Here is an 89400-nt window from a genome sequence, read left to right on the forward strand (position 1 = left end):
CGCGGGCGAGAAGCTCGACATCCTGGTGTCGACGATCGAGCGCCTGACCGCCGCCGGCTATATCTATATAGGCATGGACCATTTCGCGCTGCCCGGCGACGATCTGGCGATCGCGCAGCGCGAGGGCCGGCTCCAGCGCAACTTCCAGGGCTACGCCACCCACGCCGGCTACGACCAGATCGGGCTTGGCGTTTCGGCCATCGGCGCCGTGGCCGGGCACTATGTGCAGAACGCCCGGACCACCGACGAGTACTACGCCGCGCTCGATGCCGGGCGCCTGCCGACCGTGCGCGGCTTCGAGACATCCGCCGACGACCACCTGCGCCGCGCGATCATCGGCGCGCTGATGTGCAACGGCACGCTCGACATTGCCGCCGTCGAGGCCGAGCACGGCATCGACTTCGCCACGGTCTTCGCGCCGGAACTGGCCGACCTCGACCGGCTGGCCGAGGACAACCTGGTACGCCGCACCCCGGCCCGCATCGAAATCACCACGCTGGGCCGCCTGCTGGTGCGGCGCGTGGCGATGGTATTCGACCGCTACCTGCGCGCCGACGCGGCACGCCCGCGCCCCGCGCCGGCCGCCAACGACGCCAAGGCGGTCCCGATCGCCCGGTACTCCCGCGTCGTCTGACGCCCGGGCACCCGAGGAGCCCAAAGCAAAAAGCCCGCGATTCGCTTCGCGGGCTTTTTGTCGTGCCGATCTGGCTGGCTTACTTGGCGGCGTTGGCCATGTAGTCCGAGGCGGCGATCACGTCGGCGTCCGGGCCGGCATAGCCACCCTTCGGCGGCATGATGCCCTTGCCCTTGAGTGCATAGTTGTGCACAACGTCCATGCCTTCCTTGAGGCGCGGCGCCCAGGCGGCCTTGTCGCCGAACTTCGGCGCACCGGCAACACCGGCGGCGTGGCACGCGGCGCAGACCTGATCGTAGACCTTCTTGCCAATCTCGGCGGACGCAGCGGCCGGCGCAGCCGCCGTCGCAGCAGCAGGTGCGGCGGGAGCCGCGGCAGCCGGGGCAGGGGCAGCAGCCGGAGCCGGGGCCGCAGCAGCCGGGGCAGACGCCGCCTCGGGTGCCGACGCAGCGGCCTGGGCAGGCGCGCCCTGGGCCGGGGCGGCCGGTTCCGGGAACTTGGCGCCACCGGCGTCGGCCATGTAGACCACGGCACGGGCCAGTTCGTAATCGCTGAAATCGTCCGGCGACGTGCCCGCACGCGGGGGCATCGCACCCTTGCCGTTGACCACGGCCTTCATCAGGCCGTCGAAGCCCTGGCCGATCCGTGCCGTCCAGTCACCGGCCACGCCGAACTTCGGCGCGCCAGCGGCGCCCGTGGCGTGGCAGGCGGCGCAGACTTCCTTGTAGACCTGCTCGCCGGTCTTGAAGACGCGCGGCGCGTTGGGGTCCTTGATTTCGAGAGAGGCAACCGGGGCAATCCGGGTGTTGACCGCTTCCGCAGTCTGCGTCGAGCCAGCGCCCTCGAGGGTGCCGTGTCCGACAAAATTCACCAGCAGGACGATCACGATGATCGGCACCAGGAAGGCGGCGATCACGACGGCGACTAGTTGCTTGGGTGTCTTGATTGGCGACTCGTGGTGGTCGTTTTCTTGATGGACGTCACTCATACAGAACTCTCGATTTTGCGGGAAACCGTTTGCACAGCTCGTTGGGGGCGGCTTGCTTGTCTGGACCCTGTTTCGGGGGTGAATCTGTCGGTCTTAGCGTCCGGGGCCGTCTCCTGCCCCGCTACGTCTCTGTTACGACGCAAATAGCTGCCGATTATAGACCCAAGACCCCGCCCCGGGGGCCAAAAGCGACGGTTCAGAGACCCGTGATAACCCCCCACCGGCGCATCCCTCATGGACGGCCCGCGCCAACTCGGGTATCCTATGCGACTTTCCGGCGTCGGCCTCAGCCCGACGCCAGCAAGCCACATCGCGCCCGTAGCTCAATGGATAGAGTACTGCCCTCCGAAGGCAGGGGTTGCTGGTTCGATCCCAGCCGGGCGCGCCACGTTTTTTCCCGCAGATTGATTGTTGGAGCCACGCTCATCAGGCAGCGTGTGGCGCGCGCTTGCGCGACAGATTTGCGCGGGCGATGACATTGGCGCCCAGAAATGGCAAAAGCCCAGCGGCTGCTGGGCTTTTGCTGGTCCCTCAAAGGGGAGAGTCGCACTACTACTGCTGTTTGCCTCTTGGGCATACGGGTCGAATGCTGCACCTTCTTTAATCCAATGTCAATCCGGGCAGGGCAAAGCCTGTATGACGCTTTCGAGGTCATCGCCGCTTCCGGCTTGCTCACTTCGGCAACAAACCGCCTTCTTGCCCCGGTTTTCCGATATCAATGCGATGCCATTGACTGACTTCAACACCGCCGTCTGTATGTCAGTGACAAGCGCTCGTGGAAGGAAGTCCTGAACGAATCTCCCGTGAAAACCCTTGATGGTCGAGACTCTGTCCTTGCTGACCTGTTGCACAAGGTCAGCCTTCGCCCATCGCTGGCGGGAGTCGTAGAAGGCAGTCCTGGTAACCAGCGAACAGTCGATCTCCACGTGAAGTCCTCGGTCAATCTTACCGGCATCGCGCGTGGACGATACGGGCACGACCAGACAGCCGTTGCCCAGCTTCGCATTCATGACCACGACCATCCGTTTCTTTACCATCTCGGGCGGAATGTGCCCGTCTACGTGGAAGCGGCCCTCGTCATCCGGTCGATAGTTTCCAAAGTCGCACTCCATCAACTGTCCCACTTTCATCAGCGTGTCGCCCGTGAACGTTCAACAGCGAGCGATAGTACGGAGCAAGTTCCGAGCTGTAATCCGTCACCTCAAAGCCTCTCCCCGCACCGTTGACCCCTCAAGTCCCCGCCTCTTTCACCCGTTAACCGTCCCGAGCGCATGCGCAGTTGGTCGCAGCAGGCGCCATAGAAATTCCGAAGGAACGGGGAAAACATGTCGTTTGCCATCGCACAACCTGCCGGGTCTGCCGACCACGGTGGATCTTCCGCATCGCTGACGTCCAGGCAGGCTGCCCTGGGCGCCATTGCCCGCTGGGCGGATCTGGTCATGCTGCTGACGCTGCTGTGCTCGGGCGCGGCGGCGGTGGCGATCGGGGTGCACTACTACGCGCTGCCGCTGGCGTTGGGGGCTGGCGGGGCGCTGGTGGTGCTCGGTGCCGTCGCCTTCGCGATGGTGCGCGGCACGCGGTTCGGCGGTTTCACGCTGGTGGCGGCGAACGTGGCGATGGTGGTGCTGCACATCCAGCTCTCGCATGGGCTGACGGAGTTCCACTTTGGCGTCTTCGTGCTGCTGGGGCTGCTGCTGGTCTACCGGGACTGGCGGCCGCTGGTGTTCGCGGCGGCGCTGTTCGCGGTGCACCACGTGGCGTTCGACCGATTGCAGGCGCTCAGCTATCCGTTCTACTGCACGGCCGAGGCCGATTTCGCGCGGGTGGTGTTGCACGCGGTGTATGTGGTGGTGCAGACCGGCATCGAGATCGTGCTGGCGCTGCAGTTGCGGCGGGCGGCGGTGGAGGGTGCCGAACTGTCGGCGCTGGTCGCGCAGGTTGATGGCGGGGAGCGCATCTGCCTCGACGTGGAACACGTGGCCGTCAGCGTGCCGACGGCGCTGGCGCTGAAGGCGGCGATCACGCGCATGGCCGCGGCCATGATCGAGGTCCGCACGGCGGCGATGTCGGTGGAAGATGCCGCGTCGGAGATCGCCAGCGGCAGCATGGACCTCAGTGCGCGCACCGAGCGCCAGGCCTGGGACGTGCAGCAGACTTCGGCGTCGATGCAGGAAATCCACACCGCCGTGCAGAGCGCCGCGCACACGGCCGGCGAGGCCAGTTCGCTGGCGGGCGAGACCTCGGACGCGGTGGTGCATGGCGGCGACGCCGTGGGCCGCGTGGTGGAGACCATGGGCGGCATTTCGGCCTCGGCGGACCGCATCGCCGAGATCACGGGGCTGATCGACAGCATCGCGCTGCAGACGCATATCCTGTCGCTGAACGCTTCCGTGGAGGCCGCGCGGTCCGGCGAGAGCGGTCGCGGGTTTGCCGTGGTGGCGGGCGAGGTGCAGCAACTGGCCCATCGCACGGCCACGGCCGCGCGCCAGATCCGCGAGCTGATTGGCGAGAGCAGCAACCGCGTGGCGCAGGGCCGGCAGCAGGTGGCGGCCGCGCACGGCGGCATGGCCGAGATCGTGGTCAAGGCGCGGCGCGTCAATGACCTGATCCGGGGCATTTCGAGTGCCACCGACCAGCAGGCGGCCGGCATGGGGCAGGTAGGCGAGGCCGTGGCGCAGATCGACAGCATGACGCGCCAGAACGCCGCGCTCGTGGAGGAAAGCGCCGCTGCGGCGGAAAGCCTGAAGGACCAGGCCACGCGGCTCAACGCGGTGGTGGACCAGTTCCACCTGCTTGGCGCGGGGCGGCCCGGGATCCGGCGCGCCTGAGGGCCCGAGCGGCGGGAGCGGCGGAGCGGCCGGGCGGTCCGGAGGCCTGGCGGCTCGACCGCCGGTGGCCCCCGTTGCTATGATGCGGCGCATGGCCGACGACCTGTTCATATCCCATCACGAGTACGAGATCACCGCGATCCGCGCGCAGGGCGCGGGCGGGCAGAACATCAACAAGGTCTCCAACGCGGTGCACCTGCGCTATGACGTGCGGGCATCGTCGCTGGCGGAAGACCACAAGGAGCGGCTGCTCGCCCTGCACGACCACCGCATCACGCGCGACGGCGTGATCGTGATCAAGGCGCAGCAACATCGCAGCCTGGAAATGAACCGCGAGGAAGCGGTGCGCCGGCTGCACGAGCTGGTGCAGAGCGTGGCCACGCCGCCGCGCGTGCGGCGCGCCACGCGGCCGACCCGGGCTTCCCGGGTACGCCGGGTCGATGCCAAGGTCCAGCGCGGCCAGATCAAGGCGCTGCGCGGCAGGGTGACCGACTGACCGTGTGCCGCATCGGTGGCGCGGGGCGGCAGGGCGCCGTATGAATCGAACAAATATTTCAAACGGGCGGAACAGGGGTAGGACAAGGCGGCGATAGGCAGGCATGCTCGGGCTTTCCGGGTTCCGCCCCGACATTCATCCGCCCCCAATGTCATCCGTCACCGCCGCCGCACCGGACGCCTCGCTCGAACCGATTCCCCGCGATCCGGGCTGGCCCATCGTCGGCAACCTGTTCCAGATCACGCCGGGCGAGGTCGGCCAGCACTTGCTGGCGCGCAGCCGGCATCACGACGGCATCTTCGAACTCGATTTCGCGGGGCGGCGCGTGCCATTCGTCTCGTCGGTGGCGCTGGCGGCTGACCTGTGCGACCCGGCGCGCTTTCGCAAGATCATCGGCCCGCCGCTCTCGTACCTGCGCGACATGGCCGGCGACGGGCTGTTCACGGCGCACAGCGACGAGCCGAACTGGGGCTGCGCGCACCGCATCCTGATGCCGGCGTTCAGCCAGCGCGCGATGAAGGGCTATTTCGACGTGATGCTGCGCGTGGCGAACCGGCTGGTCGACAAGTGGGACGGCCAGGGCGCCGACGCCGACATTGCCGTGGCCGACGACATGACGCGGCTCACGCTCGACACCATCGCGCTGGCGGGCTTCGGCTACGACTTCGCGTCTTTCGCCAGCGACCAGCTCGACCCGTTCATCGTGGCGATGGTCGGCGCGCTCGAAGAGGCGATGCGCAAGCTCACGCGGCTGCCGATCCAGGACCGCTTTGCCGGCCGTGCGCACCGGCAGTTCGCCGCCGATACCGCCTACATGCGCGACCTCGTCGACGACGTCATCCGCCAGCGCCGCGCCGCGCCCACGCCGGGCATGGACCTGCTTAACCTGATGCTGGAGGCGCGCGACCCCGAGACCGACCAGCGGCTCGATGACGCCAATATCCGCAACCAGGTCATCACGTTCCTGATCGCCGGCCACGAGACCACGAGCGGCCTGCTGACCTTTGCGCTCTACGAACTGATGCGCAATCCGGGCGTGCTGGCGCAGGCCTATGCCGAAGTGGACGCGGTGCTGCCCGGCGACGCACCGCCGGCCTACGCCGACCTGGCCCGCATGCCGGTGCTCGACAGAATCCTGAAGGAAACACTACGGCTGTGGCCCACGGCGCCGGCGTTCGCGGTGGCGCCGTTTGCCGACGAGGTGATCGGCGGCCGCTACCGGCTGCGCAAGGACCGGCGCATCTCGGTGGTACTGACGGCCCTGCACCGCGATCCGAAGGTGTGGGCCAATCCGGAGCGCTTCGACATCGACCGCTTCCTGCCCGAGAACGAGGCACGGCTGCCCGCGCACGCCTACATGCCGTTCGGCACCGGCGAGCGCGCCTGCATCGGCCGCCAGTTCGCGCTGACCGAGGCCAAGCTGGCGCTGGCGCTGATGCTGCGCAATTTCGTTTTCCACGATCCGTACGACTATCAGTTCCGGCTCAAGGAGACGTTGACGATCAAGCCGGACAACCTCGTGCTGCGTGCGCGGCGGCGCCGGCCGCACGAGCGGATCGTCGTGAGCCGGGAGGTGTCTGCCGTGGCTGATACCGCGCAGGCCGAGGTTCGCGGAAATGGACAAACGATGATGGTGCTGTGCGCGTCGAGCCTTGGCACGGCGCGCGAACTGGCCGAGCAGATCCACGGCGGCGCGGTGGCGGCCGGCTTCGACAGTTCGCTCGCCGATCTCGATGATGTGGTGGACGCGCTGCCGGCATCGGGCCTCGTCGTGGTGGTGGCCGCCACCTATAACGGGCGGGCGCCGGACTCGGGCCGCCGCTTCGAGGCGATGCTCGACGCGCACGCGGCGGCGGGCTATCGCGCACCGGACCTGCGGCTGGCCGTGCTTGGCTGCGGCAACTCGCAGTGGGCCACCTACCAGGCATTTCCGCGCCGGGTCTTCGACTTCTTTGCCGAGGCGGGCGCGGTGCCGCTGCTGCCGCGCGGCGAGGCCGATGGCAATGCCGATTTCGACCAGGCGGCCGAGCGCTGGCTGGCGCAACTGTGGCAGGCGCTGCAGGCCGATGGCGCACAGGCGGGCGGCATCGCCGTCGATGTGCAGATGCGCAGCGTGGCGGACATCCGGGCGGCGCTGCTGCCAGCCGGCACGCAGGCTTTCACGGTGACCGGCAACCAGGAGCTGGTGCGCGACCCGGCCGGGCTCTGGGATTTTTCTGTCGAAGCGCCGCGCACTTCCACGCGCAGCATCACGCTGCAGCTGCCGCCCGGCGTGACATACAAGGCTGGCGACCACGTGGCGGTATGGCCTCGGAACGCCGCCGAACTCGTCGAATTACTATGCGAGCGGCTCGGTCTCGACCCGGAGGCCATCGTCACGCTGGCGGCCCCGGCCGGCGGCGCGCGTGGCCTGCCGGTGGGCGAGCCGCTGCCGCTGCGCCAGTTGCTGACGCACTTCATCGAACTGCAGGACGTGGTGTCGCGCCAGACACTGCGCGCGCTGGCGCAGGCCACGCGTTGCCCGTTCACGCGACAGGCGCTGGAGCGCCTCGCCTCGGACACGCCCGGGGAGGGCTATGCCGACCAGGTGGCGGCGCGGCGGCTCGGCATCCTCGATGTGCTGACCGCGCACCCGGCGATTGCGCTGACCGTGCCGCAACTGCTGGCCTGCACGGTGCCGATGCGTCCGCGCTTCTATTCAATCGCCTCGTCGCCGCTGGCCGCACCCGATGTCGTGACGCTGCTGGTGGGAACGGTCTGGGCGCCGGCGCTGTCGGGCCGCGGGCAGTTCCGTGGTGTGGCGTCCACCTGGCTGCAGGGGCTGGCGCCCGGGACCATGGTGTCGGCCGCGATCCGCACCCCGAATCCGCCGTTCGCGCCTGCCTCGGACCCCGCCGCGCCCATGCTGCTGATCGGACCCGGCACCGGCATCGCGCCGTTCCGGGGCTTTCTGGAGGAGCGCGCGGCGCAGCGGGCCGCAGGCATGGCAGTGACGCCGGCGCAGTTGTACTTCGGCTGCCGGCATCCCGACCACGATTGGCTTTTTTACGATGACGTGGCGCGGTGGACAGAGGCAGGTGTGGTGGCGGTGCACACCGCGTACTCGGTGGTGCCCGGCGCGGCGCGCTATGTGCAGGATCTGGTGTGGCAGCGGCGCGCGGAGGTCTGGACGCAGTTACAGGCGGGCGCGACGGTCTACGTCTGCGGCGACGGACGACGCATGGCGCCTGCGGTGCGGCAGGTGCTGATCGATATCGGGGTGGAGCAGGGCGGGATGACGCCGGAGGCAGCGTCGGCGTGGTTCGCCGGGATGGTGGAGGCCGGGCGGTACCGGCAGGATGTGTTCAATTAGTTCAGGCGCCCCCGGTTTGCTCCCGTCTCCCGCAACGCGGGAAACGGGAGGGGAGAGCACCCAATGCGGGCTTTACCGCGCGCCCGACAGCGCCGCGATCCGCGATTCGATCGGCGGGTGGCTGGAGAACAGCGCCATCCACGACTTGCCGCCCGAGATACCCATGGCCTGCATGTTCTGCGGCAGGCCGTCGGCGTCCAGGCCGCCCAGGCGGCGCAGTGCGGCGACCATCGGGGACGGGGTGCCCATCAGTTGGGCGGCGCCAGCGTCGGCGCGGTACTCGCGGTGGCGCGAGAACGCGGCAACGATGATGCTGGCCAGGATGCCGAAGACGATTTCGCAGATGACCACGGTGATCATGTAGCCGATGCCGGGGCCGCTCGATTCCTCGTCGTTGCGGCGCAGCCAGGAGTCGACGAAGTAGCCGACCACGCGCGCCATGAAGATGACAAAAGTGTTGACCACGCCCTGGATCAGCGTCAGCGTGACCATGTCGCCGTTGGCGATGTGGGCGACCTCGTGGGCCAGCACGGCTTCCACCTCGTCATGCGACATCGACTGCAGCAGGCCCGTGGATACCGCCACGAGCGAACTCTTCTTCGATGCGCCGGTGGCGAAGGCATTCGGCTCGCCGTCGTAGATGGCCACCTCGGGCATCGGCAGGCCGGCGCGCGTGGCGAGCTTCTCCACGGTCTGCACCAGCCACAGCTCGGTGCTGGTGCTCGGATGCGTGATGACCTGCGCGCCGGTGGACCACTTGGCGATGGTCTTCGACATCAGCAGCGAGATGAACGAACCGCCGAAACCCATCAGCGCCGCGAATACCAGCAGCATGCCAAGGTTCAGCCCGTTGGCGGTCAGGAAGCGGTTCACGCCCAGCAGGCTGGCCGTGAGGCTGAGGACGAGCATGACGGCGAGGTTGGTCGCCAGGAACAGGAATATACGTTTCATGGATGTGGGGGATGACCAGGTAAGGTGCGGCCGGGGCCGCAGGCGTGCGGACACGCTTGTGGCGTGCCTGCGACGTGGGGACGCGGAGCGTGCTCCGCGCGAATCGGGATCAGCCGCGCGGCGGGCGCGGCAGCAAGGGCAGGTCGGGGTCCGGCAGCCGCGCCATGGCATAGCGGGGCACGGGGCTGCGCGCCCCGGAGGCCAGCATGCGCGGCGCGGGCGGCGGCAGCAGTTGCTCGGCGAAGTCGGCGCCCGGCGGCGTCGGTTCGGCGGTGTCGGAGGGGAACGAAGCGTCGGGCGAAGCCGGCACGGCAAGGTCTGCCGCTTCGACGGCCACTGCCACGTTGTCCGGGGCGACCGCGGCCGCATGCACCGTTTCGACATGCCCGGCGCCGGACGCGCCAATGCCCGCCCAGGCCTGGAAAGGCAGGAAGGCAAGCAGCACGATCATCAACAGAAGGCGAAGCGGTTGCACGGGGGCGGGTGACGCGGGAGACGTAAATCGTTGGCGACGATTCTACAGGATGGCGCCCCCCACCGCAGGGGCAGCCAAGGGGTTTTGCACGCGACGCCGCGCAGGCTTACACTGATGACAACCCTGTAATCACTACGGGGATGGAGAAACGACGATGCGCATCGGCGAACTGTCGCGCCACAGCGGTTGCGACGTGGAAACCATCCGGTATTACGAACGGGAAGGGCTGCTCGACGCCCCGGCGCGCGAGGACAACGGCTACCGCCGCTACGGCGACGGACATCTCGTGCAACTCAACTTCGTGCGCCACTGCCGCTCGCTGGGCATGAGCCTGGCCGACGTGCGCCGGCTGCGCGATTTCCAGCGCAATCCGTCGCTGGCCTGCGACGATATCGACACGCTGCTGGACCGCCAGATCGAACAGATCCACGCCCAGCGGCTGGCGCTGGAGGCACTGGAAACCCAGTTGCGCGCTCTGCGCCATACCTGCGAGAACCCGAATCCGCATCCGGCCAGCGAATGCGGCATCCTCCAGAATCTGCAGCAGGCGGCCGAAGGCGCGGCCTGCGAATGCCATCCCCGGCACTGAACGGCGCCGCCGCATAGGAATTCCCTGAGAAAGCCGCGCCGGTTGCTGTGCTAGGATGGCCCTTCCCGTTGCCATGGCGCAACGGGTCCTATCGATTCACGGTTCCATCCGACAATCCATTCACGATGACTCGCCACCTGTCTCATGCTGCCCATGCCCTGGTTCGCCCCGCGCGACCGGCACGCGCGCGCATGGTGGCGCAGCCCATTACCGCCAGCCGCCGGATCAACGCCCCGCTTGATCCCGCCCGGTTCCCGGCCTGACTGACCCGCTCCGGGTCCGGTGCCGAACCGGGCCACCGCAGCAGTCCCAGTCTGTTTCCCTTTGATTTCCTGACGGTGCTGCCGGCGTCGCTCGCCGCGCCAGTGCCGCACTTTGCGAGAGGCAATGTCATGGCCAAGACCAAGAACCCGACCCTGTACCTGACCGAACTCGACGTGACACGCCTGGAGGGCATTGCCAGCCGCGCCGGCACGGCTGAACTCGACGAGATGCTCGACGCGCTGCTGGAGCGCGCCGCCATCGTCACGCCGGATCAGATTCCCAAGGACGTGATCACGATGAATTCGCGCGTGATCTGCGCGCTCGAAGGCGACGCCGAGCCACGTGAGTGGACACTGGCTTACCCCGACGACGCCGATCTGGCGGCGGGCAAGCTGTCGGTGCTGTCGCCCATCGGTCAGGCGCTGCTCGGCGCGCGGGCGGGCAAGACGGTCGATTACCGGCTGCCGAATGGCACAGCCCAGCGCGTGACGATTGTCGAGATCGTATTTCAGCCAGAAGCGAGCGGTCAGTTCACGCTCTGATCGTCCTGTTTCTCCGCCGGTCTGCTTCCCGCTCCCGCCTTGCGGGACCGGGAAGCCAAACCACCTACCGCCCGGTAGCCCTTCACCCCCCGCCACTCGTCTCGCAGCGTCGTCGTTTCACGGCTTGCAACGCACCATTCGTCGCAGCGGTATTTCTCGCTGAACTGCTACCCACTAACCTTCAGTCCGTGCTCGCATCGCTACATAGATAGCGGGGTGGGCAAGTAGTCGGCTGTGCCCATAAAAAAGCAGTGAATCAGTTGAAGGAGTCCCAGATGAACGCCAGACGTACCCTTGGCGGTGCCCTGCTGCTCGCCGCGTTTGCCGCGTCGACCGCCTTTGCCGCACCTGCCGCCACCAAGAAGGTGGGCAAGTTCGATGTGTATGCCGATGCCGCGCGCAACGGCAAGTTCGACGTGTTCAGTGAAGGCGCGAAGAGCGGCAAGTACGATACCTTCACGGACGGCGCCCGCCAGGGCGGATTCGACACGTTCAGTGAAGGCGCCCGCACCGGCAAGTTCGACAGCTTCAGCGAAGGCTCGCGCACGTTCAGCGGCGAGATCTCCGGCTCGGCGCTCGACAACTCGCGCAACGGCGACCTGTACGGCTACAAGGTCTGACCTGTCCCGGCAGCAAAATCGGCGGCCCCCGTCCAGGCGGGCCGCCGATCACCAGTTTCTCTCCCACCTGCGCGTCCGACCTCCTCCTTCTCTCTCCGTCGCGCAGGTGATTTTTCCCCTTCCCCAGCCTTTTCCCCGCACGTACCGCTAGAGCTGCTTGGCCGCGAAGGTGTCGCACTTGCGGATATCGCCCGTGCTGAGCCCCTGCCGCAGCCAGCGCACGCGCTGATCGCTGGTGCCGTGCGTGAACGCCTCCGGCACCACATAGCCCTGCGACTGCTTCTGCAGCCGGTCGTCGCCGATGGCGGCCGCCGCCTTGAGCCCTTCCTCGATATCGCCCGGCTCCAGCAGTTGCTGGTTGAGTTTCTGCGCCGTGGCGGCCCAGACACCCGCCAGGCAGTCGGCCTGCAACTCCATGCGCACGGAAAGCTGGTTGGCCTGCGCCTCGCCCATGCGGCGCCGGGCGCTGTCGACCTTGCCCGAGACGCCGAGCAGGTTCTGGATGTGGTGCCCGACCTCATGGGCGATCACATACGCCTGCGCGAAGTCGCCCCCGGCGCCAAAGCGCTGCCGCAGTTCGTTGTAGAACGCCAGGTCGATATAGACCTTCTGGTCGGCCGGGCAGTAGAACGGGCCCATGGCCGATTGTCCGGTGCCGCACGCGGTGGGCGTGGCGCCCGAGAACAGCACCAGCGTGGGCGCGGCGTAGCGGCGGTTCAGGTCGGTCTGGAAGATGTGGTCCCACGTGCGCTCGGTGTTGCCGAGCACCTTGCGCGTGAACACGGTCAGCTGGTCGGTGGCCGGCGCGCGCTGCGCCTGTGGCTGGGGCGTCTGCTGCGGCTGCAGGTTCGACGCGCCCTGCAGGATCAGCATCGGATCGATGCCGAAGAAATAGGACGCCGCCAGCGCGATGACCACCGTGCCGATGCCGATCGACTTGCCGCCCAGCGGAAATCCTCCTCCGCCAAAACCGCCACCGCGGCGGTCTTCTACATTCTGGCTTTCGGCTTCGTCATCGAGACGCATGTTGGGGGCTCCATCGGCGGGATTGCCATGCCGATGGAGTATAGCAATGGTGTCTGACGGGAAATTACACCGTCTCAGCAGCCGGCACCCGCCCGAGTTCCACCCCCGCCACCTCGGCCCCCACTTCCGCCACGCGCAGCAGGTTGGTCGTGCCGCCCTGGCCGAACGGCATGCCGGCTGCGATGGTGATCTGGTCGCCCGGCGAGGCATACCCTTCCACCAGCGCGGCGCGGGCGGCGGCCTGCACCATTTCGTCCACGCTCTGCACGTCGGGACTGACCGTCGAGTGGACGCCCCAGGCAATGGCCAGCCGCCGCGCGATATCGAGGTTTGGCGTGATGCTGACGATGGGCGCGTCGGGACGCTCCCGCGCCGCGCGCAGCGCCGTGGCGCCCGACGACGTGTACGTGACCGTGGCCCTGGCGCCGATGATGTGGGTCACCTCGCGCAGCGCGGCGCAGATGGCGTCCTGGCGCGTGTTCAGCGGCGCCTCGTGCTGGGCGTCGATCAGTTTGAGATAGAGCGGGTCGCGTTCCACCTCGGCGATGATGCGGTCCATCATCGCCACGGCCGGCACCGGATGGCGGCCGTTGGCGGATTCGGCCGACAGCATCACCGCATCGGCGCCGTCGTAGATGGCGCTGGCCACGTCCGACGCTTCGGCGCGCGTCGGCACCGGCGAGTCGATCATCGATTCCAGCATCTGCGTGGCGATGACGACGGGCTTGCCCAGTTGGCGGCTGACACGCAGGATGCGCTTCTGCACGCCGGGCACGCGCTCGGGCGGCAGTTCCACGCCGAGATCGCCCCGCGCCACCATCACGGCGTCAGAGACGCGCACGATTTCTTCCAGTTGCTGCAGCGCGGCCGGCTTCTCGATCTTGGACAGCACGCCCGCGCGGGTGCCGATGATCTCGCGCGCTTCCACGATGTCGGACGGCCGCTGCACGAACGACAGGGCGATCCAGTCGGCGCCGAGTTCGAGTGCGAAGTCCAGGTCGCGCCGGTCCTTTTCGGTCAGCGCCGGGATCGGGATCACGGCATCGGGCACGTTTACGCCCTTGCGGTCGGACAGCGTGCCGTTGTTGGCCACGCGCGTGGTGATGCTGCCGCTGGCCACGTTCTCGATGTTCAGCCGCACCTTGCCGTCGTCGATCAGCAGCGACTGCCCGGCGCTGGCCGCCTTGAACAGTTCGGGGTGGGGCAGGTACACGCGCGTGGCGTCACCGGGGGTGGGGTCGCTGTCGAGCACGAACGGGTCGCCCGCGCGCACAGCCACCTTGCCGGCCGCAAACGTGCCGATGCGCAGCTTCGGGCCCTGCAGGTCGGCCAGGATGGCGATGGGGCGGCCGGTCTCGGCCTCCACCTGGCGCACCGCGTCGTAGCGGGCGCGGTGGTCGTCGTGGGTGCCGTGGCTGAAGTTCAGCCGGAACACGTCGGCCCCGGCGTCGAACAACTGGCGGATCACGGCGATGTCGGAACTGGCCGGGCCCAGGGTGGCCAGGATCTTGGCTTTACGCTGGCGTCTCATTGTGTCTCCTTCTCCATCCTCTTGCGTTGCGTTCGGTGGCGCCCGGATCAGACGATCAGGATCGCGCGGAAATCGTTGACGTTGGTGCGGGTCGGGCCGGTGACGATCAGGTCGTCCAGCGCGGCGAAGAACCCGTAGCCATCGTTGTTGTCGAGGTGTGCCCGCGCCGCCACGCCATGCGCCGCGGCGCGCGTCAGCGTGTCGGGCGCCAGCAGCGCGCCGGCGTTGTCCTCGGAGCCGTCGATGCCGTCGGTATCGCCCGCGATGGCGTGCACCCCGGGCAGTCCGTCGAGCGCCACGGCCAGCGCCAGCAGGAATTCGGCGTTGCGCCCGCCCCGGCCATCGCCGCGCACGGTGACGGTGGTCTCGCCGCCGGACAGGATCACGCACGGCTTCTGGAACGGCTGGCCGTGCGTGGCAACCTGGCGGGCGATGGCGGCATGCACCTCGGCCACATCGCGCGCCTCGCCCTCGATGCTGTCAGAGAGAATGTGCGGCGTCAGGCCCAGTTCGCGTGCCCGCGCGGCGGCGGCTTCGAGCGATTGCTGGGCGCTGGCCAGCGTGACACTGCGGTGGCCGGCAAAACGCGCATCGCCCGGTTTTGGCGTTTCTCCGATGCCGTTTTCGAGGTGGGCCCGGACATTGGCCGGCACGTCGATGCCGTACTTGGCGATCACGGCCAGCGCGTCGGCGCATGTGGTGGCGTCGGGCAGCGTGGGGCCGCTGGCGATCAGCGTCGGGTCATCGCCGGGAATATCGGAAATCAGCAGCGTCTCGACGCGCGCCGGGGCGCACGCCAGCGCCAGCCGGCCGCCCTTGAGCGCCGAGAGGTGCTTGCGCACGCAGTTCATCTCGCCGATGCTCGCGCCGCTGCGCAACAGCGCCTTGTTCACGGCCTGCTTGTCGGCCAGCGTCAGGCCCGGTGCCGGCGCGGCAAGCAGCGCGGAACCGCCGCCAGAAATTAAGCAAAGTACGAGGTCATCGGTGGTCAGGCCCTGTACCAGTTCCACCATCCGCTGCGCGGCCTGCTGGCCCGCTGCATCGGGTACGGGGTGGGCGGCCTCGACCACTTCGATCCGGCGGCACGGCGCGCCGTGGCCGTAGCGCGTGACCACCAGCCCCGACAGTTCGCCCTGCCAGTGCGACTCCACGGCCCGCGCCATCGCGGCGGCGGCCTTGCCCGCGCCAATCACTACGGTGCGGCCCTTCGGCGGCTGCGGCAGATGCGGCGGCAGGCAGTGGCTGGCACTGACGGCGGCCACGGCCGTATCGAACAGGTCGCGCAGCAACGCGCGGGCCTGGTCGGGGTTGCGGTAGTCGGGGGAGCGCTGCGGCGTGAGCAGCGCGGCTTTGGCGTCGGGCGCGTCGGTGGCGAACATGCAAGTCCTGAGGAATCTTCGGTAGTTCGATGCAGCCGTCTCAAGATTGAGACGACTGCAATGGCGCAGGGGTAGTTACTTCGCGCCCTTGGCGATCTCGTGGTTCGACATGATCTCGATCGCCCGGCACAGCGCCGAGTGATCTTGCTTGCCAAAGCCGTTCGCCGCGCAGGTGTTGAACAGTTCCTGCGCCGTGGCCGTGTTCGGCAGCGCCACGCCCAGCGCCTTGGCGCCTTGCAGGGCCAGGTTCAGATCCTTCTGGTGCAGTTCGATGCGGAAGCCCGGATCGAAGGTGCGCTTGACCATGCGCTCGCCGTGCACTTCAAGAATCCGCGATGCCGCGAAGCCGCCCATCAGCGCCTGGCGCACCTTGGCCGGATCGGCGCCGGCCTTCGACGCGAACAGCAGCGCCTCGGACACGGCCTGGATGTTCAGCGCCACGATGATCTGGTTGGCCACCTTGGTGGTCTGGCCGTCGCCGTTGCCGCCCACGAGCGTGATGTTCTTGCCCATCAGTTCGAACAGCGGCTTGACCTGATCGAACGCTTCGGACGGGCCGCCGACCATGATCGTCAGCGAGGCGGCCTTGGCGCCCACTTCGCCGCCCGAGACCGGTGCGTCCAGGTACGAGGCGCCCAGCTTGTTGATGCGGGCGGCAAAGTCCTTGGTGGCGATCGGCGAAATCGAGCTCATGTCCACCACGATCTTGCCGTAGGTGGCTTCCTTGCCGGCGGCCTTGAACGCGGCGGCCACGCCCTTCTCGGCGAACAGCACGGCTTCCACGTGCGGGGTGTCCGGCACCATGATGACCACGATGTCGGCACGCTTGGCCACTTCCTCGGCGCTGGTGCAGACCGTGACGCCGGCATCCACCAGGAACTGAGGCGCCGGGTTCACGTCATGCACGAACAGCGTGTGGCCAGCCGCGCGAAGATGGCCCGCCATCGGCGCGCCCATGATGCCGAGTCCGATAAAGCCGATGTTTTTCTGGTTTGCCATTGTTGTCTCCAGGGTGGTGTAGATGAATTCGGTACGGTGTTCTTCCCTCTCCCGCTTTGCGGGCGAGGGGAGCAAAAACAGGCGGTGAGGTGCTTAAACCCCCATCGCCTTGCGCCACCCCAGCCCTTCCTCGGTGGTCGTCTTCGGCTTGTACTCGCAGCCGATCCAGCCGGCGTAGCCGATCTCGTCGAGGAAGCGGAACAGGTACGGATAGTTCAGCTCGCCGGTGCCGGGTTCGTTGCGGCCCGGGTTGTCGGCCAGTTGCACGTGGCGGATCTTCGGCAGGTTGGCGCGGATCGTGTTGGCGATCTCGCCCTCCATGCGTTGCATGTGATAGATGTCGTACTGCACGTAGAGGTTGGGCGCGTTGACCTGGCTGATCAGGTCCACCGCCTGCTGGGTGCGCGACAGGAAGAAGCCGGGGATGTCGAACGTGTTGATCGGCTCGACCAGCAGGTCGATCTGCTCCTTCTGCAGCGCGCTGGCGGCGAAACGCAGGTTCTCCACCAGCGTCTCGCCGGCCTGCTCGCGCTTCACGTTCGGCGGCACGATGCCCACCAGGCAGTTCAGTTGCCGCACGCCCAGCACCTTGGCGTACTTGATGGCCTCGCCCACGCCGTCCTGGAACTCGCCCACGCGGTCCGGATGGCAGGCAATGCCGCGCTCGCCCGCTTCCCACTTGCCGGCGGGCAGGTTGTGCAGCACGAGGTCGAGCTGGAAGCGGTTCAGCCGGTCGGCGATCTGGTCGGCATGGAACGCGTAGGGAAACAGGAACTCCACGCCGCGGAAGCCCGCGCGCGCGGCGGCCTCGAAGCGGTCGAGGAAGCCCACTTCATTGAACAGCATCGTCAGGTTGGCTGCGAGCTTTGGCATTGTGATGTCTCTCTCGGTGTCGGGGAAAAAGCGCCGCACCTGCCCCAGGGCCAGGGCAGGGCGGCTTGCTGCTGCGGGAAACGTGAAACTAGTAGAACTACGATGCCGGAGACGCTGGCGAGACTCAGGCCGTGGCGGTCTCTTCCACGAGGATGGCCTCGTCGGCGTCCTCGATGTCCTCGATCGGCTCGAACTCGTTGATGTTGTCGATCTCGGTGCCCATCGCGATGTTGGTCACGCGCTCCAGGATCACCTCGACCACCACCGGCACCGAGTGCTCGGCCATCAGGTCGCGCGCCTCGGCAAAGGCCGGCGCGATGTCCTCGGGCTTGAACACGCGGATCGCCTTGCAGCCCAGCCCTTCCACCACCTTCACGTGGTCCACGCCGTAGCCTTCCAGCTCGGGGGCGTTGATGTTGTCGAAGGCCAGCTGCACGCAGTAGTCCATCTCGAAGTTGCGCTGCGCCTGGCGGATCAGGCCCAGGTACGAGTTGTTCACCACCACGTGGATGTAGGGCACCTTGAACTGCGCGGCCACGGCCAGTTCCTCGATCATGAACTGGAAGTCGTAGTCGCCCGAGATGGCCACCACGTCGGAGTTCGGCGAGGCGGTCTTCACGCCGATGGCGGCGGGGATCGTCCAGCCCAGCGGGCCGGCCTGCCCGCAGTTGATCCAGTGGCGCGGCTGGTTCACGGACAGGAACTGCGCGGCGGCGATCTGCGACAGGCCGATGGTGGTCACGTAGCGCACGTCGCGCGGGAAGTACTGGTTCATCTCGCGGTACACGCGCTGCGGCTTGACCGGCACGTTGTCGAAATCGCTCTTGCGCTGCATGGTGCGGCGGCGCTTCTGCACGTCCGCCACCCAGCTCTTGCGGCACGGCAGGCGGCCAGCCATCTTCATCTCGCGCGCCACTTCCACGAACAGTTCCAGGGCGGCCTTCGCATCGGACACGATGCCAAGATCCGGACCGAACACGCGGCCGATCTGCGTGGGCTCGATATCCACGTGCACGAACTTGCGGCCCTTGGTGTAGACGTCGATGCTGCCCGTGTGGCGATTGGCCCAGCGGTTGCCGATACCCATCACGAAGTCCGACGCCAGCAGCGTGGCATTGCCATAGCGGTGCGAGGTCTGCAGCCCCACCATGCCGGCTTGCAGCGGGTGGTCGTCGGCCAGCACGCCCCAGCCCATCAGCGTGGGCACCACGGGCACGTTGACCAGTTCGGCAAACTCCACCAGCAGCTCGTTGGCATTGGCGTTGATCACGCCGCCGCCGCAGACGATCAGCGGACGCTCGGCCTGGTTCAGCATCGAGATCGCCTTTTCGATCTGGGTGCGCGTGGCGGCCGGCTTGTACGGCTGCATCGGCTCGTAGGCGTCGATGTCGAACTCGATCTCGGCCACCTGCACGTCGAACGGCAGGTCGATCAGCACCGGACCGGGGCGGCCCGAGCGCATCAGGTGGAACGCCTGCTGGAACACCTGCGGCACCAGCGCCGGCTCGCGCACGGTGACGGCCCACTTGGTCACGGGCTTGGCGATCGATTCGATATCGACGGCCTGGAAATCTTCCTTGTAGAGCCGGGCGCGCGGCGCCTGGCCGGTGATGCAGAGGATGGGAATCGAGTCCGCCCAGGCCGAGTACAGGCCGGTGATCATGTCGGTGCCGGCCGGGCCTGAAGTGCCCACGCACAGGCCGATGTTGCCCGGCTCGGCGCGGGTGTAGCCCTCGGCCATGTGCGAGGCGCCTTCCACGTGGCGGGCCAGCAGATGCTTGATCGTGCCGGCGCGGCGCATGGCCGAGTAGAACGGGTTGATCGCGGCGCCGGGCACGCCGAACGCGGTGGTGATGCCTTCCTTTTCCAGCACGGCAACGGCCGCGTCGACTGCTCTCATCTTCGGCATGTCTGTCTCCAATACGCTCAAAAACATGGGTGAATGTCGTTCTGGCGTTGATGCTATGCCCGGGTGGGGGGCGGGATAAACGGAAGGACGATCACTTGATTCGATACCCCGGGTATCGAATTGCGCAGCATGGCCGGCGGGGATGCGGCGTATTGGAAACTCCGGCTACGCCGCGTGGCTCGGAAGGCAAGACCCCGGTACGCGCGGAAAACCTGCGATCCGGTACGTTTTCGGGGTATCGCCCGCAACGGGGGCGGGCCAGAATAGCGGTTTCGGAATCACCCCTGCCTTGCCATGTACACGCGGCTGCCGAGCACCTATGAACTGATCGAAGCCCTGCAGACGGCGCCCGCCCCGAAGCGGCCAGACGGCTGGCTCGGCACGGTCCTGTGGGCGGGGTTCGTCCTGGCGCTGGTGCCGTCGCTGGTTGCAGGCGGGGCGCTGGTCTGGTTCCATCAGGTGCTTCTGAAGCCACCCGCGCCATGGTTGCCGCAGGCTTTCCACGGGTTGCTGGCGCTGAGCGGCGCCTTCTACGTGGCGGCTTGGGGCGTCAGGCTGCTGGGCGGCCGTGATGCACTGCGGCATCCGCTGCGCTGGCTGTCGCGTCGAATCGATACCCAGAGCGACGTCGAAAACGCGCTCTTGCTGCGGTTGGGCCGGATTCCGGCCCTGCAACTGCGCGCGAGGCAGCGCCGCGTGGCACTGCACGCGCGCCTCTGGGAAGGCGGCGCCCGCACCGTAGCGCTGATCCTGGCGCTGGCACCGGCGGCCGTGGTGCTGGCCGATGGCGTCGCCGTGATGGCGCCCGGCCATGGCCCGGCGCTGGCGGCGGTCTACGGCGTGGTGCTCGTGGTGGGGGCGGCGTTCGCGCTGTTCGCCCAGTTGCAGTGCAGCACGCCGTTGCGCCGGCTGGCCCATGTGCTGGGCGAGGCCGCGGAAATCAGCGAGGCGCTGCCCCGTCCGCGCCAGCCGTGACCGTGGGCCATAGCGTGCCGCGGATATCGTCCATCGGCACGCGGGGATGGGCGGCAAGCCTGTCATGCCCCACAATCCGGGCAGGAGACAACTGGCTTGGCCGGGCAGAATGGACAAACTCAAACAGATCGAAGCATTCATCGCCGTGGTCGAACACGGCAGCATGGCGGCGGCGGCGCTGACGCAGAACGTCACGCCGGTGATGATCGGCCGCCGCATCAACGCGCTGGAATCGCGCATCGGGGTCAAGCTGCTGCACCGCTCCACGCGGCGCATCGTCGTGACCGAGCAGGGCGCGGCGTTCATGGAGCAGTGCAAGAAGGCGCTCTCTGACCTCGATCGCGCCGAGATGCTGATCGCCGAGGGCAAGCACAAGGCCACCGGACACCTGATCGTGTCGGCGCCCGCCGCGTTCGGCCGCAAGCACGTGGCGCCCCACGCGCCGGCGTTTCTGGCCGCCAACCCCGACGTGCAGGTCTCGTTCAACCTGACCGACCGCGTGGTGGACCTCGTGCGCGAGGGCTATGACGTCGGCATCCGCATCGGCGGCGCCATCGATCCCAATTTCGTGGCGATCAAGCTGGCCGTGAACAAGCGGGTGGTGTGCGGCACGCCGGCCTATTTTGCGAAGTACGGCGTGCCGCACACGCTCGAAGATCTCGAAAAGCACAACTGCCTGGCGTTCAATCTGCAGGGCGGCCAGCAGCGCGGCTGGTACTTCCAGCAGAACGGCAAGACCGTGACGGTGCGCGTGAACGGCAATCTCGACTGCAACGATGGCGAACTGCTGCACCGCTGGACCGGCGAGAGCCTGGGCCTGGGCTGGCGCTCCACGTGGGAAATCCTGCCCCAGCTCGACAGCGGCGAACTGATCACGGTGCTCGACGAATACGCCTTGCCCGACTACGACATCCTGGCCGTGTACCCGCAGCAGCGCCCGGTGCCGGCAAAGATCCGCTTCTTCATCGAACACCTCAAGCAGGCCTTTGCAAAGCCGGGGTACTGGACGGGAAGAAGCTGAACGAATCGGGCGCGGAAGGAAGGCGCGGAAGGAAGGGGGGAGGGCGCCGGCACGAAACCGGCGCCCGGAATGAAAAAGCCCGCAGCCATTGCGGTCTGCGGGCAGCCCTTCTTGCGAAGGACGGGGAGAGCTCATGAAGTGCGCCCCCGCAACTCCATGGCGAGAGGAATGATGCGCCTTCCCGCCGGTTCCGTCCTTGATGTCGATCAAGCGCCGATCAAGCGGCCGATCAACCTCGCCGCAGCTTCAGGCCAGCAGCGCCGCCACCAGGTCCTTGGCACGCGCCGCCGCCGGGACTTCCTCGAAGTGCAGCGCGCTTTCTACGTGGTTCAGGTGTTCCACCATCAGTTGCACGGCGCGGTCGGCATCGCCGGCCCGGGCGGCGTCGATGAACGCGCGATGCTCGTCCGACGAGCACGTGGCATCGCGCCGGCTCTGGTACAGCATGGTGATCACCGCGCTGCGCATCGACAGCTCGCGCATGATTTCCGTCAGCACGTTGTTGCCGGCCACCTCGGCCAGCACGATGTGGAAATCGCCGAGCAGCCGCGTGCGGGTCTGGGCGTCGGTGCCGGCCAGTGACTTGCGCTCGGACGCGAGGTGCTTTTCGATCCGCTTGTAGTCGGCTGCCGTGGCGCGCGCCACGAACTCGCGGGCCAGCGCGGCCTCCAGGATGCGGCGCACGGCAAACACCTCGCGCGCCTCTTCGGCGCTGGGCTTGGCCACGAACGCGCCCTTGTCCGGCACGATCTGGATGACCTTGTCCTTCGACAGCATCAGCAGCGCCGCGCGCACCTTGGTGCGGCTGACGCGGTAGACGCTGGCCAGCGCCTCCTCGCGCAGCTTGGTGCCGGGCGGCAGCCGGTGCGAGACGATGGCGGCGACGATGTCGTCGGCGATCGCCTCGGCGGTCATGTCAGGATCGATGTGCTCGGGCATGTTGTGCGCGCGTGGCTTGCCAGACCTGCGCGGGTGACTGGAATGGCGTGATTCTAGCGCCCCGGCACCGCGCCGGGCAGCGGCGCCGGCACAGCCGACGCCTCGGCGCCTTCCAGCGAGGCCGACAGCCCCTCGTCCAGCTCGCCCGGGGGAATCGTGCCGTTGAGCACGCCATGGGCGCGCTCGCGGTCGATATCGCGCTCCCACGACGCCACCACCACCGTAGCCACGCAGTTGCCGATCAGGTTGCCTACCGCGCGGGCAATGCCGATGAACCAGTCCACCGACAGCACCAGCACCAGGCCGATGGCCGGAATTGCCGGGTGCGCCGACAGCGTGGCCGCCAGGATCACGATGGCCGAGCCCGGAATGCCGTGCGCGCCCTTCGAGGTGATCAGCGCCACGGCCAGGATGCCGAGCAGGTCGCCCATCGCCAGTGGCGTGTTGGTGGCCTGGGCGATGAACACGGCGGCCAGCGTCAGGTAGATCGAGAACGCGTCGAGGTTGAACGAGTAGCCGGTGGGAATCACCAGCCCGACCACCGACTTGCGGATGCCCATGAACTCCAGTTTCTTCATCACCTGCGGCAGCACGCTGTCAGACGAGGCCGTGCCGAGCACCACGAGCAATTCGGCGCGCAGGTAGCGGATCAGCTTCAGCACCGAGAAGCCGCACAGCCGCATGACCGTGCCCAGCACCACCATCACGAAGACGATCACCGCGCCATAGAACAGGATCACCAGGAAGCCGAGCTGCTTGAGCGAGCCGATGCCGTACTTGCCCACCGTGAACGCCACCGCGCCCAGCACGCCCAGCGGCGCCAGCTTGATGATGAAGCCCATCATCTTGAACAGCGTGGCCGAAAAGTTGTCGATCAGGCGCACCAGCGGACGGGCAGGCTCGCCCACCACCGACAGCGCGCAGCCGAACAGCACCGACACCAGCAGCACCTGCAGCACGTCGCCGCTGGTGAAGGCGCCCAGGATGGTGTTCGGGATCAGCTTCATCAGGAAATCCACCGTCCCGGCGCTCTTCACCTTGTCGGCGGACTCCACGTAGGCGGCCATCGCGGACGGGTCGAGCGAGCGCGGGTCGACATTCATCCCCACGCCGGGCTGGAAGACATAGGCCAGCACGATGCCCAGCGCCAGCGCGATGGTGGTCACCAGTTCGAAGTAGAGCACCGCCTTGATGCCCACGCGGCCCACCTTCTTGAGTTCGCCGGCCCCGCAGATGCCGGCCACGACCACGCAGAACACCACGGGGCCGATCAGCATCTTGATCAGCTTGATGAAGCCGTCGCCCAGCGGCTTGAGCTTGGCGGCGAATTCGGGAAAGGCAAGGCCGAGCAGGGTGCCGAGCGCCAGGGCGATCAGTACCTGGCCGAACAGCGAGCGGGTGAAACGGGTGAGGCGGGTTTGCGGGCGGGCGCCGTCGGCGCGCTGCGGGGGTACGGCATGCTGCATCGTTTGTCTCCGTGCCGGGCTGGTCCGTGGCGCCTGAGGCGTCATCGGCCGGCCCTGATCTGGTTCAGGATTGCCCAGCCGTCACATGTCTGGCGATGCGTGCGTGGCGGCCGGTCTGGCGGCATCGGGCGCCAGGCTGACTGCGGGCCTGGCACCGCGCGGAAAGCCCCCCTGTTGAGGCGGAATCCACGCCATCCACTTGTCGGGACCGGATTGTCCGGGGTGGATTGTCGGTGCGTGCAGGCCAATATAGTGCATATCATTTTTGTATGCAATTTTTGAATTCACTGTGCTAGTATCGATTGCACAGAATAGAGCGACGAGACTGAGCTTCGGCATGGGCGCCCGCCCGGCTGGCCCGCGACTTGCACGCTGACCGGCTTTCCTGACTACCAGGCTCAGGCAACTTTCAGCAGGAGACACACGCACATGGCAGCAACCCTTTCCGCTACCCCGGCCGCCCCCGCCTCGCTGGCCGCCGATACCGGCGCCCGCATCATGGCCTGGGCCGACACGCTGGCCGCGCACACCGAGCAGCCCGGCATGCTGACCCGCACCTATCTGACCGATGCCCACCACGGCGCCGCCGCGCAATTGACCGAATGGATGCAGGCGGCCGGCATGACCGTGCGCCGCGACGTGGCCGGCAACGTGATCGGCCGCTACGAGGGCACCGAGCCCGGCGCTCCGGCGCTGCTGACCGGCTCGCACTTCGACACCGTGCGCGATGCGGGCCGCTATGACGGCAATCTTGGCGTGATCCTGCCGATTGCCTGCGTGGCCGAGTGGAACCGCCAGGGGCGCCGCTTTCCGTTCGCGCTCGAAGTGGTCGGGTTTGCCGAGGAAGAGGGCGTGCGCTTCAAGGCCACGCTGCTGGGCAGCCGGGCCATCGCGGGCACGTTCGACACCAACGTGCTCGACAACGTCGACGACTCGGGCCAGACCATGCGCGAGGTGATGCGCGCCGCCGGCTTCGATGCCGCGCAACTGCCCGGCGCGCAGCATGACCGCGGCAAGGTGCTCGGCTTCATCGAAGTGCATATCGAACAGGGCCCGGTGCTGCTCAACGAGGGCCTGCCGGTTGGCGTGGTCACCGCCATCTCGGGCGCCACGCGCTACATCGTCGAACTCGAAGGGCTGGCCGGCCATGCCGGCACCGTGCCCATGGACATGCGCCGCGATGCCGCGATGGCCGGCGCCGAGATCGGCCTCTATATCGAGAAGCGCTGCGGCGGCAAGCCGGGCCTGGTGGGCACCGTGGGCCAGTTCAACGTGCCGAACGGCGCCACCAACGTGGTGCCGGGCCGCGCGGTGTTTTCCATCGATATCCGCGCCGGTGTCGATGCCGAGCGCGAGGCGGCCGTCAACGACGTGCTGGCCGGGATCGAGCGCATCTGCGCGCGCCGCAACGTGCGCGTGCAACTGCGCAAGACCCACGAGGCCGCCAGCGTGCCGTGCGCGCCGTGGCTGCAAGCACAATGGGCCGCCGCCGTGGCGCGCCAGGGCGTGCCGGTGCGGCACCTGCCGTCTGGCGCGGGCCATGACGCCATGGCCATCGCCGCCATTGCCGACGTGGCCATGCTGTTCGTGCGCTGCGGCAACGGCGGCATCAGCCACCACCCTACCGAGACGATGACCGCCGAGGACGCGCAGACCGCCGCCGCCGTCTTCGCCGATTTCGTCGAGCATTTCCAGCGTACCCAGTAACGACACAGCCGAGCATCGCGCAGATTTAAAGAAACGACGATGCCAAACTAAGACAACTCCGAAAGATACGAAGATGACCGCACGAGACAACATGAACCCGATCGAAACCACGCTGACCCAGTACATCGACACCCAGCGCCCGCAGCAGGAGTCGTTCCTGGCCGAGCTGGTCAAGGTGCCGTCCGACAACCCCGCCGGCGACTGCGAGGCCCACGGCCTGCGCGCCAAGGCACTGCTCGAAGGGCTGGGCTTCAAGGTCGAGGCCCACAAGGTGCCCGAAGACAAGGTCAAGGCGGCCGGCATGATCAGCGCCACCAACCTGCTGGTGCGCAAGACGTTCGGCAGCGGCGGCCCGACCATTGCGATGAACGCCCACGGCGACGTGGTGCCGCCGGGCCTGGGCTGGACCAAGGATCCTTACGGCGGCGAGATCGCCGACAGCGAGCACGGCCCGGTCATGTACGGCCGCGGGGTGGCGGTGTCGAAGTCTGACTTCGCCACCTACGCCTACGCCGTGCTGGCGCTGATCGAAGCCGAGAAGCAGGGCGCCAAGCTCAACGGCACCGTGGAACTGCAATTCACGTACGACGAGGAAACCGGCGGCGACATCGGCCCGAAGTTCCTGCTCGACGAGGGCCTGACCAAGCCCGACTACGCGATCTCGGCCGGCTTCTCGTACGGCATCACGTCGGCGCACAACGGCTGCCTGCACGTGGAAGTGACGGTCAAGGGCAAGCAGGGCCACGCCGCCATGCCGCACACCGGCGTGGACGCCATCGAGGCCGCCACGCACATCCTGCAGGCCATCTACGGCCTGCGCGCCGAACTGGCCACGCGCAAGAGCAAGGTGCCCGGCATCGACACCGCCACGCTGAACGTGGGCCTGATCAAGGGCGGCATCAACACCAACGTGGTGCCTGACCTCGTCACGTTCCGCGTGGACCGCCGCATGATTCCCGAAGAGATCGGCTTCGACGCCGAAGGCGAACTGCGCGCCGTGGTGGAGAAGGCCGCGCAGGAGCGTCCGGGCATCGAGGTCAAGGTCGAGCGCATCATCCTGGCCGAGCCGCTGTCGGAACTGCCGGGCGTGGACAAGCTGATTGGCGCGCTGAAGACCCGTGCCGAATCGGTGTTCGGCGTGGAAATCCCGGTGCAGGGCGTGCCGCTCTACACCGACGCCCGCCACTACACGAGCCGCGGCATCCCCACCGTCCTGTACGGCGCCGGCCCGCGCACGCTGATGGAAGCGCGCGGCCACAATTCGGACGAAAACCTGCGCCTGAACGACCTGAACCGCGCCACGAAGGTGGTGGCCCTGGCGCTGTCGGATCTGCTGGGCTGATGGTGGTTTGCGCCCCTCTCCCACTTTGCGGGAGAGGGGCGCCAATCACGACTCCGCCACACCCCCCGGCACCGCCTGGCTCACCAGCCAGCGCCGCACGATCTGCTCTTCCTCAGCGGTCAGTCCCGCCCGCAGCGCCTTGTCCACCTCGGTCGCTCGCGTCTTGCAGTGTCCCAGCAGTTCCAATCCCGCCTCGGTCAGCGCAATGGTCTGGATGCGTCCATGCACCGGGTGCGGCTGCCGTTCGATGGCGCCGAGTTTTTCCAGGTTGTTCATGATCACGCTGACCGTCTGCGGCGTCAGCAGCGCCAGCCGCGCCACGTCGGCACCGGACGCGCCCGGGTACGCGCCCAGCATCGTCAGCACGAAGAACTGCGGCACGGTCACGCCCAGATCGTCCAGCGCGCGCTCCAGTTGCAGCCGGTTGGCGGCGCTCGCCTGACGTAGCAGATACGCCAGATAGCCGCTTTCGCCACGTTTGCCCTGGCCGGGTGCCGGAATCGGGGTGGTGGAAGCCGCCGCCGCCGCGCTTGCCCCTCTGGTCGGCAAGGTTTTCGCCATGATGTTAGAGTTCTGACATTGTTGTTCGAACTCTGACATCTTAACCGAAGGAGGCCCCATGGATTTCCAGACGTTCACGAAAACCGCGCCCGAGGTCTACGCGTCGCTGGGCGGCGTCAGCAAGGCCGTGGCCGCTTCCGGCCTCGACAAGACGCTGACCGAACTGGTCAAGCTGCGCGTCTCGCAGATCAACGGCTGCGCGTTCTGCCTGCAGTTCCACCTGAATATCGCGCGCAAGCTCGATATCGACCCGCGCAAGTTCGACCTGCTGGCCGGCTGGCGCGACGCCGGCATCTACACCGACCGCGAGACTGCCGCGCTGGGCTGGGCCGAGGCGCTCACGCACCTGACCGACCCGTTCGCCCGCGACGCCGCGCTGGCGGAGGCGCGCAGCGTCTTCGACGAGCAGGAAATGGTCTATCTGGCCGCCACGGTGGCGTCGATCAACGCGTGGAACCGCATCGCCGTGGGCCTGCACTTCCCGCCGCCCCCGGCGGAGCAGGGAGCGTCCGCATGAACCCGATTGCCGTACTGGAAACCGCCGACCAGGTGGCGGCCGCCTTCCCGCTGATGCACCAGTTGCGCCCGCACCTGGCCGATGCCGCCGAATTCGTGGCGCGCTGGCGCCGCCAGTCCGCCGATGGCTATCGCCTGGCCGGCGTCTGGGACGAAGACCGGCTCGTGGCGCTGGCCGGGTACCGGATCGCCGACAACCTGATCGTCGGCCGCCATCTCTACGTGGATGATCTCGTGACCGATGCCGCCGCGCGCAGCGGCGGGTACGGCCAGCGGCTGATGGACTGGCTCAAGGCCCAGACCGAAGCCGCCGGCTGCACGCAGCTCGTGCTCGATACCCCGCTGACCAACGTGCTGGGGCACCGCTTCTATTACCGCAACGGCCTGCTGGCGCGCGCGCTGCGTTTCTATTTTCCGATCGACGGGGCGAACTGAGCCATGACCACACTGCTTCATATCAACGTCAGCCCGCGCGGCGCCGAATCCACCAGCCGCCGCGCCGGGCTGCGCGTGCGCACGCACCTGGCCGCCCACGCCAGCCTCGATGGCGGGGAACTGACCGTGATCGAGCGCGACCTCGCGGCCGACCCCTTGCCGCCGATCGGCGCGGCGTTCACGCACGCCAACATGGTCGTGGCCGCCAGGCGCACCGACGCCGATCCGGCCGCGCTGGCGCTGTCGGAGACGCTGATCGCCGAACTGCAGGCCGCCGACCTGGTACTGATCACCACGCCGATCCATAACTTCACGGTGCCGGCCGCGCTGAAAACGTGGATCGATCTCGTCGTGCGTCCGGAACGGACCTTCGCCGGCACGCCCCAGGGCAAGCAGCCGCTGCTGCGGGACCGCCCGGTTCTTGCGCTGGTGTCATGCGGCGGCCGGTTCGACGACCGCCCCGGCAGCCAGCAGGATTTCTTCACGCCCTATCTGAAATACGTGCTCGGCACCATTGGCCTGGCCCGCGTGGAGGTGATCCGGCTCGAAGGCATGGTGCGGCCCGAAGCCGTTACCCATGCCTTCGAACACGTGGAAGCGTGGTGCGGCAGCGCATTGCCGGCACTGCTGGCCGCCGCATAGCCGTTATCCGCGGATCTCGTCGGGCGCTGGCACGGTCTCGTCGCCGCGCCCCAGCGGACGCTGCATCAGCACGGTGTCGATCCACTGGCCGTGCTTGAGGCCCACCGATTCGAGCCGGCCCACGGTACGGAACCCCAGCCGCTCGTGCACGGCCAGCGAGCCCGCGCCTTCGCCGCTGCGCGTGACCGCGACCACGGCCACCATCTGGCGCCACGGCCCGGTCTCGCAGCGCGCGATCAACTCGGCCAGCAGCGCCCGGCCCAACCCCTCGCCAGTATGGCGATGGTCGATATAGATCGAATCCTCGATGGCGAAGCGGTAGGCGCTGCGGGCGCGATAGGCCGAGGCATAGGCGTAGCCGAGGATGTCTCCGTGGCGCTCGGCCACGATGTAGGGCAGGCCCTTGCGGTGGACTTCGGCCATGCGCAGCCGCATGTCGTCGATGCCGGGCACCACCTCCTCGAACGAGGCGCGGCCGTGCTGTACGTGGTGCGCGTAGATGGCGTGGATGGCGGGAACGTCGGCGGCTGAGGCATCGCGCAGCCCGAAGGGCAGGCGGAGGGGGGCGGCAGAGGTGGACACGATGGCGAAAATTTGGACGAAATACGATCACGGCGTGAGGCCATGACAACGGATCAGCGGCGCACCGCGGCATTGCGAGGCCGGCGCGCCACAGCCAGACCTTACCGCGCCTTTGCCGTGCCGGGTTGTATATAGTGCGGAGTATTCAGAAAGCGCAGAAACGGTGCGTGCAGGAGGAAGCCATGATCACGATCTATCACAACCCGCGTTGCTCCAAATCGAGGGAAACGCTCACTCTCGTGGAAAGCGCCGCGCAACGGCTGGGCGAGCCGGTCGAGATCGTGGAGTACCTGAAGTCGCCGCCGTCACTGGCCACACTGCGCCAGCTCCATACGATGCTCGGCGTGTCGGTGCGCGAGATGATCCGCGACGGCGAGGCCGTCTACCAGGAGCTGGACCTGGCCGACGAGGGGCTGACCGACGCCGAACTGCTGGCGGCGGTGGCCGACAATCCCATCCTGCTGCAACGGCCCGTGGTGGTGCGCAACCGCCGTGCCGCCATCGGCCGGCCGCCCGGGAATGTCGAACCGCTGCTCACGTAAGAGCCGTCCGGGGCCGGGCGCCGCCGCTGCGGCGCACAAAATAGAACCGGCCTCCGCAACGGAGGCCGGCCGGTCAGTCGGCGAATCGCTTCAGGCGAGTCGTCGGTTATGCAACACCCAGCCAGTGCATGGCCTCCTGACCGAAACTGATGCCGGCCAGCACGACCAGCAGCACGAGTGCCGTGATCACGCTGACATAGACCAGCGCGCGGGCAACCTCGGCATCTTCCGTGACCGAATGGTGGTGGATGACGACATTGGCGCGCGCATGCGACCGGTGCGGCCAGTGCAGCCGGCCGGAAGCGTCCTTGAAGTGAAGATCGGGATGGAATCGCATGGTCACACCTCCTCGGCGCGCCGACGCTTGCGCGGTGGGACGGTTCCCGGCGCCGCCATTTACACACTTCCAATATAGGAGACGTGGCGAAAATATGGTGCCGGCGCGCCCGGACGCGCCTGCGCGCCACCGCACGGTCAGTTGGCGGCCGGTGTGGAAGGTGAGGGGTCGCTTTCGCTGCCGGCGGCGTCCAACTGGGCTAACCGGCCCTCGCGTGCGCGCATGTCGGCCAGCATGTTGCAGAACAGCGCCCCCTGCTCCAGGGCGTCGTCCAGCGCAATATGGGTGTGCGGCAGCGGGTCGTGCCAGTGGGCGGGAAAGGCGGCCTTGACCGCCTTGCGGTACGGCCGGCCCGTCAGCGCAAAGCCCAGCGTCTTGATGTCGAGCGCCGCCCAGCCGAACGGCGACCGCCCGGCGAAGCGCATCATGTACCAGAACATCCAGGTGAAATCGAAGCCGGCCGGAAACGCGATGAAGACCGGCTTGCCGGGCAGGCTCTCGACCCATTCCACATAGCGCGGCATGACCTGTTCGGGCGCTTCGAGGTCGCGCCGGCACGCGGCCCAGGCGTCGGGCTGGGTCTTCCACCAGGCCATCTGCACCGGATGGCCGGCGGCGCCGGGCAGCGTGTCGAGGTTGGCCGAGAACGTGCCGAGCACGGTCTTGTCGGCCAGCATCGCCACCGAAGCGAACGACAGCATCGAGTGCGGGCCCGGAATCGGGCCATCGGCCTCCACGTCGGTGCTGACGTAGATTTCCGGCCGGGTGTCGGGTGCCTGTTTCCTGGCCATGCGTCAGGCCGCGTCGATCAGGTGGTCCGCCACGAACGGGTTGCTGCGGCGCTCGTCACCGAACGTCGAGACCGGCCCGTGGCCCGGCACGAACGTCACATCGTCGCCCAGCGGCCACAGGCGGGTGCGGATCGAGCGGATCAGGTCGGCGTGGTTGCCGCGCGGAAAGTCGGTGCGACCGATCGAGCCGGCGAACAGCACGTCGCCGACGATCGCCACCTTGTGCGGCCGCGAGAAGAACACCACGTGGCCCGGCGTATGGCCGGGGCAGTGATAGACCTCCAGCGTCTCGCTGCCGAACGTGACCGTGTCGCCGTTCTGCAACCAGCGGTCCGGCTCGAAAACCTCGGCGTGTCCGAAACCGAAGCGCCGGGTCTGCTCGGGCAACTGCTCGATCCAGAAGCGTTCATCCTCCTGCGGCCCCTCGATCGGCACGCCAAACTGCCGCGCCAACGCCGCCGCACCGGCGCAGTGGTCCACGTGGCCGTGCGTCAGGAAGATCTTTTCCAGCGTCACGCCGTGCCCGGCAATCGCGTCGGTGATCCGGTTCAGGTCGCCGCCCGGATCGCAGACCGCCGCGCGCTGCGTGGTGTCGTCGATCAGCAGCGAACAGTTCTGCTGGAACGGCGTGACGGGAATCAACAGGACTTTCATTCTTGTGTTCTTTCAGGCACTTCTCAAGGGCCCTGAGCGAGGCGCGGCGGGCAGCAATGGGGTGGCTCATTGTAGCCCCCGAACACTGCGGCGATGGAGGTCGGTGCAGCTTCTGCGCGTTTGAAATCGGCATAAGACGATTCTCAAAGTTACATGACGAGCACTTCGATTGCGCGCTGCGGCAATGGGCGCAATCCCTTGCCAGGCGGTGGATTGCGGGGAATTGACCGGCGTTTGAAGCGGTTCGCAACAGATTTCGTAACAAAATCAAGGTGATAGCTTCAAACGGTCAATGTTAGACTCCCGGCATGATCAGCTTGCCCATCTTCCGTCCGGGCTCCGTGCGCGCCAGCGTGCCCGGGTCCAACCGCTTCCTTCGTCAATGCGCGCTCATCGGCGCGGCACTGGTGATGGCCGCGTGCGCGACGCCGCCGGGCAGCGATTCCGACACCGTATCCGAAACATCCAACGCGATTTCCACGCGCGCCGCCAAGGCGAAGACGAAGGCCGACAAGCCGGCCTCGGCAAAGTCCGACGATCGCGGCAACTGGAACCTGTTCGGCCTGCCGGACGAGAACGCCCCGTCGCAGTCGTCGATCGACGGGCTGCGCGCTGACATGGGTACGTTCGAGCAGCGTGGCGTGGCGTCGTGGTACGGCAAGGGCTTCCACGGCCGCAAGACCGCCAACGGCGAACGCTTCGACATGCGCGCGATGACTGCCGCGCACCCGTCGCTGCCGCTCGATAGCTGGGTGCTGGTGCGCAACCTGCGCAACAACAAGGTGGCGGTGGTCCGCATCAACGACCGCGGCCCGTACCACGGCAACCGGATTCTCGATCTGTCGTACGCGGCGGCCAAGCGCCTGAGCTTTGTCGACCACGGTGCCACGCAGGTGGAAATCCGCCGGCTGTCGCGCACCGAGGTGGCGGCGCTGGGTCCGAACATCGACGCGGGCGGCTCGGAAGCCGGTGACGGCAGCGGCGCCGATGACGTGCCGGACACCGCCAACTCGTTGGTGCCGGCCAAGTCGAAGGCCAAGGCCCGCGCGGCGAAGTCCTCCGCCAGGAAGCGCAGGTAAGGCGCGGCGCCCGGCGATGCGGACGGCCCGACCCTCCACCATCGACCTCCCGCCGGCCCGCTTCACGCTTCTCTACAGTTTCAGAATCTTCTCAAACGGCACGACGCCCCGGCGCGTGCCGTTTGTCGTTTCAGTCCTCGCCCGAACCGTCGCCATCCGCGCGCTGGGCCAGCGCAAGCTGGTAGAGCGCGTCAGTCCTGGCGCCCGTGATCGACGCGGCCAGCTTGGCGGCGCGCTTGGCCGGCAACTCGGCCAGCAGCAGCCGCAGCACGCGCTGCGCCTCGGCGTCGGGCGCGCCGTCGCCGGCCAGTTCGGCCCGGCCGGCGCCTTCCACCACCAGCACGAATTCCCCCTTGCCGCGCGTGGCCTCGGCGGCCAGCCATGCCGGGGCGTCGGCCACGGTCAGCACCGGGGTTTCCTCGAACAGCTTGGTCAGCTCGCGGCCGATCAGCAGGCGGCGTGTGGCCGGCAGCCCTTCGGCCAGTGCGGCGAGCGTATCGGCAATCCGGTGCGGCGCCTCGTAGAGGACCCAGGCATGGTCGAGCGCGGCCAGCCCGGCAATGGCGTCGCCGCGCGCCTTGGGCTTGCCGGGCAGGAAGCCGACGAACGTGAAGCGGCCTTCGCCGGCTTCAAGCATGTCGCCGGCCACCGACAGCGCGGTCACCGCCGCGCTGGGCCCCGGCAGCGGCACCACGCGCAGGCCGGCCGCGCGCACCGCTTCCACGAGACGCGCGCCGGGGTCGGAAATGCCCGGGGTGCCGGCGTCGGAGACATAGGCGACGCGCTCGCCCTCCGCCAGCCGGTCGACGATCTTCACGGCCGCCTCGCGCTCGTTGTGCTCGTGCACCGCCACCAGCGGGCGCTGCAGGCCCACGCGGGTCAGGAGCTGCCCGGTATTGCGGGTGTCCTCGCAGGCGATGGCGTCGGCCAGGCCGAGCACATGCAGCGCCCGCAGCGACAGGTCCGCGACGTTGCCGATCGGCGTGGCCACCACGTAGAGCGTGCCGGGCGGGTAGGTCTGGCCGGCCGCCAGCTGGTTCCATTCACTCATGCTTGAGAACTTCCTTTGAATCGCTCATTCCAATCGACCACGCCAGCGGTGCCGCCACGGCCGGCGCAGACGGCCACGGCGCGCGGCGCGCAGGCCGAGGACCGGGCACTGGCCTACCTGCAGCGGCAGGGGCTGGCGCCCGTCGAGCGCAATTATCGCTGCAAAGGCGGCGAGATCGATCTGATCATGCGCGCGGGCGACGGCACGCTGGTGTTCGTCGAGGTGCGCCAGCGGCGCGGACGCGGCTTTGGCGGCGCCGCGCAGAGCATCACGCCGGCCAAGCAGCGGCGCGTGCTGCTGGCCGCCTCGCACTACCTGGCCGCGCTCGGACAGGTGCCGCCGTGCCGCGTGGATGTGGTGGCGATCGAGCCGGGCCGGCTCGACTGGCTGGCCAACGCCTTCGACCTGAGTTCGCTCGATGGGAACGCCGGGCCGGACGCTGCGTCATAATGCGCGGGATTGTGAAGAAGTCACCTGACCATGAGCATTGAGAGCATCGAGCAGCATTTCCTGGACAGCGCCGACACCAAGCGGCATGCGGCCGCGCTGATGGCGCCGCATATCGACGCCGCCGTGGAGCGGATGGTGATGGCGCTGACCAGCGGCAACAAGATCCTGGCGTGCGGCAACGGCGGGTCAGCCGCCGACGCGCAGCATTTCGCCGCCGAGCTGATCGGGCGCTTCGAGCGCGAGCGGCCGGGATTGGCGGCGCTGGCGCTGACCACCGACAGTTCGATCCTGACCGCCATTGGCAACGACTACGATTTTTCCGTGGTGTTCTCGAAGCAGGTGGAGGCGCTGGGCCAGCCGGGCGATATCCTGCTGGCGCTGTCGACCTCGGGCGATTCGGCCAATGTGGTGGCGGCCATCCAGGCGGCCCACCAGCGCGACATGAGCGTGGTGGCGCTGACCGGCCATGGCGGCGGGCGCATCGCCACGGTGCTCGGCGAGTTCGATATTCATTTGTGCGCGCCCAGCGATCGCACCGCACGCATCCAGGAAGTGCACTGCCTGACACTGCATTGCCTGTGCGACGGGATCGACGAGGCGCTGCTGGGCGAGCCGTGAGCGGTTATCCACATGGCCGTCCACAGCTTGTACACAGTTTTGGGCCGGTATTCCACAGCCATATCCACAGGCTGCGAACCATTTCTTGATCCACCCACCGGGCACTCCACCCGTTATCCAGACACCCGCATGACGAACGTGATTCCTCAGACAACGACCTCCCTGGCCCGCGCCGCGCGCACGGCCGTGACCGTGGCTGCCCTGGTGGTGTCGGCCACGCAGCTTGCCGGCTGCTTCCCGGTGCTGGCCGGCGCCGTGGGCACTGGCGTGGTGATGGCCACCGACCGCCGGCCCACGGGCACGCAGACCATCGACCGCGGCCTGCAGCTCGAAATCGAAAGCACGCTGAGCACGCGCTACAGCAGCAGCCAGGCGCGCGTGAACACGTCGGTGTTCAACCGCAAGGTGCTGCTGACGGGCGAGGCGGCCAACGCCCAGATCAAGCAGCAGATCGAACAGTACGTGCGCGGCCTGCCCAACGCGCGCGAGGTGGTCAACGAGCTGGAGATCACGACCTCGCCCGGCTTCATGACGCGCAGCAACGACACCTACCTGACCAGCAAGGTCAAGACGCTGCTGGTCACTGCGGACGGCGTGCCGGCCAACTCGATCAAGGTCACGACCGAGAAGGGCGTGGTCTACCTGATGGGCGTGCTGACCACGGGCGAGGGCGACAAGGCCACCGATGTGGCGCGCAACGCCAGCGGCGTGCAGAAGGTGGTCAAGGTGTTCGACTACGTGAGCGAAGCCGAGCGCGCGCGCCTGGATCAGGCGTCGAGTTCGCAGAACGGCAACACCGGCAGCGAGGCCGTGGGGACGCCGGCACCGGTGCAGACCGTGCCGGGCAGCCAGCCGAATGCGCCGGTGACTTCGGACGCGCCGGCATCGATGGGCAGTTCGGGGGCCACCACCAGCCCGGTGGCCGCGCCCGTGACGTCGCCGGTGGCGCTGCCGCCGGGCCGCAACCTGCCGTAAGCTGAAACGGATGGGCCGGGACCACCCGGCCCCGCAGGACCCACAAGAGAGACAAGCCATGCAGCCCCCGCCGCGTTACCTGTTGTCCCCCCGCTGGCTGGCCGGCCTTGCCGCGCTGGCCTGCCTGGCGCCGCCAGCGGCATCGGCCCAGCCTAACCAGCCGGCCTCCGCGCCGATGACGGCGGGCCCGGCCGACGCCGGCAAGCTGACCATCGAGGCCCAGCGCGCCCGCGTGGACCAGGCGCGCAACCAGGCTGCCTCGTGCGCGGTGTGCCATGGCCCGGACGGCCGCGCGCCGGCGGATAGTCCGATCCCGTCGCTGGCCGGCAGGCCGCGCGCGGAGCTGACCGAGATCATGCTCGAATACAAGAACGGCAAGCGCCCCGGCACCGTGATGCCGCAGATCGCCAAGGGCTACAGCGATGCCGAGATACTGGCCATCGCCGCGTGGTTCGCGGATCAGAAATAACCCATGGATCGACGATTGGCTTTGAAGGCGGCGCTGGCCGCCTCGGTGCCTGGCGTACTGACGCCGGCGCTGGCGCGGGCGGCCGCGCCCGGCAAGGTAGTGGTGATCGGCGGCGGCTACGGCGGTGCCACGGCGGCGCGCTACTTGCGCGTCTGGAGCCGGGGTGCCGTGGAAGTCACGCTCGTGGAGCCCGACGCCGCGTTCGTGTCCTGCCCGCTGTCCAACCTCGTCGTGGCGGGCTTCCGCCAGCTGGGCGACCTGACGGTATCGTACGACCGGCTGGCGAGCCGCCATGGCGTGCGCGTGGTGCGCGATCGTGCCACGGCCATCGACCCCGCCCGCCGTCAGGTACGGCTGGCGGGCGGCACGACGCTGCCGTACGACCGGCTCGTGCTGTCGCCCGGCGTGGAAATGCAGACCGGCGCGATTCCCGGCCTGGCCGCGCCCGGCGGCGCACAGTTCGTGCATGCCTGGAAAGCCGGCCCGGAAACCGAGACGCTGCGCCGGCAGCTGGCGGCGATGCCCGATGGCGGCACGTTCGCCATGACCATCCCGCTGGCGCCGTACCGCTGCCCGCCGGGGCCCTACGAACGGGCCTGCCTGGTGGCGGACTACCTGAAGCAGCACAAGCCGCGCGCCAAGGTGCTGGTGCTCGATGCCAATCCTGACATCACGTCGAAGGCCGCGCTGTTCCGCGAGGTCTGGAAAACGCGCTACGCCGGCCTGATCGAATACCGGCCGCAGCACGAGGCCGTCGACCTGGACCCGGCCACGCGCACGATCAGGTTCGACGTGCAGGACGACGTGAAGGCCGACGTCATCAACCTGCTGCCGCCCCAGCGCGCCGGCGCGATTGCGGTGGGCGCGGGGCTGGCCACTGCCAATGGCCGCTGGTGCGAAGTGGATTTCCAGACGATGGCCTCGCGCGTGGCACCCGATATCCATGTACTTGGCGACGCCATCCAGATTGCCCCGCTGATGCCGAAATCGGGCACGATGGCCAGCCAGCACGGCAAGGTGGCCGCCGCCGCCATCCTCCAGATGCTGGCCGGCCGCCAGCCGGACCCGGCGCCGCTCTATACCAATACCTGCTACAGCTTCACGTCGGCCACCGAGGCAATCCATATCGCCAGCGTGCACCGCTATGACGCAGGGCAGAAGACGATGCTGACGGTGCCGGGATCGGGCGGGCTGTCGGCGGCGCCTTCGGTGCTGGAAGGGCGATATGGTGAGGCATGGGCCAGGAGTATCTGGGCCGATATGTTGGGCTAGGCTTGCTCCCCTCTCCCGCAGGGCGGGAGAGGGGAGCAAGCCACTCACAAGAACACGAAAACCACTCGCCGCTCCTGCTACCCTCCGCCCCATGCAACCCAAAGACCGCCTCCTCGCCCTCGCCATCATCGTGGTCTGGGGTGTCAATTTCGTCGTGATCAAGGTGGGCCTGGCCGGCGTGCCGCCGATGCTGCTCGGCACGCTGCGCTTTCTGCTGGTGGTGTTTCCCGCGATCGTCTTCATCCCGCGTCCGCGCATCCCGTTGCGGATGCTGGTGGCCTATGGCGCGTCGATCAGCCTGGGGCAGTTCGCGTTCCTGTTCTACGCGATGGCCGTGGGCATGCCGGCCGGGCTGGCCTCGCTGGTGCTCCAGTCACAGGTGTTCTTCACGGTGGCCATCGCCGCGTTCTGGCTGGGCGAGCCGCTGCGCTGGCACAACCTGGCCGGCATGGCGATCGCGGCGGGCGGGCTCGCGCTGATCGGCGCCGGCGCGGCGCAGGGTCCGGGCGGCATGACCGCCGCTGGCTTTGGGCTGACGCTCTGCGCGGCGCTGTGCTGGGCCACCGGCAACATCGTCAGCAAGAAGATTGGGCCGGTGGACCTGCTCGGGCTGGTGGTCTGGGGGGCGCTGATCCCGATCCTGCCGTTCGCGGCGCTGTCGTATTGGTTCGAGGGGCCGGGACGGATCGTCGAAGCGCTCGGCCATGTGCCGGGCAAGGCCATCTTCGCGGTCTGCTATCTGGCCTTCGCCGCCACGCTGTTCGGCTACACGATGTGGGGCCGGCTGCTGACCCGCTATCCGGCCAGCAAGGTGGCGCCGCTGACGCTGCTGGTGCCGGTGGTGGGGCTGGTGTCCGCCCACGTGCTGCTCGGCGAGGATCTCGGCGTGGCGCAGTGGCTCGGCGCGGCGGTGGTCATGGCCGGGCTGCTGCTGAACGTGTTCGGCAACCGCGTGTGGGTGGGCAAGACGCCGACCCGGCGCCAGACATAGCCGATTTCCGAAGAAATCGAGGGTTAACCCGGGGAAATCCGGTGGATCGGCGACGATATGCGCGGTATTCGGGCATATCGATATCACGGTGTTGTCCATAGCCTTGCTCATTCTTGAGGCAAAATAGCGGGCTGGCCGCAATGCCCTGGAGCCCTCACCGATCACCGCCGAGGCACTCCTGAGAAGCCCGCCCCAACGGTGGCCAGCGCGCGCCGCGCCGCGGAGATTCCCGTGCGCGGCCATTTGCCGTCCCCACGGCTCAATCAGTTTGGAGCACAACACATGAAGCAGTTTGTCATCGCCGCGGCGATGCTGGTTGCCGCGGCGTCCTCGCATGCCGCCGTCGATGCCGCCAAGGCACAGGAAATCGCCAACAAGAACGCCTGCATGGGCTGCCATCAGGTCGACAAGAAGCTGGTCGGCCCGGCCTACAAGGAAGTGGCCGCCAAGTACAAGGGCGACAAGGGCGCGCTGGCCAAGCTGTCGGCCAAGGTGAAGGGCGGCGGCTCGGGCGTCTGGGGTCCGGTGCCGATGCCGGCCAACCCGACCATCAGCGACGCCGATGTGAAGACGGTGGTGGAGTGGGTGCTGGCCGGCGCACCGGCCAAGTAAGCCAGCCACCAGGCGGGCAGGCCGGTGGCACCGGCCTGCCGCCGGCATGACGGAAATATCTGAAAACGCAGGGTCCGGCGACGCACCGGGCACCGCTGGGGTCGACAGGAAACCGGGTAAGTACGGAAAGCAAAAATGGACAAAAAACGACGTGAAGTGCTGCGGATGACCGCCGTACTGTCGCTGATGGCAGCCACCGGGCTGATCAGCGAGGCGCAAGCCGCCGAATGGAACAAGGCCGCCTTCGAAGGCAAGAGCGTGGCCGACGTGATCAAGTCGCTCGGCGGCAACGCGGCCGAGAAGAGCGGTGCGATCAGCTTCAACGCCCCCGACATCGCCGAGAACGGCGCCGTGGTGCCGGTGGCCGTGACCAGCAACATCCCGGACACCGAGCAGATCGCCATCCTCGTGGAAAAGAACCCGAACACGCTGGCCGCCGATTTCATCATCCCGGCCGGCACCGAGCCGTTCGTGTCCACGCGCGTGAAGATGGGCCAGACCTCGGTGGTGCACGCGGCCGTCAAGGCCGGCGGCAAGTGGTACGTGGCATCGAAGGAAATCAAGGTCACGCTGGGCGGCTGCGGCGGCTGAGGCCGCGCCCGACCCTGCCCCGACCTGGTTGTTCCGATACCCGAACCCGATACCTGCTGACAGGAGAAGCACATGGCAGACCCGATGCGCGTTCGCGCCACCGAAAACGGCGGCGTCGTAGACGTCAAGATTCTGATGAAGCACGACATGGAGACCGGCCAGCGCAAGGACGCCTCCGGCAAGACCGTGCCGGCCTGGCATATCCAGACCGTGACGGCGACGTACAAGGGCCGCGACGTCTTCCAGGCCCAGTTCGGCCCGGCCGTGTCGAAGGACCCGTTCCTGAACTTCAAGTTCAAGGGCGGCGCCAAGGGCGACAAGGTCACCGTGACCTGGGTCGACAACCGCGGCGACAAGCGTACCGACGAGGCCACCATCGCCTGATCCGGCGAAGCAAGGAAGCACTATGCGGCGAGCATTCATTCGCGCCACGGCGGCACTGGCCGCCATCGGCCTCTCGGCCAGGGCATCGGCCCAGCAGGCGCCGGCACCCGCGTCCGGCGGCAAGGGCCGCGTCAAGGTGGTCTACCAGTTGTCCGAGGGCAACGACCAGGCCGTGCGGGCGATGTCCAACCTGCGCAACCACCTGAACGGCGCGCCCGACACGAAGATCGTGGTCGTGGCGTTCGGTTTCGGCGTGGATTTCCTGGTCGAAGGCGCCAAGGATGCGCGCGGCAACACGTTCGAGGCGCCCGTGGCGGCGCTGAGTTCGTCGGGCGTGGAGTTCCGCGTCTGCCGCAACACGCTGACCGCGCGCCGCATTTCCGAGCAGAACCTGCTGATGGACGCCAAGGTCGTGCAGGCCGGCGTGGTGGAAGTGGCCCGGCTGCAGTTCGAGGAAGGCTACGCCTACATCAAGCCCTGACGCGCCACGCATGACAACCGGCAACGAGCCGCCGGTTCCGAACAAGACAGTGGTCCGCCCTGGCGCCAGACGGTGCCGGGGCGAGACGACGAGGAGAAATGCCCCAATGGTGACCGTTACCGAGCGCAGTGCTCGCAACTCCCGCCGCACCGCCACGGTGGCACTGGCCGCGCTGGCCACTGCCGCCGCCGCCGTGGCGGCCGCGCTGTCCGGCCCCGCGCTGGCCCAGGACAAGACCGCCGAGGAAATTGCCAAGTACCGCCAGATGCTGGCCGAAGGCAATCCGGCCGAGCTCTGGGAAGCTGCCGGCGAAGAGATGTGGAAGAAGCCGGCCGGCCCGAAGAACGCGTCGCTCGAACAGTGCGACCTCGGCAAGGGCCCGGGCGTGACCAAGGGCGCCTACGCGGAACTGCCGCGCTACTTCGCCGATGCCGGCAAGGTAATGGACCTCGAACAGCGCCTGGCCTACTGCCGCGTGACGCTGCAGGGCCTGACGAAGGAAGAGGCCACGAAGAACCCGTTCTCGTCGGCCGGCAAGCCGTCGGAGATCGAGCGGCTGGCCGCCTTCGTGACCGGCGAGTCGCGCGGCGTGAAGATGAACGTCCAGTTGAAGCACGCCGAAGAGAAGCGCGTCTACGCGCTCGGCCAGAAGATGTTCTATTACCGTGGCGGCGCCTACGACTTTGCCTGCGCCACCTGCCACGCCGTGGACGGCCAGCGCATCCGGCTGCAGGACCTGCCGAACCTGATGACCGAGAAGGGCGCCCAGGCCGCTTACACCACGTGGCCGGCGTACCGGGTGTCGCAGGGCGAGGTGCGCACGATGCAGCACCGCCTCTACGACTGCCTGCGCCAGCAACGCTTCCCCGAACCGGCCTATGGCTCGGACGTGATCACCGCCCTGACGATGTTCCTGGCGAAGAACGCCAACGGCGGCACGTACGACGGCCCGAACATGAAGCGCTGAGCCCGGAGACAACAACATGAAAACACTCCACAAGATGGCACTGGTGTCCGTCGCCGCGCTGGCACTGCTGGCAGGCGGCGCGCAGGCGCAAACGGCCGCGAAGGGCAAGGCCGAGAAGGTGGCCAGGGTCAGCGATGCCGACGTCCGCCAGCTGATCGAATCGTCGTTCACGTCGAAGGGACCGGCCACGGTCGAGGGCGTGATCAACCAGGACCCCACGCAGAAGGCTTGCAGCCAGTATCCCGATCGCACCCGCGTGCCGGCGGCGCTGGCCAAGAAGGTGGAAGCGGCCGAACTGAAGCAGGTCAAGTACCCGGCCGACAGCAACTTCATCGGCGACTGGAAGGAAGGCGAGAAGATCGCGCAGAACGGCCGGGGCATGCAGTTCACCGATCCGGTGGGCGGTACCAACGGCGCCAACTGCTACGCCTGCCACCAGCTGACCAAGGCGGAAATCTCGTTCGGCAATATCGGCCCGTCGCTGTACAACTACGGAAAACTGCGTGGCAACTCGCAGGAGGTGGTCAAGTACACGTGGGGCAAGATCTGGGATTCCAACGCCTACAGCGCGTGCTCGAACATGCCGCGCTTCGGCCACAAGGGCATCCTGACCGAACAGCAGATCCGCGACGTGATGGCGCTGCTGCTGGATCCGGCCTCGCCGGTCAACCAGTAATGGCAACGGCGGCGCGGCGGGCACGGGCCTGGCTGGCCGTCGCTGCGCTGGCCCTCGGCGCTGCCGCCGCGCAGGCGGCCGAGGTGGGCGATGCCATCCGCCTGCCCGACATCACACTGCTCGACGGCAGCACCGTACCCGCCTCGCACTGGGCCGGCAAACCGGTGGTCGTCGAGTTCTGGGCCACGTGGTGTCCGTTCTGCGCGCTGCAGAATCCGCGGCTGCAGGCGCTCTACGACAAGACGCGCGGCACGAAGCTCCAGGTCCTGACGATCAGTATCGACCGCGATCCGCGCGAGGCGCAGACGTACGTGAAACAGCGCGGCTACACCTTCCCGGCGACCATGGATTCCGACGCGCTGCGCCGCGCGTTCGGCACCCGCCGGGGCCTGCCCGAACTCTATGTGCTGGACGGCAAGGGCCGCGTGGTGCAGAAGGAGGTTGGCGAGATGATCGACGACGACGTGGCGGCGCTGGCGCGCTACGCCAAGCCGTAGGCAGCGCCCCCTTACTCAACGGATAACAGCATGAACCGACGCGAGTTCCTGCAGGTGCTGGCCGTGGCCGGCGCCGGAGGCATGGCATTTCCGGGCAGCGACGCCCAGGCAGCGCAGGCGGCCGACCGGCTCTACGACGTGCCGCGCTTCGGCAACGTCCACCTGCTGCACTTCACCGACTGCCACGCGCAGCTGAACCCGGTGCACTTCCGCGAGCCGAGCGTCAACCTGGGCGTGGGCGAATGGGCCGGCAAGCCGCCGCACCTCGTCGGGCAGGCGTTCCTGCGCCAGTACGGCATCGCGCCGGGCAGCGCCGCCGCGCACGCATTCACCTATCTCGACTTCACCGAGGCGGCGCGGCGCTACGGCAAGGTGGGCGGCTTCGCGCACCTTGCCACGCTGGTGCGGCGCATGAAGGCCAGCCGCCCTGGCGCGCTGCTGCTGGACGGCGGCGACACCTGGCAGGGCTCCGCCACGGCGCTGTGGACCAAGGGGCAGGACATGGTCGATGCCGCGCTGCTGCTCGGCGTGGACGTGATGACGCCGCACTGGGAAATGACGCTCGGCGCCGAGCGCGTGAAGCAGATCGTCGATAACGACTTCAAGGGGCGGGTGTCGTTCCTGGCGCAGAACGTCAAGACCAACGACTTCGGCGACCCGGTTTTCGACCCCTACGTGATTCGCGAGATGAACGGCGTGCCGGTGGCCATCATCGGCCAGGCGTTCCCGTACACCCCGATCGCCAACCCGCGCTACTTTGTGCCGGACTGGACGTTCGGCATCCAGGAGGAAAACCTCCAGCAGGTGATCGACGAGGCGCGCGGCAAGGGCGCGCAGGCGGTGGTGCTGTTGTCGCACAACGGCATGGACGTGGACCTGAAGCTCGCCTCGCGCGTGCGCGGCCTCGACGCCATCCTCGGCGGCCATACCCATGACGGCGTACCGGCCCCGGTGCCCGTGAAGAACGCCGGCGGCGTGACGCTGGTGACCAACGCGGGCTCCAACGGCAAGTTCCTCGGCGTGCTCGACTTCGACGTCCGCAACGGCAAGGTGGCCGATTTCCGGTACAAGCTGCTGCCGGTCTTCGCCAACTACCTGAGCGCCGATCCGCAGATGGACGCGCTGATCCGCAAGGTGCGTGCACCCTACGAATCGAAACTCGGCGAAGTACTAGCCGTGAACCGTGGCCTGCTGTACCGGCGTGGCAATTTCAACGGCACCTTCGACCAGTTGATCCTGGACGGCCTCATGGCCGTCCAGGACGCCGAGATCGCATTTTCGCCAGGTTTCCGCTGGGGCACGACGCTGCTGCCCGGCCAGCCCATCACGATGGAAGCGCTGATGGACCAGACCGCCATCACCTATCCGTACACCACGGTCACGCAGATGTCCGGCACCACGATCAAGACCGTGCTCGAAGACGTGGCCGACAACCTGTTCAACCCGGACCCGTACTACCAGCAGGGCGGCGACATGGTGCGCGTAGGCGGCCTGCAGTACACCATCGACCCCACCCGCCCGATGGGCCAGCGGATCACCGGGATGCGCCTCGCCGGCCGCCCCATCGACGCCGGCAAGACCTACAAGGTAGCCGGCTGGGCCCCCGTCGCCGAGGAAGCCCGCCAGACCGGCGGCCCCCCGATCTGGGACGTAATGGCCCAATGGCTGCGCGCCAGCAAGGAAGTCAGCGCCCGCCCCCTGAACCTGCCAACCGTCCGCGGTATGCCCGGCAACCCCGGCATGGCACCCGCCTGACCGGGGTTTGACCCAACCCCCGATGTTGGTTCCAAGCGATTGAAAGGCCGCACGGACTTCGGCTAGAATCAACCGCAAGGGCCGATAGCTCAGCTGGGAGAGCGCTGCGTTCGCAATGCAGAGGTCGGGAGTTCGATCCTCCTTCGGTCCACCAGGATTTTCCTTGTAGAACAACGCACTACGTCTCGCGATGTAGTGCGTTGTTTTGCTTTGGGCACGGGTACTTGGCCCGTCCGTAGCAATCAAACGGGAATTTGCCTCGTGCGCGGATCAGCGCCATCGAATCGGCCGCTCAAGTACGAAGTTGTCAGCACGGGTTACGGACATCGGCAACTGCGACTTGCGCAGGTTCGACTCGCCGATGGTGAAATTGCCATGCGCCGCGCTCTTGAGTTCGCAGGAATGCCGTCCTGGCGGAAAAGCGATGATCAGGCGCTTGTCGGGATACTGGCTGCGCAGGCTTTTCAACGGCGTAGTCAGATCGCTGTCCCCGGATACCAGGATTGCCGTGTCAAACCTGTCATGGACGGCGTCCAACATCATCTGGACGGCGATGTTCACATCGGTCATCTTTTCCTCGTACTCCACCCAGCGGGCGCCGCACTCATGACAGCGCTTCTTTTTCTCGAGATAGTGGCCTAGATGGGTATGCAGATTCGGGCGAGTACCAAGTGCTTCGAGGTATAGCGCTTGCCGCTGCACCGTTCCGGCGTTGGTAGCCGTGACGCGAAGGCGTGACGTAAAGTAGTGAACGCCATCCAACTGCTGATCCGGCTTCATGAGGAGCGATGCCAGGGCGCACAGGTCCAGCCAATAGTATTTTCGCCATCCTTTGCTTCGCAAACCGAAGTAAAGATTGAATCCGTCGACATACATCAAGACACGGCGCTGATTCGCGTGGCCGCAGCATTGACACTGTTCGTGCCCCGGCATACCCTTTTGCACATCAACCCCGCCGGAGATCGCATCTCCGGCCCGACGCCTCCCTCGTGGAGGCGTTTCTTTTTGTGGCCTCGATCTTGCAATGGCATCGTCATCGCATGTCGAAAGTTGACTGGCATCTCGCACGCTCGCTCCTGTTCGCTTCGAACGGGCAGCTTAGAAGCCCCATTCCCTACAGGAAATAAGACGAATCGTATTTCGTCGGGAAAGTGATAACGTGTGGAGCTTCGCCAGTCACATCGCACAGCCCCGATGTCCGCTTCCCCATCCCCCACCCCCGAAGCCCGCCACCTCGCCGGCCGTCGTTCGACGCTTGTCAGTGTCTTCGTCAACATCGCCCTGACCATCGCGCAGGGGACCATCGGCGTCATCGCCGGGTCGCAGGCGCTGGTGGCTGACGCGTTGCACTCGTTGTCCGATCTGGTGTCCGATTTCGTGGTGCTGTTTGCTGGTCATCACAGTCGGAAGGACGCCGATCACGATCATCCGTATGGGCATCAGCGGTTCGAGACGGCGGCGTCGCTGGCGTTGGGGGTGCTGCTGCTGTCGGTGGGTGCCGGGATGTTGTGGGCGGCGGTAGGCAAGATCCAGCATCCCGGCGGTGGGGAACCGGTGCAGGCGGTGGCGTTGTGGGTGGCGCTGGGCGCGCTGGCGTCGAAGGAGTTGCTGTTCCGGTACATGCTGCGCGTGGCGGAGCGGGTGCGGTCGAGCATGCTGGTGGCCAATGCGTGGCATGCGCGCTCCGATGCGGCGTCGTCGCTGGTGGTGGCGTTGGGGATTGGCGGCAACCTGCTCGGGTACCACGTGCTTGATCCGGTGGCGGCGATCGTGGTGGGGTTGATGGTGTCGCGGATGGGGCTGCAGTTTGGCTGGGATGCGATGAACGACCTGATGGATCGCGCCGCCGACGCGGACGTTGTGGAGGAATTACGATCCGCGATGCTCGGGACGCCGGGGCTGCTGGGCCTGCATGATCTGAAGACGCGCAAGATGGGCGATCTGATCCTGGTGGACGTGCATCTGGAGATTCAGGCCGATCTGACCGTCGAGCAGGGGCATGCCATTGCCACCGAGGCGCGGCGCCGGGCGATGGTGCGCGATGACGTGCTCAACGTGATGACGCACGTCGATCCGGTACGGCGGCCGGCGGCGGGCTAGGAGCGGGTCAGCGCAGGTCGCTGCGCCGGTACAGGCTCAGGCCCACCGCCAGGAACGCCAGCATGCCGGCACAGCCCCGGTTGATCCATTGCACGGCGCGGCCGGACAAACTGCGCACCGCGTGGCGGCCGCCGAAGGCGTAGATCGCCATCATCAGGATGTCCATCAGCGCGGCCACCACGGCGAGGATCGCGTACTGGAGCGCCACCGGTTTGTCGGCGTGGACGAACTGGGGCACGAACGCCGAGGTGAACAGGATGGCCTTGGGGTTCGATACGGCCACGAACAGCGCGCGCAGGAAGGCGGCGCGGCCGCTTGCTGACGAGGCATCGGTGGTGGCCACCAGCGCATGGGTGGGCGCGCGCCATATCGCCACGGCGAGGTAGAGCAGGTAGGCCGCGCCGATCCACTTGATGGCCGAGAACAGCAGTTCCGAAGCCTGGAGCACCGCGCCGAGGCCGCAGCCGACCGCGCCGATCAGGATCAGGTCCGCCAGCGCCGCGCCGGCGATGCCGCAGGCGGTGACGCGCACCGGCCGCGTGGCGCCGTTGCTCAGGGCCAGCAGCATGGTCGGGCCGGGCGTCACCATCACGGTGGCGACGGCGACGAGGTAGAGGAACAGGGTTGTGGTGTCCATGGACGGCTCCGCAGCGGCAAGCCGCCAGTGTGAACCCATGCGGCGCCTGTGGACAACCCCGTGCACAAGCCTGTGATGGGGATGGGGGCGGCCTGTGGGGCCGCTGTGGGACGTATACGTACAACTTCGCCGGTATACCGGCGCGCCGCCAGCAGCGGGCCGGGTTGCCCACCGCTGTCCACGTATGCCCCGTGCGCTTGGCCCTACGGTTATCTTTTTCGCAAGTATCTGATCAGAAAGGGAAAAAGATGGTTATCCACCGCCAGGCATTGGTGTTAACCATTACTACTACTATTTATGTATACGTAAACAGTGACGTAAACCGTATACGGACTGTTGCGCGGGCAGGAAAACTAGCGCGGCACCTTGAATGCCTTGCGCGCCTTCAGCACCTGGGCGCGTGTGGTGCAGCCGTCCATATGGTCGTTGACCAGCCCCATGGCCTGCATCAGCGCATACATCGTGGTGGGGCCGACGAACTTCCAGCCGCGCTTCTTGAGGTCCTTCGACAACGCCACCGATTCGGGGCTGGTCGTGAACGTGCGCAATACCTCGGGCGTCAGCGTCTTCGGGCGGGATTTCGGATCGGGCTCGAACTTCCAGAAGTAGGCGGCCAGCGACGGCTCGGTCTTCAGCAGTTCCTGGGCGCACTTTGCATTGTGGATGGCCGCCTCGATCTTGCCGCGATGGCGCACGATGCCGGCGTCGCCAAGCAGGCGCTCCACGTCTTTCTCCGTGAAGCGCGCCATCTTGTCGATCTCGAAATTGGCGAAAGCACGACGGAATGCCTCGCGCTTGCGCAGGATCGTGAGCCAGCTCAGGCCAGACTGGAAGCCTTCGAGACAGAGTTTCTCGAACAGGCGGCGGTCGTCGTCCACCGGAAAGCCCCATTCGTTGTCGTGATAGTGGCAGTAGTCTTCCAGTTCGCCACACCAGCCGCAGCGTACCGGGGCCTTGGGTGCGGATGTCGCGGACGTTGTCGTCATAGGTTCGATTCGGGCAGGCAAAAGCGCTAGCGTACCGGATACGGCGCGCCGGAATCGGACATTCGATTGGCCGAAAAAAAGCCAACCCGAAGGTTGGCTTTGTCCATGCAAGGGCTGGCGGAAATCAGGCCAGCGGCTTGCCGGTGCGGTCGTGCATGAAGATCAGCGCGACGAAGCTGATGGCGGCCGCCGCGATCACGTAGTAGGCCGGCGCCAGCTTGTTGTGGGTCGACTCGATCAGCCACGTCACGATCAGCGGGGCGAAGCCGCCGAAAATCGTCACGGCGAAGTTGTACGCCAGCGACAGGCCCGTGGAGCGCACCTCGGTCGGGAACTGCTCGGCCAGCACGGCCGGCGCGGGACCCGTGAAGGCCGCCAGCAGGATGCCCAGGACGATCTGTACCTGCAGCAGCGTGGCCGTGGTGGGCGACACGTTGAGCCAGTGGAACAGCGGGTAGGCCAGTGCGAGGATGGCCAGCGCCACCACGCTCAGCATGCGCTTGCGGCCCACGCGGTCGGACAGCATGCCCATCAGCGGGCACAGCACCAGGATGATGGCGCCGCAGATCGCCGTCGACTGGAACGTGGCGCCCAGCGGCAGGCCCAGCTGCTGCTTGGCGTACGACGGCATGTAGAACACCAGCACGTAGGTGCAGACCGTCCACAGGATGGTCACGCCCAGGCCGGCCAGCACTTCGCGCGGATGGTCGCGCAGCACCTGCGTGAGCGGCGAGAACTTCACCTTGTTGGCCTTGCGCTCGGCGCGGCGCGCTTCGAACTCGGGCGGCTCTTCCAGGTGCGAGCGGATGTACATGCCCACCGGGCCGATCAGCAGGCCGAACAGGAACGGCACGCGCCAGCCCCAGCTGTCGATCTGCGCCTGGTCCAGCCCGTTGATGACCAGCGCGCCCATGGCGGCGCCGAGCATGAACGAGATGCCCTGGCTGGCCTGCTGCCAGCTGGCGTAGGCGCCGCGCTCCTCGTCGGGCGCGTGCTCGATCAGGAAGGCGGTGGCACCGCCCACTTCGCCGCCGGCCGAGAAGCCCTGGATCAGGCGGGCCACGACGATCAGCGCGGGCGCCCACAGGCCGATGGAGTCATAGGTCGGGGCCAGGCCGATGATGGCCGTGCCAAGCGCCATCAGCAGGATGGTCAGCGTCAGCGCGGCCTTGCGGCCCACGCGGTCGGCATAGACGCCGAGCACGATGGCGCCCACCGGGCGCATGAAGAAGCCCACGCCGAACGTGGCAACGGTGAGCAGGAACGAGGTCAGGTCGTCGCCGGTGGGGAAGAACAGCTTGGCGATGATGACGGCGAAGAAGCTGTAGACGGTGAAATCGAACCATTCCAGGCCGTTGCCGATGGTGGCGGCGAGAATCGCGCGTCGTCGGGTGGAGCGGGAAAGGTCGTTGGCAGTGGCTGCTGTAACGGACATGGGGCTTGATGCAGAGGAAAGAACCGGTGGATGCCCCCGCCGGTGTGTCCCGGCGGTGACGCAAGGCGCCATCTTAAGCGATTCCTTACATCGAGCCGAGCCGGCCCTCTGAAAGTGCAGTGCAGATTACGTGTTACCCATGTCTCCGGACGGGTCGCTTGCGCGTGAACCACAGCCACGCGGCGCTGGCGACCCAGCCAATCAGGAAGACGGTATCGCCCGCGTGGTTGAGCAGCGCCGCGGCAAAGGGGATGCCGGTGACTTCGGCGAGCAAATCGGCGGGCAGGCGGGCGATGATCCAGAGCAGTACGGCCGGGCCGCTGCCATAGACGCCGGGCTGCCACCACAGGGCAGGGGGCAGGGCGTGCAGGGGATCGAAACGCTTGGCCAAGGGCTTTCTCCGGCGGATGCCTCATGGCATCTCTGGACCCCATCATAGGCCGATTCGGCTTGCGGCTGGCCGGGCGGCGTTGCAGATACACGTCGCTTGTGTGCGGTATCCAACGCCTTGCGGCACTGCCTCACGTTGCAGCGGCCGCACGTTCAAGTTTTTTGCACGAGGTGTCCGCAATTGCGGGGCGTTGGGGCGCGCGATCTTTGCCAGACTGCAGGCATCGCAGAAAAACCGCTGAACGGCCTGTCGCCATGACTACCTTGCTTCCCGCTCTTTATGTCTCCCATGGATCGCCGATGCTGGCGATCGATCCCGGTCCCACGGGCGCTGCCTTCGACGCGCTCGGCACCCGCCTGCAGGCACTGAAGCCCAAGGCCGTGCTGGTGATCTCGGCCCACTGGATCTACAGCACGCTGGCCGTGAGCACGCGTGCGCGCCAGGAAGCCTGGCACGACTTCGGCGGCTTTCCGCGCGAGCTGTACAAACTGCGTTACGACGCGCCGGGTTCGCCAGAACTGGCCGTGCGCGTCAAGGCGCTGATCGAGGCGGCGGCCATCCCCGGCGCCAGCTACGTGGGCGCGGACGAGGACCGCCCGCTCGACCATGGCGCCTGGATGCCGATGCGTCACTTTTTTCCGGATGCCGATGTTCCCGTGGTGCAACTCGCCTTCAATCCGTACCTGAGCCCGGCCACCCAGATCGAGATTGGCCGCGCGCTGGCGCCGCTGCGCGCCGAGGGCGTGCTGGTGATTGGCTCGGGCAGCTTCACGCACAACCTGCAGGAAGTCTTCGGCGGCGGCGAGCGCAAGGCGCAGCATGGGCCGCAGACCGAGCCGTATGTCGACGCGTTCCGGGGCTGGATGACCGATGCGCTCGACGAGGCGCTCGCCACGGGCGATGTGTCGAGGATCGCGGACTATCGCGCCCAGGCGCCGTACGCCCGCCGCGCGCATCCCACGGACGAGCACCTGCTGCCGTTCTTCGTGGTGCTGGGCGCGGCGCTGGGTTCGGACGCAGCCGGCGGCGCGGGTGGTGCCGCAGAGGTGGCCCGCGTGGCCGACGAAGTCACGTACGGCGTGCTGGCGATGGATACCTTCGTGTTCCAGGGCCAGGGCGCCGGCCACGCGCCGCTACCCAAGGCGGCCTGAGGCTGCCGGGGTAGTCGGTCAGCAGTCAGGTGGTCAGGTAGCGGCGGGCGGCGCGGGCGCCGAACAGCGCGATGTAGCCCATCGTGAGCGCCACCACGGCCAGCCCCACGCGCAGGTCGGCCAGATGGGCCACGCCGCCGATCAGCACCGGGCCGATCAGCAGCCCCACGTACGCGAAGCGCGCCACGCGCGCGATGGATTCGGCCGGGGCGATGCCGGGCAGCCGCGACGCCGCCACGAAGAAAATCGGCACCATGTTGGCGGCGCCCAGTCCCATCAGCCCGAAGCCGATCAGTGCGGCCAAGGGCTCCGGCAGGACGATGGACAGCGCGATGCCCGCGAACCCCATCCAGGCGCTGCCGGTCAGCGTGCGCGCGTCGCCGAAGCGGGCACGCAGGCGGTCGCCGCCAAAGCGGCCGCAGGCCATTCCGCCCGAGAACGCGGCGTAGCCGAAGCTGATCCAGTCGAGCGGCGCCTGCGTGATATCGCGCATGTAGACCGTGGTCCAGTCATACATCGCGCCCTCGCCCACCAGTCCCAGGAACGCCATCAACCCCAGCAGCCAGAGCGCGCGCGAGGCGTGCTCGCGGTGGTGGTCGGCCGAGGGCAGCACCGGATGATCGGCCAGCAGCCCCGGCGCGACACCGATGGCCAGCGCGGCGGTCATGGCCGCGATCATCAGGCCATGGGCCAGCGGCGGGACGCCCAGCGACAGCATCAGCCCGCCAAACGCCGCGCCCACCATGCCGCCCAGGCTGAACATGCCGTGCAGCGCCGACATGACGGGGCGGGTGCGGCTGGCCTCCACGGTGGCCGCCTGCGCGTTCATGCCGACATCGAACACCGCGTTGGTCATGCCGAACACCAGCAGCGTTGGCAGCAGCAGCCAGAAGCTCGGCATGGCCAGCACCGACGCGGTGACAAGCGAGAACGCCACCCCGCCGAACATCGACGCCCGGCCGCTGCCCCACTTGCCGACCCAGCGCCCGACCGGGCCCATCGCAATGATGGCGCCAGCCGCCACGGCCAGCATGGCGAACGAGAGCAGGGCGTCGGAGAGGTCGAAACGCGCCTTGATCGTGGGGATATGCACGCCCCAGGTGGCAAAGGTGGCGCCATTGGCGAAGAACAGCGCCATCGTGCCGCGCGTGGCGCGCGACACCGCGCGGGGTGACGGGGCAGGGGAGGAAAGCGGAGGCGGTGTGGTTTCTATCGAGTAATCGGACATCGGGTACGGCCAGGAACAGCTTGGGTTTGACGGAAGCGGCGGACGCGGCGGGCGCGACTCAGGCAACGGCGGCGCCCTGCCGCAGCAGGCCGCGCTGGTGCAGCGCGTAGGCGAAAGCGCCCAGCGCGCCCAGCGCCAGCGCCACCATGACCCACAGCATGAGCCAGTAGCCGCCGGCCACGCGCCAGAGCAGGGCGCCGAGCCACGGCGCGGCAGCCTGCATCAGCAGCACCGGGGTCATCATTAGCCCGTTCAGCGTTGCATAGTGATGACGCGAGATCAGTTCGGGCATCGCCATCGCGCGCAGCATCGTATTGACGCCATTGGCGCAACCGTAACAGATTGCAGCAGCCATCAGCCAGTAGCCGGTTCCCAGCGTCAGGCACAGCAGGCCCACGCTCATCACCGCGTAAACCGGCATCGCCAGCCGCACGGGATGGCTGATCGGCAGCCGCGCCATGGCCAGCCGGCCCGCCACCTGCGCGGGGCCGATCAGTGCGGCGACGATCAGTTGCTGGCCGACGGGCATGCCTTTCTCGGTCAGCATCGGAATCAGATGCGCGCCGAGCAGCGAGGCGACCACGGCCGTGGCTGTGAAGGCCAGCACCACGGCCCAGAACACGGGCTGGCGCAACGTGTCGCGTGCGATGCGCGGGGATTCCGAGGCGGCGCCCGGAATCGGCGTGCCGCCATAGCTGGCATGCACGGTGTAGCGCAGCCGGGCGTGGAGCGGCGCGCAGACCAGCAGGTTCAGGGCCGCAAAGACCACGAGCGTCTCGCGCCAGCCCAGGTGCAGCACCAGCCACTGGCCGATGGGGATGAAGATCGTGCTGGCGAAGCCGGCGAACAGCGTGACCTGGACGATCGGCTTCTGGTAGCTGTCGCCAAACGCCTGCCGCAGCACCACGAAGGCCGGTTCGTAGAGCGTCGAGGCCATGGCCAGCCCGAGCGGAATCCACATCAGCAGGAACAGCGCCGGCGACGGGCACCACGCCCACAGCAGCAGGCCGATCCCGGCCAGCACCGAGCCGACGCTCATCACCTTGCGCGCCGGCACGCGATCCAGCAGCCGCCCCACCGCAAACGAACACAGCGCCCAGACCAGCAACCCCAGCGAGAACCCGCCGGCCAGGAACGGCTTGCCGTAACCCAGCGCCTGATGCATCGGCTCAAGAAAGACCGTGAACGTGAAGTAGAGCGTGCCCCAGCTGATGATCTCTGTAATGCCGAGCGTCCAGACAAGCTGGCGGGGGGAAAGGGAAGGGGCCGTGGCGGTCATGGCGCGCCCGGCGCATTCGGGGGCGCCGGTGTGCGGGGTGGTGAAGCGGAAATTGTATCGGGGCGGGGAGTGAAGCGGGGGAGGTTTTCAGTGGGGGCTTAATCGTCGTGGAGATTCATTGCATTGATTGCGAGCGGTACGTTATCGGATAAAGTATTCGTATCGCGCATTAAAGACGCTTGCCCTCGCCCCGGCCCTCTCCCGCAAAGCGGGAGAGGGCCGGGGGGTGAGGGCTGGCGCATCAATGGCTGAAGCCGCCATTCTCAAGCCGCCCGTTCCCCCACCTTCGGATCGCGGAACACCGCCAGCAGCCGCGCCCACTTTGCGCGCGCCGCCACGAGGTTGTTTTCCTTCACATGCCCGAACCCGCGGATATCGTCCGGCACGCCGGCCAGTTCCACGGCCGTGGCGTGGTTCGCAGCCGTCAGCCCGTTGGCCAGTTCATCGAGCAGCGTCCGATACTCGCCAATCAGCGCACGCTCGGTACGGCGCTCCCCGGTGCGGCCGAACACGTCGAGCGGACCGCCGCGCAGGCCCTTGAGCTTCGCCAGGATGCGGAACAGCGTCATCGTGGATGGCCCGAAGCGGCGCTTGACCAGGTGGCCCTTGTCGTCGCGCTTGGCCGTGACCGGGGGCGCCAGCCAGAAGTTGAGCTGGTAGTCGCGCCCCGGCTCGCCCTGGAACTGGGCGCGCAGCTTGTCGAGGAAGATCGGGTCGGTGTAGAGCCGTGCCACCTCGTACTCGTCCTTGTACGCCATCAACTTGGACAAATTACGAGCCGCCGCTTCGGTCAGCGGCAGCGGCTTGCCGGTGCCGACGAGGGCGCTCTCGGCCGTCCGCACGCGCTGGATGGCATCGCGGAACTGCCCCGCGTACGCGGCGTCCTGGTACTTGGTCAGCAGGTCGACGCGGCTGGCGATCAGCTTTTCGAGCAGCGCGCCCGACGATGTCGGCAGCTTCACCACATCGGCGCCCTCGGTCTGCGTCTTGAGCTTGCCAGTCAGGCCCAGCACGTGGTCCGGGTCGTGCGCCATATGGCGGCCCCAGTCGAAGGCGGCCTTGTTCTTGTCGACCGCCACCCCGTTGAGTTCGATGGCGCGCTCAAGTGCTTCGAGCGACAGCGGAATCCAGCCCTTCTGCCACGCATAGCCGAGCACCAGCGGGTTGGTGTAGAGCGTGTCGCCCAGCAGCGCCACGGCCAGCGCGCTGGCGTTGATGAAGTCGCACTGCTCGCCCACCGCGTTGCGGATGTCCTGCTCGGCGGACAGGCCCGGGAACTGCCACTTCGGGTCCTTGATGAAGGCCGCGGTCGGCGTCTGCGCGGTGTTGACGATGGCGCGCGTGCGGCCGTTCTGCGTCTTGGAGATCACATCGTCGGTTGCCGAGACGATCGCATCGCACCCGATCACGAGATCCGCCTCGCCCATGGCGATGCGCGTGGCGTGCAGGTCTTCGGGCTTGTCGGCGATCTGCACGTGCGAGAGCACCGCGCCACCCTTCTGCGCCAGGCCGGCCATGTCGAGCACGGTCACGCCCTTGCTTTCGAGGTGCGCAGCCATGCCGAGCAGGCCGCCAATCGTCACCACGCCCGTGCCGCCCACGCCCGTGACCAGGATGCCGTACGAGCGGCGCACGGCCGGCAGCTGCGGCAGCGGCAGGTCGGGCAGGCCGCTCATCGAGATGCCGCTGGCTTCAGGCTTGCGCACCTGCGCGCCCTCGGCCGTGACAAAGCTCGGGCAGAAGCCGTTCAGGCACGAGAAATCCTTGTTGCAAGACGACTGGTTGATCTGCCGCTTGGTGCCCAGCTCGGTCTCCAGCGGTTCCACCGACAGGCAGTTCGACTTGACCGAGCAGTCGCCGCAGCCTTCGCAGACCGCGTCGTTGATGAACGCGCGGCGCGCCGGATCGGGGAACGTGCCGCGCTTGCGGCGGCGGCGCTTCTCGGTGGCGCAGGTCTGGTCGTAGATCAGGATCGTGCAGCCGGGCACCTCGCGCAGTTCGCGCTGGATGGTGTCGAGCTGGTCGCGGTGGTGCACGGTCAGCCCCTCGGGCAGCTTGATCGCGCTGTTGTACTTCTCGGGCTGGTCCGTGACGATGACGATCTTTTTCGCGCCTTCGGCCGCCACCTGGTACGCGATGTCCTGCACCGATAGCTGGCCGTCCACGGGCTGGCCGCCGGTCATGGCCACGGCGTCGTTGTAGAGGATCTTGTAGGTGATGTTCACGCCGGCGGAGATCGACGCGCGGATCGCCAGCAACCCCGAGTGGAAGTAGGTGCCATCGCCCAGGTTGGCGAACACGTGCTTGTCGCCGGCAAACGGTGCCTGGCCAATCCACGCCACGCCCTCGCCGCCCATCTGGCTGAAGGTGCTGGTGCTGCGGTCCATCCAGACCGTCATGTAGTGGCAGCCGATACCGGCCAGCGCGCGCGAGCCTTCGGGCACGTTGGTCGACGTGTTGTGCGGGCAGCCCGAGCAGAACCACGGCTTGCGCTCGGCGGTCACGCGCGGGGTGGCCAGCGCGCGTTCCTTGGCCTCGATCACGGCCAGGCGGGCCGCGATGCGGGCGCGCACGTCGCCCGGCAGGTCGAACTTGTCGAGGCGCGTGGCGATGGCCTTGGCGATGATCGCCGGCGACAACTCGTAGTGCGCCGGCAGCAGCCAGTTGTTCTGCGGGATCGACCATTCGCCGCCCGCGTTGTCGCGCTCGTCGAACTTGCCGTAGACCTTGGGCCGCACGTCGTCGCGCCAGTTGTACAGTTCTTCCTTGAGCGCGTACTCCATGATCTGGCGCTTTTCCTCGACCACGAGGATTTCCTGCAGCCCTTCGGCGAAGGCGCGGGCGCCGTGCGCTTCCAGCGGCCAGACGCAGCCCACCTTGTACAGCCGGATGCCCAGGCGCGAGCAGGTCTCGTCGTCGAGGCCCAGGTCGGACAGTGCCTGGCGGGTATCGAGATAGGCCTTGCCGGCGGTCATGATGCCGAAGCGCGCGTGCGGCGAATCGATCTCGACGCGGTCGATCTTGTTGGCGCGCACATAGGCCAGGCCGGCATACCACTTGAAGTCCAGCAGCCGGGCTTCCTGGTCGAGCGGCGGATCGGGCCAGCGGATGTTCAGGCCGCCCTGCGGCAGGATGAAGTCGTCGGGCAGGGCAATCTGCACGCGGTGCGGGTCCAGTTCGACGGATGCCGACGATTCCACCACGTCTGTCACGCACTTCATCGCCACCCAGAGGCCCGAGTAGCGGCTCATTGCCCACGCGTGCAGGCCGTAGTCGAGGTATTCCTGGACGTTGGACGGATAGAGCACCGGCAGGCCGCAGGCCTTGAAGATGTGCTCGGACTGGTGCGCCAGCGTGGAAGACTTGGCCGAGTGGTCGTCGCCGGCCAGCACCAGCACGCCGCCGTGCCGGCTCGATCCGGCCGAATTGGCATGCTTGAAGACGTCGCCGGTGCGGTCCACGCCCGGTCCCTTGCCGTACCACATGCCGAATACGCCATCGAACCTGGCGTCCGGATACATGTTCACCTGCTGCGAGCCCCACACCGACGTGGCGGCGAGGTCCTCATTGAGCCCGGCCTGGAACACGACGTTATGGGCCGCCAGGTGCTTCTTGGCCTTCCAGAGCGACTGGTCGAGCGCGCCGAGCGGCGAGCCGCGATAGCCGGAGATAAAGCCGGCGGTGTTGAGCCCGGCGGCGCGGTCGCGTTCCTGCTGCAGCATCGGCAGGCGCACGAGGGCCTGCGTGCCGCTGATGTAGATGCGGCCACGCTCCAGCGTGTATTTGTCTTCGAGGGAAACGTTTTCGAGCGCGCGACGGATGGCGTCGCTGACCGGGGCGGTCAGGGGGGCATTCATTGGGGGCTCCTCTGGGGGGGCATGCTGTCGGGATCACCGACACATCAGTTATAGGCAACCGTTCCAGGCTTCTTGTGGAAGCGTCGAACAGCCGTGTCTCTGCGGGCGATGGTAGCACCGGCGTGCAGGGCGCGGTACCGTGCAATGCAGCATAAAACGGGCCAACTCCCCCCGTGATTTCCCGAATACCCCGGCGCTGCGCGTGTACACTGCGGTGCATCCAAATGGCGCACACGGACCGCTCCGTGGCAACTGCGCGTCACATCGCCGGGCCCCCTCCATGGTGCAACCCGGCTCTCAAGAAGAACCGACCATGAACAATTCTCCCCGCCAGGGTGCCACCCTGGCCGTGCTGATCGACGCCGACAATGCGGCGCCCGCCATCGTCGAAGGCCTGCTGGCCGAAGTGGCCAAATACGGCGTGGCCGCCGTCAAGCGGATCTACGGCGACTGGACGCGCCCGAACCTGTCGGGCTGGAAGGACCGCCTGCTGGCCCACTCGATCCAGCCGATCCAGCAGTTCCGCTACACCGTGGGCAAGAACGCCACCGACAGCGCCATGATCATCGACGCGATGGACCTGCTCTACACGGGCCGCTTCGACGGCTTCTGCATCGTGTCGAGCGACAGCGATTTCACCCGCCTGGCCTCGCGCATCCGCGAGCAGGGCCTGATGGTGTACGGCTTTGGCGAGCGCAAGACGCCCAAGCCGTTCGTGACCGCCTGCGACAAGTTCATCTACTCCGACGTGCTGCGCGGTACCGGTATCGATACGGACAGCGACACCGACAGCGATGCCGAAGCCGGCACCGCCCCGGCCGCGCGCCGCCGCAGCAGCCAGGAACTGCGCCAGGACTCGCGCCTGGTGCGCCTGCTGCAAAGCGCCTCGCAGGCCGTGTCCGACGAGGACGGCTGGTCCACGCTGGGCGGCATTGGCAACTACATTGCCAAGCAGGCCCCGGAATTCGACTCGCGCAACTACGGCTACGGCAAGCTTTCGGAGCTGGTCACCGCGACCAACCTGTTCGAGGTGGAAACCCGCAACGGCGGCAATAACAAGACGATCTGGGTGCGGCTGAAGAAGCGCAACAAGGGCGAGGGCCAGCCGGCGCAGGGTCAGCAACCCCAGCCGCAGCATCAGCAGTCGCAGCCGCCGCGCCAGCCGCAGCCGCAGTCCCAGCCGAAGCCGGCCCCGCAGCCGCCGGCCCAGCCCGTCGCCCAGCCCGTGCCGCCGATCGAAACCCCGGCGCCGGTGGTGCAAATCGACGCCATCCCCGAACCCGCGCCTGCGCTGTCGGCCGATGACGAGGAAGAGAGCGCCGGCTCGGCATCGACGCTGATCCCGGAAACCGTGGAGCCGGTGGAAGAAGCACCCAAGGCGCGCGGCAAGCGCTCGCGCCGCCCCGAGGTGACGCTCAGCGAGACCCCGTGGCCGATCGACCAGTCGGTGTTTTCGGCGCCGGGCACCACGGTGCTGTCGGCAAAGGCCGAGGCGGAGGCGGAGCCGGAGCCCGAGGTCGTCGCAGAGGAACCTGCGGTCGAGGCGGCCCCGGCAGAGGAGAAGAAGCCGGCAGCAAAGAAGAAGGCCGCGCCGCGCAAGCGCGCGCCTGCGAAGAAGAAGGTCGCGGCGAAGGAGTAAGTATTGTCGCTGGGGGAGAGGGCCAGCGCGTCGCGCTGCCACCGCCCCCGCGCCTTCACCTCACCAGCTGATTGATCTCGATGATCGGCATCAGCACCGCCAGCACGATCAGCAGCACCACCACACCCATCGTCAGGATCAGCAGCGGCTCCAGCAGGCTGGTCAGGAACAGCGTCCGGCGCTCCAGTTCCTGGCCCTCGCCCGTGGCCGCGCGTTCCAGCATCACCGGCAGGTTGCCGGTGGCTTCCCCGGACCGGATCAGGTGCACCAGCACCGGCGGAAACTGGTTCTGCGCGGCCAGCGCGCGGGCCAGCGACGCGCCTTCGCGCACCCGCGTGGTGGCGTCGTCGACGTTGGCCTTGAGCGCCACGTTCGTCAGCGTCTCGCCGGCCGCCTGCAGGCTGCGCAGGATCGGCACCCCGGCCGACACCAGGATTGCCAGCGTACTGGCAAAGCGCGCCGTGTTGTAGCCCCGGATCAGCTTGCCGAGCAGCGGCGCGGTCAGCAGCCAGCGGTGCCAGGACAGTTTCACGTCCGGCTGCTTGAGCACGCTGCGAATGATGGCCGTGATCACGGCCAGCCCGGCGAGCCCGGCCCACCACCAGTTCCGCACGAAATCCGACAGCCACAGCATGACGATGGTCAGCGTGGGCAGCTTCTGCTTGGTGTTGGCGAACACGCTGACCACCTGCGGCACCACGTACGACAGCAGGAAGATCACGATGGCGAACGCCACCACGGTCACGATGGCCGGGTAGGTGAAGGCCAGCCGGATCTTCGAGGTCAGCGTGTTGCGCGTCTCGATATAGGTCGCCAGCCGCTCCAGCACTACGCCAAGATGGCCCGAGTGCTCGCCGGCCGACACCAGCGCACGGTAGATATCCGGAAAATCCTTGGGATGCTGCGCCAGCGCCACGGACAGCGAGCTGCCGCCCATGACCTCGGCGCGGATGCCGGCCAGCAGCTCGTGCACGTACTGGCGCTCGGCCTGGTCGGCCAGTGCGCCCAGCGCCTCGTCCAGAGGCAGGCCCGACACGATCAGGCTGGCCAGCTGGCGCGTGAACAGCGCCTGCTCCTGCGTGGACAGCCGCCGGACGAACATGCCCTGGCTGCCGCGTTTGGCCAGCCCGGCACCGGCCAGCGGATCGACGGAAATCGGCGTCAGGCCGCGCGCGCGCAGTTGCGTGCGGGCCTGCTTGGGGCTGTCGGCCTCGATGACGCCCCGATCGGCGCGCCCCGTGGCGTCGGCGGCTTCGTAGCGATAGGCGGGCATGCGGCGTCCTCGCTCAGTCGCGCGTCACGCGCAGCACTTCCTCTAGCGAGGTGGCGCCGCTGTCGATCCAGCGCTGCGCGTCGCGGCGCATCGTGTGCATGCCCTTGCCCAGCGCCACCTGCTTGATCTCGGATTCGGGCTGCTGGCGGTGGATCATGGTCTGGATCTCGCTGTCCACGGTCAGCAGTTCGTAGACGCCCATCCGGCCCTGGTAGCCCGAGTGGCCGCACTTGTCGCAGCCCACCGCGTGCCAGACGCGCTGCAGCGGCTTGCCTTCGGCCTGCAGCACTTCGGCCTCGGCGGCGGTCACTTCGATCACTTCCTCGCGCTTGCAATGCGGGCACAGGCGGCGTACCAGCCGCTGCGCCAGCACGCCGAGCAGCGACGACGACAGCAGGAACGGCTCGATCCCCATGTCCACCAGGCGCGTCACGGCGGACGCCGAATCATTGGTGTGCAGCGTGGCCAGCACCAGGTGGCCGGTCAGCGACGCCTGCACCGCAATCTGTGCCGTTTCGAGGTCGCGGATTTCGCCGATCATGACCACGTCCGGGTCCTGGCGCAGGATTGCGCGCAGGGCCTTGCCGAACGTCATGTCGATACGCGGGTTGACCTGCGTCTGGCCGATGCCGTCGAGGTCGTACTCGATCGGATCTTCCACGGTCATGATGTTCGTGGTGTGCGAATCGAGCCGCGACAGCGCCGCGTAGAGCGTGGTGGTCTTGCCCGAGCCGGTCGGGCCGGTCACCAGCACGATGCCGTGCGGCTGGCGCACGAGGTGGTCGAAGCCGCCCAGCGTGTCGGGCGCCATGCCGAGCTTGGCGAGGTCCAGCCGGCCCGCTTCCTTGTCGAGCAGACGCAGCACGGCGCGTTCGCCGTGGCCGGTCGGGAGTGTCGAGACGCGCACATCTACCGGGCGTCCACCCACGCGCAGCGTGATGCGGCCGTCCTGCGGCAGGCGTTTCTCGGCGATGTCGAGCTGCGCCATGATCTTGATCCGCGAGATCAGCGCGCCGTGCAGCGCCTTCTTGGGCCGCACCACGTCGCGCAGCGTGCCGTCCACGCGGAAGCGCACCACCGAGGCCGACTCGAACGGCTCGATGTGGATATCGGACGCCTGCTCGCGCGCCGCCTGCGTCAGCAGCGCATTGATCATGCGGATGATTGGCGCGTCGTCCTCGGATTCGAGCAGGTCTTCCACGGCCGGGATGTCCTGCATCAGCCGCGAGAGGTCCACCTCGCCTTCGACTTCGCCGACGATCTGCGCCGCCGAGCCGTCCTGGCGGTTGTAGGCGTCGGACATCGCGGCCTCCAGCGCCGGCTGCTCCAGCACGCGCAGGTGCAGCGCGCCATGCACGCGCGCCACCTCGGCCAGCGCGGCCGGCGAGGTCTTGCGGCTGACCCAGACTTCGAGTCCGTCCGGGTGCCGGTGCGCGATCAGCAGCCCGGCGTCGCGCGAGAACGCGTACGAGACGAGCCGCGCCGCCATCGGCGAGGGCGGTTCCAGCGGTGCTTCGGGCTGGGCGAGGGTGTCGGTAGCCATGGCCGTGTGACTCAGCTTTGCGGACGCTTCGCTTGCGCGAACGAATCGTCGTTCAGCGAGAGCGGCCGGGGCGGCTGAAGCTGCTGCGGTTGTTGCGAAGGCGGCACGGACTGCGGCTCCGGCGCGGCCGGCGGCGTGGGGCTCAGCGGAAGCGGGCTCTGGATCGGCCCGTTGTAGCGTGGATCGACGAACGGCGCGCCCGGAGAATCGGCCGGCGGCAGCACCGGGGTGTCCTTGTCGCGTACCAGCATGTTAGGCGAGACGTAGCCCTGCTGCTGGCCACGCATGTATTCGTAGCGGTCCTGCGTCAGGCGGTCGGTCGCGGCTGCCGTACGCATCACATACGGGCGCAGGAACACCAGCAGGTTGGTCTTCTTGCGGTTCTTGTTCTCGTAGCGGAACAGCGAGCCGATTACCGGAATGTCGCCCAGCAGCGGCACCTTCTGCACGCCGTCGCCGTAGCTGTCCTCGATCAGGCCGCCCAGCACGATGATCTGGCCGTCGTCCACCAGCACGTTGGTTTCGATCGAGCGCACGTTGGTGGTGGGGCCCGACGTCAGGTTGATCGTGTTGGCCACCACCGACGACGACTCCTGGTAGATCTGCATCTTGACCAGCCCGCCCTCGGAGATCTGCGGCCGCACGCGCAGCGTGATGCCGACATCCTTGCGGTCGAAGGTCTGGAAAGGCGACACCGACGCCGCGCCACCGGTCTGCGCGTACGAACCGGTCGTGATCGGAATGTTCTGGCCGATCAGGATCTTGGCTTCCTCGTTTTCCAGCGTGATCAGGTTCGGCGTGGACAGCAGGTTCACGCTGTCGTTGCTGCCCAGGGCACGCACCAGCGCGCCGAGGCCCGTCGAGCGGTTCAGCACGCCCACGTTCAGGCCGCCGATGTCCGGCACGATCTGCGACGCCGCCGTGATGCCAGCCGACGCATTGTTGTTGTACAGCAGGCCGGCCAGGCTCAGGTTCAGGATGTTGGCCCCGCCCGAGGCGAAGTTGGTGCCCGCGAAGCCGATGGTGTTGCCGGTGGCGTTGACCAGCCCCTGCCACTGGATGCCGAGTTCGCTGGCCTGCGAGGCCGTCACCTCGACGATCATCGACTCGATGTAGATCTGGGCCCGGCGCGCGTCGAGGTCGTCAATGACGCCGCGCAGGTTGCGGTAGACCGGCTCGCTGGCGGTGATGATCAGCGAGTTGGTCGACGGATCGGCCTGGACGATGCCGCCCGTGGTGGGCTGCTGGTTGACCGCGAACGACGACGAGAACGCGTTCGAGCCGCCGCCGCCGAAGCTCGACGAACCGCCGCTGCCGCTGCGGCCGTAGCCGCTGGTGCTGCCGCCCGTGTACTGGCCGGCCTGCTGCATCGACGTGTTCTGCGACGTGGCGCCCACGCCACCGGCGATGCCGCCCGCCTGGCCGCCCTGCGTCGAGGTGGTGAAGCTGCTGTCGGCGGCCACGATGGCGCGCAGCGTGGCAGCCAGCTTGGTGGCGTCGGCGTTCTTGAGCGGCACCACCCAGATGTTGCCGGCGCGGGCGTAGGGCTGGTCGATCTTCTCGATCAGCTGGCGCGCCTGCTGCACGCGGGCGCGGCTCGACGCGCGGATCATCAGCGAGTTGCTGCGCGGCTCGGCCACCACGGTGGTGCGCAGCGACGCATCGCCGCCCGGCGCCGCGCCCGCGCCACCGGCGGCCGACGGGTCCAGCAGCTTCTGCAGCACGATGGCGGCGTCGCTGGCCACGGCATTCTTGAGCGGGATCAATTCGACTTCGCCCGACGCCGGCGCGTCCACGGCCGCGATGATGCGGGCCAGGCGGCGCAGGTTGTCGGCGTAGTCGGTGATCACCAGCGTGTTGTTGGCCGGGTAGGCCGTGATGGTGTTGTTCGGCGCGATCATCGGCCGCAGCACCGGTACCAGGTTGTTGGCCGACTCGTAGTTCAGCCGGAACACCTGCGTCACCACCTGGTCGCCGCGCGTGCTGCCGGCGCCGATCACGGTCGGCGAGCCCTGCAGCTTGGCGTCGGCCTCGGGCACCACCTTGGTGAAGCCATTCGAGTCGACCATCGCGTAGCCCTGCATCCGCAGCACCGAGCCCAGCGTCTCCAGCGCCTGGGCGCGCGAGACGGGCTGTTCCGTGACCAGGTTGACCGTGCCCTTGACGCGCGGATCGATCACGAAGTTCTTGCCCGTGGCCTGGCCCACCGCCTTGACCACCGATTCGAGGTCGGCGTTGACGAAGTTCAGCACCACCTGGTCGCGGTTGCGCGGCGAGATGTCGTTGGGCTGCGGGATCTGCTGCTGGGGCTGCTGGGCCCACAGCGGCGCCGGCGCCAGCAGGGACAGGCCGCAGAGCAGCGCGGTGGCGCGTGCGCAGGCGGTACGGAAGAGAGGGTGGTGTGCTTGCGTTGTCATCGTCGGTTCTAGGCTGGCTGGTTGCCGTGGGGCTCAGAAGCGCAGCCTGGTCACGTTGTTCTCATGTCGGCCCAGCAGGCCGAGCAGGCCTGCCAGCTGGGTTTGCGCATCGGGATCGGCGCGCGCCGTGCCCTCGAAGCGTGCCCCGCGGCCGAGCGTGCCGCTGCCCTCCAGGTACAGCGGCCCACTCAGGGTCTTAAGTTGCAGCTTGCCATCGGCGCCGGTCAGGTCCACATCCGCGCGGTAACTGCCCAGCGGGCGCAGACGGCTGACGGCGGCGGACATCTGATCGAGCTGCACGGTCAGGTGCCCGGACTTCTGGTTGCCGGCAAAGCGGCCCTGCAGCGCCGACCAGTCGATGCGCATCGCACCGTCGGGCCGCAGCGTGTTGAACGGGGCGCCGATGCCTTCGAGCATCGCGGCCGGCAGCCGGATACTGCCCGACTGCACGGTCCAGCCGACTGGTGTGACCGCCAACGCCACGGGCGCGGCCATCGCGGCGTCCTGGTTCACCACCACGCGCAGCGTGCCGGCCAGCAGCGGCCAGAATGCCACGTCCCAGGTGAGCCGCCCCGGCAACACCGTGGCGGTCTGGCTGCCCGTGCCGGCCGAGAGCGCCAGCGTCGCGCTGCCGCGCCAGAGCGTGCCCGAGGCATCGGCCAGCAGCACGCGGCGCTGCGATTCCGTGGCGATGCGCTCGGCCATCCAGGTGGCGGGCAGCGACGCCACGGTGGTCACGATCACCGCCGCCAGGCCCACGAGGGCCCAGCGCAGCCGCTGCCAGCCGCGTGCGGTACGCGCCTGGCGGCGGGGCAGGCGCAGTGCTTCCAACCGTGCCATCAGTTGCGGCCGCCGGCGCCGGGACCCTGCAGGGTGGCGGTGACATTGACCAGCGCCGTGGCGCCGACATAGCTGATCTTCGCGTCCGTGACCTTGAGCCGCTGCTGGGCGCGTACGTCCTGCAGCCAACTCGCCACCGCGCCGAACGCGGCCTTGTCGAGCTGCACCTGCACCGCATTCTCGCCGGTCGTCGCCAGCCGGGTGGCCTTCAGGCCGTGCTGGCCGAGGCTGTCCTGCAGCGCCTGCGTCAGGGCATCGCCGCGCAGCGACGGCGCCGGACTGGCCTGCAGCCCGCGCGCTTCCTGCGCCAGTGTTTCCATTTCGGCCAGGCTGGCGCGCTGCTGGGGCAGGTTGCGCAGCAGGCGGTCGCGCCCGGTGGCGGCCGGCTCCCAGAGGATCAGGTAGCCGAACACCAGCACCAGCAGCACGGCGCCGCCGCCCAGGATGGCCTGTTCGCGCGGGTTGCGTGCATTCCAGAACGTGTCGAAGCGCTCGCGCCATGCCTCGGGCACGCGCGGACGCAGCCGGTTCAGGCGCGCCGACAGCGCCGACGGGGCGCCGGATCGCGCGGAGCGGTTTGTGAATGTCATGCGCCGGCCCTGCCTTCGGGCTTGCCGCCGGCAGCAGCTTCCTGTTTCACGGTCCAGCGCGAACCGGCCGGTGTCGGGGCGCCGCCGGCGCGCACGGTCGCGTCGGGCGGGCTCTTGTCTTCTTCCATCAGCAGACCCACTTGCCGCGCGGCGGTACGCAGCGCGGCGGTATTGACGCCCGACTTCAGCGACACGTAGAGCGTGCCGGCGCGATAGTCGAGCTGCAGCAGCGCGTCGGGCGCCAGATCGCGCGCGGCGCGGGCGAAGCCATCGGCCAGCGGCAGGAAATCGCTCGGCGTGCTGCGGCCGCTGGCGGTACGCAACTGCTCGATCTGACGGCGCATCAGAAGCGCCGGCTCGGCCACGGGCGGCACATTCGGGAAGGCGGTGTGCAGCACGTCGATCTGCGCGGCATCGAGCCGCTTCGACTCCTGGCGCAGCATCAGCCACTGCACGTTCATGCCGATGATCTGCACCAGCAGCAGCGCCACGGCCAGCAGCACCGGCGCGCGCCAGGCGCGCAGGTTCCAGCGGTCCATGCGGCCCTGCGCGAACTCGAACTGCGCGAGATCCAGCTGGGGCTCGCGCAGGCACGCTTCCGCACCGGCCAGCCAGATGCGCCAGTCATCGGAAATTCTTGAAGCGCGCGGCGTGGCGCGCCGGGCGTGCAGTGCCGGTACCGGGGCGTGGGCCAGCGCGGCCTTGTCGCCGTGCCAGTGGCCGGTGGGCGCCAGCATCTGCCAGGCGGCCAGTGCCTGGTCGTTGAGCAGCAGGCCGTAGCCGTCATAGGGACCGGTGCGCACGGTCAGTTGCCAGAGCCGGGCCGATTCGGCGGCGGCGGGCGGTGGCGCGGCGGCGTCCAGCAGCATGGCCGACTGGGCCAGCGCCGAGGCAGCGGCTTCCACGACCAGCGTGGCGGGTTGCGAGGATTCGTCGGCGGTGGCCGGTACGACCGGCGCAGCCGGGACGGCCGGCGGCGGCGCGGGGGCCGCTTCGGCACCCGCCAGTACGGGCTCGAGCGCGGGCGCCTCGACGGCGGCCGTCTCCGGCATCAGCGGATCGGTTTCGACCGCCTCTTCCAGCGGCAGGCAAAGCTGGGCGGGCAGCACGCTGCGGCGGCGGTGCTTGTGGTCGGCAAACTGGTCGAGCGCGGCGCGCAGCCAGGCGCGGTCGGTCACCATCAGCAGCCGGCGGCGCGCGCCCCGGGCCGAGGCGCCGGCGTCGAGCGCCGGTCCGAGTGCGATATGGCACGGCGCCGCGTCGGTGGCGAGCATGTCCTCGACCAGATTGGGCAGCGCCAGGCGCAGCCGGGCCGGAGGCAGCGGCGGCACCATGGCCGCCGTCAACAGCACATCGCCGGCGGCGACGATCAGTACCAGGCGGTCCGCAGCCGGCATTTCCGCGGGCAGGGCGTGGCCTTCGCGCAACAGCTCGGGAGCCTGAGGCAGGCCGGTCCGCCGGCTTTTGTCGCCGGCCGTGGCACGTACCAGCGCAAAAGGCATCGCGCCAAACTGCCACGGTTGCGGCTGGTCATGCGGCCGGTGCGGCAGGCGGACGTAGAGCGTGGTACTCAAGATTTCCCTGTATTCAATGGACGATTTTCGCGCTGGCGGCCGTGGAAAGGCCCGTCGGCCGTCAGTTCATCGGGAACAGCCGGCTGGCGAAGTGGGTAGCGCAACCGCGGCTTGCCGCAGCGGGCCGGGCTGGCGCAGCAGCATACCTTGCCCGTATGACCAACGTGCGTCAATAGTGTCTCCACTGATTTTTGGGAAGGTGGGTTCCTACATGCCCTGGGGCAGAAACGGCTGGCTGCCGGGGGTATCGCGGGGTCAGCGCTGTTCGGGCATGGCATCGGCGTCGCGCACCCAGATGATACGGGTGGTGTTGCCGCTGCCGAGCACATCGGCGCGGAACACCAGCGATACCTTGAGCCGCCGCGCCCGGTCGTGGCGCACCAGCCCGTAGATCAGGAAGTAGTGGGTGCGCACATCGAGCGCGTCGGTGGCGTTCGATGCCTGCGGCGCCACCGACTGCAACTGCTTGGTCACGTCCCCGGTATTGTTGAAATAGGCGCGGTCGCGCTGGCGTACCAGTTCGCGGGCGCGGTCCAGCGGCAGCTTGTCGATCACGGCCGAGAGCACTTCGGCGTCGGCGGTGTTGGCGTTGACCTTGGTACGCTCGGGCAGCACGGTCACGAACGGCTCCAGCATCGCCACCATTTGCGGGTTGTAGCCGGGGATGGCCAGCAGGTCTTCCACGCTGTCGGGCGGGCGCGGCACGGGCTGGCCGTCCGGGGACACGCCCCTGGCGGCGCGCAGGAAATACTGTGCCGTGGGCCCCGCCAGCGCCGCATTCATGCCGAGCGTTTGAAGCAGGCGCTGGAAGGCCAGCAGCGAAACCGGGTCCACATTGGCCACGCGCGCGCCGTTCTCGGCCTGCCAGAGATAGAGGTTGGTCAGGTTGAAGCGCGCCTGGGCGTCGAGGATGCGGCCCGAGACGAACGAGGTCTCGCCGGCCTGGTCGGTACTGACGCCGGCGCCGAGGAAGTCTGACAGGCGCGTCTCGGCCACCGGCACCGACCACGGCTCGCCAAGGTAGTCGACCTGCGAGCGGCGCTGGTCGTCGCGCAGGATCAGCCGCGACCAGTCCACCGCGGCGCGCTCGATCCATTCGGCCTGCGCCATCAGCCGCTGATTTTCGATCGAGCGGATCTGCACCTGCTGGCGCCAGAGCAGGCCGGACACCACCACCACGGCCAGCGTGACCATCAGCAGGGCAGTCACCACGGCGGCGCCGGACTGCCGGCGCGAAGGGCTGCGCTGTGTCATGACATGCCGGTCATGCAGACCTTCTGGAACTGGCGCGAGGCGTCGCCGTCGCCCATGCGGGCAAAGACGTTCAGTTCGATGGCGCGGATGCCGACCGTGTTCGAGAAGGTGCCGGCTTCGCCGGAGCCCGCGTCTGCATCGCTGGCACCGGCCGCGACCGCCGCCACGGCGCTGGCTGCCCCGCTGGCCTGGCGCAACGCGGTGCGTACCCGGCCTGTCTCCACCAGCCAGCCCACGGGCTCCACCCACGCGCGCGCCGAAAGCTGGTCGGTATCGGCCAGCAGCGGGCGAAGCTGGGCGCCCGGGCTGTTGGCCTGCCGCAGGTTGAGGATCGCGTTCTGCACCTCGTTGCGCGTGCTGGCCGGGCGGCTGGCGGCGCGGACGACGGTGTTGCCGTCGAGCCGGTAGGCCACCACTTGCCACGTGGGCGCCTGTCCGGCGTCGCGGCGGTCGCGCACCAGCAGCAACTGGTTCGGGCTGATCTCCACGGGGCTCGTGTCGAGCTGGGCCGGCTTGGCCAGATGCTCGCAATCGGACTGGAACTGGCCGTAGAGCACTTTCAGGGCGTCGAGGCGCGCGTCGTGGTCGGTCAGGCGCTCGCGGCTGCGCGTCAGCGAATCCAGCGCGCGCCAGCCAATCACCGCCATCACGGCCAGCAGCGTGATGGCGACCAGCATTTCCAGCAGGGTGAAGCCACGGGTGCCACGGCGGCCGCGCCGGCTGCGGAGTCGGTCAGAGCACATTGCGCGTCTCGTTGGGAATCAGCGTGACCAGCCATGCCAGCCGCACCGACCTGTCGGTCCCCGAGGGGTAGACCGCGATTTCCACGCGCCGGAACGACGGGTTGGGGGTGCCCGAGATCGTCTCTTCGCAGTACAGCGGCACGCCGCCCTGCGGGCACTCGTAACCGCGCGAGCCCGGCTCGGGCCAGGTTTTCGACAGCCGCAGCGTGGCCAGGTGGTTCTCGGCGCTGAACTCGGCCAGCATGCGCTGCTGCAGCGCGCGGCTCGACTCGGTCATCGACCCCATCGCGCGCATGGCGGCGGTCAGCGCGACGGCCAGGATGGTCAGCGCCACCAGCACCTCGATCAGCGTGAAGCCACGGGCGGCAGATTTGCGGAAGGCCAGGGTCATGGGGTGGACGTGGCCACGTAGCGGCCGCTGCCGTCGCCGGTGACATCGATGCGGATGTCGCCGCGCGTGAGCACCAGCCTTTGCGGTTCGTCAATCAGCTCGCGGCCAAACACGAGCCGGACCGGGCCATTGCCGAACTGGCGCCCGCCCTGCGTCACCACGGCGCCGTCCAGCGCCAGGCGCCACTGGCCCGGCGCAAACACGTCGGCGCGCATCGGCACCCAGCCCTGCGGCGTGGATTCAAGAAAACGCCATCCCGAGGCATTGCCTTCCCAGGCAATCGGCCGGGCGCCAAGCTGGGCATCTTCCTGGGCGAGTTCGAACAGGCGGGCGATCCGCTGTCCATCGTCGAGTACGCGGCCGCGGTCGTTGGGCGTGGCGTTGACGGCCACTAAAGAAATGACGATGCCGGCGATCACCATGACCACCAGCAGTTCAAGCAGCGTGAAGCCGGCGTGCCGGCGACGCGGGGAAAGGGCGGCCATGCCGCGCGGCGTCGCCGGATACATGAGAGGGGAGGGGCTTATTCCCAGTTGCCGATATCGGCGTCGTTCGCGCTGCCGCCGGCCTGGCCGTCGGCGCCGAAGCTGAATACGTCGATCTCGCCGCGCACGCCCGGGTTCAGGTACTGGTACGGGTTGCCCCACGGGTCCTTGGGCAGCTTTTCCAGATAGCCGCCGCCCTTCCAGTTGTTGGGCACGGGCTCGGTGGTGGGCTTGCTGACCAGCGCCGACACGCCCTGTTCGGTGGTCGGGTAGCGGCCATTGTCGAGGCGGTACAGCTTGAGGGCCTGCATGATCGACGAGATGTCCTGGCGGGCCGCGACGATACGGGCCTCGTCGGGACGGCTCATGATCTTGGGCACGACCAGTGCGGCCAGCACCCCAAGGATCACGATCACCACCATGATTTCGATCAGCGTGAAGCCGCGGGCGCGGCGACGGGTTTCGGTCCGGTGGGTGTTTCTGCGCATCGTGTCTGTGGTCTTGAGTCCGAGTATGGCCGAAGAGTATAACGCCCGCGGCATGACGGTTTGGTGTGGCGGGCCGGCGGTGGTCCCGATTTTGTGTACCAATCTGCAACTGCAACTTAAAACTTGCATTTGAGATGCATCAATTCTATGATTCGCATCACGATGCAACTGACCCGATTCTCCGACTACGCCCTGCGCATGCTGATGTACGTATCGCGCGCGGATGGTAGCCGTCCCATCACGATCGCCGAAGTCGGCCAGCAGTTCGACATTTCGCACAACCACCTGGTCAAGGTGGCGGCGCGGCTGTCGAAGCTGGGCTGGATCACGGCGACGCGCGGCCGCAATGGCGGGCTGCAGCTGGGTCCGGATGCCGAGAAGCTGTCGATCGGCACCATCCTGCGTGAACTGGAAGGCCGCAAGGCCATCGTCGACTGCGGCAGCCCGCCGTGCGTGCTGCGCGGCAACTGCCGCCTGAAGCACGCGCTGGACGCCGCCGAGGAAGCATTCTACAGCGCGCTCGACGGTGTGACACTGGGCGAGGTGAACGGCAGTACCGCTGAATCGATCATCACGCTGCATCGGGATTTTCTGAGCCGGCGCGCAGCCTGACGCCCGGGAGTCACCCCGGACGCGGTCCGCCGCCGGCTTTGTTGTGCCCAAAAACATGCATGTCAAATGCATATAAAAGGAGTTTTGCTGATGTTGTCCGCTGCTTCCCGCCCCTACATCGATGCCAGCGTCCCCGTGCTGCGCGAACACGGTCTTGCCATCACGACGCACTTCTACCGCGAGATGTTCGCGGCGCGCCCCGAACTCAAGAGTCTTTTCAACATGGGCAACCAGGCCAACGGCTCGCAGCAGCAGTCGCTGGCCTCGGCCGTGTTTGCCTATGCCGCCAATATGGACCGGGCCGATGTGCTGGCGCCCGTGGTCGAGCGCATCGTCCACAAGCACGTGGCCGTGGGCCTGACGCCGGCGCACTACCCGATCGTGGGCAAGTACCTGATCGAAGCCATTGCCGCCGTGCTGGGCGACGCCGCCACGCCGCCGCTGCTGGCCGCCTGGGACGAGGCGTACTGGCTGCTGGCCGGGGAGCTGATTGCCGCCGAGGCCCGGCTGTACGACCGCGCCGGCGTGGCCGCCGGCCAGCTGCTGCGCGTGCGCGTGGTCAGCCGCGAACAGGAAAGCGAGCACGTGGTGGCGCTGACGCTGGCCGCCGCCGATGGCGCCGCGCTGCGCGACTTCAAGCCGGGCCAGTACATCAGCGTGGAAGCGCGGCTCGGCGACGGCACCCGCCAACTGCGCCAGTACTCGCTGTCGGGCGAGCGCGGCCTGCCCACGTGGCGCATCTCGGTCAAGCGCGAGGAAGGCAACGCCGAGACGCCGGCGGGCGCGGTATCGAACTGGCTCCACGACAACGCCCATGTCGACACGACCCTGCACGTCAGCACCCCCTGGGGCGATTTCGCGCCGACGCTCGACGACCGCCGCCCGATCGTGCTGATGTCGGCCGGGATCGGCGTGACGCCGATGGTGTCGGTGCTGCGCACGCTGGCCCGCGAGAATCCGCATCGCCACGTGCTGTTTGCCCACGCGGCGCGCCATGGCGGCCATCACGCACACCGTGACGACGTGGTCTGGGCGCGCGAACGGATGCCGAACCTGCGTACCCATGTCAGCTACGAGCAGCCGGCTGCCACCGACCGCACCGGCCACGACTACGACCACGCCGGCACCATGCCGATTGGCGCGCTGCTGCAGGCCGAGCAGACGTCGGGCTTCCAGGACGCGCGTTTCTACCTGTGCGGCCCGCTCGGCTTCATGCAGGCGCAGCGACACGCGCTGATCGCCGCCGGCGTGCCGGTGGGCCACATCCACCGCGAGGTGTTCGGTCCCGACCTGCTCGACGACCTGCTCTGAGCCACGGCGCCGACGGTTGACGACTCTGACAGACAACCGTCGTATCTGTCTGGTACGCTAGGCGGTCCTTTTTTCCGCCGCCTGGCGACCCTGCCCGTGCCAACCCTGACCCGGCCCGCTTTCCGTTTCGATCTCTCCGCCGCCTGGCTGCCGCGCCTCGCGGGCCTGGCGCTGTTTGCCGCACTGTGCGCGCTGGTCACGCACTGGGTGCTGGCGTTCAGCGCCATGCGCACGATTCCCGTGCCGAAGACCGCGCGGATCGCCCAGACCGAGGCCGTGGAAACCGGTGCCGTGGCCACGTTGTTCGGCGGCAGCGCGCAGGCGGGTGTGCGCGACATCCAGGTGATCGGCGTCGTGGCCGACCTCGATGGCGTGGGGCCGGCGGCGGCAATCCTGTCGATCGACGGCGGACCGCCCAAGGCCGTGCGCGCAGGCGCCTTGCTGTCTTCCCAGATCAAATTGACCGAGATCCATGGCCGCAAGGTGGTGATCGAGCGCAACGGCGTGCGCCAGGAAATCGCGCTGCCGCTGCAAAATTCGGTCAGCGTTGGCCGTCCGGGCAACCTTGCCGCGACCCCGCCGGCCGGCGCGGCCGCGCCGCTCTCCACGCCGATGCCCGCCCCGGCACAGGCCGCACCGCCGCCGGCCGCCAGCGTCCCGCCCACGCCGCAGGGCTTCCCGCAGAACGTGCCGCCGGGCGTGCAGCAGCCCATGCAGCAGGTGGCCCCGCAAATGCAGGGTGGCGAGGGCGCTCCCAACTAGGCCGGAGCAGCGCAGCGACGGTTTCAACGTGTTGCGCAATATTTGACTGTCTTGCGGCTGTTTACGGCGCGAGTCGATTCTGTGAGGCCCGTAACATCGTATTAAAAGTGCCAACTTGCGGTGGATGTCTGCGTTCTAATCCATACACGCACAACGTGTGATGAAAAGGAGCACAGACATGCAACGGAATCACAAGACGCAGATCTTCAAGAGCTTTATCGCGGCCTCGGCCGTGTTCCTGACCGCAGGCGCCGCCATGGCGCAGACCACCGCGGCCCCCACGACGACCCCCGCCGCGCCGGCCCCGCAGGCAGCGCCGCAGGGTGGTCCGGACCATCACCACCGCATGGGTGGCCCCGGCGGTCGGCATGGCGGCATGATGATGATGAAGTCGATCGATACCGACGGTGACGGCGCGATCTCGAAGGCCGAGGCCGACGCGCTGTTCAACAAGATCGACACCAACCGCGACGGCAAGCTCGACAAGCAGGAGATGGCCGCGCACCGCAAGGCCATGTTCGAGCAACACCGTGCCGAGATGAAGGCCCACTTCGAACAGAAGTTCAAGGCCGCCGACAAGAACAACGACGGCGCCCTGACGCGCGACGAGTTCAAGGCCGCGTTCCCGCGCATGGCCAGTCGCTTCGACCGGCTCGACGCCAATCGTGACGGCAAGGTGACCATGGCCGAGGTCCAGTCGGACATGGAGAAGATGCGCAAGGAGCGGAAGGATCGTCCGCACCATCGCGCACCGGGCGGTGCTTCGGCCCCGGCCGCGCCCTCTTCGAGCGGCGGTTAAGCCACTCGGCTGATGTAGTCCCCGCGCGGCCTCCGGGCCGCGTTTTTCATTGGCTGGCACCAGGCTTGCCTGCTGCAACGTGATGCATACGCGGGCCGCAAAGGCGTTCAACATAGATGCCGGCGTGAAATAAATTGCGGACTTGTGCCCGACTTGCTAAATTTGCGCAAAAAAATTGCCGACAAACATATTGCGGAGCAACAAAACGTGAGCAAGGTGGAGCTGGACAAGATCGACCGGAAGATTCTGGAGGTCCTGCAGACCAACGGGAGACTGACGAACCTCGAAGTGGCCGAGCGCGTGAATCTGTCGCCAAGCCCGTGCCTGCGCCGTATCCGCCGGCTTGAGGAAATTGGCGTCATACGGCAGTACGCCGCACTGCTGGAGCCGAACAAGATCGGCCTGGGCCTGCTGGCGTATATCAATGTGCGCCTGGAGAAGCAGGGCGGCACGCCCAAGGGCAAGGCGCCGCTGGACCTGTTCCGCGCCGCCATCCAGACCTGGCCCGAGGTGGCCGCCTGCCACGCCATGACCGGCGAGATGGACTTGCTGCTCAAGGTCTATGTCGAGGACATGGAACACTTTGCGCGCTTCATGCAGGAGCAGTTGCTGGCCCACCCGTCGGTTATCGACGTGCGGTCGAGCTTTGCGCTGGAATCGATCAAGGACACCACGGCGCTGCCGGTGGCCGGCGGCAACTGATTGCTGACCGTGGAAACAACAACGGCGCACCAATGCGGTGCGCCGTTTGTGTTGGCAGTTGGCCGTTGGCGGTCGGCAGTAGCCGGAAGGTCGGTCAGGCCGTGCCCTTGTGCGGCACCAGCGAGCGCCAGAAGCGCAGGCCGAAGCGGCGGACGTCGCGGAGGTTGCGGCGCACGACGTAGTCGAGGTCGGCCACCTGCTCGTCGATGACCTCGGTCAGGCGGCTCACCGTATCGGCGGGCGTCAGTTCCAGGTAGGCATCTGCCTCGCCATAGGCGAACTGCACCTTCATGCCGGCCTTCTTGGCGATGTGCATCATCGCGGCGTTGCGCGACAGACAGTGCATGTACAGCGTGCGCACGTTCGTATTGCGGCCGTGCATGGCGGCCCGCTGGAACAGCGCGCTGCCGATGCCGCGCCCGCGGGCGCTCTTCGACACCGACACGCCGAACTCGGCCACGCGGCCCTGGGCGTTGTCGCGCAGGTTGGCGAAGTGTCCGACGCCCACCAGTTCCAGATGCTCGTCATACACGCCGAATACGCTGTCATGGTCGAAGTCGATGCTGTCGACGTACGCCTCGATCACGTGGTCACCCACCGACTGGCCGAAACGGAGCAGGCGATCCTCCTCGCCCAGGGCGAGAAAATGCTTGAGCAGGCGCGAGCGATGATGGGCCGCCAGTTCGCGCACCAGCGTGGTGTGGCGATGGGATGGCTTGCTCGCTTCGGCTGCGCGGCGCAGATCTTCGTCGGTGACGGCTCCGACGGCCTTGCTCAGTTCGAGCGGGTTCACTTGGATTTCCTTCTTCGGATCGATATAAACAAGGCAATGCAGGCGTTTCTGCCCAGTCTGTTTCCCGAAAGGCAACCAAGCGCCTCGCATTTGTGATGCAAAATGCAGGGTTCGGGCAAACACTAGGTTGCTGCAATGCGAAAAGTATTGTAGTGGATTTGTCAGGCCCGCGTAAGGTTTCGTGCGCAACCCCTTGGGAGGCCGCTTCGGCGACTTTTCCGAAATCGTTGCAAAATCAAGGGTTTGCCGTGTCGGCCGCCGACATGCGCCAGACCATTCTGTTGATCTGCTGCAACGCCGCACAGTTGTAGAACAACCAGCCCCTTATGGACGAGCCGCCAATTGTTGTGATCTATGCGCATCCCGCGCCGCGACGTTCCCGCGTCAACCACCCGCTGGCCGAGGCGCTGGCCGAGCTGCCGCACGTCGAGGTGCGCGAGCTGTACAAGCGTTATGTGGACTACGACATCGACGTCGTGGCCGAGCAGCGGTTGCTTGCGACCGCCGAAACCGTGGTGCTGCAGTTTCCGGTGCGCTGGTACAGCGTGCCGGCGCTGATGAAACTGTGGCTCGACGAGGTGCTGGAACACGGCTGGGCGTACGGCCCGGGCGGCACGGCGCTGCGCGGCAAGTCGATGCTGGCCGTGGTCAGCACGGGCGGGCATGCCGATGCCTACGGCCCGGACGGCGTGCACGGCCATCCGATCGGCGATTTCCTGCTGCCGCTCGAACAGACCGCGCTGCTGTGCGGCATGTCGTGGCTGCCGCCGGTGGTCCTTCATGACGCCGACCGCGCCGACCCCGACGCCGTGGCGCTCCATATCGAGCACGTGGCCCGCCATCTGGCGCCGCCGCCGCTGCCGCCTGAAACCCAGGACTGGCCCGAGACCGAGCAGACGGGGGAGGGCGCATGAACCAGCACGATTTCCTGATAGCGCTGCTGGTCTTCCTGGTGGCCGCCGTGGTGGCCGTGCCGATCGCGCGACGCTTCCAGCTGGGCTCGGTGCTCGGCTACCTGATCGCCGGGGCAGCCATCGGCCCGTTCGCGTTGCGGCTGGTGACCAACGTCGAATCGATCCTGCATTTCTCCGAATTCGGCGTCGTGCTGATGATGTTCGTGATCGGACTGGAGCTGGAGCCGCGCAAGCTCAAGGCGCTGCGCCAGTCGATCTTCGGCTACGGCTCCGCCCAGATGGTGCTGTGCGCGCTGGCCATCGGGCTGGTGGCGGTGGCCTTCGGCGCCACCTGGCAGATTGCGCTGGTGGCCGGGCTGGGCCTGGCGCTGTCGTCCACGGCCATCGCGTTCGCCACGCTGGCCGAGCGCAACCTGATGCAGACCGGTGCCGGGGCCGCCAGCTTCGGAATTCTGCTATTCCAGGATATCGCCGCGATTCCGATGATCGCGTTGCTGCCGCTGCTGGCGGCCGACGGTGCCGGGGCCACGGCCCATGGTCCCGAGAACTGGCAGACGGCCGCCAAGGCCGTGGCGGTGATCGGCGCCGTGGTGGTGGGCGGGCGCTACCTGGTGCGGCCGGCGCTGCGCGTCATCGCCCGGACCGGCATGCGCGAGATGTTCACCGCGTTCTCGCTGCTGCTGGTGGTGGGCATCGCGCTGATGATGGACGCCGTGGGGCTGTCGATGGCGCTCGGCACCTTCGTGGCCGGCGTGCTGCTGGCCGATTCGGAATACCGCCATGCGCTGGAAGCCGACATCGAGCCCTTCAAGGGGCTGCTGCTGGGGCTGTTCTTCATGGCCGTGGGCATGTCGATCGACTTCGGCATCCTGGCGCAGTCGCCGGCCAAGGTGCTGGGGTTCGTGGCCGCATTCGTGGTCATCAAGACGCTGGTGCTGACGCTGCTGGCGCGCCGCTTCGGGGTAGGGCGCGGGCAGTGGCTGCTGTTCGGCCTGCTGATCTCGCAGGGCGGCGAGTTCGGCTTCGTGGTGTTCGCCGAGGCCCGCACCGTGGGCCTGCTGCCGCGCGAGACCGAGGCCCTGCTGGTGCTGATCGTGGCGCTGTCGATGGTGGTCACGCCGCTGCTGTTGCTGGCGTTCGACCGCCTGCTGGCGCCACGCCTGAACGCCATGGCGCAGCGGCCCGACGACGAGATCACTAATCATCACAATCCTGTGATCATTGCCGGCTTCGGACGCTTCGGGCAGATCATCGGGCGGCTGCTGTACGCCCAGGGCGTGGGCGTGACCGTGCTCGACCACGATCCGGACCAGATCGAGTTCCTGCGCCAGTACGGCTTCAAGATCTTCTATGGCGATGCCACGCGGCTGGACCTGCTCGAAGCGGCCGGCGCCGCCGAGGCGCGCATCCTGATCGTCTGCATCGAGGATATCGACGACAACCTGGCGCTGATCGACAAGGTGCGCCATCGCTGGCCCGAACTGGCGATCTACACGCGCGCCAAGCATGTCTCGCACGTCTACCAGCTCAAGGACCGGGGCGTGGAGACGTACGAGCGCGAGATGTTCGAGGGCTCGCTGATGCTGGGCCGCCGGGTGCTGGAGGGGCTGGGCTTCGACCCGGTGGAGGCGCGCGGCGTGGCGCTGCGCTTCCGGCGGCACAACATCGAAGCCATCGACCGCTTCTATCCGTACTACAAGGACCAGAAGAAGCTGGTGTCGCTGGCCCGGCAGGCGCGCGACGAGCTGGAGGAAATGTTCCGCCAGGACCGCGAGCAGCGCAAGAAGCGCGAGGAAGCGGAGTGGTCCTAGCGGGGGAGGGGCGCCGCCGCCCCTGTCAGGCCGTTTTCGAGCAGGTCCACCACCATCTCGGCGAACTGGGCGTATGACAGCTTGCCGCCCGGCTTGAGCCAGGTGAAGGTCCAGTTGATCATGCCGAAGACGGTCATGGTCAGCGCGGTCTGGTTCTCGGCGGTCACGCGCTCGGGGAAGGCCAGCCGCAGCAGGCGGGCGAAGGCCGCCACCACGTCGCGCTCGCGCTTCAGGATCTGGTCGCGCTGCTCGTCGGCCAGGAACTTCACGTCGTTGATCAGCGCGATATGGCGGGTTTGCGAGGTCTCGTACTCGGCCAGGAAGGCGCGCAGCAGGTGGCCGAAGGTCCCGCGCGGGGTACGGCCCTGGCGGGCGCCGTCAGCCTCGACCTCGGCCACGATCCGCATCAGCTGGTCGGTGTAGCGGTCGAGCAGGTCGAACAGGATGGCTTCCTTGCTCTCGTAATAGTGGTAGAGACGCGCCTTGGAGGTGCCGCAGGCGGCGGCCAGGTCGGCCATCGAGGTGCTCGGATAGCTCGTGGCGGCGAAGGCGGCTGCCGCCAGGTCGAGGATCTGTTCGCGTTGCGCCTCGAAGTCGGGCGCTTTGGTTCGGGCCATAGAGGTTCAGGGGGCGGAGGGTCGGACCGGTCCGCCGGTCTTGATCGGGTTACTCGGCGCTGGCCATGAGGGGGTTGCGGCGGAGTTCGCAGGAATCCAGGCTTTCCGGGTTGCCGCGCAGCTGCAGCTGGCCGTTGCTGACCAGTTCGCGGCAGCGCCAGAAGACGAACCAGTCGCTGGCCAGCAAGCCTTCGATCGCGCCCATGACGGCGGTGACGGTCTGCGCGGCGGGGGTCCAGTCGGCGGGGGCGCGCTCCAGGATCACGTCATCCACGTTGTGGTAGGCCGCCGGTACCAGCGTGTTGCCCTTCCACAGCCGCACGTCGGCGTTTTCCTTGACGTTCTGCTGCCATTCGTACCCCAGGCGGCCCAGGCGCAGCACCGAGACCGGCGCGATGGTCGAGAAGCGGCGTGCCAGGCGGGCGGCGGGGTACATGCCGATGGCGGTCAGGCTGCCGTGCGCGGGGGTCTCCAGCTCGCGCAGGTCCATCGCCACCTCGTTGATCCGCTGGGGCGCCTGGTACAGGTGGAAGACCACCCGGCGCAGCATCAGCTGGTCAGATGCGCTCTGGCCGTGCCAGATCGCCACTTCCATGTCGTCGCGGCGCAGTTGCTGGAGCTGGTCGAGCGCCTGGCGCATCTCGGCGCCGAAATCGATGTCGGAATGGGGCGCCACGCGCTGCCAGAAGCCGGAGCGGACCAGGCCCGTGCTGTCGATATCGGCGATCGGCCCCACGGCGAGATCGTCGCGCAGGACGACCACCGGATCGGGGCGGGCCGCCTGGGCCAGGGCCTGGCGCAGCGTCGTGCCCGCGACATCGCCGTTGACGACATGGATATATTGCATGACCGTGATTGTATAGGGATGCGACGGGTGCGCGGCCTGAGGCTGCGTGTTCCGCCATTGTAATCACGGCGCGCGCTGCGCCGGGCATCGGTGCCTGTCCGATATGCGCGCTTACCCCCGATGCGGCCCGGCCCGCTGCCAGCGCTCAGCGCTCGTCGTAGCTGACCACCACGCGCGGCGTCAGCGCCCGCGCCTGGCAGGTCAGCACGAAGCCCTTTTCCATCTCCCATGGCTCCAGCGTGTAGTTCTTCTCCATTTCCACCTTGCCTTCGAGCACCTTGGCGCGGCAGGTGCAGCAGACCCCGCCCTTGCAGGCATACGGCAGGTCGAGACCGGCCGAGAGCGCGGTGTCGAGCACGTTGGCGTCGGCCAGCGGCAGGCGCATCTTGTGCTGCTTGCCGTCGAGCACGATGACGAGTTCGGCCGAGTTGGCATCGGTGACGGCGTCCTGGGCGGCGGGCGCGCGCCGGGGCTGGGCCAGCGGCACGCCGAAGCGCTCGGCGTGGATCTTGTGCGGATCGAGCCCGGCGGCCCTGAGGGCGTCTTCCACCTCGTCGATCATCGAAGCCGGGCCGCAGACGAACGCGGCGTCGATATCGTCCACGGGCAGCAGCGTCTCCAGGAAGGCGCTGACGCGGGCGCGATCCAGCCGGCCATGGAGCAGATCCACCTCCTGGGGCTGGCGCGACAGCACGTGGTAGAGCGTGAAGCGCGACAGGTACTGATTCTTCAGATCTTCGAGCGCCTCGGAGAAGATGATCGCATCGACGCTCCGGTTGCCGTAGATCAGCGTGAAACGGCTGTTTGGCTCGGTGGCAAGCGTGGTGCGGATCAGCGACAGCACCGGCGTGATGCCGCTGCCCGCGGCGAAGGCCACGTAGTGGCGCGCCGCGCCGGCGTCGAGCGGCACGTGGAAGCGGCCGTCCGGCGTCATGACGTCGAGCGTCTGGCCGGGTGCGGCGTTGTCGTGCAGCCAGGTCGAGAAGACCCCGTCATCGACCAGCTTCACCGCCACGCGCAGCTCGCCGCGCGCATCGTAATCCTGCACCCCGCAGCAGATCGAGTACGAGCGCCGCACGTCCTGGCCATCGACCGGCGCCTTCAGCGTCAGGAACTGACCTTGCGTGAAACGGTAGGCGTCGCGCAGTTCGGCGGGCACTTCGAAGGCGATGGAAACCGTGTCGGCGGTTTCCGGGCGAACCTGCGCCACGCGCAGCGGATGGAAGTGTGGAGTCATGGCCGGCGGGAGTCCGAAGGTCAGTAGGGTTTGAAGTAGTCGAACGGTTCGCGGCAGTCCAGGCAGCGGTAGAGCGCCTTGCAGGCCGTGGAGGCGAAGCGCGCCAGCTCCTGCGTGTGGACGCTGCCGCAGCGCGGGCACGCCACTTCCGCCGAGGCGGGGGCGCGCGGCACGAAGCGCAGCGGCCGGACGTTGTCGGCGCGTGGCGCCGCGCTGCCGCACCGGCCCGGCGGCGCGATGCCGAAGGCGCGCAGGCTGGCGCGGCCGGCCTCGGTGATCCAGTCGGTGGTCCAGGCCGGGGCCAGCACGGTACGCACGCGCCACGGCGCCAGCCCGGCGGCGTCCAGCGCGCGGCCCACGTCTTCCTCGATCTGGCCCATCGCCGGACACCCCGAGTAGGTGGGGGTGATGGTCGCCTCGATCGTCATGCCATCGCCGGCCAGCGCCACGTCGCGCAGGATGCCGAGGTCGCGGATCGACACTACCGGAATCTCGGGGTCCGGCACGGCTTCGAGCGCCGCCCAGGCATGGGCCAGGCGCGCGGCGGAAGATTCCGGGGCGGTCGTCGGCGCGAAACCGGGCGCGAACGGCGAGGTGGGCATCAGCGCGGGCATGGGCGGTCTCCTGCTACCACTGCGCGCCGGGGTGCGCGCGCGCCAGGCTCTGCAACTCGGCCAGCAGGTAGCTCATGTGCTCGGAATGCACGCCGTGCTTGCCCGTGGACACGAAGCCCGAGGGCGCCGGACGCCGCAGCGTGGCTTCGTCGAGCGTGGCGGCAACCGTGGCTTCCCAGGCGTCGCGCAGGGCGGAGGTCAGCACGCCCACGCCCAGCGCGGCGGCCTCCTGCTCCACGGCATCGTCGGCGAAGCACTCGTTCATGTAAGGCAGCAGATGGTCCAGCGCCTGCTGCATGCGCTGGTGCGAGGCCGCGGTGCCATCGCCGAGCCGCACCACCCAGTCGGCGGCGTGGTGCAGGTGGTAGCGCACTTCCTTGGCGGACTTGGCGGCAATGGCGGCCAGTTCGGAGTCGCTGCTGGCTGCCAGCGCCGGCCACAGTTCGGCCATCAGCGCGCTGTACAGGAAGTTGCGCATGATCGTCACCGCGTAGTCGCGGTCGGCGCGCGCCGTGCCGGCCAGCGGGCCGTGGTGCGGCAGTTCCTGGAGCGTCCAGTTGCGGAATTCGGGCTCGCTGCGCCAGTAGGCGTAGTCGTCCTCGTGGCGCACCCGGCCGGTCAGCCGGCCTTCGAGCGCGCCGGCATGGGCGTAGAGCAGCCGGGCCTGGCCGATCAGGTCCAGGCTGATATTGGCCAGCGCGATGTCTTCTTCGAGCGCCGGGCCGTGGCCGCACCATTCGGCGTTGCGCTGGCCGAGGATCAGGGCGTTGTCGGCCAGCCGCAGCACGTATTGCAGCGGCGCGGGGAGCGGTTGCCGGGTGGGGTTCGTGGTCATGGCGCAGCCCTTACATGTGGTTCACTTCGTCGGGCAGCTGGTAGAACGTGGGGTGGCGGTAGATCTTGTCCGCCGCCGGGTCGAACAGTTCGGCCTTCTCGGCCGGCGCGCTCGCGGTAATGGCCGACGACGGCACCACCCAGATCGAAACCCCTTCCTGCCGGCGCGTGTAGACATCGCGCGCCATGTGCAGCGCCTGCTCGGCGTCGGTGGCGTGCAGGCTGCCGCAGTGCTTGTGTTCCAGGCCCTGCTTGCTGCGGACGAAGACTTCCCACAGCGGCCATTCCTTTTGTTGGGTCATGTCGGTTCCTGTTCTGTCGGGGGTCAGGCGGCGGCCCGGGCCTGCCGGGCGCGGCTGGCGTGCTTTTCGGCATGGGCCAGTGCCGCCTCGCGCACCCATGCGCCGTCGTCGTGCGCCTTGACACGCGTGGCCAGGCGCTCGCGGTTGCAGGGGCCGTCGCCGTTGATCACGCGCCAGAACTCGTCCCAGTCCAGCGGGCTGTAGTCGAAATGGCCGCGCTCGGCATTCCATTGCAGGCCGGGATCGGGCAGCGTCACGCCCAGCACCTTGGCCTGCTCCACGGTGGCATCGACAAACTTCTGGCGCAGGTCATCGTTCGAGATGCGCTTGATGCCCCAGGCCATGGTCTGCGTGCTGTTGGTGGAGGCGGCGTCGGGCGGCCCGAACATCATCAGCACCGGAAACCACCAGCGGTCCACGGCCTCCTGCACCATGGCGCGCTGCGCCTCGGTGCCGCGCATCATGGCCAGCAGCGCGTCAAAGCCCTGGCGCTGGTGGAACGACTCCTCCTTGCAGATCCGGATCATGGCCCGCGCATAGGGGCCGTACGAGCAGCGGCAGAGCGGAATCTGGTTCATGATCGCCGCGCCGTCCACCAGCCAGCCGATCACGCCCACGTCCGCCCAGGTCAGGGTGGGGTAGTTGAAGATCGACGAATACTTGGCGCGGCCGGCGTGCAGCGCGTCCACCAGCTCGTCGCGCGAGACATTCAGCGTCTCGGCCGCGCTATATAGATAGAGGCCGTGCCCGCCCTCGTCCTGCACCTTGGCCAGCAGGATGGCCTTGCGCTTGAGCGACGGCGCCCGGCTGATCCAGTTGCCCTCGGGCTGCATGCCGATGATCTCGGAATGCGCGTGCTGCGAGATCTGCCGTACCAGCGTCTTGCGGTACGCGTCGGGCATCCAGTCCATCGGCTCGATCTTGCCGTCCTCGGCCATGCGCGCATCGAACGCAGCCTGGCGGTCGGCCACGCTGGCGTCGGCAAGGGCGGGGGCTGCCGGCGGTTGTCCCGGGAGGTCGAGACTCTGTGTGTACATCACGTCTCCTTGGCCTGCGAGGGCGTATGGGTGGGGTCACGGAGGTCTGGTCACTATATATATAAACCGACCGGTCGGTCAATTTAATGATGCGGGCGATCTTCGGGCATTTTCAGAATCGGCTCACAACGTGAGTCCGGCGCCACGTGTAGTATCGAAGTTCAACTTCGTCCGACGTGGAGGGCAGCGCAATGGCAGGCAAGGCTTACAACAAGATAGCGGTGGCAGTGGACGGCAGCGGCACGTCTGACCTGGCGCTGTACGAGGCCATCCGCGTGGCATCGGGCAGTGGCGCCACGGTGCTGGCGCTTTATGTGGTGGACAACGGCGTGATGCTGTTCGACGCCGGGTTCTACGACCCCACGCAGATCGAACGCGCTTATCTCGATAGCGGCAAGAAGGCCCTGGAGAGCGCCGCGCGGCTGCTCGAAAACGAGGGCGTGACGTTCGAGACGCGGCTTGTGAGCGACCCGGCCGTGATCGGCGACGTGGCAGGCTCGATCAACGCCGCGGCCAGCGAATGGGGCGCCGATCTGCTGGTGATCGGCACGCACGGCCGCCGTGGCGTGCGCCGCCTCGTGCTGGGGAGCGTGGCCGAGGCCGTGATCCGCCAGTCGACCATGCCCGTGCTGCTGGTGCGCGGCAAGGACGCCGACTGACCGTGGGCGGTGGGTATCTAACCCGCGAAGCGGAAGTGCCCGCCGCGCAACACGATCTCGCGCGCCTCGGTCAGCTCGAACATCGCCTCGGCGAGCTGCTCGATGCGCGTGCGGTTGGTGGTGAACGCGTTGACGAGATCCTCCTCGCGCGCCGAGCGGGCGCCGCAATAGGCTTCCAGCGCCTCGGCCGTGACCGAATACTGGGACCAACTGCCATTCACCGTCACCGGACACGACAGTGTCAGGCTGGCGCCGCAGTAGGTGGGAGTGCTGGTGGGAAAGCTGATATCGGCCATGGCGCACCTCGTCTTGCCGGGAACGGGGAAACGGCGAATATCCCTTCACTATAGGCAATTCACCCGTTCGGGCAAGCTGGCCCTGACGCGGGCTTGCTCGACCTCAAGCCGCAGTGCCAACCGGCTTCACCCGGCCCGCATGCGTGGCAGCCGGCGCCGGGCGCGCGCCTGTTCGGCGGCCAGGTCCCGGATACCCGCCACGGTGCGATGGGCGCTGTCGACGTGGCCGTCTGCATAGGCGGCCTGTTCAACGAGGAAATGGTCGAACGGGGCATCGGCGGGCGTGAGCGGCACCGGGTTTGCGGGAGTGACGGCATCGGTCACGGCACTCCGCCCAGGTCGCACGGCCACCTCGGCCAGACGCGCCTCAAGATCGGCGAGCATGGATTGTGCGGCTGCACCCGCCGGCACGAGCACCTCGCCGGATTCGGCACCTGCCCGCACCAGCCCGGCCAACGATGCCATGCGTCGCGCGGTGGCATGGAGCGCGGCATGCGCCGCCGCGAGCCGGGGGTCGAGTTCCTCGGCGCATTGTTGCAGCGTGCCCTCGGCACGGGTGGACGCCCGCCCGGCCGCCACCCGCAGCGCCTCCAGCCGGCGCTGGGCAGGCGTCAGCGACCGGGCCGTGCTGATTGCCGCGCGCAGATACACCGCGTTGACGGCCAGCGCATCGAGGCTGTGCCGGAAGATCCGCGACAACTCGGCGCGCGGCGCCAGAATGTAATAGCTCGCCAGCGCGATCAGGCAACCAATGGCGGTATCGAGCCCGCGCAGCGCGGCCACATGGCTGCTGCTGGACGCAGGTTCACCAATCCACGAGAACAGGATGACGGCCGGCGTCAGGAAGAAGGCGAAGCCGGCCGGGTTGCCGGCCAGCCGCAAGGCGTAGGCGCTGGCCAGGAACAGCGCGCTCGCGCCAAGCGCCAACATCGGGGACGGATGCGTCAGGCTGATCGCACAGGCCAGCAGCGCGCCGGCCAGCGAACCGGCAAAGCGATGAAACGAGATCTGCCGCGTGGTCTGCAGGCGCGGGCTGAGCACCATGATCACCGTGACGGCCACCCAGTAGCCGTGATCGACCTGCAGCAATTGGGACGGCAGCAGGCTCAGGCCGCCCGCGAACGCCATCCGCACCGCGTGGCGGGTGATCCGTGCGTCGCGCGAGGCAACATCGGCAAGCGCGTGTCCGAATCGGTCGAGCAGCCCGGCAAGCCCGGCAGTGGGCCAATTGAACGATTCGCGCCAGCTCCCGAATGCCGGAAGTTGCGCCAATGCCGCCAGCGCCGACTGAAAGGCGGGCGGTGCTGCCGCATTGACCCGCTGCCCGACCAGCCGGCGCAGATCCTGGTGCAGCATTGCCGATAGCGCCGGCAGGTCGGGCGCATGCCGCCCGAGGGTCAGGCGAACCTGTTCCAGCGTATCGGCCAGGCAACGCTCCGCGTGCGCCAGCGGCAGGCCGTGCCGGGCTCCGGCGCGCTCGCGCAGTTCGCCGGCAACGATCAGTAGCGCGAAAATGGCATCCGCCACGGTCACCGCGTAGGCATAGTGCAGCAGTCCGACCGGATCGAGCACCCCGCGCCGCGCCGTCACCGCCGCGCGCGCGGATTCGATCCGCTGGCGGACATCCTGTTTGCACGCCGAGGTGTCCCGCACCGCTGCGCCAGCAAGTGCCGTGGCAAAGCGCTGCAGGGCGTCGTAGACCGCGATGATCTCGAAGCGCGGACGGGTGTCGCGCTGGGACGGCACCAGCAGCAGGCACACCAGGCATGCGAACACGCCGCCCCGCAGGTAGTCGGCCGCCGCCATCCACGCGTGCGAGGCAATCTCGGCGCCGGCCACCGGTTGCAGGCGAGCGGCGATCAGCACCACATAGAGCAGCTTGAAACTCAGCGCGGCAGCGGGGCCGCGCACTTCCGCGAAACCTGCCACGATGCCGCCGGCCAGGACCACCGCAAAGGCAGCCAGCGGCGATGTGGCCAGACTGGCGCCCAGGGCACTGGCCAGTGCACCCCCGATCCCCACGGCACCCAGGCTCCGCATGCGCGCGGCCGCTGTACCAGGCCGATCGGCCAGGCAAGTCCAGATCGAAGCCGTGGCCGACCAGAGATAGCCCGCGTCCCCTGTCAGCCACGCCATCCCGGCCAGCGCGAAGAACGACAAGGCATAGACGATGCCGCGCTGGACGTGGGTCGTCTCGGGACAATAACGAAGGAGGCGCGGGGCGGGACGCATGGTGGATCGGGGTTCGGGACGTCTCAGGGTGAGTACCGATACCACTCTACGGACAACATTGCTGCGCCGCAACATTTCGTAGAAATATGATGAAATTGCTCGGGCGGCGTGCAGCTTTGCACCAAACTGGGGAAAGTTGCGGTCAGACTATGCACATGACAGTTTTGTCATGAAGAATGGTCGAATGGTCCGGCATCGATCGGCCATTCCCCTGAATTTGGGCAAAAAAAACCCGCGCAGGTTGTGCGCGGGTTGGAATCCACCGAGGTGGTGGAGGAGACAGACTTCACTATACACGACTTGTTGCGACGCACCAAGCCCGCCAAAGAAAATTGACTGCAAGACCGCACATTCACCGTTGTTGTCGTACAACGGAGTAGTAACCCCTAGCGGAATTGGTAGGCAATCCAGATTGCCGCCGTCATGCCGATCACGTCAGCAAACAGCGCGCAGCCCAACGCATGGCGCGTATTGCGCACATTGACCGAGCCGAAATAGACGGCCAGCACATAGAACGTGGTTTCGCTCGACCCCTGGATGATGGCCGCGACCCGCGCAGGGAACGAATCCACGCCGTAGGTCGTCATTACGTCCACCATCAGCCCGCGTGCGCCGGCGCCAGACAAGATCTTCATCAGCCCGACCGGCAGCGCCGGGAGGAAGCCCGTATCGATGCCCAGCCACGTGAAGCCGGCAGCGAGCGCCCGCATCGCCACATCCATGCAGCCGCTGGCCCGGAACAGGCCGATCGCCACAAGAATCGCTACCAGATAGGGAATGATCTGGACCGCGACCCCAAAGCCTTCCTTCGCGCCATCGATGAACGCGTCATAGACATTGACGCGCCGGATGGCGCCGCACACCAGAAAAAGGACGATCAGAGAGAGGATGAATCCGCTCCCGGCAAGCGCCGCCATCTGGCTCACTTCGGCGGGCGGCGCCTGGCGCAGCCAGAGAAACAGCAGGCCCAGCAGGGCGCCGGCCAGTGCCACCGCTATCAATACCGGCAGCTTGAACAGGTTGAGCCGCTGTACCCAGGCCACGGCGACCAGCCCGGCCAGGAACGAGGCGCCCGTGGCCAGCAGCGTTGGCAGCAGGATATCGGCGGCGTTGAAGTTGACCAGCCCTTGCTTCACCGCCAGGGTTTGCCGCACGGCGATCACCGCCGTGGGAATCAGCGTCAACCCGGCGGTATTCAGCACCATGAACATGATCTGGGCATTGGTCGCCGTGTCGGGATGGCGATTCAGCGATTGCAGCTCGCGCATCGCATTGAGCCCGAGTGGCGTGGCGGCGTTGTCCAGGCCAAGCATGTTGGCCGACACGTTCATCATCATCGCGCCCTGGGCTGGATGCCCCTGGGGCACGCCCGGGAAAAAGTGGCGCAGCAGCGGATTCACCAGCCGCGCCAGCAGGTCGATCATGCCGGCGCGTTCGCCGATCCGCATGATGCCTATCCACAGGCTCATTACGCCGACCAGGCCGAGAGAAATCTCAAATGCAGTCCGCGAACTGTCGAACAGGCTGGCCAGCAGCGCGGGGAAAACCGCCAGGTCACCGCCGATCAGACGTACGGCGGCGGCTATGAAAGAAAGCAGGAAGAATCCGAGCCAGACGAAGTTCAGTGCCATCGACGCCAGTGAGCGATTAGGAAGCCTGCCGCGCACATGCGCGGCAACGCTGCATCATAGCCGCACCATCGCCGCGTTTTCGGACGTCTGCCATGACGGTTATCGACAACTTGAGACCTTTTTTCAAAAAGGGCTTGCGCACCCCGCCGATCACGACTAATATTCGCCCCCTCGCAACACAAACCGCGCTGCAAACGCAGCAGCGACAAGGGTTGCGAGGCAGCAGTGGCGGGGGTTGCGAGGGTTTGCAGCGCC

88 protein-coding genes, 2 tRNA genes and 1 pseudogene (1 of these 91 cut by a window edge) are annotated in these 89400 nt (G+C 67.7%); 43 read left to right on the top strand and 48 right to left on the bottom strand.

What is annotated here, in order from left to right; genetic code table 11:
* A protein-coding gene (gene hemN, locus EV147_RS23800) for an oxygen-independent coproporphyrinogen III oxidase (protein WP_130393693.1) crosses the window boundary here: on the top strand, positions 1-634 show its end. Its footprint begins 833 nt before the window's first position; 634 of the gene's 1467 nt are visible here — the last part of the coding sequence; its start codon lies off the left edge, out of view; its stop codon occupies positions 632-634.
* A 79-nt stretch (positions 635-713) separates the two neighbouring features.
* Here the strand turns inward: hemN and EV147_RS23805 are convergent, their stop codons facing one another.
* On the bottom strand, positions 714-1622 hold the full coding sequence (locus EV147_RS23805) for a c-type cytochrome (RefSeq protein ID WP_130393694.1): 909 nt from the start codon (positions 1620-1622) through the stop codon (positions 714-716).
* A gap of 312 nt (positions 1623-1934) precedes the next feature.
* Between EV147_RS23805 and EV147_RS23810 the strand changes: the two genes are divergently transcribed.
* Positions 1935-2010: transfer RNA gene (locus EV147_RS23810), tRNA-Arg, on the top strand.
* A 223-nt stretch (positions 2011-2233) separates the two neighbouring features.
* Here the strand turns inward: EV147_RS23810 and EV147_RS23815 are convergent.
* Positions 2234-2752, bottom strand: coding sequence for a type II toxin-antitoxin system PemK/MazF family toxin (locus tag EV147_RS23815; protein ID WP_130393695.1), 519 nt, complete (start codon positions 2750-2752; stop codon positions 2234-2236).
* A gap of 195 nt (positions 2753-2947) precedes the next feature.
* Here EV147_RS23815 and EV147_RS23820 point away from each other — a divergent pair, with 195 nt between their 5' ends.
* The 3 genes from EV147_RS23820 to EV147_RS23830 all read left to right on the top strand — a co-directional run bounded on the left by EV147_RS23820 (position 2948) and on the right by EV147_RS23830 (position 8298).
* The gene (locus EV147_RS23820) at positions 2948-4450 is read left to right on the top strand and encodes a methyl-accepting chemotaxis protein (RefSeq protein WP_235844974.1); all 1503 of its coding nucleotides are present in this window, start codon (positions 2948-2950) and stop codon (positions 4448-4450) included.
* A gap of 91 nt (positions 4451-4541) precedes the next feature.
* Positions 4542-4946: an alternative ribosome rescue aminoacyl-tRNA hydrolase ArfB gene (gene arfB / locus EV147_RS23825; protein ID WP_130393696.1), complete on the top strand. Its 405-nt coding sequence runs from the start codon at positions 4542-4544 to the stop codon at positions 4944-4946.
* Between the two features lie 148 nt (positions 4947-5094).
* Positions 5095-8298 carry a bifunctional cytochrome P450/NADPH--P450 reductase gene (locus EV147_RS23830; RefSeq protein WP_130393697.1) on the top strand — a complete coding sequence of 1068 codons (3204 nt, stop codon included), beginning with the start codon at positions 5095-5097 and terminating at the stop codon, positions 8296-8298.
* A 72-nt stretch (positions 8299-8370) separates the two neighbouring features.
* On the opposite strand, the gene htpX is transcribed toward EV147_RS23830, so the two are convergent.
* The gene (gene htpX / locus EV147_RS23835) at positions 8371-9249 is read right to left on the bottom strand and encodes a protease HtpX (protein WP_130393698.1); all 879 of its coding nucleotides are present in this window, start codon (positions 9247-9249) and stop codon (positions 8371-8373) included.
* Positions 9250-9358: 109 nt separating this feature from the next.
* Positions 9359-9700: a hypothetical protein gene (locus EV147_RS23840; protein WP_130393699.1), complete on the bottom strand. Its 342-nt coding sequence runs from the start codon at positions 9698-9700 to the stop codon at positions 9359-9361.
* A 178-nt stretch (positions 9701-9878) separates the two neighbouring features.
* On the opposite strand from EV147_RS23840, the gene EV147_RS23845 reads away from it, so the two are divergent.
* From EV147_RS23845 to EV147_RS23855, 3 genes are all read left to right on the top strand, one after another.
* Positions 9879-10313: a Cd(II)/Pb(II)-responsive transcriptional regulator gene (locus EV147_RS23845; protein WP_130393700.1), complete on the top strand. Its 435-nt coding sequence runs from the start codon at positions 9879-9881 to the stop codon at positions 10311-10313.
* Positions 10314-10705: 392 nt separating this feature from the next.
* Entirely contained in the window at positions 10706-11119 is a 414-nt protein-coding gene (gene rnk / locus EV147_RS23850) for a nucleoside diphosphate kinase regulator (protein WP_130393701.1), read from the top strand.
* A gap of 275 nt (positions 11120-11394) precedes the next feature.
* Positions 11395-11739: a hypothetical protein gene (locus EV147_RS23855; RefSeq protein ID WP_130393702.1), complete on the top strand. Its 345-nt coding sequence runs from the start codon at positions 11395-11397 to the stop codon at positions 11737-11739.
* Between the two features lie 147 nt (positions 11740-11886).
* On the opposite strand, the gene ypfJ is transcribed toward EV147_RS23855, so the two are convergent.
* From ypfJ to gcl, 6 genes are all read right to left on the bottom strand, one after another.
* A complete protein-coding gene (ypfJ, locus tag EV147_RS23860; protein WP_130393703.1) occupies positions 11887-12765 on the bottom strand; it encodes a KPN_02809 family neutral zinc metallopeptidase in 879 nt (292 codons plus the stop codon).
* Between the two features lie 64 nt (positions 12766-12829).
* Entirely contained in the window at positions 12830-14296 is a 1467-nt protein-coding gene (gene pyk, locus EV147_RS23865) for a pyruvate kinase (RefSeq protein ID WP_130393704.1), read from the bottom strand.
* 47 nt (positions 14297-14343) lie between these two features.
* On the bottom strand, positions 14344-15675 hold the full coding sequence (locus EV147_RS23870) for a glycerate kinase type-2 family protein (RefSeq protein ID WP_130393705.1): 1332 nt from the start codon (positions 15673-15675) through the stop codon (positions 14344-14346).
* 75 nt (positions 15676-15750) lie between these two features.
* Complete coding sequence (gene glxR, locus EV147_RS23875; protein WP_268907507.1) at positions 15751-16686, bottom strand: 2-hydroxy-3-oxopropionate reductase; 936 nt, start codon at positions 16684-16686, stop codon at positions 15751-15753.
* 81 nt (positions 16687-16767) lie between these two features.
* The gene (gene hyi, locus EV147_RS23880) at positions 16768-17547 is read right to left on the bottom strand and encodes a hydroxypyruvate isomerase (protein ID WP_130393707.1); all 780 of its coding nucleotides are present in this window, start codon (positions 17545-17547) and stop codon (positions 16768-16770) included.
* 124 nt (positions 17548-17671) lie between these two features.
* Positions 17672-19456: a glyoxylate carboligase gene (gcl, locus tag EV147_RS23885; RefSeq protein WP_130393708.1), complete on the bottom strand. Its 1785-nt coding sequence runs from the start codon at positions 19454-19456 to the stop codon at positions 17672-17674.
* A 294-nt stretch (positions 19457-19750) separates the two neighbouring features.
* On the opposite strand from gcl, the gene EV147_RS23890 reads away from it, so the two are divergent.
* Both EV147_RS23890 and EV147_RS23895 read left to right on the top strand, forming a co-directional pair.
* The gene (locus EV147_RS23890; protein ID WP_130393709.1) at positions 19751-20431 is read left to right on the top strand and encodes a hypothetical protein; all 681 of its coding nucleotides are present in this window, start codon (positions 19751-19753) and stop codon (positions 20429-20431) included.
* Positions 20432-20540: 109 nt separating this feature from the next.
* Positions 20541-21452 carry a LysR family transcriptional regulator gene (locus EV147_RS23895; protein WP_130393710.1) on the top strand — a complete coding sequence of 304 codons (912 nt, stop codon included), beginning with the start codon at positions 20541-20543 and terminating at the stop codon, positions 21450-21452.
* Positions 21453-21698: 246 nt separating this feature from the next.
* Here EV147_RS23895 and EV147_RS23900 read toward each other — a convergent pair whose 3' ends face one another.
* Entirely contained in the window at positions 21699-22391 is a 693-nt protein-coding gene (locus EV147_RS23900; protein WP_130393711.1) for a GntR family transcriptional regulator, read from the bottom strand.
* 53 nt (positions 22392-22444) lie between these two features.
* The gene (locus tag EV147_RS23905; protein ID WP_130393712.1) at positions 22445-23857 is read right to left on the bottom strand and encodes a C4-dicarboxylate transporter DctA; all 1413 of its coding nucleotides are present in this window, start codon (positions 23855-23857) and stop codon (positions 22445-22447) included.
* A gap of 429 nt (positions 23858-24286) precedes the next feature.
* On the opposite strand from EV147_RS23905, the gene EV147_RS23910 reads away from it, so the two are divergent.
* Both EV147_RS23910 and EV147_RS23915 read left to right on the top strand, forming a co-directional pair.
* Positions 24287-25564: an allantoate amidohydrolase gene (locus EV147_RS23910; RefSeq protein ID WP_130393713.1), complete on the top strand. Its 1278-nt coding sequence runs from the start codon at positions 24287-24289 to the stop codon at positions 25562-25564.
* A 73-nt stretch (positions 25565-25637) separates the two neighbouring features.
* Positions 25638-26906: a M20/M25/M40 family metallo-hydrolase gene (locus EV147_RS23915; protein WP_130393714.1), complete on the top strand. Its 1269-nt coding sequence runs from the start codon at positions 25638-25640 to the stop codon at positions 26904-26906.
* Between the two features lie 45 nt (positions 26907-26951).
* On the opposite strand, the gene EV147_RS23920 is transcribed toward EV147_RS23915, so the two are convergent.
* A complete protein-coding gene (locus EV147_RS23920; RefSeq protein WP_130393715.1) occupies positions 26952-27467 on the bottom strand; it encodes a MarR family winged helix-turn-helix transcriptional regulator in 516 nt (171 codons plus the stop codon).
* A gap of 58 nt (positions 27468-27525) precedes the next feature.
* Here EV147_RS23920 and EV147_RS23925 point away from each other — a divergent pair, with 58 nt between their 5' ends.
* From EV147_RS23925 to EV147_RS23935, 3 genes are read left to right on the top strand one after another with little or no spacing between them, the layout of a single operon-like run.
* Complete coding sequence (locus EV147_RS23925) at positions 27526-27984, top strand: carboxymuconolactone decarboxylase family protein (protein ID WP_130393716.1); 459 nt, start codon at positions 27526-27528, stop codon at positions 27982-27984.
* A complete protein-coding gene (locus tag EV147_RS23930; RefSeq protein WP_130393717.1) occupies positions 27981-28418 on the top strand; it encodes a GNAT family N-acetyltransferase in 438 nt (145 codons plus the stop codon). The genes EV147_RS23925 and EV147_RS23930 overlap by 4 nt, the downstream gene beginning before the upstream one ends.
* A 3-nt stretch (positions 28419-28421) precedes the next feature.
* Positions 28422-29060 carry an FMN-dependent NADH-azoreductase gene (locus tag EV147_RS23935; RefSeq protein ID WP_130393718.1) on the top strand — a complete coding sequence of 213 codons (639 nt, stop codon included), beginning with the start codon at positions 28422-28424 and terminating at the stop codon, positions 29058-29060.
* 3 nt (positions 29061-29063) lie between these two features.
* Here the strand turns inward: EV147_RS23935 and EV147_RS23940 are convergent, their stop codons facing one another.
* A complete protein-coding gene (locus EV147_RS23940; protein ID WP_130393719.1) occupies positions 29064-29642 on the bottom strand; it encodes a GNAT family N-acetyltransferase in 579 nt (192 codons plus the stop codon).
* A 182-nt stretch (positions 29643-29824) separates the two neighbouring features.
* Here EV147_RS23940 and arsC point away from each other — a divergent pair, with 182 nt between their 5' ends.
* The gene (gene arsC, locus EV147_RS23945) at positions 29825-30184 is read left to right on the top strand and encodes an arsenate reductase (glutaredoxin) (RefSeq protein ID WP_130393720.1); all 360 of its coding nucleotides are present in this window, start codon (positions 29825-29827) and stop codon (positions 30182-30184) included.
* 106 nt (positions 30185-30290) lie between these two features.
* Here the strand turns inward: arsC and EV147_RS23950 are convergent, their stop codons facing one another.
* The 3 genes from EV147_RS23950 to EV147_RS23960 all read right to left on the bottom strand — a co-directional run bounded on the left by EV147_RS23950 (position 30291) and on the right by EV147_RS23960 (position 31966).
* Complete coding sequence (locus EV147_RS23950) at positions 30291-30521, bottom strand: hypothetical protein (protein ID WP_130393721.1); 231 nt, start codon at positions 30519-30521, stop codon at positions 30291-30293.
* Positions 30522-30658: 137 nt separating this feature from the next.
* Entirely contained in the window at positions 30659-31312 is a 654-nt protein-coding gene (locus EV147_RS23955) for a 3'-5' exonuclease family protein (protein WP_130393722.1), read from the bottom strand.
* Positions 31313-31315: 3 nt separating this feature from the next.
* Positions 31316-31966, bottom strand: coding sequence for an MBL fold metallo-hydrolase (locus EV147_RS23960; protein ID WP_130393723.1), 651 nt, complete (start codon positions 31964-31966; stop codon positions 31316-31318).
* A 308-nt stretch (positions 31967-32274) separates the two neighbouring features.
* On the opposite strand from EV147_RS23960, the gene EV147_RS23965 reads away from it, so the two are divergent.
* Positions 32275-33045: a septal ring lytic transglycosylase RlpA family protein gene (locus EV147_RS23965; protein WP_198680349.1), complete on the top strand. Its 771-nt coding sequence runs from the start codon at positions 32275-32277 to the stop codon at positions 33043-33045.
* Between the two features lie 130 nt (positions 33046-33175).
* Here EV147_RS23965 and rsmI read toward each other — a convergent pair whose 3' ends face one another.
* On the bottom strand, positions 33176-34096 hold the full coding sequence (rsmI, locus tag EV147_RS23970) for a 16S rRNA (cytidine(1402)-2'-O)-methyltransferase (protein ID WP_130393724.1): 921 nt from the start codon (positions 34094-34096) through the stop codon (positions 33176-33178).
* 15 nt (positions 34097-34111) lie between these two features.
* On the opposite strand from rsmI, the gene EV147_RS23975 reads away from it, so the two are divergent.
* The 15 genes from EV147_RS23975 to EV147_RS24045 all read left to right on the top strand — a co-directional run bounded on the left by EV147_RS23975 (position 34112) and on the right by EV147_RS24045 (position 44988).
* A complete protein-coding gene (locus EV147_RS23975) occupies positions 34112-34546 on the top strand; it encodes a YraN family protein (protein ID WP_407923285.1) in 435 nt (144 codons plus the stop codon).
* 30 nt (positions 34547-34576) lie between these two features.
* A complete protein-coding gene (locus EV147_RS23980) occupies positions 34577-35164 on the top strand; it encodes a phosphoheptose isomerase (protein WP_130393725.1) in 588 nt (195 codons plus the stop codon).
* Positions 35165-35293: 129 nt separating this feature from the next.
* Positions 35294-36139, top strand: coding sequence for a BON domain-containing protein (locus EV147_RS23985; RefSeq protein ID WP_130393726.1), 846 nt, complete (start codon positions 35294-35296; stop codon positions 36137-36139).
* A gap of 58 nt (positions 36140-36197) precedes the next feature.
* Positions 36198-36608 (top strand): c-type cytochrome, encoded by a 411-nt coding sequence (locus tag EV147_RS23990; RefSeq protein ID WP_130393727.1) that lies wholly within the window; start codon positions 36198-36200, stop codon positions 36606-36608.
* 3 nt (positions 36609-36611) lie between these two features.
* Entirely contained in the window at positions 36612-37880 is a 1269-nt protein-coding gene (locus EV147_RS23995; protein WP_130393728.1) for an NAD(P)/FAD-dependent oxidoreductase, read from the top strand.
* Between the two features lie 91 nt (positions 37881-37971).
* Positions 37972-38871, top strand: coding sequence for an EamA family transporter (locus EV147_RS24000; RefSeq protein WP_130393729.1), 900 nt, complete (start codon positions 37972-37974; stop codon positions 38869-38871).
* Between the two features lie 282 nt (positions 38872-39153).
* The gene (locus tag EV147_RS24005; protein ID WP_130393730.1) at positions 39154-39483 is read left to right on the top strand and encodes a c-type cytochrome; all 330 of its coding nucleotides are present in this window, start codon (positions 39154-39156) and stop codon (positions 39481-39483) included.
* A 135-nt stretch (positions 39484-39618) separates the two neighbouring features.
* Complete coding sequence (soxY, locus tag EV147_RS24010; RefSeq protein WP_130393731.1) at positions 39619-40074, top strand: thiosulfate oxidation carrier protein SoxY; 456 nt, start codon at positions 39619-39621, stop codon at positions 40072-40074.
* A gap of 72 nt (positions 40075-40146) precedes the next feature.
* Positions 40147-40458, top strand: a complete 312-nt coding sequence (gene soxZ / locus EV147_RS24015; protein WP_130393732.1) for a thiosulfate oxidation carrier complex protein SoxZ — start codon at positions 40147-40149, stop codon at positions 40456-40458.
* Between the two features lie 22 nt (positions 40459-40480).
* Positions 40481-40939, top strand: coding sequence for a DsrE family protein (locus EV147_RS24020; protein ID WP_130393733.1), 459 nt, complete (start codon positions 40481-40483; stop codon positions 40937-40939).
* Positions 40940-41045: 106 nt separating this feature from the next.
* Positions 41046-41906 carry a sulfur oxidation c-type cytochrome SoxA gene (gene soxA, locus EV147_RS24025; RefSeq protein WP_130393734.1) on the top strand — a complete coding sequence of 287 codons (861 nt, stop codon included), beginning with the start codon at positions 41046-41048 and terminating at the stop codon, positions 41904-41906.
* A gap of 16 nt (positions 41907-41922) precedes the next feature.
* Positions 41923-42582 carry a sulfur oxidation c-type cytochrome SoxX gene (gene soxX / locus EV147_RS24030; RefSeq protein ID WP_130393735.1) on the top strand — a complete coding sequence of 220 codons (660 nt, stop codon included), beginning with the start codon at positions 41923-41925 and terminating at the stop codon, positions 42580-42582.
* On the top strand, positions 42582-43079 hold the full coding sequence (locus EV147_RS24035; RefSeq protein ID WP_130393736.1) for a TlpA disulfide reductase family protein: 498 nt from the start codon (positions 42582-42584) through the stop codon (positions 43077-43079). Before soxX ends, EV147_RS24035 begins: the two co-directional genes overlap by 1 nt.
* A gap of 30 nt (positions 43080-43109) precedes the next feature.
* Positions 43110-44834, top strand: coding sequence for a thiosulfohydrolase SoxB (gene soxB / locus EV147_RS24040; RefSeq protein ID WP_130393737.1), 1725 nt, complete (start codon positions 43110-43112; stop codon positions 44832-44834).
* Positions 44835-44912: 78 nt separating this feature from the next.
* A tRNA-Ala gene (locus tag EV147_RS24045) sits at positions 44913-44988 on the top strand.
* 116 nt (positions 44989-45104) lie between these two features.
* On the opposite strand, the gene EV147_RS24050 is transcribed toward EV147_RS24045, so the two are convergent.
* Positions 45105-45902, bottom strand: a complete 798-nt coding sequence (locus tag EV147_RS24050; RefSeq protein WP_235844976.1) for an NYN domain-containing protein — start codon at positions 45900-45902, stop codon at positions 45105-45107.
* Between the two features lie 126 nt (positions 45903-46028).
* On the opposite strand from EV147_RS24050, the gene EV147_RS24055 reads away from it, so the two are divergent.
* Positions 46029-46934 carry a cation diffusion facilitator family transporter gene (locus EV147_RS24055; RefSeq protein ID WP_130393738.1) on the top strand — a complete coding sequence of 302 codons (906 nt, stop codon included), beginning with the start codon at positions 46029-46031 and terminating at the stop codon, positions 46932-46934.
* 7 nt (positions 46935-46941) lie between these two features.
* On the opposite strand, the gene EV147_RS24060 is transcribed toward EV147_RS24055, so the two are convergent.
* From EV147_RS24060 to EV147_RS24075, 4 genes and pseudogenes are all read right to left on the bottom strand, one after another.
* Positions 46942-47571 (bottom strand): LysE family translocator, encoded by a 630-nt coding sequence (locus tag EV147_RS24060; RefSeq protein ID WP_130393739.1) that lies wholly within the window; start codon positions 47569-47571, stop codon positions 46942-46944.
* Between the two features lie 353 nt (positions 47572-47924).
* Entirely contained in the window at positions 47925-48557 is a 633-nt protein-coding gene (locus tag EV147_RS24065) for a DNA-3-methyladenine glycosylase I (protein WP_130393740.1), read from the bottom strand.
* 124 nt (positions 48558-48681) lie between these two features.
* Positions 48682-49992 (bottom strand): MFS transporter, encoded by a 1311-nt coding sequence (locus EV147_RS24070; RefSeq protein WP_130393741.1) that lies wholly within the window; start codon positions 49990-49992, stop codon positions 48682-48684.
* Positions 49993-50143: 151 nt separating this feature from the next.
* Positions 50144-50341, bottom strand: a pseudogene (locus EV147_RS24075) (hypothetical protein); the annotation flags it as partial.
* Between the two features lie 305 nt (positions 50342-50646).
* Here EV147_RS24075 and EV147_RS24080 point away from each other — a divergent pair.
* A complete protein-coding gene (locus EV147_RS24080; protein ID WP_130393781.1) occupies positions 50647-51534 on the top strand; it encodes a DODA-type extradiol aromatic ring-opening family dioxygenase in 888 nt (295 codons plus the stop codon).
* A 25-nt stretch (positions 51535-51559) separates the two neighbouring features.
* Here the strand turns inward: EV147_RS24080 and EV147_RS24085 are convergent, their stop codons facing one another.
* The 3 genes from EV147_RS24085 to EV147_RS24095 form a co-directional block, all read right to left on the bottom strand.
* A complete protein-coding gene (locus tag EV147_RS24085) occupies positions 51560-52672 on the bottom strand; it encodes an MFS transporter (protein ID WP_328591162.1) in 1113 nt (370 codons plus the stop codon).
* A gap of 148 nt (positions 52673-52820) precedes the next feature.
* The gene (locus EV147_RS24090) at positions 52821-54041 is read right to left on the bottom strand and encodes an MFS transporter (RefSeq protein ID WP_130393743.1); all 1221 of its coding nucleotides are present in this window, start codon (positions 54039-54041) and stop codon (positions 52821-52823) included.
* Between the two features lie 263 nt (positions 54042-54304).
* Positions 54305-57898 carry an indolepyruvate ferredoxin oxidoreductase family protein gene (locus tag EV147_RS24095; protein ID WP_130393744.1) on the bottom strand — a complete coding sequence of 1198 codons (3594 nt, stop codon included), beginning with the start codon at positions 57896-57898 and terminating at the stop codon, positions 54305-54307.
* Positions 57899-58211: 313 nt separating this feature from the next.
* Here EV147_RS24095 and EV147_RS24100 point away from each other — a divergent pair, with 313 nt between their 5' ends.
* Positions 58212-59537 (top strand): NYN domain-containing protein, encoded by a 1326-nt coding sequence (locus EV147_RS24100; protein ID WP_130393745.1) that lies wholly within the window; start codon positions 58212-58214, stop codon positions 59535-59537.
* A 55-nt stretch (positions 59538-59592) separates the two neighbouring features.
* Here EV147_RS24100 and gspF read toward each other — a convergent pair whose 3' ends face one another.
* From gspF to gspG, 11 genes are all read right to left on the bottom strand, one after another.
* Positions 59593-60810: a type II secretion system inner membrane protein GspF gene (gene gspF, locus EV147_RS24105; RefSeq protein ID WP_130393746.1), complete on the bottom strand. Its 1218-nt coding sequence runs from the start codon at positions 60808-60810 to the stop codon at positions 59593-59595.
* A gap of 13 nt (positions 60811-60823) precedes the next feature.
* Positions 60824-62353: a type II secretion system ATPase GspE gene (gene gspE, locus EV147_RS24110; RefSeq protein WP_328591161.1), complete on the bottom strand. Its 1530-nt coding sequence runs from the start codon at positions 62351-62353 to the stop codon at positions 60824-60826.
* Between the two features lie 11 nt (positions 62354-62364).
* Positions 62365-64770, bottom strand: a complete 2406-nt coding sequence (gspD, locus tag EV147_RS24115) for a type II secretion system secretin GspD (RefSeq protein ID WP_130393747.1) — start codon at positions 64768-64770, stop codon at positions 62365-62367.
* A 33-nt stretch (positions 64771-64803) separates the two neighbouring features.
* Positions 64804-65610, bottom strand: a complete 807-nt coding sequence (gene gspN, locus EV147_RS24120; protein ID WP_130393748.1) for a type II secretion system protein N — start codon at positions 65608-65610, stop codon at positions 64804-64806.
* Positions 65610-66200, bottom strand: coding sequence for a type II secretion system protein M (locus EV147_RS24125; protein ID WP_130393749.1), 591 nt, complete (start codon positions 66198-66200; stop codon positions 65610-65612). The genes gspN and EV147_RS24125 overlap by 1 nt, the downstream gene beginning before the upstream one ends.
* The gene (gene gspL / locus EV147_RS24130) at positions 66197-67774 is read right to left on the bottom strand and encodes a type II secretion system protein GspL (RefSeq protein WP_130393750.1); all 1578 of its coding nucleotides are present in this window, start codon (positions 67772-67774) and stop codon (positions 66197-66199) included. The genes EV147_RS24125 and gspL overlap by 4 nt, the downstream gene beginning before the upstream one ends.
* Positions 67775-68029: 255 nt before the next feature.
* Complete coding sequence (gene gspK, locus EV147_RS24135; protein ID WP_130393751.1) at positions 68030-69028, bottom strand: type II secretion system minor pseudopilin GspK; 999 nt, start codon at positions 69026-69028, stop codon at positions 68030-68032.
* Positions 69025-69771 (bottom strand): PulJ/GspJ family protein, encoded by a 747-nt coding sequence (locus EV147_RS24140; RefSeq protein WP_130393752.1) that lies wholly within the window; start codon positions 69769-69771, stop codon positions 69025-69027. The genes gspK and EV147_RS24140 overlap by 4 nt, the downstream gene beginning before the upstream one ends.
* Entirely contained in the window at positions 69761-70162 is a 402-nt protein-coding gene (gene gspI / locus EV147_RS24145; RefSeq protein WP_130393753.1) for a type II secretion system minor pseudopilin GspI, read from the bottom strand. The genes EV147_RS24140 and gspI overlap by 11 nt, the downstream gene beginning before the upstream one ends.
* Positions 70159-70671, bottom strand: a complete 513-nt coding sequence (locus tag EV147_RS24150) for a prepilin-type N-terminal cleavage/methylation domain-containing protein (RefSeq protein ID WP_130393754.1) — start codon at positions 70669-70671, stop codon at positions 70159-70161. The genes gspI and EV147_RS24150 overlap by 4 nt, the downstream gene beginning before the upstream one ends.
* A 14-nt stretch (positions 70672-70685) precedes the next feature.
* A complete protein-coding gene (gene gspG, locus EV147_RS24155) occupies positions 70686-71135 on the bottom strand; it encodes a type II secretion system major pseudopilin GspG (RefSeq protein WP_130393755.1) in 450 nt (149 codons plus the stop codon).
* Between the two features lie 162 nt (positions 71136-71297).
* On the opposite strand from gspG, the gene EV147_RS24160 reads away from it, so the two are divergent.
* The 5 genes from EV147_RS24160 (at position 71298) to EV147_RS24180 (ending at position 75321) form a co-directional block, all read left to right on the top strand.
* The gene (locus EV147_RS24160) at positions 71298-71747 is read left to right on the top strand and encodes an RrF2 family transcriptional regulator (protein ID WP_198680351.1); all 450 of its coding nucleotides are present in this window, start codon (positions 71298-71300) and stop codon (positions 71745-71747) included.
* A gap of 90 nt (positions 71748-71837) precedes the next feature.
* A complete protein-coding gene (locus EV147_RS24165; protein ID WP_130393757.1) occupies positions 71838-73058 on the top strand; it encodes a globin domain-containing protein in 1221 nt (406 codons plus the stop codon).
* A 96-nt stretch (positions 73059-73154) separates the two neighbouring features.
* Positions 73155-73820 (top strand): general secretion pathway protein, encoded by a 666-nt coding sequence (locus tag EV147_RS24170; protein ID WP_235844978.1) that lies wholly within the window; start codon positions 73155-73157, stop codon positions 73818-73820.
* 178 nt (positions 73821-73998) lie between these two features.
* Positions 73999-74619, top strand: coding sequence for an EF-hand domain-containing protein (locus tag EV147_RS24175; RefSeq protein ID WP_130393758.1), 621 nt, complete (start codon positions 73999-74001; stop codon positions 74617-74619).
* A gap of 207 nt (positions 74620-74826) precedes the next feature.
* Positions 74827-75321, top strand: coding sequence for an Lrp/AsnC family transcriptional regulator (locus EV147_RS24180; protein ID WP_130393759.1), 495 nt, complete (start codon positions 74827-74829; stop codon positions 75319-75321).
* 94 nt (positions 75322-75415) lie between these two features.
* Here EV147_RS24180 and EV147_RS24185 read toward each other — a convergent pair whose 3' ends face one another.
* Positions 75416-76114, bottom strand: a complete 699-nt coding sequence (locus tag EV147_RS24185) for a GNAT family N-acetyltransferase (protein WP_130393760.1) — start codon at positions 76112-76114, stop codon at positions 75416-75418.
* Between the two features lie 326 nt (positions 76115-76440).
* On the opposite strand from EV147_RS24185, the gene kefF reads away from it, so the two are divergent.
* Together kefF and kefC are read left to right on the top strand one after the other, a co-directional pair.
* Entirely contained in the window at positions 76441-77028 is a 588-nt protein-coding gene (kefF, locus tag EV147_RS24190; protein ID WP_130393761.1) for a glutathione-regulated potassium-efflux system oxidoreductase KefF, read from the top strand.
* Positions 77025-78839, top strand: coding sequence for a glutathione-regulated potassium-efflux system protein KefC (gene kefC, locus EV147_RS24195; RefSeq protein WP_130393762.1), 1815 nt, complete (start codon positions 77025-77027; stop codon positions 78837-78839). The genes kefF and kefC overlap by 4 nt, the downstream gene beginning before the upstream one ends.
* On the opposite strand, the gene EV147_RS24200 is transcribed toward kefC, so the two are convergent.
* The 7 genes from EV147_RS24200 to paaA form a co-directional block, all read right to left on the bottom strand.
* A complete protein-coding gene (locus EV147_RS24200) occupies positions 78836-79456 on the bottom strand; it encodes a TetR/AcrR family transcriptional regulator (protein WP_130393763.1) in 621 nt (206 codons plus the stop codon). The two genes, kefC and EV147_RS24200, sit on opposite strands and share 4 nt — an antisense overlap.
* A 49-nt stretch (positions 79457-79505) precedes the next feature.
* The gene (locus EV147_RS24205; protein ID WP_130393764.1) at positions 79506-80303 is read right to left on the bottom strand and encodes a DUF1835 domain-containing protein; all 798 of its coding nucleotides are present in this window, start codon (positions 80301-80303) and stop codon (positions 79506-79508) included.
* Positions 80304-80448: 145 nt separating this feature from the next.
* Complete coding sequence (paaE, locus tag EV147_RS24210; protein WP_130393765.1) at positions 80449-81540, bottom strand: 1,2-phenylacetyl-CoA epoxidase subunit PaaE; 1092 nt, start codon at positions 81538-81540, stop codon at positions 80449-80451.
* Positions 81541-81560: 20 nt separating this feature from the next.
* On the bottom strand, positions 81561-82154 hold the full coding sequence (gene paaD, locus EV147_RS24215) for a 1,2-phenylacetyl-CoA epoxidase subunit PaaD (RefSeq protein WP_130393766.1): 594 nt from the start codon (positions 82152-82154) through the stop codon (positions 81561-81563).
* A gap of 13 nt (positions 82155-82167) precedes the next feature.
* Positions 82168-82989, bottom strand: coding sequence for a 1,2-phenylacetyl-CoA epoxidase subunit PaaC (gene paaC, locus EV147_RS24220; RefSeq protein WP_130393767.1), 822 nt, complete (start codon positions 82987-82989; stop codon positions 82168-82170).
* A gap of 10 nt (positions 82990-82999) precedes the next feature.
* Positions 83000-83290 carry a 1,2-phenylacetyl-CoA epoxidase subunit PaaB gene (gene paaB / locus EV147_RS24225; RefSeq protein ID WP_130393768.1) on the bottom strand — a complete coding sequence of 97 codons (291 nt, stop codon included), beginning with the start codon at positions 83288-83290 and terminating at the stop codon, positions 83000-83002.
* A gap of 23 nt (positions 83291-83313) precedes the next feature.
* On the bottom strand, positions 83314-84327 hold the full coding sequence (gene paaA / locus EV147_RS24230) for a 1,2-phenylacetyl-CoA epoxidase subunit PaaA (protein ID WP_130393769.1): 1014 nt from the start codon (positions 84325-84327) through the stop codon (positions 83314-83316).
* Positions 84328-84518: 191 nt separating this feature from the next.
* On the opposite strand from paaA, the gene EV147_RS24235 reads away from it, so the two are divergent.
* A complete protein-coding gene (locus EV147_RS24235) occupies positions 84519-84986 on the top strand; it encodes a universal stress protein (RefSeq protein WP_130393770.1) in 468 nt (155 codons plus the stop codon).
* Between the two features lie 17 nt (positions 84987-85003).
* On the opposite strand, the gene EV147_RS24240 is transcribed toward EV147_RS24235, so the two are convergent.
* From EV147_RS24240 to EV147_RS24250, 3 genes are all read right to left on the bottom strand, one after another.
* A complete protein-coding gene (locus EV147_RS24240; RefSeq protein WP_130393771.1) occupies positions 85004-85282 on the bottom strand; it encodes a DUF1488 family protein in 279 nt (92 codons plus the stop codon).
* Positions 85283-85408: 126 nt separating this feature from the next.
* Positions 85409-87514 (bottom strand): FUSC family protein, encoded by a 2106-nt coding sequence (locus tag EV147_RS24245; protein WP_130393772.1) that lies wholly within the window; start codon positions 87512-87514, stop codon positions 85409-85411.
* A gap of 386 nt (positions 87515-87900) precedes the next feature.
* A complete protein-coding gene (locus tag EV147_RS24250) occupies positions 87901-89145 on the bottom strand; it encodes a nucleoside recognition domain-containing protein (RefSeq protein WP_130393773.1) in 1245 nt (414 codons plus the stop codon).
* Positions 89146-89400: the final 255 nt, after the last annotated feature.

The organism is Cupriavidus agavae (assembly GCF_004217045.1).
GTDB classification, from domain to species: domain Bacteria; phylum Pseudomonadota; class Gammaproteobacteria; order Burkholderiales; family Burkholderiaceae; genus Cupriavidus; species Cupriavidus agavae.

Bases quoted from the DNA above. Each gene is read 5' to 3' on its own strand.
- EV147_RS23805 (WP_130393694.1), bottom strand. From the start codon at position 1,622: ATGAGTGACGTCCATCAAGAAAACGACCACCACGAGTCGCCAATCAAG.
- EV147_RS23815 (WP_130393695.1), bottom strand. From the start codon at position 2,752: ATGAAAGTGGGACAGTTGATGGAGTGCGACTTTGGAAACTATCGACCG.
- EV147_RS23820 (WP_235844974.1), top strand. From the start codon at position 2,948: ATGTCGTTTGCCATCGCACAACCTGCCGGGTCTGCCGACCACGGTGGA.
- arfB (WP_130393696.1), top strand. From the start codon at position 4,542: ATGGCCGACGACCTGTTCATATCCCATCACGAGTACGAGATCACCGCG.
- EV147_RS23830 (WP_130393697.1), top strand. From the start codon at position 5,095: ATGTCATCCGTCACCGCCGCCGCACCGGACGCCTCGCTCGAACCGATT.
- htpX (WP_130393698.1), bottom strand. From the start codon at position 9,249: ATGAAACGTATATTCCTGTTCCTGGCGACCAACCTCGCCGTCATGCTC.
- EV147_RS23840 (WP_130393699.1), bottom strand. From the start codon at position 9,700: ATGATCGTGCTGCTTGCCTTCCTGCCTTTCCAGGCCTGGGCGGGCATT.
- EV147_RS23845 (WP_130393700.1), top strand. From the start codon at position 9,879: ATGCGCATCGGCGAACTGTCGCGCCACAGCGGTTGCGACGTGGAAACC.
- rnk (WP_130393701.1), top strand. From the start codon at position 10,706: ATGGCCAAGACCAAGAACCCGACCCTGTACCTGACCGAACTCGACGTG.
- EV147_RS23855 (WP_130393702.1), top strand. From the start codon at position 11,395: ATGAACGCCAGACGTACCCTTGGCGGTGCCCTGCTGCTCGCCGCGTTT.
- ypfJ (WP_130393703.1), bottom strand. From the start codon at position 12,765: ATGCGTCTCGATGACGAAGCCGAAAGCCAGAATGTAGAAGACCGCCGC.
- pyk (WP_130393704.1), bottom strand. From the start codon at position 14,296: ATGAGACGCCAGCGTAAAGCCAAGATCCTGGCCACCCTGGGCCCGGCC.
- EV147_RS23870 (WP_130393705.1), bottom strand. From the start codon at position 15,675: ATGTTCGCCACCGACGCGCCCGACGCCAAAGCCGCGCTGCTCACGCCG.
- hyi (WP_130393707.1), bottom strand. From the start codon at position 17,547: ATGCCAAAGCTCGCAGCCAACCTGACGATGCTGTTCAATGAAGTGGGC.
- gcl (WP_130393708.1), bottom strand. From the start codon at position 19,456: ATGCCGAAGATGAGAGCAGTCGACGCGGCCGTTGCCGTGCTGGAAAAG.
- EV147_RS23890 (WP_130393709.1), top strand. From the start codon at position 19,751: ATGTACACGCGGCTGCCGAGCACCTATGAACTGATCGAAGCCCTGCAG.
- EV147_RS23895 (WP_130393710.1), top strand. From the start codon at position 20,541: ATGGACAAACTCAAACAGATCGAAGCATTCATCGCCGTGGTCGAACAC.
- EV147_RS23900 (WP_130393711.1), bottom strand. From the start codon at position 22,391: ATGCCCGAGCACATCGATCCTGACATGACCGCCGAGGCGATCGCCGAC.
- EV147_RS23905 (WP_130393712.1), bottom strand. From the start codon at position 23,857: ATGCAGCATGCCGTACCCCCGCAGCGCGCCGACGGCGCCCGCCCGCAA.
- EV147_RS23910 (WP_130393713.1), top strand. From the start codon at position 24,287: ATGGCAGCAACCCTTTCCGCTACCCCGGCCGCCCCCGCCTCGCTGGCC.
- EV147_RS23915 (WP_130393714.1), top strand. From the start codon at position 25,638: ATGACCGCACGAGACAACATGAACCCGATCGAAACCACGCTGACCCAG.
- EV147_RS23920 (WP_130393715.1), bottom strand. From the start codon at position 27,467: ATGGCGAAAACCTTGCCGACCAGAGGGGCAAGCGCGGCGGCGGCGGCT.
- EV147_RS23925 (WP_130393716.1), top strand. From the start codon at position 27,526: ATGGATTTCCAGACGTTCACGAAAACCGCGCCCGAGGTCTACGCGTCG.
- EV147_RS23930 (WP_130393717.1), top strand. From the start codon at position 27,981: ATGAACCCGATTGCCGTACTGGAAACCGCCGACCAGGTGGCGGCCGCC.
- EV147_RS23935 (WP_130393718.1), top strand. From the start codon at position 28,422: ATGACCACACTGCTTCATATCAACGTCAGCCCGCGCGGCGCCGAATCC.
- arsC (WP_130393720.1), top strand. From the start codon at position 29,825: ATGATCACGATCTATCACAACCCGCGTTGCTCCAAATCGAGGGAAACG.
- EV147_RS23950 (WP_130393721.1), bottom strand. From the start codon at position 30,521: ATGCGATTCCATCCCGATCTTCACTTCAAGGACGCTTCCGGCCGGCTG.
- EV147_RS23955 (WP_130393722.1), bottom strand. From the start codon at position 31,312: ATGGCCAGGAAACAGGCACCCGACACCCGGCCGGAAATCTACGTCAGC.
- EV147_RS23960 (WP_130393723.1), bottom strand. From the start codon at position 31,966: ATGAAAGTCCTGTTGATTCCCGTCACGCCGTTCCAGCAGAACTGTTCG.
- EV147_RS23965 (WP_198680349.1), top strand. From the start codon at position 32,275: ATGATCAGCTTGCCCATCTTCCGTCCGGGCTCCGTGCGCGCCAGCGTG.
- rsmI (WP_130393724.1), bottom strand. From the start codon at position 34,096: ATGAGTGAATGGAACCAGCTGGCGGCCGGCCAGACCTACCCGCCCGGC.
- EV147_RS23980 (WP_130393725.1), top strand. From the start codon at position 34,577: ATGAGCATTGAGAGCATCGAGCAGCATTTCCTGGACAGCGCCGACACC.
- EV147_RS23985 (WP_130393726.1), top strand. From the start codon at position 35,294: ATGACGAACGTGATTCCTCAGACAACGACCTCCCTGGCCCGCGCCGCG.
- EV147_RS23990 (WP_130393727.1), top strand. From the start codon at position 36,198: ATGCAGCCCCCGCCGCGTTACCTGTTGTCCCCCCGCTGGCTGGCCGGC.
- EV147_RS23995 (WP_130393728.1), top strand. From the start codon at position 36,612: ATGGATCGACGATTGGCTTTGAAGGCGGCGCTGGCCGCCTCGGTGCCT.
- EV147_RS24000 (WP_130393729.1), top strand. From the start codon at position 37,972: ATGCAACCCAAAGACCGCCTCCTCGCCCTCGCCATCATCGTGGTCTGG.
- EV147_RS24005 (WP_130393730.1), top strand. From the start codon at position 39,154: ATGAAGCAGTTTGTCATCGCCGCGGCGATGCTGGTTGCCGCGGCGTCC.
- soxY (WP_130393731.1), top strand. From the start codon at position 39,619: ATGGACAAAAAACGACGTGAAGTGCTGCGGATGACCGCCGTACTGTCG.
- soxZ (WP_130393732.1), top strand. From the start codon at position 40,147: ATGGCAGACCCGATGCGCGTTCGCGCCACCGAAAACGGCGGCGTCGTA.
- EV147_RS24020 (WP_130393733.1), top strand. From the start codon at position 40,481: ATGCGGCGAGCATTCATTCGCGCCACGGCGGCACTGGCCGCCATCGGC.
- soxA (WP_130393734.1), top strand. From the start codon at position 41,046: ATGGTGACCGTTACCGAGCGCAGTGCTCGCAACTCCCGCCGCACCGCC.
- soxX (WP_130393735.1), top strand. From the start codon at position 41,923: ATGAAAACACTCCACAAGATGGCACTGGTGTCCGTCGCCGCGCTGGCA.
- EV147_RS24035 (WP_130393736.1), top strand. From the start codon at position 42,582: ATGGCAACGGCGGCGCGGCGGGCACGGGCCTGGCTGGCCGTCGCTGCG.
- soxB (WP_130393737.1), top strand. From the start codon at position 43,110: ATGAACCGACGCGAGTTCCTGCAGGTGCTGGCCGTGGCCGGCGCCGGA.
- EV147_RS24055 (WP_130393738.1), top strand. From the start codon at position 46,029: ATGTCCGCTTCCCCATCCCCCACCCCCGAAGCCCGCCACCTCGCCGGC.
- EV147_RS24060 (WP_130393739.1), bottom strand. From the start codon at position 47,571: ATGGACACCACAACCCTGTTCCTCTACCTCGTCGCCGTCGCCACCGTG.
- EV147_RS24065 (WP_130393740.1), bottom strand. From the start codon at position 48,557: ATGACGACAACGTCCGCGACATCCGCACCCAAGGCCCCGGTACGCTGC.
- EV147_RS24070 (WP_130393741.1), bottom strand. From the start codon at position 49,992: ATGTCCGTTACAGCAGCCACTGCCAACGACCTTTCCCGCTCCACCCGA.
- EV147_RS24085 (WP_328591162.1), bottom strand. From the start codon at position 52,672: ATGGCGCTGTTCTTCGCCAATGGCGCCACCTTTGCCACCTGGGGCGTG.
- EV147_RS24090 (WP_130393743.1), bottom strand. From the start codon at position 54,041: ATGACCGCCACGGCCCCTTCCCTTTCCCCCCGCCAGCTTGTCTGGACG.
- EV147_RS24095 (WP_130393744.1), bottom strand. From the start codon at position 57,898: ATGAATGCCCCCCTGACCGCCCCGGTCAGCGACGCCATCCGTCGCGCG.
- EV147_RS24100 (WP_130393745.1), top strand. From the start codon at position 58,212: ATGAACAATTCTCCCCGCCAGGGTGCCACCCTGGCCGTGCTGATCGAC.
- gspF (WP_130393746.1), bottom strand. From the start codon at position 60,810: ATGCCCGCCTATCGCTACGAAGCCGCCGACGCCACGGGGCGCGCCGAT.
- gspE (WP_328591161.1), bottom strand. From the start codon at position 62,353: ATGGCTACCGACACCCTCGCCCAGCCCGAAGCACCGCTGGAACCGCCC.
- gspD (WP_130393747.1), bottom strand. From the start codon at position 64,770: ATGACAACGCAAGCACACCACCCTCTCTTCCGTACCGCCTGCGCACGC.
- gspN (WP_130393748.1), bottom strand. From the start codon at position 65,610: ATGGCACGGTTGGAAGCACTGCGCCTGCCCCGCCGCCAGGCGCGTACC.
- EV147_RS24125 (WP_130393749.1), bottom strand. From the start codon at position 66,200: ATGACATTCACAAACCGCTCCGCGCGATCCGGCGCCCCGTCGGCGCTG.
- gspK (WP_130393751.1), bottom strand. From the start codon at position 69,028: ATGACACAGCGCAGCCCTTCGCGCCGGCAGTCCGGCGCCGCCGTGGTG.
- EV147_RS24140 (WP_130393752.1), bottom strand. From the start codon at position 69,771: ATGTGCTCTGACCGACTCCGCAGCCGGCGCGGCCGCCGTGGCACCCGT.
- gspI (WP_130393753.1), bottom strand. From the start codon at position 70,162: ATGACCCTGGCCTTCCGCAAATCTGCCGCCCGTGGCTTCACGCTGATC.
- EV147_RS24150 (WP_130393754.1), bottom strand. From the start codon at position 70,671: ATGTATCCGGCGACGCCGCGCGGCATGGCCGCCCTTTCCCCGCGTCGC.
- gspG (WP_130393755.1), bottom strand. From the start codon at position 71,135: ATGCGCAGAAACACCCACCGGACCGAAACCCGTCGCCGCGCCCGCGGC.
- EV147_RS24160 (WP_198680351.1), top strand. From the start codon at position 71,298: ATGCAACTGACCCGATTCTCCGACTACGCCCTGCGCATGCTGATGTAC.
- EV147_RS24165 (WP_130393757.1), top strand. From the start codon at position 71,838: ATGTTGTCCGCTGCTTCCCGCCCCTACATCGATGCCAGCGTCCCCGTG.
- EV147_RS24175 (WP_130393758.1), top strand. From the start codon at position 73,999: ATGCAACGGAATCACAAGACGCAGATCTTCAAGAGCTTTATCGCGGCC.
- kefF (WP_130393761.1), top strand. From the start codon at position 76,441: ATGGACGAGCCGCCAATTGTTGTGATCTATGCGCATCCCGCGCCGCGA.
- kefC (WP_130393762.1), top strand. From the start codon at position 77,025: ATGAACCAGCACGATTTCCTGATAGCGCTGCTGGTCTTCCTGGTGGCC.
- EV147_RS24200 (WP_130393763.1), bottom strand. From the start codon at position 79,456: ATGGCCCGAACCAAAGCGCCCGACTTCGAGGCGCAACGCGAACAGATC.
- EV147_RS24205 (WP_130393764.1), bottom strand. From the start codon at position 80,303: ATGCAATATATCCATGTCGTCAACGGCGATGTCGCGGGCACGACGCTG.
- paaE (WP_130393765.1), bottom strand. From the start codon at position 81,540: ATGACTCCACACTTCCATCCGCTGCGCGTGGCGCAGGTTCGCCCGGAA.
- paaD (WP_130393766.1), bottom strand. From the start codon at position 82,154: ATGCCCGCGCTGATGCCCACCTCGCCGTTCGCGCCCGGTTTCGCGCCG.
- paaC (WP_130393767.1), bottom strand. From the start codon at position 82,989: ATGACCACGAACCCCACCCGGCAACCGCTCCCCGCGCCGCTGCAATAC.
- paaB (WP_130393768.1), bottom strand. From the start codon at position 83,290: ATGACCCAACAAAAGGAATGGCCGCTGTGGGAAGTCTTCGTCCGCAGC.
- paaA (WP_130393769.1), bottom strand. From the start codon at position 84,327: ATGTACACACAGAGTCTCGACCTCCCGGGACAACCGCCGGCAGCCCCC.
- EV147_RS24235 (WP_130393770.1), top strand. From the start codon at position 84,519: ATGGCAGGCAAGGCTTACAACAAGATAGCGGTGGCAGTGGACGGCAGC.
- EV147_RS24240 (WP_130393771.1), bottom strand. From the start codon at position 85,282: ATGGCCGATATCAGCTTTCCCACCAGCACTCCCACCTACTGCGGCGCC.
- EV147_RS24245 (WP_130393772.1), bottom strand. From the start codon at position 87,514: ATGCGTCCCGCCCCGCGCCTCCTTCGTTATTGTCCCGAGACGACCCAC.
- EV147_RS24250 (WP_130393773.1), bottom strand. From the start codon at position 89,145: ATGGCACTGAACTTCGTCTGGCTCGGATTCTTCCTGCTTTCTTTCATA.